This is a genomic window from Cellulosimicrobium sp. BMG9.23, assembly GCF_059159985.1.
This window is the reverse complement of sequence record NZ_JBZGBZ010000012.1, coordinates 1-110,440: the sequence shown is the minus strand read 5'-3', so window position 1 is coordinate 110,440 and position 110,440 is coordinate 1. Positions and strand designations below refer to the sequence as shown.

The 110,440-nt window shown below is 73.7% G+C and carries 112 protein-coding genes and 2 pseudogenes (1 of these 114 cut by a window edge); 52 read left to right on the top strand and 62 right to left on the bottom strand.

The window, feature by feature from the left end:
- On the top strand, nucleotide 1 holds a 1-nt sliver of the coding sequence (locus AC4H2G_RS20140) for an amidohydrolase (protein WP_494367518.1). The gene continues 1,289 nt to the left of window position 1, outside the view; a 1-nt sliver of its 1,290-nt coding sequence is all that appears in the window; the start codon falls outside the window, past its left edge; its stop codon straddles the left edge of the window (only 1 of its three bases is visible, at nucleotide 1).
- Nucleotides 2–68: 67 nt separating this feature from the next.
- Here AC4H2G_RS20140 and AC4H2G_RS20135 read toward each other — a convergent pair whose 3' ends face one another.
- Entirely contained in the window at nucleotides 69–422 is a 354-nt protein-coding gene (locus tag AC4H2G_RS20135) for a TraR/DksA family transcriptional regulator (RefSeq protein ID WP_494367517.1), read from the bottom strand.
- 108 nt (nucleotides 423–530) lie between these two features.
- On the opposite strand from AC4H2G_RS20135, the gene AC4H2G_RS20130 reads away from it, so the two are divergent.
- From AC4H2G_RS20130 to AC4H2G_RS20105, 6 genes are all read left to right on the top strand, one after another.
- On the top strand, nucleotides 531–968 hold the full coding sequence (locus tag AC4H2G_RS20130) for a fluoride efflux transporter FluC (RefSeq protein ID WP_494367516.1): 438 nt from the start codon (nucleotides 531–533) through the stop codon (nucleotides 966–968).
- On the top strand, nucleotides 965–1,348 hold the full coding sequence (locus tag AC4H2G_RS20125) for a fluoride efflux transporter FluC (protein ID WP_494367515.1): 384 nt from the start codon (nucleotides 965–967) through the stop codon (nucleotides 1,346–1,348). The genes AC4H2G_RS20130 and AC4H2G_RS20125 overlap by 4 nt, the downstream gene beginning before the upstream one ends.
- Before the next feature lie 125 nt (nucleotides 1,349–1,473).
- Nucleotides 1,474–2,424, top strand: coding sequence for a quinone oxidoreductase family protein (locus AC4H2G_RS20120; protein ID WP_494367514.1), 951 nt, complete (start codon nucleotides 1,474–1,476; stop codon nucleotides 2,422–2,424).
- A 136-nt stretch (nucleotides 2,425–2,560) separates the two neighbouring features.
- Nucleotides 2,561–3,025, top strand: a complete 465-nt coding sequence (locus AC4H2G_RS20115) for a hypothetical protein (RefSeq protein WP_494367513.1) — start codon at nucleotides 2,561–2,563, stop codon at nucleotides 3,023–3,025.
- A 154-nt stretch (nucleotides 3,026–3,179) separates the two neighbouring features.
- Complete coding sequence (locus AC4H2G_RS20110; protein ID WP_494367512.1) at nucleotides 3,180–3,362, top strand: antitoxin; 183 nt, start codon at nucleotides 3,180–3,182, stop codon at nucleotides 3,360–3,362.
- 54 nt (nucleotides 3,363–3,416) lie between these two features.
- The gene (locus AC4H2G_RS20105) at nucleotides 3,417–3,896 is read left to right on the top strand and encodes an SRPBCC family protein (protein ID WP_494367511.1); all 480 of its coding nucleotides are present in this window, start codon (nucleotides 3,417–3,419) and stop codon (nucleotides 3,894–3,896) included.
- Nucleotides 3,897–4,025: 129 nt separating this feature from the next.
- Here the strand turns inward: AC4H2G_RS20105 and AC4H2G_RS20100 are convergent, their stop codons facing one another.
- From AC4H2G_RS20100 to AC4H2G_RS20065, 8 genes are all read right to left on the bottom strand, one after another.
- Nucleotides 4,026–5,558, bottom strand: a complete 1,533-nt coding sequence (locus tag AC4H2G_RS20100) for a dicarboxylate/amino acid:cation symporter (protein ID WP_494367510.1) — start codon at nucleotides 5,556–5,558, stop codon at nucleotides 4,026–4,028.
- Nucleotides 5,559–5,810: 252 nt separating this feature from the next.
- Nucleotides 5,811–5,882 carry a putative leader peptide gene (locus tag AC4H2G_RS20095; protein WP_366246654.1) on the bottom strand — a complete coding sequence of 24 codons (72 nt, stop codon included), beginning with the start codon at nucleotides 5,880–5,882 and terminating at the stop codon, nucleotides 5,811–5,813.
- Nucleotides 5,883–6,066: 184 nt separating this feature from the next.
- Nucleotides 6,067–7,977, bottom strand: a complete 1,911-nt coding sequence (locus tag AC4H2G_RS20090; protein ID WP_494367509.1) for a penicillin-binding transpeptidase domain-containing protein — start codon at nucleotides 7,975–7,977, stop codon at nucleotides 6,067–6,069.
- Between the two features lie 243 nt (nucleotides 7,978–8,220).
- Nucleotides 8,221–8,865 (bottom strand): hypothetical protein, encoded by a 645-nt coding sequence (locus tag AC4H2G_RS20085; RefSeq protein ID WP_494367508.1) that lies wholly within the window; start codon nucleotides 8,863–8,865, stop codon nucleotides 8,221–8,223.
- On the bottom strand, nucleotides 8,862–10,370 hold the full coding sequence (locus AC4H2G_RS20080) for a WXG100 family type VII secretion target (protein WP_494367507.1): 1,509 nt from the start codon (nucleotides 10,368–10,370) through the stop codon (nucleotides 8,862–8,864). Before AC4H2G_RS20080 ends, AC4H2G_RS20085 begins: the two co-directional genes overlap by 4 nt.
- Nucleotides 10,371–10,539: 169 nt before the next feature.
- Nucleotides 10,540–11,784, bottom strand: a complete 1,245-nt coding sequence (locus AC4H2G_RS20075; RefSeq protein ID WP_494367506.1) for a MalY/PatB family protein — start codon at nucleotides 11,782–11,784, stop codon at nucleotides 10,540–10,542.
- Nucleotides 11,785–11,919: 135 nt separating this feature from the next.
- Nucleotides 11,920–12,744, bottom strand: coding sequence for a hypothetical protein (locus tag AC4H2G_RS20070; protein ID WP_494367505.1), 825 nt, complete (start codon nucleotides 12,742–12,744; stop codon nucleotides 11,920–11,922).
- Entirely contained in the window at nucleotides 12,741–14,426 is a 1,686-nt protein-coding gene (locus tag AC4H2G_RS20065) for a bifunctional lysylphosphatidylglycerol flippase/synthetase MprF (protein WP_494367504.1), read from the bottom strand. The genes AC4H2G_RS20070 and AC4H2G_RS20065 overlap by 4 nt, the downstream gene beginning before the upstream one ends.
- Nucleotides 14,427–14,530: 104 nt before the next feature.
- Here AC4H2G_RS20065 and AC4H2G_RS20060 point away from each other — a divergent pair, with 104 nt between their 5' ends.
- Nucleotides 14,531–15,022, top strand: a complete 492-nt coding sequence (locus AC4H2G_RS20060) for a GNAT family N-acetyltransferase (protein WP_494367503.1) — start codon at nucleotides 14,531–14,533, stop codon at nucleotides 15,020–15,022.
- 39 nt (nucleotides 15,023–15,061) lie between these two features.
- Here the strand turns inward: AC4H2G_RS20060 and AC4H2G_RS20055 are convergent, their stop codons facing one another.
- The gene (locus AC4H2G_RS20055) at nucleotides 15,062–15,808 is read right to left on the bottom strand and encodes a DedA family protein (protein WP_494367502.1); all 747 of its coding nucleotides are present in this window, start codon (nucleotides 15,806–15,808) and stop codon (nucleotides 15,062–15,064) included.
- 112 nt (nucleotides 15,809–15,920) lie between these two features.
- Between AC4H2G_RS20055 and AC4H2G_RS20050 the strand changes: the two genes are divergently transcribed.
- The gene (locus tag AC4H2G_RS20050) at nucleotides 15,921–16,352 is read left to right on the top strand and encodes a YdeI/OmpD-associated family protein (RefSeq protein ID WP_494367501.1); all 432 of its coding nucleotides are present in this window, start codon (nucleotides 15,921–15,923) and stop codon (nucleotides 16,350–16,352) included.
- A 53-nt stretch (nucleotides 16,353–16,405) separates the two neighbouring features.
- On the opposite strand, the gene AC4H2G_RS20045 is transcribed toward AC4H2G_RS20050, so the two are convergent.
- The gene (locus AC4H2G_RS20045; RefSeq protein WP_494367500.1) at nucleotides 16,406–17,599 is read right to left on the bottom strand and encodes a serine hydrolase domain-containing protein; all 1,194 of its coding nucleotides are present in this window, start codon (nucleotides 17,597–17,599) and stop codon (nucleotides 16,406–16,408) included.
- 191 nt (nucleotides 17,600–17,790) lie between these two features.
- On the opposite strand from AC4H2G_RS20045, the gene AC4H2G_RS20040 reads away from it, so the two are divergent.
- Both AC4H2G_RS20040 and AC4H2G_RS20035 read left to right on the top strand, forming a co-directional pair.
- Entirely contained in the window at nucleotides 17,791–18,213 is a 423-nt protein-coding gene (locus AC4H2G_RS20040; protein WP_494367499.1) for a VOC family protein, read from the top strand.
- A 25-nt stretch (nucleotides 18,214–18,238) separates the two neighbouring features.
- Entirely contained in the window at nucleotides 18,239–19,288 is a 1,050-nt protein-coding gene (locus AC4H2G_RS20035) for an LLM class flavin-dependent oxidoreductase (RefSeq protein WP_494367498.1), read from the top strand.
- Between the two features lie 109 nt (nucleotides 19,289–19,397).
- On the opposite strand, the gene AC4H2G_RS20030 is transcribed toward AC4H2G_RS20035, so the two are convergent.
- From AC4H2G_RS20030 to AC4H2G_RS19980, 11 genes are all read right to left on the bottom strand, one after another.
- Nucleotides 19,398–21,050, bottom strand: coding sequence for a polyamine aminopropyltransferase (locus tag AC4H2G_RS20030; protein ID WP_494367497.1), 1,653 nt, complete (start codon nucleotides 21,048–21,050; stop codon nucleotides 19,398–19,400).
- Between the two features lie 2 nt (nucleotides 21,051–21,052).
- Nucleotides 21,053–21,277 (bottom strand): DUF350 domain-containing protein, encoded by a 225-nt coding sequence (locus AC4H2G_RS20025; protein ID WP_494367496.1) that lies wholly within the window; start codon nucleotides 21,275–21,277, stop codon nucleotides 21,053–21,055.
- Between the two features lie 80 nt (nucleotides 21,278–21,357).
- Nucleotides 21,358–22,119, bottom strand: coding sequence for a DUF4178 domain-containing protein (locus AC4H2G_RS20020; protein WP_494367495.1), 762 nt, complete (start codon nucleotides 22,117–22,119; stop codon nucleotides 21,358–21,360).
- Nucleotides 22,116–22,457, bottom strand: coding sequence for an S-adenosylmethionine decarboxylase family protein (locus AC4H2G_RS20015; protein WP_494367494.1), 342 nt, complete (start codon nucleotides 22,455–22,457; stop codon nucleotides 22,116–22,118). Before AC4H2G_RS20015 ends, AC4H2G_RS20020 begins: the two co-directional genes overlap by 4 nt.
- Before the next feature lie 191 nt (nucleotides 22,458–22,648).
- Complete coding sequence (locus AC4H2G_RS20010) at nucleotides 22,649–25,240, bottom strand: glycoside hydrolase family 2 protein (protein ID WP_494367493.1); 2,592 nt, start codon at nucleotides 25,238–25,240, stop codon at nucleotides 22,649–22,651.
- The gene (locus AC4H2G_RS20005) at nucleotides 25,237–25,938 is read right to left on the bottom strand and encodes an SGNH/GDSL hydrolase family protein (protein ID WP_494367492.1); all 702 of its coding nucleotides are present in this window, start codon (nucleotides 25,936–25,938) and stop codon (nucleotides 25,237–25,239) included. Before AC4H2G_RS20005 ends, AC4H2G_RS20010 begins: the two co-directional genes overlap by 4 nt.
- The gene (locus tag AC4H2G_RS20000) at nucleotides 25,935–26,741 is read right to left on the bottom strand and encodes an ABC transporter ATP-binding protein (protein WP_494367491.1); all 807 of its coding nucleotides are present in this window, start codon (nucleotides 26,739–26,741) and stop codon (nucleotides 25,935–25,937) included. The genes AC4H2G_RS20005 and AC4H2G_RS20000 overlap by 4 nt, the downstream gene beginning before the upstream one ends.
- Nucleotides 26,738–27,679: an ABC transporter ATP-binding protein gene (locus tag AC4H2G_RS19995; RefSeq protein ID WP_494367490.1), complete on the bottom strand. Its 942-nt coding sequence runs from the start codon at nucleotides 27,677–27,679 to the stop codon at nucleotides 26,738–26,740. The genes AC4H2G_RS20000 and AC4H2G_RS19995 overlap by 4 nt, the downstream gene beginning before the upstream one ends.
- Nucleotides 27,676–28,644, bottom strand: a complete 969-nt coding sequence (locus AC4H2G_RS19990) for an ABC transporter permease (RefSeq protein WP_494367489.1) — start codon at nucleotides 28,642–28,644, stop codon at nucleotides 27,676–27,678. The genes AC4H2G_RS19995 and AC4H2G_RS19990 overlap by 4 nt, the downstream gene beginning before the upstream one ends.
- Nucleotides 28,645–28,653: 9 nt before the next feature.
- Nucleotides 28,654–29,646 (bottom strand): ABC transporter permease, encoded by a 993-nt coding sequence (locus tag AC4H2G_RS19985; RefSeq protein WP_494367488.1) that lies wholly within the window; start codon nucleotides 29,644–29,646, stop codon nucleotides 28,654–28,656.
- Between the two features lie 118 nt (nucleotides 29,647–29,764).
- The gene (locus AC4H2G_RS19980; RefSeq protein WP_494367487.1) at nucleotides 29,765–31,453 is read right to left on the bottom strand and encodes an ABC transporter substrate-binding protein; all 1,689 of its coding nucleotides are present in this window, start codon (nucleotides 31,451–31,453) and stop codon (nucleotides 29,765–29,767) included.
- 156 nt (nucleotides 31,454–31,609) lie between these two features.
- Here AC4H2G_RS19980 and AC4H2G_RS19975 point away from each other — a divergent pair, with 156 nt between their 5' ends.
- Both AC4H2G_RS19975 and AC4H2G_RS19970 read left to right on the top strand, forming a co-directional pair.
- Nucleotides 31,610–32,848 carry an ROK family transcriptional regulator gene (locus tag AC4H2G_RS19975; RefSeq protein ID WP_494367486.1) on the top strand — a complete coding sequence of 413 codons (1,239 nt, stop codon included), beginning with the start codon at nucleotides 31,610–31,612 and terminating at the stop codon, nucleotides 32,846–32,848.
- An 84-nt stretch (nucleotides 32,849–32,932) separates the two neighbouring features.
- Nucleotides 32,933–35,083 (top strand): alpha-galactosidase, encoded by a 2,151-nt coding sequence (locus AC4H2G_RS19970; protein ID WP_494367485.1) that lies wholly within the window; start codon nucleotides 32,933–32,935, stop codon nucleotides 35,081–35,083.
- Nucleotides 35,084–35,154: 71 nt separating this feature from the next.
- On the opposite strand, the gene AC4H2G_RS19965 is transcribed toward AC4H2G_RS19970, so the two are convergent.
- Nucleotides 35,155–35,646, bottom strand: a complete 492-nt coding sequence (locus AC4H2G_RS19965; protein WP_494367484.1) for a DUF3995 domain-containing protein — start codon at nucleotides 35,644–35,646, stop codon at nucleotides 35,155–35,157.
- A 60-nt stretch (nucleotides 35,647–35,706) separates the two neighbouring features.
- Here AC4H2G_RS19965 and AC4H2G_RS19960 point away from each other — a divergent pair, with 60 nt between their 5' ends.
- Both AC4H2G_RS19960 and AC4H2G_RS19955 read left to right on the top strand, forming a co-directional pair.
- Nucleotides 35,707–36,312, top strand: coding sequence for a TetR/AcrR family transcriptional regulator (locus AC4H2G_RS19960; RefSeq protein WP_494367483.1), 606 nt, complete (start codon nucleotides 35,707–35,709; stop codon nucleotides 36,310–36,312).
- 166 nt (nucleotides 36,313–36,478) lie between these two features.
- Nucleotides 36,479–37,324, top strand: coding sequence for an alpha/beta fold hydrolase (locus tag AC4H2G_RS19955; protein WP_494367482.1), 846 nt, complete (start codon nucleotides 36,479–36,481; stop codon nucleotides 37,322–37,324).
- A gap of 7 nt (nucleotides 37,325–37,331) precedes the next feature.
- On the opposite strand, the gene AC4H2G_RS19950 is transcribed toward AC4H2G_RS19955, so the two are convergent.
- Nucleotides 37,332–38,192: an SDR family NAD(P)-dependent oxidoreductase gene (locus AC4H2G_RS19950; protein ID WP_494367481.1), complete on the bottom strand. Its 861-nt coding sequence runs from the start codon at nucleotides 38,190–38,192 to the stop codon at nucleotides 37,332–37,334.
- Nucleotides 38,193–38,308: 116 nt separating this feature from the next.
- Between AC4H2G_RS19950 and AC4H2G_RS19945 the strand changes: the two genes are divergently transcribed.
- A complete protein-coding gene (locus AC4H2G_RS19945; protein ID WP_494367480.1) occupies nucleotides 38,309–38,911 on the top strand; it encodes a TetR/AcrR family transcriptional regulator in 603 nt (200 codons plus the stop codon).
- Here AC4H2G_RS19945 and AC4H2G_RS19940 read toward each other — a convergent pair.
- From AC4H2G_RS19940 to AC4H2G_RS19915, 6 genes are all read right to left on the bottom strand, one after another.
- Nucleotides 38,908–39,321: a nuclear transport factor 2 family protein gene (locus AC4H2G_RS19940; RefSeq protein WP_494367479.1), complete on the bottom strand. Its 414-nt coding sequence runs from the start codon at nucleotides 39,319–39,321 to the stop codon at nucleotides 38,908–38,910. The two genes, AC4H2G_RS19945 and AC4H2G_RS19940, sit on opposite strands and share 4 nt — an antisense overlap.
- Nucleotides 39,322–39,426: 105 nt before the next feature.
- The gene (locus AC4H2G_RS19935; RefSeq protein WP_494367478.1) at nucleotides 39,427–40,191 is read right to left on the bottom strand and encodes an ABC transporter permease; all 765 of its coding nucleotides are present in this window, start codon (nucleotides 40,189–40,191) and stop codon (nucleotides 39,427–39,429) included.
- Complete coding sequence (locus AC4H2G_RS19930) at nucleotides 40,188–41,012, bottom strand: ABC transporter ATP-binding protein (RefSeq protein ID WP_494367477.1); 825 nt, start codon at nucleotides 41,010–41,012, stop codon at nucleotides 40,188–40,190. The genes AC4H2G_RS19935 and AC4H2G_RS19930 overlap by 4 nt, the downstream gene beginning before the upstream one ends.
- Nucleotides 41,013–41,042: 30 nt before the next feature.
- The gene (locus AC4H2G_RS19925; protein ID WP_494367476.1) at nucleotides 41,043–41,882 is read right to left on the bottom strand and encodes a DUF4097 family beta strand repeat-containing protein; all 840 of its coding nucleotides are present in this window, start codon (nucleotides 41,880–41,882) and stop codon (nucleotides 41,043–41,045) included.
- 103 nt (nucleotides 41,883–41,985) lie between these two features.
- A complete protein-coding gene (locus tag AC4H2G_RS19920) occupies nucleotides 41,986–42,516 on the bottom strand; it encodes a histidine kinase (RefSeq protein WP_494367475.1) in 531 nt (176 codons plus the stop codon).
- 186 nt (nucleotides 42,517–42,702) lie between these two features.
- Nucleotides 42,703–43,329 carry an HAD family hydrolase gene (locus AC4H2G_RS19915; protein ID WP_494367474.1) on the bottom strand — a complete coding sequence of 209 codons (627 nt, stop codon included), beginning with the start codon at nucleotides 43,327–43,329 and terminating at the stop codon, nucleotides 42,703–42,705.
- 268 nt (nucleotides 43,330–43,597) lie between these two features.
- Between AC4H2G_RS19915 and AC4H2G_RS19910 the strand changes: the two genes are divergently transcribed.
- Complete coding sequence (locus AC4H2G_RS19910; RefSeq protein ID WP_494367473.1) at nucleotides 43,598–44,401, top strand: CPBP family intramembrane glutamic endopeptidase; 804 nt, start codon at nucleotides 43,598–43,600, stop codon at nucleotides 44,399–44,401.
- Nucleotides 44,402–44,773: 372 nt separating this feature from the next.
- Here the strand turns inward: AC4H2G_RS19910 and AC4H2G_RS19905 are convergent, their stop codons facing one another.
- From AC4H2G_RS19905 to AC4H2G_RS19895, 3 genes are all read right to left on the bottom strand, one after another.
- Complete coding sequence (locus AC4H2G_RS19905; protein ID WP_494367472.1) at nucleotides 44,774–45,553, bottom strand: CPBP family intramembrane glutamic endopeptidase; 780 nt, start codon at nucleotides 45,551–45,553, stop codon at nucleotides 44,774–44,776.
- Between the two features lie 155 nt (nucleotides 45,554–45,708).
- Nucleotides 45,709–46,374, bottom strand: coding sequence for a response regulator (locus tag AC4H2G_RS19900; RefSeq protein ID WP_494367471.1), 666 nt, complete (start codon nucleotides 46,372–46,374; stop codon nucleotides 45,709–45,711).
- Nucleotides 46,371–47,594 carry a sensor histidine kinase gene (locus AC4H2G_RS19895; protein ID WP_494367470.1) on the bottom strand — a complete coding sequence of 408 codons (1,224 nt, stop codon included), beginning with the start codon at nucleotides 47,592–47,594 and terminating at the stop codon, nucleotides 46,371–46,373. The genes AC4H2G_RS19900 and AC4H2G_RS19895 overlap by 4 nt, the downstream gene beginning before the upstream one ends.
- Nucleotides 47,595–48,165: 571 nt before the next feature.
- On the opposite strand from AC4H2G_RS19895, the gene AC4H2G_RS19890 reads away from it, so the two are divergent.
- The gene (locus AC4H2G_RS19890) at nucleotides 48,166–48,741 is read left to right on the top strand and encodes a dihydrofolate reductase family protein (protein ID WP_494367469.1); all 576 of its coding nucleotides are present in this window, start codon (nucleotides 48,166–48,168) and stop codon (nucleotides 48,739–48,741) included.
- A 518-nt stretch (nucleotides 48,742–49,259) separates the two neighbouring features.
- Here AC4H2G_RS19890 and AC4H2G_RS19885 read toward each other — a convergent pair.
- From AC4H2G_RS19885 to AC4H2G_RS19875, 3 genes are all read right to left on the bottom strand, one after another.
- On the bottom strand, nucleotides 49,260–49,769 hold the full coding sequence (locus tag AC4H2G_RS19885; protein WP_494367468.1) for a hypothetical protein: 510 nt from the start codon (nucleotides 49,767–49,769) through the stop codon (nucleotides 49,260–49,262).
- 190 nt (nucleotides 49,770–49,959) lie between these two features.
- A complete protein-coding gene (locus tag AC4H2G_RS19880; protein WP_494367467.1) occupies nucleotides 49,960–50,130 on the bottom strand; it encodes a hypothetical protein in 171 nt (56 codons plus the stop codon).
- A gap of 21 nt (nucleotides 50,131–50,151) precedes the next feature.
- Entirely contained in the window at nucleotides 50,152–50,403 is a 252-nt protein-coding gene (locus tag AC4H2G_RS19875; RefSeq protein WP_494367466.1) for a hypothetical protein, read from the bottom strand.
- A gap of 416 nt (nucleotides 50,404–50,819) precedes the next feature.
- Between AC4H2G_RS19875 and AC4H2G_RS19870 the strand changes: the two are divergent.
- Nucleotides 50,820–50,999: pseudogene (locus tag AC4H2G_RS19870) on the top strand (recombinase family protein); the annotation flags it as partial.
- 123 nt (nucleotides 51,000–51,122) lie between these two features.
- Here the strand turns inward: AC4H2G_RS19870 and AC4H2G_RS19865 are convergent.
- The gene (locus AC4H2G_RS19865) at nucleotides 51,123–51,986 is read right to left on the bottom strand and encodes a LacI family DNA-binding transcriptional regulator (RefSeq protein WP_494367465.1); all 864 of its coding nucleotides are present in this window, start codon (nucleotides 51,984–51,986) and stop codon (nucleotides 51,123–51,125) included.
- A gap of 98 nt (nucleotides 51,987–52,084) precedes the next feature.
- Between AC4H2G_RS19865 and AC4H2G_RS19860 the strand changes: the two genes are divergently transcribed.
- Entirely contained in the window at nucleotides 52,085–53,257 is a 1,173-nt protein-coding gene (locus AC4H2G_RS19860) for an ROK family transcriptional regulator (protein WP_494367464.1), read from the top strand.
- Between the two features lie 24 nt (nucleotides 53,258–53,281).
- Here AC4H2G_RS19860 and AC4H2G_RS19855 read toward each other — a convergent pair whose 3' ends face one another.
- Both AC4H2G_RS19855 and AC4H2G_RS19850 read right to left on the bottom strand, forming a co-directional pair.
- Nucleotides 53,282–53,692, bottom strand: coding sequence for a UBP-type zinc finger domain-containing protein (locus AC4H2G_RS19855; protein ID WP_494367463.1), 411 nt, complete (start codon nucleotides 53,690–53,692; stop codon nucleotides 53,282–53,284).
- Entirely contained in the window at nucleotides 53,689–54,381 is a 693-nt protein-coding gene (locus AC4H2G_RS19850) for a hypothetical protein (RefSeq protein WP_494367462.1), read from the bottom strand. Before AC4H2G_RS19850 ends, AC4H2G_RS19855 begins: the two co-directional genes overlap by 4 nt.
- A gap of 252 nt (nucleotides 54,382–54,633) precedes the next feature.
- Between AC4H2G_RS19850 and AC4H2G_RS19845 the strand changes: the two genes are divergently transcribed.
- From AC4H2G_RS19845 to AC4H2G_RS19820, 6 genes are all read left to right on the top strand, one after another.
- The gene (locus tag AC4H2G_RS19845; protein WP_494367461.1) at nucleotides 54,634–54,771 is read left to right on the top strand and encodes a hypothetical protein; all 138 of its coding nucleotides are present in this window, start codon (nucleotides 54,634–54,636) and stop codon (nucleotides 54,769–54,771) included.
- A 74-nt stretch (nucleotides 54,772–54,845) separates the two neighbouring features.
- Nucleotides 54,846–57,785, top strand: a complete 2,940-nt coding sequence (locus AC4H2G_RS19840) for a helix-turn-helix transcriptional regulator (protein WP_494367460.1) — start codon at nucleotides 54,846–54,848, stop codon at nucleotides 57,783–57,785.
- A 21-nt stretch (nucleotides 57,786–57,806) separates the two neighbouring features.
- Complete coding sequence (locus tag AC4H2G_RS19835; protein WP_494367459.1) at nucleotides 57,807–58,706, top strand: 2,3-bisphosphoglycerate-dependent phosphoglycerate mutase; 900 nt, start codon at nucleotides 57,807–57,809, stop codon at nucleotides 58,704–58,706.
- 153 nt (nucleotides 58,707–58,859) lie between these two features.
- Nucleotides 58,860–60,449 carry an alpha/beta hydrolase gene (locus AC4H2G_RS19830; protein ID WP_494367458.1) on the top strand — a complete coding sequence of 530 codons (1,590 nt, stop codon included), beginning with the start codon at nucleotides 58,860–58,862 and terminating at the stop codon, nucleotides 60,447–60,449.
- 174 nt (nucleotides 60,450–60,623) lie between these two features.
- Nucleotides 60,624–62,774 (top strand): SpoIIE family protein phosphatase, encoded by a 2,151-nt coding sequence (locus tag AC4H2G_RS19825; RefSeq protein WP_494367457.1) that lies wholly within the window; start codon nucleotides 60,624–60,626, stop codon nucleotides 62,772–62,774.
- A 95-nt stretch (nucleotides 62,775–62,869) separates the two neighbouring features.
- On the top strand, nucleotides 62,870–63,988 hold the full coding sequence (locus AC4H2G_RS19820; protein WP_494367456.1) for a sigma-70 family RNA polymerase sigma factor: 1,119 nt from the start codon (nucleotides 62,870–62,872) through the stop codon (nucleotides 63,986–63,988).
- Between the two features lie 32 nt (nucleotides 63,989–64,020).
- On the opposite strand, the gene AC4H2G_RS19815 is transcribed toward AC4H2G_RS19820, so the two are convergent.
- The 4 genes from AC4H2G_RS19815 to AC4H2G_RS19800 form a co-directional block, all read right to left on the bottom strand.
- Entirely contained in the window at nucleotides 64,021–64,503 is a 483-nt protein-coding gene (locus AC4H2G_RS19815) for a DUF1269 domain-containing protein (protein WP_494367455.1), read from the bottom strand.
- A 49-nt stretch (nucleotides 64,504–64,552) separates the two neighbouring features.
- Nucleotides 64,553–64,915, bottom strand: a complete 363-nt coding sequence (locus AC4H2G_RS19810; RefSeq protein WP_494367454.1) for an SHOCT domain-containing protein — start codon at nucleotides 64,913–64,915, stop codon at nucleotides 64,553–64,555.
- A 95-nt stretch (nucleotides 64,916–65,010) separates the two neighbouring features.
- Entirely contained in the window at nucleotides 65,011–65,442 is a 432-nt protein-coding gene (locus AC4H2G_RS19805; RefSeq protein WP_494367453.1) for a DUF6325 family protein, read from the bottom strand.
- A 102-nt stretch (nucleotides 65,443–65,544) separates the two neighbouring features.
- Nucleotides 65,545–65,952 (bottom strand): DUF7144 family membrane protein, encoded by a 408-nt coding sequence (locus tag AC4H2G_RS19800; protein WP_494367452.1) that lies wholly within the window; start codon nucleotides 65,950–65,952, stop codon nucleotides 65,545–65,547.
- Nucleotides 65,953–66,100: 148 nt separating this feature from the next.
- Here AC4H2G_RS19800 and AC4H2G_RS19795 point away from each other — a divergent pair, with 148 nt between their 5' ends.
- On the top strand, nucleotides 66,101–67,351 hold the full coding sequence (locus AC4H2G_RS19795) for an AI-2E family transporter (RefSeq protein ID WP_494367451.1): 1,251 nt from the start codon (nucleotides 66,101–66,103) through the stop codon (nucleotides 67,349–67,351).
- A gap of 34 nt (nucleotides 67,352–67,385) precedes the next feature.
- Here AC4H2G_RS19795 and AC4H2G_RS19790 read toward each other — a convergent pair whose 3' ends face one another.
- Complete coding sequence (locus AC4H2G_RS19790; protein ID WP_494367450.1) at nucleotides 67,386–68,057, bottom strand: GAP family protein; 672 nt, start codon at nucleotides 68,055–68,057, stop codon at nucleotides 67,386–67,388.
- 25 nt (nucleotides 68,058–68,082) lie between these two features.
- Complete coding sequence (locus tag AC4H2G_RS19785) at nucleotides 68,083–68,580, bottom strand: DUF1269 domain-containing protein (protein ID WP_494367449.1); 498 nt, start codon at nucleotides 68,578–68,580, stop codon at nucleotides 68,083–68,085.
- Between the two features lie 175 nt (nucleotides 68,581–68,755).
- Here AC4H2G_RS19785 and AC4H2G_RS19780 point away from each other — a divergent pair, with 175 nt between their 5' ends.
- Nucleotides 68,756–70,063: an ion channel protein gene (locus AC4H2G_RS19780; protein ID WP_494367448.1), complete on the top strand. Its 1,308-nt coding sequence runs from the start codon at nucleotides 68,756–68,758 to the stop codon at nucleotides 70,061–70,063.
- Nucleotides 70,064–70,087: 24 nt separating this feature from the next.
- Here the strand turns inward: AC4H2G_RS19780 and AC4H2G_RS19775 are convergent, their stop codons facing one another.
- Together AC4H2G_RS19775 and AC4H2G_RS19770 are read right to left on the bottom strand one after the other, a co-directional pair.
- Nucleotides 70,088–71,860 (bottom strand): SulP family inorganic anion transporter, encoded by a 1,773-nt coding sequence (locus AC4H2G_RS19775; protein ID WP_494367447.1) that lies wholly within the window; start codon nucleotides 71,858–71,860, stop codon nucleotides 70,088–70,090.
- A gap of 317 nt (nucleotides 71,861–72,177) precedes the next feature.
- Nucleotides 72,178–72,555 (bottom strand): VOC family protein, encoded by a 378-nt coding sequence (locus AC4H2G_RS19770; protein ID WP_494367446.1) that lies wholly within the window; start codon nucleotides 72,553–72,555, stop codon nucleotides 72,178–72,180.
- 112 nt (nucleotides 72,556–72,667) lie between these two features.
- Here AC4H2G_RS19770 and AC4H2G_RS19765 point away from each other — a divergent pair, with 112 nt between their 5' ends.
- On the top strand, nucleotides 72,668–73,702 hold the full coding sequence (locus AC4H2G_RS19765; protein ID WP_494367445.1) for a 5'-3' exonuclease: 1,035 nt from the start codon (nucleotides 72,668–72,670) through the stop codon (nucleotides 73,700–73,702).
- A gap of 181 nt (nucleotides 73,703–73,883) precedes the next feature.
- Complete coding sequence (locus AC4H2G_RS19760) at nucleotides 73,884–75,296, top strand: FAD-binding oxidoreductase (protein ID WP_494367444.1); 1,413 nt, start codon at nucleotides 73,884–73,886, stop codon at nucleotides 75,294–75,296.
- A 33-nt stretch (nucleotides 75,297–75,329) separates the two neighbouring features.
- Here the strand turns inward: AC4H2G_RS19760 and AC4H2G_RS19755 are convergent, their stop codons facing one another.
- A complete protein-coding gene (locus AC4H2G_RS19755) occupies nucleotides 75,330–75,806 on the bottom strand; it encodes an Lrp/AsnC family transcriptional regulator (RefSeq protein WP_494367443.1) in 477 nt (158 codons plus the stop codon).
- A gap of 189 nt (nucleotides 75,807–75,995) precedes the next feature.
- Here AC4H2G_RS19755 and AC4H2G_RS19750 point away from each other — a divergent pair, with 189 nt between their 5' ends.
- The 9 genes from AC4H2G_RS19750 to AC4H2G_RS19710 all read left to right on the top strand — a co-directional run bounded on the left by AC4H2G_RS19750 (nucleotide 75,996) and on the right by AC4H2G_RS19710 (nucleotide 83,087).
- Nucleotides 75,996–77,342: an NAD(P)/FAD-dependent oxidoreductase gene (locus tag AC4H2G_RS19750; protein ID WP_494367442.1), complete on the top strand. Its 1,347-nt coding sequence runs from the start codon at nucleotides 75,996–75,998 to the stop codon at nucleotides 77,340–77,342.
- Nucleotides 77,343–77,506: 164 nt separating this feature from the next.
- Entirely contained in the window at nucleotides 77,507–77,842 is a 336-nt protein-coding gene (locus AC4H2G_RS19745; protein WP_494367441.1) for a YnfA family protein, read from the top strand.
- Between the two features lie 90 nt (nucleotides 77,843–77,932).
- Complete coding sequence (locus AC4H2G_RS19740; RefSeq protein ID WP_494367440.1) at nucleotides 77,933–79,132, top strand: RDD family protein; 1,200 nt, start codon at nucleotides 77,933–77,935, stop codon at nucleotides 79,130–79,132.
- A gap of 183 nt (nucleotides 79,133–79,315) precedes the next feature.
- Nucleotides 79,316–79,567 carry a hypothetical protein gene (locus AC4H2G_RS19735; protein WP_494367439.1) on the top strand — a complete coding sequence of 84 codons (252 nt, stop codon included), beginning with the start codon at nucleotides 79,316–79,318 and terminating at the stop codon, nucleotides 79,565–79,567.
- Between the two features lie 38 nt (nucleotides 79,568–79,605).
- Nucleotides 79,606–80,388: a deoxyribonuclease IV gene (locus tag AC4H2G_RS19730; RefSeq protein ID WP_494367438.1), complete on the top strand. Its 783-nt coding sequence runs from the start codon at nucleotides 79,606–79,608 to the stop codon at nucleotides 80,386–80,388.
- A 15-nt stretch (nucleotides 80,389–80,403) separates the two neighbouring features.
- Nucleotides 80,404–80,817 (top strand): VOC family protein, encoded by a 414-nt coding sequence (locus AC4H2G_RS19725; protein ID WP_494367437.1) that lies wholly within the window; start codon nucleotides 80,404–80,406, stop codon nucleotides 80,815–80,817.
- Between the two features lie 105 nt (nucleotides 80,818–80,922).
- The gene (locus AC4H2G_RS19720) at nucleotides 80,923–81,597 is read left to right on the top strand and encodes a YceI family protein (RefSeq protein WP_494367436.1); all 675 of its coding nucleotides are present in this window, start codon (nucleotides 80,923–80,925) and stop codon (nucleotides 81,595–81,597) included.
- Nucleotides 81,598–81,603: 6 nt separating this feature from the next.
- On the top strand, nucleotides 81,604–82,149 hold the full coding sequence (locus AC4H2G_RS19715) for a sigma-70 family RNA polymerase sigma factor (protein ID WP_494367435.1): 546 nt from the start codon (nucleotides 81,604–81,606) through the stop codon (nucleotides 82,147–82,149).
- On the top strand, nucleotides 82,146–83,087 hold the full coding sequence (locus AC4H2G_RS19710) for a zf-HC2 domain-containing protein (RefSeq protein WP_494367434.1): 942 nt from the start codon (nucleotides 82,146–82,148) through the stop codon (nucleotides 83,085–83,087). Before AC4H2G_RS19715 ends, AC4H2G_RS19710 begins: the two co-directional genes overlap by 4 nt.
- A 123-nt stretch (nucleotides 83,088–83,210) precedes the next feature.
- Here the strand turns inward: AC4H2G_RS19710 and AC4H2G_RS19705 are convergent, their stop codons facing one another.
- Nucleotides 83,211–85,184 carry a cation:proton antiporter gene (locus tag AC4H2G_RS19705; protein ID WP_494367433.1) on the bottom strand — a complete coding sequence of 658 codons (1,974 nt, stop codon included), beginning with the start codon at nucleotides 85,182–85,184 and terminating at the stop codon, nucleotides 83,211–83,213.
- A gap of 311 nt (nucleotides 85,185–85,495) precedes the next feature.
- Between AC4H2G_RS19705 and AC4H2G_RS19700 the strand changes: the two genes are divergently transcribed.
- From AC4H2G_RS19700 to AC4H2G_RS19675, 6 genes are all read left to right on the top strand, one after another.
- Nucleotides 85,496–86,929: a sensor histidine kinase gene (locus AC4H2G_RS19700; protein WP_494367432.1), complete on the top strand. Its 1,434-nt coding sequence runs from the start codon at nucleotides 85,496–85,498 to the stop codon at nucleotides 86,927–86,929.
- A gap of 5 nt (nucleotides 86,930–86,934) precedes the next feature.
- Nucleotides 86,935–87,579: a response regulator transcription factor gene (locus AC4H2G_RS19695; RefSeq protein ID WP_494367566.1), complete on the top strand. Its 645-nt coding sequence runs from the start codon at nucleotides 86,935–86,937 to the stop codon at nucleotides 87,577–87,579.
- Nucleotides 87,580–87,717: 138 nt separating this feature from the next.
- Nucleotides 87,718–88,137, top strand: a complete 420-nt coding sequence (locus AC4H2G_RS19690; protein ID WP_494367431.1) for a hypothetical protein — start codon at nucleotides 87,718–87,720, stop codon at nucleotides 88,135–88,137.
- Nucleotide 88,138: 1 nt separating this feature from the next.
- Entirely contained in the window at nucleotides 88,139–88,378 is a 240-nt protein-coding gene (locus AC4H2G_RS19685) for a helix-turn-helix transcriptional regulator (protein ID WP_494367430.1), read from the top strand.
- A 28-nt stretch (nucleotides 88,379–88,406) separates the two neighbouring features.
- On the top strand, nucleotides 88,407–89,384 hold the full coding sequence (locus tag AC4H2G_RS19680; protein WP_494367429.1) for an NAD(P)-dependent alcohol dehydrogenase: 978 nt from the start codon (nucleotides 88,407–88,409) through the stop codon (nucleotides 89,382–89,384).
- Nucleotides 89,385–89,731: 347 nt separating this feature from the next.
- Nucleotides 89,732–90,247, top strand: coding sequence for a mycothiol transferase (locus AC4H2G_RS19675; RefSeq protein ID WP_494367428.1), 516 nt, complete (start codon nucleotides 89,732–89,734; stop codon nucleotides 90,245–90,247).
- A 4-nt stretch (nucleotides 90,248–90,251) separates the two neighbouring features.
- On the opposite strand, the gene AC4H2G_RS19670 is transcribed toward AC4H2G_RS19675, so the two are convergent.
- The 3 genes and pseudogenes from AC4H2G_RS19670 to AC4H2G_RS19660 all read right to left on the bottom strand — a co-directional run bounded on the left by AC4H2G_RS19670 (nucleotide 90,252) and on the right by AC4H2G_RS19660 (nucleotide 91,871).
- Entirely contained in the window at nucleotides 90,252–90,776 is a 525-nt protein-coding gene (locus AC4H2G_RS19670; protein ID WP_494367565.1) for a PDDEXK nuclease domain-containing protein, read from the bottom strand.
- 90 nt (nucleotides 90,777–90,866) lie between these two features.
- Nucleotides 90,867–91,310 (bottom strand): annotated as a pseudogene (locus AC4H2G_RS19665) (DUF1016 N-terminal domain-containing protein); the annotation flags it as partial.
- Between the two features lie 87 nt (nucleotides 91,311–91,397).
- The gene (locus AC4H2G_RS19660; protein ID WP_494367427.1) at nucleotides 91,398–91,871 is read right to left on the bottom strand and encodes a MarR family winged helix-turn-helix transcriptional regulator; all 474 of its coding nucleotides are present in this window, start codon (nucleotides 91,869–91,871) and stop codon (nucleotides 91,398–91,400) included.
- Between the two features lie 22 nt (nucleotides 91,872–91,893).
- Between AC4H2G_RS19660 and AC4H2G_RS19655 the strand changes: the two genes are divergently transcribed.
- On the top strand, nucleotides 91,894–92,322 hold the full coding sequence (locus AC4H2G_RS19655) for a hypothetical protein (protein WP_494367426.1): 429 nt from the start codon (nucleotides 91,894–91,896) through the stop codon (nucleotides 92,320–92,322).
- A gap of 56 nt (nucleotides 92,323–92,378) precedes the next feature.
- Here AC4H2G_RS19655 and AC4H2G_RS19650 read toward each other — a convergent pair whose 3' ends face one another.
- The 3 genes from AC4H2G_RS19650 to AC4H2G_RS19640 form a co-directional block, all read right to left on the bottom strand.
- Nucleotides 92,379–95,006: a glycoside hydrolase family 31 protein gene (locus AC4H2G_RS19650; RefSeq protein WP_494367425.1), complete on the bottom strand. Its 2,628-nt coding sequence runs from the start codon at nucleotides 95,004–95,006 to the stop codon at nucleotides 92,379–92,381.
- Between the two features lie 131 nt (nucleotides 95,007–95,137).
- Nucleotides 95,138–98,338 (bottom strand): hypothetical protein, encoded by a 3,201-nt coding sequence (locus tag AC4H2G_RS19645; protein WP_494367424.1) that lies wholly within the window; start codon nucleotides 98,336–98,338, stop codon nucleotides 95,138–95,140.
- Nucleotides 98,339–98,483: 145 nt separating this feature from the next.
- Nucleotides 98,484–99,854 carry an ABC transporter substrate-binding protein gene (locus tag AC4H2G_RS19640; RefSeq protein WP_494367423.1) on the bottom strand — a complete coding sequence of 457 codons (1,371 nt, stop codon included), beginning with the start codon at nucleotides 99,852–99,854 and terminating at the stop codon, nucleotides 98,484–98,486.
- Nucleotides 99,855–100,137: 283 nt separating this feature from the next.
- Here AC4H2G_RS19640 and AC4H2G_RS19635 point away from each other — a divergent pair, with 283 nt between their 5' ends.
- Both AC4H2G_RS19635 and AC4H2G_RS19630 read left to right on the top strand, forming a co-directional pair.
- Nucleotides 100,138–101,322 carry a LacI family DNA-binding transcriptional regulator gene (locus AC4H2G_RS19635; RefSeq protein ID WP_494367422.1) on the top strand — a complete coding sequence of 395 codons (1,185 nt, stop codon included), beginning with the start codon at nucleotides 100,138–100,140 and terminating at the stop codon, nucleotides 101,320–101,322.
- Between the two features lie 141 nt (nucleotides 101,323–101,463).
- Nucleotides 101,464–101,961, top strand: a complete 498-nt coding sequence (locus tag AC4H2G_RS19630) for a hypothetical protein (RefSeq protein ID WP_494367421.1) — start codon at nucleotides 101,464–101,466, stop codon at nucleotides 101,959–101,961.
- 22 nt (nucleotides 101,962–101,983) lie between these two features.
- Here AC4H2G_RS19630 and AC4H2G_RS19625 read toward each other — a convergent pair whose 3' ends face one another.
- Both AC4H2G_RS19625 and AC4H2G_RS19620 read right to left on the bottom strand, forming a co-directional pair.
- Complete coding sequence (locus AC4H2G_RS19625; protein WP_494367420.1) at nucleotides 101,984–102,958, bottom strand: LacI family DNA-binding transcriptional regulator; 975 nt, start codon at nucleotides 102,956–102,958, stop codon at nucleotides 101,984–101,986.
- Between the two features lie 122 nt (nucleotides 102,959–103,080).
- Complete coding sequence (locus tag AC4H2G_RS19620; protein ID WP_494367419.1) at nucleotides 103,081–103,932, bottom strand: DNA/RNA non-specific endonuclease; 852 nt, start codon at nucleotides 103,930–103,932, stop codon at nucleotides 103,081–103,083.
- Between the two features lie 209 nt (nucleotides 103,933–104,141).
- On the opposite strand from AC4H2G_RS19620, the gene AC4H2G_RS19615 reads away from it, so the two are divergent.
- Nucleotides 104,142–104,870, top strand: coding sequence for an MBL fold metallo-hydrolase (locus AC4H2G_RS19615; protein ID WP_494367418.1), 729 nt, complete (start codon nucleotides 104,142–104,144; stop codon nucleotides 104,868–104,870).
- Nucleotides 104,871–104,940: 70 nt separating this feature from the next.
- Here the strand turns inward: AC4H2G_RS19615 and AC4H2G_RS19610 are convergent, their stop codons facing one another.
- Nucleotides 104,941–105,600: a LysE/ArgO family amino acid transporter gene (locus AC4H2G_RS19610; protein WP_494367417.1), complete on the bottom strand. Its 660-nt coding sequence runs from the start codon at nucleotides 105,598–105,600 to the stop codon at nucleotides 104,941–104,943.
- 70 nt (nucleotides 105,601–105,670) lie between these two features.
- Here AC4H2G_RS19610 and AC4H2G_RS19605 point away from each other — a divergent pair, with 70 nt between their 5' ends.
- Complete coding sequence (locus AC4H2G_RS19605; RefSeq protein WP_494367416.1) at nucleotides 105,671–106,597, top strand: ArgP/LysG family DNA-binding transcriptional regulator; 927 nt, start codon at nucleotides 105,671–105,673, stop codon at nucleotides 106,595–106,597.
- 267 nt (nucleotides 106,598–106,864) lie between these two features.
- Nucleotides 106,865–107,494, top strand: a complete 630-nt coding sequence (locus tag AC4H2G_RS19600) for a putative glycolipid-binding domain-containing protein (protein WP_494367415.1) — start codon at nucleotides 106,865–106,867, stop codon at nucleotides 107,492–107,494.
- Between the two features lie 97 nt (nucleotides 107,495–107,591).
- Here the strand turns inward: AC4H2G_RS19600 and arfB are convergent, their stop codons facing one another.
- From arfB to AC4H2G_RS19580, 4 genes are all read right to left on the bottom strand, one after another.
- A complete protein-coding gene (gene arfB, locus AC4H2G_RS19595; RefSeq protein ID WP_494367414.1) occupies nucleotides 107,592–108,029 on the bottom strand; it encodes an alternative ribosome rescue aminoacyl-tRNA hydrolase ArfB in 438 nt (145 codons plus the stop codon).
- 70 nt (nucleotides 108,030–108,099) lie between these two features.
- Entirely contained in the window at nucleotides 108,100–108,861 is a 762-nt protein-coding gene (locus AC4H2G_RS19590) for a hypothetical protein (protein WP_494367413.1), read from the bottom strand.
- Nucleotides 108,858–109,544: a SigE family RNA polymerase sigma factor gene (locus AC4H2G_RS19585; RefSeq protein WP_494367412.1), complete on the bottom strand. Its 687-nt coding sequence runs from the start codon at nucleotides 109,542–109,544 to the stop codon at nucleotides 108,858–108,860. The genes AC4H2G_RS19590 and AC4H2G_RS19585 overlap by 4 nt, the downstream gene beginning before the upstream one ends.
- A gap of 73 nt (nucleotides 109,545–109,617) precedes the next feature.
- The gene (locus AC4H2G_RS19580; protein WP_494367411.1) at nucleotides 109,618–109,983 is read right to left on the bottom strand and encodes an iron chaperone; all 366 of its coding nucleotides are present in this window, start codon (nucleotides 109,981–109,983) and stop codon (nucleotides 109,618–109,620) included.
- A 155-nt stretch (nucleotides 109,984–110,138) separates the two neighbouring features.
- On the opposite strand from AC4H2G_RS19580, the gene AC4H2G_RS19575 reads away from it, so the two are divergent.
- Nucleotides 110,139–110,440, top strand: a 302-nt coding sequence (locus tag AC4H2G_RS19575; protein ID WP_494367410.1) for a superoxide dismutase, incomplete at its 3' end; no start/stop codon positions are given.

Genomic DNA, 110,440 nt, shown 5'->3' with positions numbered 1-110,440 from the left:
AGCCACGCGCCGTCGACCGCCGAGAAGTGAGCTCCCGCCCCTGTTTTCCGCAGATCAGGGGCGGAAGGTCACTTCTCGGCGCACGCCACGCAGGTGCGGGCGGTCGGGCGGGCCTCGAGGCGTGCGGTGGCGACGTCCAGCCCGCACGACGCGCACGTCCCGTAGGTCCCCGCGTCGATGCGGGCGAGCGCGGCGTCGACCTCCTCGACCCGCGCGGCGGCGGACCGCGCGAGGGCGTCGACCTGCGCGCGCTCGAACGCGATCGTCGCGCCGTCGGGGTCGTGCTCGTCGTCCGCGTTGGAGTCCCGCGAGGCCTCGACGATCTCCGCCACCTCGCCGCGCAGGGCACGCAGCCGGGCGAGCGCCTCGGCGCGCTCCCGGTGGAGCCGCTCGCGGGCACCGACGAGGTCCGGGCTGGTCATGTGTCGCACAACGTCGGGCACGCCGGGAACCGTCCCGGCACTCGGGACGGTCCGCCGGCGCCCGCTACCGTGGTACCGGCGACCGATCCCGGACGAGAGGCACGAGCTGTGGCGCGGAGACTGCGGCTCGCGGCCCTGGTCGCCCTCGGCGGCGCGGTGGGCACCGCCGCCCGGGTCGGCCTGGAGACGGCGTTCGCACCCGAGGCCGGGACCTGGCCGTGGACGACCTTCGCGATCAACGTCGCAGGCTCGTTCCTCCTCGGTGCGCTGCTCGGGCACCTGGCACGTTCGGGGCCCGACGACGGGTGGCGGCGGCGGGTGCGCGTCCTCGCCGGGACCGGTGTCCTCGGCGGCTTCACGACGTACTCGGCCTTCGCTCTCGAGGTGGTGCGTCTCGCCGAGGCCGGGCACGCCGCGCTCGGCGCTGCGTACGCGCTCGTGAGCGTCGCGCTGGGCGTCGCGGCGGCCGGGGCCGGGATCGCCGTGGCGACGCGAGCGACCGGCACGGGCAGTGCCGCGCGCGGAGACGGACGAGGTGGCGCATGACGTGGCTCCTGGTCCCGGTGCTCGTCGCCGTGTGCGGCGGTTTCGGCGCGGCCACGCGATTCCTGGTCGACGGCGCCGTCGAGCGTCGCCGCGGACGGTCGGCGGTCCCCGTCGGCACGGTGGTCGTCAACGTCAGCGCGTGCCTGCTGCTCGGCCTCGTCACCGGCTGGCTCGTGGCGCACGCGGGCCCAGACGCGCTGACCGCCGTCGTGGGCCTCGGGTTCCTCGGCGGCTACTCGACGTTCTCGACCGCGAGCGTCGAGGGCGCACGGCTGCTGCTCGCGGGTCGCCCGGCGGCGGCCGTCGTGCACGCGCTCGGGATGCTCGGGGCGTGCCTCGGCGCGACGGCGCTCGGGCTCGTCGTCGGCGGTCTGCTGTGACCGGCCCGCACGCCCCGGCGTGACGCCGACCAGCGGTTCCACGCGCCGGGATGCGCATGACAGCGGCCCGCCGTGATGGAAGAGTGGCACCGCCCGGCCGAGCCGGGGTCACCAGGGGAGGACCCATGAGCCCGACGACGACCGTCGTCCGCTTCGACGCCTTCGGCGGTCCCGAGGTGCTGCGCGTCGCCGACGAGGAGGTGGCGGCGCCCGGTCCCGACCAGGTCCGTGTCGCCAACCGCGTGATCGGGGTGAACCCGGCCGACGTCAAGCGGCTCGCCGGCGCGTTCGGGGGGAGGGTTCCGGGCGTCCTCGGCTTCGAGGCGGCGGGCGTCGTGGACGCCGTCGGGCCCGACGTCGAGGGCTTCGCGCCCGGGGACGAGGTCGTGTGGCACGGGACCGGGGCGCAGCGCGCGCACTCCGTCGTGCGGGCCGAGAACGTGCGGCAGCGACCGCCGTCGGTCCCCGTGGAGCAGGCCGCCGTCCTGCCGGTCGCGGCGGCGACGGCGTTCTCGGCGCTCGTGCAGGCCGACGTCGGCGAGGGGGACGTCCTGCTGCTCCACGGCGCGAGCGGCGGCGTCGGCTCCGCAGCGGTCCAGGTGGCGCTCGCGCTGGGCGCGCGTGTCGTCGGCACCGCCTCGCCCGCGAACCACGACTACCTGCGCGGGCTCGGCGCGACACCCGTCGCCTACGGCCCCGGCCTCGTGGCCGCGGTCCGCGCGCTCCCGGACGGGCTCGCCGAGCCGAGCGTCGTCGTCGACCTCGTCGGCAGCCCGGAGACCGTCGCCGCCACGGTCGAGCTGCTGGGCGAGGACCTCGCTCTGGCCGACCCCGACGAGCCGCCGCTCGCCGTCACGATCGTCGGGTCGGAGGCGTCGCGCGCGGCGGGCATCGTCGACAAGGTCGACGCCCGAGGAGCGCTCGACGAGGTGCTCGCGCTGGCCGAGGACGGACGGTTGCGCATGGAGATCTCCCACCGGTTCCCGCTGGCCGAGGCCGCCGAGGCGCTGCGTGTCGTCGCGGCCGGCCACGGGCGGGGCAAGGTCGTGCTCGAGGTGCTGACCGACGTCGACTGAGACCGAGACGAGCGTCCAGGTCCTGTGACGCTGCGCACAAGCGCGCGGAGTGACCCGCGGGATCCCGCCGATCTGCCCGTGCGGACCGCGTCAATCTTCTTGCACCGCAGCCTCCCGCCGGTGTCCAATCCTTAGCATGCGTAAGTACCTGGCCGCTACCGCGGCGCTCTCCTGTGCCCTCCTCCTGGCGTCCTGCGCGTCGACGACCGACCCGTCGAGCGACGACGCCACCGCCCCCACCGACGAGACCACGACGGCCGAGACCGAGGTCCCCGAGCCCACGGTCATCGAGATCGCCCAGTCCTGCGCCGGGTTCTACGACGGCGGCGAGAACTCGCTCGCCACGCGCGTCGACGCGACCCTCCCGCTGACGACCGAGGCCCTCACCGACGAGAGCGGGGTCGAGATCACGACCACGCGCGACAAGATCGCCTCCGTCCAGCGCTTCGCCGACGTGGAGCTCCAGGAGAACCTCAACGGCATCAAGGCCCCGTTCGAGGCGGCCCTCACCGGCGCCACGGTCGAGACCTCCGGCGTGCAGCCCGCGCTCGACGGTCTCCGCGAGCAGTGCACCGAGGCCGGGTACGCCTTCGCGTCCTGATCCCCTGCGCCGCGGTCGAGCGCCCCGTCCCCCTCAGGGGCGGGGCGCTCTCGCGTTGCCGCCCGTCACCGCCCGGTGAGATGCGACCATCGGCGCCGCTGCCCACCATGAAGGAGCACGGGCCCGTCGGGCCCTCCGACGAGGGTGGCACACCATGGGGATCGACGACCTGAAGAACAAGGCCTCCGGCGCGCTGGACAGCGACAAGGGCGAGAAGGCGTCCGACGCGGCGCTCGAGAAGGGCGGCGACGCCGCCTCGAAGGCCACCGGCGGGAAGCACGACGAGCACATCGACCAGGGCACCGACCGCGCCGACAAGGCCCTCGGTCAGGAGTGACGCCGTAGCGCCCGTCGCGCGCGCTCGACGGAGGACCCGTGCCACGATCGGTCCATGCCCGTCGTCGAGTCCTCGCTCGTGGTCCCCGTCGACCCTGCTACCGCGTTCGCCGTCTCGCAGACGACCGGAGACGTCCGGCTGCGCTGGGACCCGTTCATCCGCAACCAGCGCTTCCTCGACGGCGCGACCGCACCCGCCAAGGGCGTCCGGACCCTCACGCGCCACCGCACCGGCCTGACGATGGTCAGCGAGTACGTGTCCTACAACCCGCCGACGAACGTCGGCATGCGCATGGTCCGCGGGTCGTGGTTCTTCGAGAACCTCGCCGGGGGCTGGCGGTTCGCCCCCGACCCGTCAGGCGGGACGCGCGCGACATGGCGCTACAGTTTCCGCTGCCGCCCGCGCTGGCTCGCGCCGCTCGCGGAACGGGTCGGGTCGTGGGTGCTGGGCCGAGACATCGACCATCGCATCGCCGGGTTCGCGCGCGGCTGCGCCGACCCGGTCGTGCTCGCGGCGGTGCGCGAGACGGGCTGAACGGTAGGCGCCGCTGGGTGCGCGAGAACGAGAGTGGTGGAGGGGCGGCCGAGGAACGAGGCCGCGGATGGTAGACCCGGCACGGCCGCCCCGGAACCACGCTCGTTCGGGGTGACCGCGTCGTCGGCGTCAGCGCGCGCCGGCCGCCGCGGGCTCCTTGTCGGTCGTCGTGCCCGACGGCGTCGCCTCCACCGCGGTCGCCTCGCCCTCGACCGGGGCGTCGTCGTCCACCGCGTCGTCGTCCGCGAAGAGGTCCTCCGCTGACGCGGACTCGTACTGCTCGACGTCGAGGATGCCCTCACGCTTGGCGACGATCGTCGGCACGAGCGCCTGGCCCGCGACGTTGACGGCCGTGCGGCCCATGTCGAGGATCGGGTCGATCGCGAGCAGCAGACCCACGCCCGCGAGGGGCAGGCCGAGCGTCGAGAGCGTCAGCGTGAGCATGACGACGGCGCCGGTGAGCCCGGCGGTCGCGGCGGAGCCGACGACCGAGACGAACGCGATGAGCAGGTAGTCGGTGATCGACAGGTCCACGTTGAAGATCTCCGCGACGAAGATCGCCGAGATCGCGGGGTAGATCGAGGCGCAGCCGTCCATCTTCGTCGTCGCGGCGAGCGGCACGGCGAACGATGCGTACTCGCTCGGCACGCCGAGGTTGCGCTCGGTGACGCGCTGCGTCACGGGGAGCGTGCCGATGGAGGAGCGCGACACGAACGCGAGCTGGATCGCGGGCCACGCGCCCTTGAAGTAGCTCGTGATCTTCAGGCCGTTGGTGCGCAGCAGCACCGGGTACACGACGAACAGCACGACGGCGAGCCCGACGTAGATGGCCGCGGCGAACCACGCGAGCGAGCTGAGCGAGCTCCAGCCGTAGGTCGCGATCGCGTTGCCGATGAGGCCCAGCGTGCCGAGCGGCGCGAGGCGGATGATCCACCACAGCACCTTCTGGATGATCGCGAGCGCCGAGCGGTTGAACGCGAGGAACGGGTCCGCCTTGGAGCCGGACTTGAGCGCCGCGATGCCGATGACGAGCGCGACGACGAGGATCTGCAGCACGTTGAAGTTGACCGACGTCGTCGCGGTCACCGCGCCGTCGGCGGCGGTCTCGAGCTGCGTGCCCGCACCGAGGCCCAGGACGTTGCCCGGAATGAGGCCGGTGAGGAAGTCGATCCACGTGCCGGTCCTGCCCGGCTCGGCGGCGTCGTCGAGCGACACGGACGCGTGGTTGCCCGGCTGGAAGATCAGCCCGAGCCCGATGCCGACGGCCACGGAGATCGCGGCGGTGATGGCGAACCACAGGAGCGTCTGGCCCGCGAGGCGCGCGGCGTTGGTGACGGTCCGCAGGTTCGCGATCGACGCGACGATCGCGGTGAAGATGAGCGGCGGGACGATCGCCTTGAGCAGCGTGACGAACGAGCTGCCGATCGTCGCGAGCGTCGTGGTGAGGCCGTTGGGCACCTCGCCGTCGGCGTCCTGCGGGCCCATCGCGAGGGCGATGCCACCGAGCACGACGCCCAGCGCGAGGCCGATGAGGATCTGGGCGCTGAACGACGGGAAGCGGCGCTTGCGCTTCGCGGGGGCCGGGGGCGTGGAGGTGGCCGACGCGGCGTCGTCGCGGCCGGGGGAAGCCTGCGCGGCGGGCTTCGAGGGGGTCGATGGCACGGAGGGACCTTTCGGTGCTCGGGCGGCACGGGCGCACGACGCGACCGCACCCGGGAGAGGGGCGGGAGTCGTCGTCGCGGGGCGGACCAGTGTCAGGGCGAGGGATCACCCGGGTGACGTGTGACCCTGACACGCGAGCACGCGCGCGCACCTGTCAGGGGCACAGGCCAGCGGGGTGACCTGTGGTCCTGACGACCGGGGGCGCGGCGCAGCGGGGCGCGAGGGCCGGGGAGCGTCAGCGACGACGACGGGTCAGCGACACAGAGCGCTGGCGACTCGACGGAGGTCGACGTCGCGGCGCTCGGTGAGGTACCAGGTCGGCACGCTGACGGACACGGAGGTGTCTCCCGAGGTTCGGCGGTTCGCGGAGTTCCACTGCGGGCCAGATCGTCGCCCGCGGCACCCGATCCTACCCGTCGGACGCCAACGCCCCGCCACGCCGTCTCATTCCTAGGGATCGTGTGAACGTGACCCCCAGGTGCGAGAGACGACGCCGCGGCCCGGAGCCTCAGCCCTGGTTCGGCGCGTCGAGGAAGGCGCGCATGAGCGGCCCGGCGGTCGCGGAGCCGCCCTCCCCCGTCTCGACGAACACGGCGACGGCGAGGTCGCCCTGGGTCGCGATCATCCACGCGTGCGACTGGTTGCCGTCGCCGTACTGCGCCGTGCCGGTCTTCGCCCCGACCTCCTCCGGGAGGTCGGCGAGCATGTCCGCGGAGCCGTCCGTGACGACGGCGCGCATGAGGCTGCGCAGCGTCGCGGCCTCGTCCTCGGTGAGGTCGCCCGACGGCTGCTCGGCCGAGGCGGGCTGCACGTCGGGGCGCACGAGGACCGGCGCGACCCGGTGCCCGGCGGCGACGCTCGCCGCGACCGTCGCCATGCCGAGCGGCGACGCGAGGATGCGGCCCTGGCCGATCATCGAGGCCGCGTGGTCCGTGCCCTCCGCCTCGGCCGGGACGTCACCCCAGAACGCCGCCGCCCCGAGGTCCGCCTCGACGCCGAGACCGAGCGACGCCGCGGCGTCGTGCAGCGCCTGCTGCGTCACGGTGTCGCGCTGGCCGATCATCGCGGTGTTGCACGAGTTCGCGAACGCGGTGCGCAGCGGCACCTCGCCGAGCGCGTCGGTCGGGTAGCCGGGGACGTTCTGGAAGGTGCGGCCGTCGACGGTGATCTCGGGCGGGCACGACACGACCGAGTCGGGCGTGAGGCCGGCGCGGAGCATCGCGAGCGTCGTCGCCACCTTGAAGGTCGAACCGGGCGCGTACTGGCCCGTCGTGGCCGTGGACAGCCCCTCCCCCGCGGTACCGCTCGCGGCGGCGAGCACCTCGCCCGTGGACGGCTTGATCGCGACGATCGCGCTGGGCGCGGTCTGCCCCGCGAGCACCTGCTCGGCAGCCACCTGCATCTCGGGTCGGAGCGTGGTGCTCAGCGGCACGCCCGCGACGGGCTCGACCCCGAACGCCTCCGTCGTCACCTCGTCCGGCGTGCTCCCGTCGGGGACGACCGTGATCGAGATCCCGGGCGTCCCGCGCAGCTGCTCGTCGTACTGGCGCTGCAGGCCCGAGAGCCCGACCGTGTCCCCGGCGACGACCGCGCCGTCGGACTCCTCGACGATCTCGGCCGTCGCCTCGCCGACTCGCCCGAGGATCGGCCGGGCGAACTCGCGCGTCGGCGCGAGCGGCATCTCGTCGTCGATGACGGCGACCCCCTCGATGGCGCGTGCCGCGTCCACGTCGATGCCGGCCGTGTCCTCCGTGCGCACCGTGATCGCCTCGACGAACGCCTTCTCCCCCGCCCCCGCGACGCGCTGCGCGAACTCCTCGGGATCGATCCCGACGACTCCCGCGAGCGCCCGCGCCGTGCCGTCCCACGCGCCCGCGTCGACGCGGGTCTTGTCCACGCCGATCCGGTGCACCGGCCGGTCGGCGACGATCGGGACGTCGTCGAGCCCGAGGATCTGGGCACGTTCCGCGCGGACGCGGTCGACGGCGAGCCGGTCGCCCTGCGCGAGGTCCGGCACGAGCACGTCGGGCTCCCACGCCGCCTCCCAGCGGCCCGGCCCCTCCTCGCCCTCGGCGGGCTCGGCGAAGGTCAGGTCGACGTCGGTCCTGTACTCCCACGCGGCGTCGTCGGTGACGGTCCAGCGGTAGGCGAGGGTCGCCGTCGCGCGCTCGTCGGCGTCCGAACCCTCCTCGTCCACCACCACGCCGTCGACCTCGACCGTGTGCTCGAACGCGGCGACGGGTTCGAGGACGGCCTCGAGGTGCCCCTGGACGTTCTCCGCCCGGCCGTTCGAGAACGCCAGGCCGCTCACGTCGCCCGCGGCGATGCCCGCGGCGAGATCCGCCGCCGCGTCCTCGGCGGTCGGCCGGTCCTCGGTGCACGCCGCGAGCGGGAGCGCGAGGGCCGGGACGAGCAGCACGGCGGCCACCCTCCGGCGGACCGACCTGGGACGAACGTGTGCGACCGTGCTCACCGGGGCTCCCTGCTGCGACCTGACGGGACGCGAGGGACGCTACCGCACGGCACCCGCACCGCGGACATCCCGGTCAGACCGGCCCGGACCGTCCGCGTCCTCTCCACACCTCGTCCCCGGCGCGGCGGGGCGCCGTCGTCCGGTCCGGCCGTCGCACGCCCTGCCCGACGGCGCGACCCGGCTCCGGCGTCAGTCCTCGCCCTCCGCGGGCGTCACCGGGCTGATCGCGTACCAGAGCCGGATCGACTCGTCGCCGCCCGGGCCGGGATCGTGGCTGATCTGGACCGACGTCACCACGTCACCGTTGGAACCGTTGATGCCCGTGCGCTCCCGGATCCCGCCCGACCGCGACTCCGTGAGCGACGCCGGGAGCTCGTCGAGCCAGCGGTCGATCTGCTCGCGGGGGAAGCCCAGCACGTCCGCGTCCGCCAGGAGCTGGTCGTGCACCGCCTCACCACCGGACAGGGAGCGGAACACGTTGATCGAGCTCACGTACCCGCGCCGCGGCTGGATCGTCAGCTCCTCGGCCGTCGTCGACCACGTCCCGTCGGGGAGGGTCAGCTCGACCTCGGCGCCACCGCCGGGGACGTCGACGATCGCCATCTGCTCCCCGAGCCCCACGGACTCGGCGGTGATCGGGCTGCTCACGTCCCAGCGCATCGGTGCGCCCTCCTCGATGTCGTCGATCGTCGTCCCGCTCCCTGTGCCCCCGGTGACCGACGACGTCGGCCCGCCCTGGTCGTCCGGGTCGCCGAACGTCACGGTGCATCCACCTATCCCCAGGCCGAGCGCGAGGCACAGCGCGGCTGCGGCGATCGCGCGGGCGGCCGTCACTGGTCCACGTCCACGTCCCACTCGGTCAGTCTGTCAAGGATCCGCCCGATCCGTCCGGGATCGGTGAGCCGGTAGTCGTCGATGCGCTGCGACACGTCCGTCCCGACGATCCGCGCGGCCTGGTCGGGATCCTGCGTGATGAGCTCCTGGTAGGCAGGCAGGGTGTCGTTCGCGATGTAGTCCCAGCGCGTCGCCTGGTCCGCGATGTTGCCGCCGGGCAGCGGGGTCTCGACGGAGATCGACCCCTGCACGGGGTTGTCGAACGAGATCCCGGTGAACGGGATGCCGACGTTCTCCGGGCCGGGGGTCTCGACGGTCACCGTGAACGGGTCGTGCTGCGCGTACGTCCCCGCGCCCGGGATCGACGGCTCCCCGACGAGCGTCATGAGGTACGTGAACGCCTCGCCCGTGCCGGGGTGGTCGCGCATGGTCTGCCAGTCGTCCGCGATGATCTGGTTCTGCTCGCGCCAGAGCAGGGCGGTGTTGCCGTCCGCGAGCGCCTGCGCGTCCCCGGCCCGGCCGGCCTCGATGTCCGACCACGCCTGGTACGCGGCGTCGTCGATGACGCCGGCCTCGAGCAGGCGCTCCATCTCGGGCAGACCCCCGTTCAGGTAGGCCTCGTGCATGACGGCCTGGTCGACGAAGATCTCGCGCTGCATGGACAGGAACTGGTTCTCGTAGAACGCGAGCTCGGCGTCCGTCATCGCGGCGACGGTCTCCAGCGCGGCGGGGGTGACGCCGGGAGGCAGGTGCTGCGCGCCGTCCTGCACGCCCTGCGCGAGCTCGCGCATCATGTCCAGGTCGAAGAACCCGGCGGCGAACGACGGCCCGATCATCGCCGCCATGCCGGCCCACTGCATCCACGGCTGGTCGAGGTACAGCTCGGCGTAGTAGCTGTAGACGGCCTCGATGATCTCCCGGTTGGCGCCCGCACCGGCGGCCGGGTCCCAGTCCCCGAAGGCGAAACCGGCCTCCGCCGCGGCGGTCCGCGTCCAGTGCGCGACGGCGGGGTCGCCGAACCCCGCGGAGTCCGGGTCGACGCCCTGCGAGACGAGGCGCCCGTACAGCGCCGCGACCTGCGCGTCCGTCGCCGCATCGAGCCAGTCGGCGCGCTCGGCCGCGTCCATCGCGAGGTACTCGGACGGCGTCGGGGTCGGGACCGTCCCGGGGCCTCCGGGCGTACCCGGCCCTCCCGGCGACGTCGGGCCGCCCGGGCCGCCGGGTGCGCCACCGTCCGCGGCGCTCGCGGACTCCTGCTGGTCGGCGTCGCGACGCAGCGTCTCGGCGGTCTGGTCGAGGAGAGCGGCGGCGGCGAGCACGGCCGGGGCGAGCGCCGCGGACCAGTCCCCGCGGAAGGCCGAGGCGTCGGGGCCGTCCCACCGCGTCGAGGACTCGACGAGGGACGCCACCTGGGCGCGGGCGCCGCGCAGCGTGTCGGCCCCGGAGAGCATGACGTCCGCGAGCGCGCGCAGGGCCGCGACGTCGGCGCCCCAGGATCCGCTCACCACGTGCTCCTCGAGGTCGGGCGCGGCGCGGGTGCGACGACGAGGACGGCGACCCGGGACGTCCGCAGGCGCGGACGGTCGACGGCGAGGCTACGGCGCACCGGCCATGCTCGCGATGGGGAGATCTGCCCATGCGCTCAGCGTGCGAGCGCACGCCGGCTGCAGGGTGTCAGCGCGCGAGCGACGCGCCCATCCTCCCGACGGCCTCGGTGAGCACGTCCACGTTCGTCGCGAGGTTGAGGCGCACGTGCCCCTCCCCGCCCGGCCCGAACCGTCGCCCGTCCTCGAGCGCGACGCCCGCCCGGTCGAGGAACCAGGCGCGCGGGTCCGCGGCGGGCGACCGGCCGTCGTCGGGCCCGGCGCCCGCGCCCCCGGCCAGGTCCCGGCAGTCCAGCCACGCGAGGTAGGTCGCCTCTCCCGGCCGGTACCGCACGCCCGGCAGGTGCTCGGCGAGCAGGTCGGCGAGCAGCCACGCGTTGCGCTCGACGCCGGCGAGGACGGCGTCGAGCCACGCGTCGCCGTGGTCGAGCGCGGCGACGTGCGCGAGGACCGCGACGTGGTGGACGCCGTGGCTCGCCTCCTCGGGGATGCGTCGCAGGTCGGCCACGGCGCCCGGGCCGCCGACCGCCGCAGCAGCCTTGATGCCCGGCAGGTTGAACGCCTTGGACGCGGACACGACAGCCACCGCGTCGTCGGACCCGGGGACGGTGAGCAGCGGCGTGTGCGTGGTGGCGGGGTGCCCGGCGAGGCCCGGCCGGGTGATCGGCGCGTGGATCTCGTCCGCGACGACGCGCACCCCGTACCGCGCGGCGAGCACGAGGCCCGCCGCGAGCTCGTCCGGTGCGTGCGCCGTGCCGGTCGGGTTGTGCGGGTTGCACACGAGCCAGACGGCGCGGCGCCCGGACCCCGGCCCGCCGCCGTGGGCCGCGACGCCGGTCGCCTCCGCGAACGCACGCTCGAGCGCGTCGAGGTCGAGGCGCAGGTCGGCGCCGAGCGGCGCGGTGACGACGCGACGTCCCTCGTTGCCCACGAAGCCGAAGAACGGCGGGTAGACGGGCGGGTTCACGACGACGGCGTCGCCCGGCGCCGTGAGGACGCGCAGCACCTCGACGATCGCGACCATGACGTCGGGCAGCGTGCGGGTCGCCGTCGGATCGAAGGACCAGCCCCACCGCCGCTCCGCGAAGCGCGCGTATGCCTCGCCGTACACCGTGCCGTGGTCGTAGCCCGTGTCGCCCGCGCGCATCGCCGCCGTCACGGCGTCCACGACGGGCTCGCACGGCGCGACGTCCATCTCCGCGACGAACAGCGGCAGGACGTCCGGGTCGTACGCGCGCCACTTCACCGACGTCCGACGGCGCAGCTCGTCGAGGGTGGGGACGTCCAGCGGCGTGCGGTGCGAGGTACCGGTCATGGGTCCCAGGCTAGGAGCCCTCGCCAGATCGGCACCTTGCTCCGAGATCGGCACCTCGACCCCGAGATCGGTTGTTTGACGAACCGATCTCGCGCCAGCTCGCCGATCTCACGAAGCTGCCGATCTCGAGACGCGTCAGGCGTCGAGAGGCGCGGCCGTCGGCTCCTCGGCCGCGGCGTTCGCCGGGCTCGTCGCGAGCACGACGCACCCGGCGACGGCGAGCACCGTCGCGAGGACGGCCGGCACGGCCCAGCCGTCGCGCACGACGTCGTCGAGCACGAGCAGCCCCACGGCGCCGGGGAGGAGGACCTCCACGACGGAGACCGTCGCCGCGACGGACCCGACGCTGCCCTTCTCGAGCGCCCGGAGGTACCCCATGACGCCCGCCGCGCCTGCGGCGAGGATCGCGAGCGCGAGCGGCTGCAGGACGGTGTCGAGGAGGTCGCCCGAGGCGTGCGCGCCGCGGGCCGCGACCGCCGCGACGGAGTAGCCGAGACCGCCGAGCAGGGCGAGCAGGATCGGGTGGCCACGGCGGTAGGCGAGCGCGACAGCGGCGACCAGCGCCAGCGAGACCACGACGGTCCACGTGGTGAAGGCGGCCGGCGGTTCGGGCGCCGGCTGCTCCCCCGCCGCGAGCGCCAGCACGACGAGCGAGCCGACGACCACCCCGATCGAGACGAGGTCGGTACGCCGCAGCACCGCGTGCAGCACGACCGGGGCCAGGATCACGACGCCCACGAGCGACGACGCGACGATCGCCTGGACGACGAAGAGCGGCAGGTGGTCCAGGGCCAGGAGCGACAGGAGGAACGCGGCGCCGTCGAGCGCGAGACCGCCGAGGACGAGCGGGTGCCGCACGGCGGCCAGGCCGTGGGCGCGCCGCGTCGCGACGGCCTGCATGATCGTGCTCACCGCGTACGCGACGGCGGCCCCGAGCGCCGCGGCGACGGACCAGATCACGGCGCCGTCCCGACCCCGCGCAGGAACCGCCCGACGACCGGGATCTCCGTGACGCCCTCCGCGCCCGCGAGCACGAGCGCCTGCGCGGCCGTGTACTCCGCGGAGTCCAGCACCACGTACCGCGGGGTCCAGCCCGGGTCGAACTTCTCGTTGAACGCGCCGAGCGTCGCCATCTGGGTCCCCTTCGACAGACGGCGCAGGACCGGTCGCGCGAGCTGGTCGACGCGGCCTTCGCGCTCGCCCTCGAGCACCTCGCGCATGACCGCGAAGTTCAGCCCCAGCCCGCGCATCCCGCGCGCCGCGACCTCGGCGATCGTCGCGACGATCGTCGCGTCGATCAGGCCGTTCGGCACGTCCTCCGCGTCGGTGCGCCGGCGCATGACGTCGAGCGACCAGCCGTCGATCGCCGCGGCGGGGACCCACTGGCAGAACGCGTCGACGCGTCCGTCGGCGTTCCGGGTCACCGAGAGCACGAGACCCGTGTCGTCGGGGTCGAAGAGGCGGGAGAGCGTCATGGAGAAGCCGCGCTCGTCCTCGCCCTGGCGCGACTCGTCGCTCATGGCGAGGATCTGCTCGCGCAGCCCCGGGTCGAGGGTCGTCGGGTCGTGGAACGTCGTCGTGTACCCGCTGCGTGCGACGCGGTTGACCGCCTGCCGCAGCGACTTGTGGTCGTGGCCCGCGAGCGTGAACGTCGTGCAGTCGACCGTCGCCTCGTCGCCGAGGTAGACGTGCCGCAGGCCGCTGCGCTCGTAGACCGGCAGCCAGTCCTCCGCCGCCGCGACGACCGCGATCGACCAGCCCGACGCCGCCGCGTGGTCGAGGAGCTCGGCCCACGTCGCCTCCCGCTCGGCGACCGGCCCGATGGGGTCCGGGGACACCAGGCACACCCCGCCGCGCACCGAGTGCGCGACGACGCTGCGGCCGACGAAGAACCAGTCCTTGTCGTCGCGCAGCGCGAAGTAGTCGAGAGTCCCGCCCCCGTACCGCTCCACGACGGCGCGTGCCCGCTCGCGCTCCTCGCGGTGCTCCGCGGGGCCGAGGCGGCGCGCCTCGCGCGGCGATCCGAGCCACCACAGGACGAGCACGAGCACGACCAGGTCGACGACGGTCGACACCACGGCCACCGTCGTGACGAGGCTGCTGCTGAGCGCTTCCTCGGGGTCGTCCGCGCGCAGGACCACGACGACGAGCGCCGCGATCGCGAGGACCCACGCGCTCACGAGGAGCAGGATCAGCAGCCCGGCCCGGCGGACCGCCCGGCGTGTGGGGAGCACGGGGAACGAGCGCCAGCGCGTCGCGAGCCACACCGCGGCCGCGAGGACCACCACGGACGGAATCACGTCGACCCCGCGCGCCGTGTGCGTCCCCGCCGTGAGCGCGAGCACCACGACCGTGACGAGCCAGGCGAGGCGGTGCCCGCGGCGCAGACCGCGCGCCATGAGCAGCAGCACGACGGAGTCGACGAGGAGCGTCGTCGACGCGGTCCCCGGCAGCAGGCCCGGCACGACGTCGCGGTAGAGGGTCAGGTGCGTCCACAGGCCGCGGACCAGCACGGCGAGGATGCCGAGGATCCCCAGGGCGAGGACCACACGGGACGCGAGGACGCGCACGCGCACCCGGCGTCGTTGCTCGTCGAGCGGCGACGGGACGAGGGACGCTGCCGGGGCCGGGCCTGGTTCCACGCACCCGATCATCCGGGACGGGATCCCGGAGCGCACGGCGCGGTTCGATCCTCGGAGAAATGGCGTTCCGCCGTCGCCACCGACCGGGCTAGTCTCCGCCGGTGATGACGACGATCAGACCCTTCCGCGCGAGCGACGTGCAGGCACTGGTGGACCTGTCCTTGCGCGCATGGGAGCCGGTGTTCGACTCGTGGCGCGGCATCCTCGGTGCGCGGCTCTACGAGCTCGCCTACCCGGACTGGCGCCGGAGCCAGGCTCAGGCGGTGCGGTCCGTGTGCACGGAGCACCCCGCGACGACGCTCGTCGCGGAACGCGGCGGGCAGCCGGTCGGGTTCGCCACGGTCGTGCTCGGGGAGCCGAGCCCGGAGACCGGCCGCACCGGGGACCTGGAGATGATCGCCGTGGACCCGTCCGCCCACCGGGGTGGTGCGGGCCGCGCTCTCATGGACGCCTCCATGGCGCTCATGCGGGACGCGGGCTGCGCCTACGCGAGCGTGTGGACCGGTGGGGACGCGGGCCACGCCCCGGCACGGGCGATGTACGAGGCGAGCGGGTTCACGGCGCTCCCGGTGGTGCACTACTACCGCGAGCTCTGAGCCCGGACGCCCGGAGTCCGCCCGGGGTGACCGGGTCCGTCAGCTCGCGGCGTCGTCCTCGCTGCCCGACGCGGTGCCGCGCCGGCGTGCGTGAGCCGGGCGCTCGTCGTCGTGCGCCCAGCGCCACAGGCGCGTCGCGACGAACCACACGACGGCGAGCGCGACGACGGCGATGACGACCTTCTGGAAGACGCCGGCGTACTGCTCGACGACGTGCCAGTTCTCGCCGAGGGTGTAGCCCGCGACGACGAACAGCGTGTTCCAGATCGCGCTGCCGGCGGTCGAGAGCGCCGTGAACTTCCACAGGGGCATGCGCTCGACGCCCGCCGGGATGGAGATGAGGCTGCGGAAGATGGGGATGAAGCGGCCGAAGAACACCGTCGCACCCCCGTGCCGCAGGAAGAACTGCTCGGTGCGGTCGACGTCCTCGACCTTGACGAGGGGCAGGCGCTCCGCGATCCACCGGGTGCGCTCCCGCCCGACGAGCGCGCCGACGGCGTAGAGGGCGAGCGCCCCGACGACGGACCCTGCCGTCGTCCACAGGATGGCCTCGACCAGACCGAAGCTGCCCTGGCTCGCGGTGAACCCTGCGAGCGGCAGGATGATCTCGCTCGGCAGCGGCGGGAACAGGTTCTCGAGCGCGATGGCGATCGCGGCGCCGACCGGCCCGAGCGTCTCCATGAGGTTCACGGCCCAGCCGGCGACGCCGTCGAGAGCAGGCTCCTGCGCCGCCGTCGCGGCGCTCGGCAGGGCAGCCGGCAGGGCGGCGAGGAGTCCGGGGCGCATGGTCTCCCACCCTAGGCGAGCCTCCGCAGGGCACGGCACCGATGAGTTCGAGAGGGTGTGGAGGTCTTGTGGGCGGGTGGGCGAGCCTGACGACCGAGGAGAGGACTGGAGCATGCGCATCACGACGACGGTGGAAGCGGGCGGCGGCACGACGACGGGGCTGCCGATCCCGGAGGACGTCGCGCTGTCGTTCGGACGGGGCAGGAAGTTCCCCGTGCGCGTGACGCTCGGCGGGCACACCTACCGCAGCTCGCTGACCTTCTACCGCGGCCAGTTCGTCATCTCGCTCAGTGCCGCGAACCGTGAGGCAGCGGGCGTGGCTGCGGGGGACGAGGTGGAGATCGACGTCGAGGTCGACGACGCCCCGCGGACCGTCGCCGTCCCGGACGACCTCGCGGGCGCGCTCGACGCAGCCGGGGTGCGCGGTGCGTTCGACGCCCTGTCATACTCGAGGCAGCGAGCGCTCGCCGAGCCCGTCGACGCGGCGAAGACCGCGGAGACCCGGCAGCGTCGGATCGAGAAGGCGGTCGCGTCCCTCGCGTGACGTCCCCGGCCCGGGCTCGTGCGGCCGCACCGGGCGGCGGAGGAGCGGGGGGCTCAGCCCCGGACGAGCGCGTCGATGAACCGGACCGGCTCCCAGGCGTCGGACTCGGCGTTGGAGACGACGGCGACCGTCACCCCCGGCGCTCCGGCCGGCGGGAGGTCGCCCGGCGCCGTCTGCGCGACGGGGTCCGGGTAGTGGCGCAGCATCGCGCTCGACCCGGTGTTGATGCCCTCCTTGTACGCCGAGCGCACGCTCCCGTCGGCGAGGAGCTCGAACTCGAGGCCGAACCCGTAGTGGACCGCGGCCGTGCGATCCCCGGGCGGGAGGTCCGGCCCGGTCTTCTCGTCGGTCTCCTCGGTGTCGCCGTCGTCGTGCTTGACCTGCGGGGTGAAGAACGCGCGCGTCAGGTCGGGCGGGAGGAGCTCGCCTCCGCGGACGGCCGCGAGGAACCGGGTGAGGTCGCGCGCGGTGACGTGCGCGCCGCCGTCGGGCGAGCCGACGGGCGGGTAGGAGTAGATGTTCTGCCGCCACCCGGTGACGGGACCGCGCGTGCCGTCGTCGCCGCGGGTGCGGACAGGCTCCCAGCCCTCCGCGACGTCGGGCACAGCCTCGTCCATGCGGAAGAAACCCGCGCCGACCATGCCGGCGCGCGCGAACACGTGCTCGCGCACGTAGTCGCGGTACGTGGTCCCGGTGACGTTCTCCAGCGCGAGGCCCGCGAGGACGAAGCCGACGTTGCAGTAGCGGCACCCCTCGCCCGGCGCGAAGTTGGGCTCCTTGTGGACGAAGCCGGGCAGGAAGTCCGCCGTGCGCGTCACGGAGTAGCTCGGGCGGTCGACCCACAGCGCCACGTACGACTCGCCGGCCTCCTCGTCGGCGTCGTCCGCGATGCCGGACGAGTGGGTGAGCAGGTGCCGGATGGTCACCTCCCGCGGGATCTTCGTGCCTGCGAGGTCGACATGGTCGTGGACGCGGTCGTCGAGGCCGAGCCGGCCCTCGCCGACGAGCTGGAGCACCGCGACCGCCGTGAAGAGCTTCGTCACCGACGCGACGTCGAACCGGGTGGTCGTGCGGACCGGGACGCCCCAGCGCCGCGACGCGACCCCGTACGCGCGCTCGAAGACCTCCTCGCCGTCGCGCTCGATCCGCACCACGCCGGAGAACTCGTCCTTCTCCGCCGCGACGCGCAGGTGGTCGTCGAGCGCGGCAAGGCGTTCTGTGGAGAGGCTGGCGACGTCGGTGACCATCTCTCGACAGTAGGCCCGCCACTGTCCTCGACGCCCGGTGTTTTCGGCCGGCGGCCAGTCTGGACGTGACCGTTCGCCCACGGCTCACCGGCCCTCACGCACGCCGATGATTCTCGGACGCGGCAACGGTCGTCCCTCGTGGCACAACCCGCAGCGGGCCGTTCCGAACCGCACCCCGAGAGGACACCACGATGACCGTGCAGCTCAGCCCCTACCTGACCTTCGACGGGAACGCCCGCGAGGCCGTCGACTTCTACGCGTCCGTGTTCGGCGTGACGCCCGAGGTCAGCACCTTCGACTCGGTGGGACCCGTCGACGACCCCGAGCAGGCGAAGAAGGTCATGCACTCCCAGCTCGTCGTGGACGGCGTCGGCACGCTCATGGCGTCGGACACCGCGCCCGGGATGCCGCCCGCGGTCAGCTCGTCCGTCGCGCTGTTCGGCGAGACCGCGGACAGCCAGCGCCTCCACGCGTGGTTCACCGCGCTGTCCGACGGTGCGCGCGACGTCATGGCGATCGAGACCGCCCCGTGGGGCGACGAGTTCGGCATGCTCACCGACAGGTTCGGCACGGTGTGGATGGTGAACGTCGTGGGCGGGGGCGCTCCCGCCTGACCGGTTCGTCCCGTACGGTCACGGCATGCCCGCAGACCTCTCGACCGTCTCGTCGACGACCGCCGCCGCACCCCGCCGTCCCGCGCTCGGCGTGATGCTGCCCCGTACGCTGCCCGCCGACCGCATCGTGCCGTTCGCGCGGCGCGCGGAGGAGGTCGGGCTCGACGAGGTGTGGGTCGTCGAGGACCTCACCTTCCACGGCGGGATCGCACAGGCGGCGACGATCCTCGCGACGACGGAGCGGATCGGCGTCGGGATCGGCATCCTCCCCGCGGCGACGCGCACGCCGTCGACGGCCGCGATGGAGGCCGCGACGCTCGCCGCGCTGCACCCGGGGCGCCTCCAGCTCGGGCTCGGGCACGGCATGCCGTCGTGGATGCGGCAGATCGGGGCGTGGCCCGCGAGCCCGCTCGCGATGCTGGAGGAGACGACGGCGGCGGTGCGCGCGCTGCTGCACGGCGAGCGGGTCACGGCGTCCGGGCGGTACGTGCAGGTGGACGACGTCGCGCTGCACGCCCCGCCCGCCGTCGCACCCCCGGTGCTGCTCGGCGTGCGCGGTCCGCGCTCGCTCGAGGTGTCGGGCCGCGTCGCGGACGGGACCATCCTCGACATGCCGGTCACACCCGAGTACCTCGCGGGCGCGCGCGCGTCGATCGACGCCGGCCGGGCGTCCGCAGGGGACGCCGTGCCGCCGGAGCACCGGGTCGTCGCGTTCGCGCACGGTGTGGTGCACGACGACGCGGCGCTGGCCCGGTCGCTCGCGCGCCCGGGTCTCGCGGTGCTCGCGCTGCCGGACTGGGCCGTGCACGTGGACCCGCTGCCGTTCGCCGACGCGCTGCGGGCGCTGGCCCGCGGGAGCGCGTCGCCCGAGGCGTTCGCCGCGGCGGCGCCCGACGCGTGGGTCGACGCGCTGACCGTCACGGGGACGCCGTCGGACGTGCGGGACCGGCTCGCGCTGCTCGGCGAGCACGGCGTGTCGAGCGTCGTGATGGCGCCGGTGAGCCCCGACCCGACCCGTCCGGACGACCCGTTCGCGGCGCTCGACGCGCTCGAGGCGGTCACCGCACTGCGCTGACACCGCCGAGAGAGAGCCCTGGTCGCCGAGGTAGAACCGTGGTCGGCGACCAGGGCTCTACCTCGCGGACCAGGGCTCTACCTCGCGGACCAGGCTCTACCTCGGGGGCTCAGTAGCGCCAGCTCTGCATGTCCTGCTGGTACGTGCGCTGGACGACCGGCGAGAGCAACGTCGACGGCGGCAGGTCGCGCCGCGGGTTGTCCGCCGGGAGGCGCGTCGTCGCGGCGAGCGACGCGGCGTCGTGGAAGCGCAGCCCGTCGGGGAGGGGCGTGCGGGCGAAGAGTCCGTCCGCGCCGTCGGGCATCTGGTCGAGCTCCGGGCCGGGACCCGGGCCCGGCCCGGAGCCAGGAAGCGAGAGGACGAAGCCCCACTCGCCGAACGACGGGACGTTGACGCCGAGCGGCACGACGGTCCGCTCCGGACCGGCTGCCTCGGCCGACGCGACCACCTGCCAGAACGCGTGGGGCGTGAAGTAGGTCGACGTCGCCTGGGTCGCGAACGCGCCGCCCGGCCGCAGGTGCGCGGCCACCATCGCGTAGAACTCCTGCGAGTAGAGCTTGGCGACACGCTCGCCCGACGGGTCGACGAGGTCGACGAGCACGACGTCGAACGACGCGTCCGTCTCGTCGAGCCAGCGGAACGCGTCGGCGTTGACCACGGTGACGCGCTCGTCGTCGAGAGCGTGCTCGTTGAGGTCGGCGAGCAGGCGGTTCTCGCGCGCGAGGTCGGTCACGGCCGGGTCGAGGTCGACGAGCGTGACGTCCCGCACGGACCCGTAGCGCAGCACCTCGCGCGCGAGCAGGCCGTCGCCGCCGCCGAGGATCGCGACCGACGCGGGAGCCGTCACCGACGTCATCGCCGCGTGCGCGAGGGTCTCGTGGTACCGCGCCTCGTCGACGGAGGAGAACTGGAGCTGGTCGTTCAGGTAGAAGCGGACGTCGCCCTGGTAGTCGGTGACGACGAGGCGCTGGTACGCGCTCGACTCCTGCACGACGACCGGGTCGGTGTACATCCGGGCGCTGATCGACGTCTCGAGCCACGTCGAGGCGGCGAACCCGCCGAGCAGCGCGGCGAGCGTCACCCACGTCAGCGCCGTCCACCGCGGCGGGTGGCCCAGGCGCGCGAGCATGAACAGCGCGACGGCCACGTTGAGCACCGCGACGGCGAACGCCGTGCGCACGAGCCCGAGGTACGGAAGCAGGAGGAACGGGAACAGCAGCGACGCGGCGAGGGCACCGAAGTAGTCGAGCGCGAGCACCTTGGACAGGAGCGACACGGACTCGTCGCGCCCGTGCTCCTTGAGCAGCGCGACGAGCAGCGGGATCTCGACGCCGATCGCCGTCCCGATCGCGAGCGAGAGCAGGACGAACACCGGCCAGTACAGCTCCGTCTGCGCGTACGCCCAGAACAGCACGAGCACCGAGGTGCCGCCGAGCAGGCTCAGCACGAGCTCGTTGCGGACGAAGTTCAGCCCTGCCTCGCGCTGGAGCCGCGGCGCGAGCAGCGAACCGAGGCCCATGCCGAACAGCGTCAGGCCGGTCGCGACGGAGAACGCGACGACGGAGTCCCCGAACAGGTACGACGCCGCCGTGCCGAGGATCAGCTCGTAGACGATGCCGCCGACAGCGACGAGCAGCGCCGCGGCGAACACCGTCGGACGGTCCATGCGGCGCGCCCGTCCGGTGCGCGGGAGGACGGCGGAACCGCCGTCGTCGGCCGGGGTGGGATCGAGGACGGCCGCCGGTGCGTGCTGGTCGACCATGCTCAGGAGCTGATGGTCCCCGCGATGATCAGGCCGATCGCGATGGCCAGACCCGCGATCATCACGCCGAAGGCGACGTTGTGCTCGTCGACGAGCTCACGGTGCAGGTTGAGGCGGAAGAGCTTGTTCGCCACGACGAGCGTGAGCAGGAGCAGGACGATGCCGAGCACCGAGTAGAGGATCGTGGACAGGAAGGCCCACAGGAACGCGAGCGAGGCGACGGACACGGAATCTCCTGGGTGGTGGGTGGTCGGTCAGGACGGGCAGGTCGGGCTGGACGGCTCGGGCACGACGCCGGTGCGGCGCGTCACTTCCCGACGCCCCCTCCGCCGTAGAGCGTGCGGCGGTAGCACGACGTCGTGGAGTCGGTCGCGGCCGGTGTCGGGGTCCCGCTCGCGGGCGCGGTCGTCACGACGGTCCGCGGCGTGCAGGATGCGCCGTCGTCCCGGCTCGCCTGGCACGCGCTGAACGAGAGGAGCAGCACGAACGCCCCGGCGATGGCGGCAGCGACCGCACCCGTCCGCGAGCGCGGCGTGAGACGGCGGCCGAACAGGCGCGTCTGCTCTGCGACGTCGAGGCGCCGCCCCGCGTACACGCTCGTCACGGGACCGAGCGGGCCCGTGGTGCGCTCGACGGAGACGACGACGCCGTGTCCGGTGAGGTCGGCGTACTCCACCTGCTGGCCGGGCACGAACGGCTCCGCGAACGTCCCCTCGACGGACCGCACGGTGCCCGTCCCGCGCTCGCGCACCGTGAGCCGGTGCGGGCGGCCGTCGAGCCGCAGGTCGAGCTGCCTCCCGCGGTGCAGGCCGGACAGGTCGACGACGGGAGGGTCCGACTCCGTGGGGCGGTACAGCGTGAGCTCGCGCTCGTCGTGGTCGTACTCGAGCCACACGTCCGACCCGTCGTGACCGATGAGCTGCCACTCCTCCCACGTGAACGTCGTCCCGGCTTCGCGCATCTCGAGCACGGCCGAGGCACGCACCGTCGTGCGCACGGCATCCCGTCCCGCGCCCGTCGCCACGAGCTCCTCCCCCACCCGGAGCGTGAGGCGCCGTCCTCCGCTCACAGCAGGCTCCGCACCGCGACGTCGCCCGCCGCGAACGCGTCGGCCAGGAGGGTGCGCACGTCGTCGGCGAACGTCGGGGACGACGGCGCGCGGCACGTCGTCAGGGTCACGTACGCGGCGCCGTGCTCGGGCCACGTGTGCACCGCGAGGTGCGACTCCGCGAGGAGGACCGCGATGCTCGTGCCCTGCGGCTCGAACCGGTGCGCGACCTCGCCGAGCGGCGTCATGCCCGCGAGGCGCACGACCGCGTCGAGCGACGCGCGCACGGTCGCCTCGTCGTCGAGCAGGCGGGGATCGGCTCCCGTCACGTCGAAGACGTGGACGAGGTTGCGGTGCACGGCTCAGCTCCCGACGACGGCGCGACCGACCCCGGACGAACCGCCCGGACCGGGCCCGCGACGTCGGGCCGCGCACACCCTAGCGGACCACGTCGCACGGGTCGCACGCCCGTCCGGCAGTACGACATCGCGAGATAGAACCGCCGGTCGCGAGGTAGAACCCCGCGGCCTCTACCTCGCGACCGGGGGTTCTATCTCGCGACGGCGGCCTCCCGGGTAGCCCGGACGCCCGCGCGCTGCGGGACGGCACGGAGGTCGTTGGCGCTGCGCAGCACGGGCGCCGCGGCGAGCGCCGCCGGGTCGAGCTCTGCCGTCGTGGTGACCGTGATCGTCGCCGTGCTGCCGGCGGGCAGGCTCAGCAGGGCGTCGTCGGCGACGGCGTCCGGCGCGAGCCGGTCGGCGAGGACCGCGACGTCGCGCACGAGCGAGCGGGCCCGCACGTGCACGCGGTAGCCGTCCGCGCAGCGCTCGACCCGGACCTCCGCCGCGTGCGGGTCGAGACGCAGGTGCACGTCCTCGACGAACGTGTGCACGACCCGCTCCGGACCGAGGTCCACGACGAGCACCGCGTCCGTCGGGTCCGCGGGCCGCGCCAACGTGTCGGGGACCGCGACGAGCAGCACCGACCGCAGCGGCACCGACACCGCGACCGTCCCGCGTGCCGGGTCCATCCCGTCGAGCCGCTCGAGCCGCATCGACAGCGCGCCGCGCCACGACTCGTCGTGGTCGTTGACGACGGCGACGTGCGGCGACCCGTCGCGCTCCACCACCGCGAGCGCCCGCGGCGCGAACGCCCGCCGCATCGCGTACCAGAGCGGCTTGGGCCGTTCTTCCGAGTCGATCGCCGACCAGCTCGTCACCGGCCAGCAGTCGTTGAGCTGCCAGACGATCGCGCCCGCCGTCCGCGGCCACCACGACCGGTAGTGGTCGAGCGCGTGCGCGACGGCGCGGGCCTGGTTGAGCTGCGCGGCCCAGTGCCAGTCCGCGAACCGGGCGGACACGCCGAGGTGCGGCGCCATGCCGCGGTCGAGCTTGCCGTTGCCGTCGTCGGCCTTCTGGTGCACGAGCCACACGGGGTCCGCGGTGGGCTCGGGCGCGTCGGCGAGCGGACCGCCGTCGACGGCGTGCACCGCGTCCGTGAGCGTGCGCCACGTCGGCGGTCCCTGGAACCCGAACTCCGAGCAGAAGCGCGGCACCTCGTCGCGGTACGCGCGGTAGTCGACGCGGTTCCACACCTCCCACTGGTGGTGGGTGCCGTGGTCGGGGTCGTTGGGGTGCAGGTCGGGCCGGCCGGGGCTGTACGGGCTGTTGTCGGTGTACGGGCGCGTCGGGTCGACGTCCGCGACGACGCGCGGCAGCAGGTCACGCGCGTACCCCTCGCCCCAGGTCAGCCCGCCGAGCCGATCCTTCCAGCCCCAGTCCTCGTGGCCCCACACGTTCTCGTTGCCGCCGTTCCAGATCACGAGCGACGGGTGCGGCACGAGCCGCGCGACGTTCTCCCGCGCCTCGGCCTCGATCTCGGACCACAGCTCGTCGTCCTCGCTGTAGGCAGCGCACGCGAGGAGGAAGTCCTGCCACACGAGGAGCCCGCGCTCGTCCGCGAGGTCGTAGAAGTCCTCGGACTCGTACATCCCGCCTCCCCACACGCGCAGCAGGTTGAGGTTGCCCTCGACGGCCTGGTCGAGCCGCCGGGCCAACCGCTCGCGCGTGAGGCGCGTGACGAGGTGGTCGTCGGGGATCCAGTTCGCGCCGCGCACGAACACGGGCCGCTCGTTGACGTGCAGCACGAACGGCGTGCCGTGCTCGTCGGGCGTCGTGTCGATCCGCACCGTGCGGAACCCGACCCGCCGCCGCCACGCGTCGAGCGCGGCGCCGTCGGGCGTCGCGAGCGTCACGTCGACCCCGACGAGCGGCTGCGCACCGTGCCCGACGGGCCACCACACGGGCGCGTTCGGGACGTCGAGCGACACGACGGCCGACGTCGCACCGGCCGCCACCTCGACGCGCGCCCGTGGCGTCCGCCCGGCGGCGGGACCCCACCCGGGCAGGTCGAGCGCGACGTCGAGCGCGACGTCGAGCACGAGCGGTCCGGCAGGTACGAGCGACGAGCGCTGGACGTCCACGTGGACCTCCAGCCGGCCGGTCCCGGTCGCTCCGTCGGGCGCGAGGTCGGCGACGTGCACGAACGGCCGAACGCGGTCGAGCCGCGCGACGCTCCACCGCTCGACGCGCACGGGCTTCCAGATGCCCGCGGTCCGCAGGTCGGGGCCCCAGTCCCACCCGTACGAGCACGCCATCTTCCGGATCGCGTTGAACGTGTTCGGGTACGCCGACGGGCGCGGCCCCAGGCGCTCGCTCGCCGCGTCCGACCACGCGGTCGCCGAGCCGAGCGCGACGACCAGGTCTCGCTCGGCACCGTCCGCGAACCGCCGCACGTCCACGCGGTGCGAGCGGTGCATGTTCCGGCTCGTCAGGACCGTCTCGTCGCCCAGGCGCACGTCGGCGACGGTGTCGAGGCCGTCGAGCACGAGGTCGACGTGCTCGTCGTCGGCCGCGGGGTCCAGCCGCAGGGCGCGCTGGTACTCCCAGTCCGCCCCGTGCACCCACGCGAGCGCCGACTCGTTCGCGTCGAGGTACGGGTCCGGGATCAGCCCCGCCGCGAGGAGGGCGGTGTGCGCGTCCCCCGGGACCGGCGCGGGCACGACGGCGGCGCGCACCGGGGCGGGCACGTCACCCGACGTGGCGCGCAGGGTCCAGCCGGCGGTCAGGTCGACGGTCGTCATGCGGGTTCTCCCTCGGGGTGCAGGGTTCGGTTGCTCGGAGTGGTCGGGGTGGTCGGGGTGGTCGGGGTGGTGCCGATGGTCCCGGTCGACCACGCGCGCCACCATGCGTCGGCGATCGCCGCGTGGCCGGCAGGGGTCGGGTGGACGCCGTCGGCGGCGACGGCGCGCGGGCCGATCTCGCGGGCGAGGTCGGCCATGACGGTGGCGAGCGGGACGAACACCGCCCCGACGTCGCGCGCCACCCGTGCGACGGCGTCCTGCTTCGGACCGAGGTCGTCGGCCCACGCCTGCGCGTCGGTGAGCGGCAGCGCGAACGGCTCGACGAGCACGAGGCGGGTCCCCCGCGCGTGCCACGGCGCGACGAGCGCTCGCAGGGTCGCCTCGAACGCGTCGACCGGCGTGACCTCGCCCGCGTCGAGGGCGCGCCACGTGTCGTTGACCCCGACGTAGAGCGACAGCACGTCGGCGTCGAACGGGAGGACGTCGCGCTCCCAGCGCGCGAGGAGGTCGCTCGCCCGGTCGCCGCCGACCCCGGTGTTGTGGACGGTCGACCCGGCGAGCGGGCCGCGCGCGAGCAGGCCCACGTAGCCGGTGCCGACGTCGTCGGGGTCGGAGCGGTCGCGCCCCCACTCCGTGATCGAGTCGCCCGCGAACACGACGTGCCGGGGTGCGTCGGTGCCACCGGTGCCGCCGGTCACGACCGCAGCTCCGCGATCCGGCGCTCGGGGTCGGGCGCGGCGGCCGCGAGCGTGCGCGTGTACTCGTGCTGCGGTCGCAGGATGACGTCGTCGGCCGGGCCCGCCTCCACCACGACGCCGCGGTGCAGCACCATGACCTCGTCGGAGAAGTGCCGGGCGGTCGCGAGGTCGTGCGTGATGTAGAGGACGCCGAGGTTCTCCTCGCGCTGCAGCCGCGCGAGCAGGTTGAGCACCCCGAGGCGGATGGACACGTCGAGCATCGACACGGGCTCGTCGGCGACGAGGATGCCTGGCTCCGGCGCGAGCGCCCGCGCGATCGCGATGCGCTGGCGCTGCCCGCCGGAGAGCTCGTGCGGCTTGCGCTGCGCGTACTCCTCGGCCGGGTCGAGGCGCACGCGGTGCAGGAGCTGGAGCACGCGCTCGTGGACCTGCCGCCGGTCGAGGTCCGGGTGGTGCAGCGCGACCGCCCGCGCGAGGTGGTGCCCCGCCGAGTGGTACGGGTTGAGCGACGCGAACGGGTCCTGGAACACCATCTGCACCGCCTTGCGGTACGCGGACCGCGCGCGACGCCCCCGGCCCACGGGGGCGCCGTCGACCAGGATCTCGCCCGACGACGGGCGTTCGAGCTGCATGAGCAGCTTGGCGATCGTGGACTTGCCCGAGCCGGACTGCCCGACGAGCGCGACCGTGCTGCCGGGCTGGAGCGTAAAGCTCACGTGGTCGACGGCACGCAGCCGGGTCGAGCGCAGGCCGCTGCGCAGGCGGTAGTCCTTGACCAGGTCACGGGCCTCGAGCGTGGTCATGCGGTCTCCTCCTCGTCCGTGGCGTCCTGCGTCGTCTCGTCGAGCACCTCGTCCTCGAGGTCGGCGTCCCCCGCGCGGACGAAGTCGCCGCGCTCGCCGGTCAGCGACGGGAACGACGCGAGCAGCCGCCGCGTGTACGGGTGCTGCGGGTCGGTGTACAGCGTGACGGCGTCAGCCTGCTCGACGATCCGGCCCGCGCGCATGACGGCGATCCGGTCGCTGATCTCCAGCAGGAGCGGCAGGTCGTGCGTGATGAACACGACGGCGAACCCGAGCTCCGCCCGCAGTCGCGTGATCTCGCGCAGGATCTCGCGCTGGACCACGACGTCGAGCGCGGTCGTCGGCTCGTCCATGACGAGCACCTGCGGCTCGAGCGCGAGCGCCATGGCGATCATGACGCGCTGGCGCATGCCCCCCGAGAGCTCGTGCGGGTAGGAGCCGAGCCGGCCGGCGTCGACCCCGACGCGCTCGAGGAGCTCGCCGCACCGCGCGCGCCGCTCGCGGCGCGACAGCCCGGGTCGGTGCGTCGTGAAGACGTCCTCGAACTGCGACCGGATCGTGAGCACCGGGTTGAGCGAGTTCATCGCGCCCTGGAACACCATGGCGACCTTGTCCCAGCGGAACGCCCGCAGGTCCTCGCCGTGCAGCGACGAGAGGTCGACGGTGTACCCCTCGCGCGAGTGGAACACCGCGCGGCCCGACGTGATCGCGGCCGGCGGCTTGAGCAGGCGCGTCACGCCGTACGCGAGCGTGGATTTGCCGCACCCGCTCTCGCCAGCCAGCCCGAGGATCTCGCCGCGGCGCAGCACGAGGTCCACGTGCTGCACCGCCGCGACGGGCGGGTCGACGAGGTACGTCACGGAGAAGTCCTCGATCTCGAGGACGGGGTGCGAGCCGACGACGGCCGTCGGCTGGTCCTGGAGCGTGCCCTCAGTCATGCCGTCACCTCGTCGGCCTCGCGGAGCTGCTCGCGCGACATGCGCCACCGCTTGCGCTGGGAGCGGGTCTGGGCGCGCAGCTTCGGGTTGATGATCTCGTCGATGGAGAAGTTGATGAGCGACAGCGCGGCGCCGAACAGCGCGAGCATGAGGCCCGGCGGCACGAACCACCACCACGCGCCCAGGCGCAGGGCGAGGCCGTTCTGCGCGTAGTAGAGCATCGTTCCCCACGTGAAGGAGTTCGAGGCCCCGAGCCCCAGGAACGACAGGCCCGCCTCCCCGAGGATCGCGAAGATCACGGCGAACACGACCTGCGACGCGAGGATCGGCACGAGGTTCGGCAGGATCTCGACGGCGAGGATGCGCCAGCTCCGCTCGTCGGCCACGCGCGACGCGAGCACGTAGTCGCGCTCGCGCAGCGACAGCGTGTAGCCGCGCAGCACGCGCGCCGACCCCGCCCAGCTCGTGATCGCGAGGACGAGCGCGACGAGCCACACCGACTTCTGCGGCACGTAGCTCGAGATGACGATGACGAGCGGGAGGCCGGGGAGCACGAGCATGACGTTCGAGAACAGCGAGAACGCCTCGTCGACCCAGCCGCCGACGAACGTGCCGACGACGCCGAAGAACGCCGAGAGCACGAGCGTGAGGACACCGACGACGAGCCCGATGGTCAGCGACCCGCGCGTCGCGTGGGCGAGCTGCGCGACCACGTCCTGGCCGGTCTGCGTCGTCCCGAGCGGGTGCCCGGGTCCGGGCGGGGACAGCCCGATGTCGGAGACGGTCGACGGGTTGCCGACGAACAGCGGCCCGAGCAGGCCGAACAGGACGATCGCCCCGGCGACGGTCAGCCCGACGCCGAGCTTGAGCGTCATCGGCGGCAGGACGCGGCGCCGGCGGCGGCCGCTGGAGGCCTCGGCGGCCTCCTCGGCGGCGAGCGCCGGGTCTTGGGTGGTGATGGCCATGCGAGCCTCCTAGGACCGGGCCCGCGTGCGCGGGTCGATCACGCCGTACAGGAGGTCGACCAGGAGGTTGGCCCCGAGCACGGACAGGGTGATGACGAGGAACACGCCCTGCATGAGCGCGTAGTCGTTGCTGTTGACCGCCTGGAGCAGCGCGGACCCGATGCCGGGGTACGAGAACACCGCCTCGGTGACGATCGACCCGGCGACGACGAAGCCGAGCGAGATGGCGAACCCGGACAGCGACGGCAGGACGGCGTTGCGCGCGGCGTAGGCGAACCGGATGCGGCGCGGGCGCAGGCCCTTGGCCTCGGCGGTGACGAGGTAGTCCTCGGCGAGCGTCGAGACCATCATGTTGCGCATCCCGAGCATCCAGCCGCCGACCGACGAGATGACGATCGTCAGCGCGGGCAGCGTGCCGTGGTAGATCACGGACGACACGAACGCCCACGTCGGTTCCGGGCCGGCGAACGTGTAGACGTCGTAGCCGTGGCTCAGCGGGAAGACGGGCCAGACGCTGCCGAGCAGGAAGAGCAGGAGCAGCGCGAGCCAGAAGTAGGGGACGGACTGGAGCATGGTCGCGGCGGGGACGAGGTTGTCGACGAACGACCCTCTCTTCCAGCCCGCGAGCATGCCGAGCCCGACGCCGATCGCGAACGACACGACGGTCGACAGGCCGATGAGCCCGACGGTCCACGGCAGCGTCTGGCCGATGACCTGGCCCACGCCCGCCGGGAAGTACGCGACCGACGTCCCGAGGTCGCCCTGCGCGAGCGCCTGGAGGTACGTGACGTACTGGCTCCACAGCGACGCGTCGGTGTCGGTGCCGAGCATGGCCTCGATCGCGTCGCGCGTGGCCGGCGAGACCGGACCCTTCGTCGCGAGCTTGGAGAGCATGATGTCGACGGGGTTGCCCGGCATGAGCCGGGGGATGAGGAAGTTGAGCGTCAGCGCGGCCCACAGGGCCACGACGTAGAAGCCCGCCTTCCGGAGTACGAAGCGCACCGGTCGAACCTCCCTGTTCGTCCTGCTGCCCGGCTGGGTGGTCCCGGCGCCGCCGGTCGCCGCGAGGCGCCGTGGGGGCCGCGCGCCGCGGTGGCGCCGGGACCTGTCCAGGGACGGGTCAGTTCTCCACAGGGGTGATGGACTTGAGGACGATCCCGTTGTCCCAGGCCTTCCAGGACGCGGGCATCGCGTACTTGTCGTCGTCGGTCGGCCAGCCGGTCGCCCGTGACGTGTTGAACTCCGTGAGCATCGAGTTCACGTAGATCGGGATGTACGGCAGCTCGTCCGCGATGATCTCCTGGACCTTCGCGTACTCCTCGGTCTGCACGGCCTCGTCGTCGGTCGCGCGCGCGACCGCGAGCGCCGCGTCGACGTCCGGGTTCGAGAAGCGCGCGAAGTTCCCGGCCGACGCCGTCTCGCCCACCTTCACCGTGTTCGCCGAGTCGTACTTGCCGAAGTAGGTGAAGTACGGGTTCGACGACGCCCCGAGCCCGATCGAGTCCAGGCTGAGCTGGAACGTGCCCGCCGTCTGCGCTTGGTTCCACTCGTTCCACGCGACCTGGCTCGGCACGAGCTCGATCCCGACCTCGGCGGCCTGCTGCTTCATCGCGTCGTTGAGCGAGATGAAGTCGCTCCACCCCGTGACGGTCTGGATGGTCATGGACAACCGCTGGCCGTCCTTGGTGCGGACGCCGTCGTCGCCCATGGTCCAGCCGGCGTCGTCGAGGATCTGGTTCGCCGTGTCGACGTCGGCCGTCTCGGGCACCGTGAGCAGGTCCTTGTCCGTGATCCACTTCTCGTCGCGCTCGGGCAGGAGCAGCGTCGGCGACGCGGTCTCGGCGAACCCGCCCCCCGCGAGGTTGTTGAGCTGCGTGCGGTCGATCGCGTGGTAGAGCGCCTGGCGGACCGCCTTGTCGGTCTGCGGCCCCTCGCACCCGAGCTCGGCGTTCGAGCACGTGTAGATCGACGCCGTGAGCGCGGGGGTGTTCACGTACGACAGGTCGGGGTTCGTCTCGATGAGGTCCTCGAGGCCGGGCAGGAACGACGACATCCAGTCGACGTCGCCCGCGGTGAGGGCGGCGCTCGCGGCGTCCGCGGTGTCGAGGGCGATGTAGCGCACCTCGTCGACCTTGGGCAGGCCCTCCTCCCAGTACTCGGGATTCTTCTCGAGCACGTAGGACTGCGCGGAGAACGACTTGACCGTGTACGGGCCCGTGCCGACGGGGTCGCTGTTGATCTCGGTCACCGGGTCGGCGACGTCCTTCCACACGTGCTCGGGCACGATCGCCTGGTTCCCCAGGACGGCGGGCTCCTGCATGAACGACGTCTCGGGGAACGTGAGCGTCACCGTGGTGTCGTCGGTCGCCTCGGCCGTCGCGGCGAGCCCGCTCGTGTTGAGCGCGGGGGTGTCCTTGATGAGGTTGAACGTGAAGGCGACGTCGGCGGCGGTGAACGGCTCGCCGTCGCTCCACGACACGCCCTCGCGCGTCGTGATGGTGAGGACGGTGCCGTCCTCGTTCCACTCGAAGCCGGTGGCGAGCAGCGGCGTCGGCTCGGCGTCGCTCGCGAGGTTGTACCAGTAGAGCGGCTGGAAGATCACGCCGAGGGTCGGCTGGAGCGCCGTCGTGCTCAGCGGGTTGAAGTTCTCGGTGATCGTGCCCGTCGAGCCGTTGAACACGGTGATCGACGTGCCGTCGCCGGCGGACGTGGTGCCGTCGCCGGCACCGCCGCTGCAGCCGGCGAGCAGGGCGACCGACGCGACGGCGGCGGCCGCGACGGTGAGCGTTCGGGTGCGGTGCAGGAACATCAGTGGTCCTCCTCGGGTGGCGACCGGCCGACGGTGGCCGGTTCTGGGCGATGACCGCAGGAGGATTCTTGCCCTACTAAATTTACCGTGTCAATATATCGCCGCGGCTCGGCACCGGCGTCGGGCACCTCGCACCCAGCCAGGAGGTCGACGACGATGTCCCGCAGCGCCCCCGGCCGGAGCGCGACCCGCGTGGCCGTGCTCGACCTCGTGCGCTCGACCGGCACCCTCAGCCGCGTCGAGATCGCCGAGCGCACCGGCCTGACCCCGGCGACCATCACGCACGTCGTGCGCGAGCTCGTGGCCGACGGGCTCGTCCGCGAGGTCGGCCGCCAGAAGTCCGGCGGGACCCCGCGCCGCCTGCTCGCCGTCGACCCCGAGGCCTGGTACGCCGTCGGGGTCCAGCTCGACCGCTGCTCGGCGAGCGTCGTCCTGCTCGACTTCGCGGGCCGCACGGTCGCGCGGTCCGCGCTGCGCGGCACCGGGCGCGAGGCTCCGGGCGACTATCTCGGCGTCGTCGCCGCACAGGTCCGGGCCGTGCTCGACGACGCGGGCGTGGGCGCCGAGCGCGTGCTCGGCGTGGGCCTCGCGACGCACGGCCCGCAGGACGAGGAGCGGGGCGTGCTCCTCACCCCGCAGCCCACCCCCGCGTGGCGCGGGTACCCGCTCGTCACCGACCTCGCCGAGCGCCTCGGCCTGCCCGTGCGGCTCGAGAACGACGCGACCGCTGCCGCCGTCGGCGAGCAGTGGGCCGGCGAGCAGGTCACGGGCAGCTCCCCCGCGACGTTCGGGCTCGTCTACTGCAGCAGCGGCCTGGGCGGGGGCGTCGTCGTCGACGGTCTCGCGTACCGCGGGCTGTCGGGCAACGCCGTCGAGCTCGGCCACATCAGCCTCGACCGCGTGGGGCCACGCTGCCGCTGCGGCAACCGCGGCTGCGTCGAGGTGCTCGCCGGGCCCGAGGCCGTCGTCGCGCGCGCCCTCGCCGAGCCCGGGCTCGACCACCTCGGCCTCACGGGCCTGCCCGACGAGACGCTCGTCGAGCTCGAGCGCGTCGCGCGCGCGGCGCGGGACGGGAGCGTCGCGGCCGCGCGGCTGCTGGGCGACGCGGGGGACGCCCTCGGGCTCGCGGCGGTCACGCTCGCGAACCTCTTCGACCTGGACGTCGTGGTCTTCGCCGGGCCCGCGCTGGGCACGGTGGGCGACGTCGTCGTACCCCGCGTCCAGCGCTCGCTCGACCGGGCCGCGTACAACCGGGACCTGCGGCCGGTCCGTGCGACCCTGTCGACGCACGGCACGACGGCCGCGGCCGTCGGCGTCGCGGTCTCGGTGCTGCGCGGGCCTCCCGAGCCGCGCCCGGCGTCCGACGCCGCGGGCCCCGGCCCGCGCGCGGCCTGACACCGGCCGGCGACCCGCCGACGACTCGCCGACCACCCACCGCGACCACGCGACCCACACGACGAGCCAACCGAGAGGACGAGGATGGACCTCGACCGCACGATCCTGCGCCGCGACGACGTCGCCCTGGTCGTCGAGACCTGCGCCGCGGGCCTGCCCGCGGTGCTGCACTGGGGCGCCGACCTCGGCGAGCTCGACGACGCGCTCCTCGACGGGCTCGCGCTCGCCACGACGCGCCAGACGCCGCCCGGGACGCTCGACGCGGCGTGGCGCCTCAGCCTCCTCCCGCAGGACTCCGAGGGCTGGGCCGGGCGCCCCGGCGTCCTCCTCGAGTGGGCCGGACGCCCGGTGTTCCCGCGGTGGGCGACGCGGGCCCGGCGCGAGCGCGGTGCCGACGGCGAGAGCGAGGCCGCGCTCGTCGTCGAGGCCGCGGACGACGCCGCGGGGCTGCGCCTGGTGACGCGCCTCGCGATCGGCGCGGGCGGCGTCGTCACGGTGGACCACACGCTGACGAACGCCGGGGACGCGCCGCTCACGGTGCACCAGCTCGAGGCGACGCTCCCCGTGCCGACGCGCGCCGACCACCTCACGTCGTTCACCGGGCGGTGGACGCGCGAGAAGTCGCCGCGCACGACCGAGATGCCGCGCGGCTCGACGACGCGCCAGACCCGCCGCGGGCGCGTCGGGCACGACTCGCCGCACGTCGTGCTCGCGTCGGCGGGCACGCCGCGCGACCGGCGCGGCGACGTCTGGGCGGTCCACCTGGGGTGGAGCGCCGACGTCACGTACCGCGTCGACCGCACGCCCGAGCACCCGACGCTCCTGGGCGCGGGCGAGCTGCTGCGCCCGGGCGAGGTCGTGCTCGCACCGGGCGAGACGTACGCGGCGCCCACCACGTACTTCGCGTGGTCCGCCGACGGGCTCGACGGCGTCGCGGCGCGCTTCCACACGTTCCTGCGCGCCCGCCCGCAGCACCCGCGCTCGCCGCGACCCCTCGTGCTCAACACATGGGAGGCGGTCTACTTCGACCAGGACCCGGCACGGGTCGAGGCGCTCGCGCGACGCGCGGCCGAGGTCGGCGTGGAGCGCTTCGTGCTCGACGACGGGTGGTTCCACGACCGCCGCGACGACACCCGGGGCCTCGGCGACTGGTGGGTCGACCGGGCCGTGTGGCCCGACGGGCTCGGCCCGCTCGCGGACCTCGTGCACGGCCTCGGGATGGAGCTCGGACTGTGGTTCGAGCCGGAGATGGTCAACCTCGACTCCGACCTCGCGCGGACCCACCCCGACTGGCTGCTGCACAGCCCGACGCACCTCGACGCGCCCCCCGGGCTGTCCTGGCGCGGTCAGCACGTCCTCGACCTCGCGAACCCCGACGCGTACGCCCACGTGCGCGACGCGATGAGCGCCGTGATCGGCGAGCTGGGCGTCGACTTCGTCAAGTGGGACCACAACCGCGACCTCGTCGAGACGGTCCACGACGACCGCCCCGGCACGCACGCCCAGACCCGCGCGGCGTACGCGCTCATGGCCGAGCTCAAGGAGCGGCACCCCGGGCTCGAGATCGAGTCGTGCTCGTCGGGGGGCGCGCGGACCGACCTCGGCGTGATGGCCGTGGCCGACCGCGTCTGGGCATCGGACTCGAACGACCCCGTCGAGCGCCAGGACATCCAGCGCTGGACGCAGCTCCTCCTGCCGCCCGAGCTCGTCGGCGGGCACGTGGGCCCCGGCGAGGCGCACTCGTCCGGCCGCACGACCGACCTCTCGTACCGCCTCGCGACGAGCCTGATGGGCTCGGCCGGCTTCGAGTGGGACCTCCTCGGCTGCACGCCGGAGGAGGTCGCGACGATCACGGCCTGGGCCGCGCTGTACAAGGAGCTGCGGCACGTGCTCCACACCGGGGACGCGGTGCACGCCGACGTCGTCGATCCGGCGCTGCGCGTCGTCGGCGCGGTGCTCCCCGACCGCTCGGAGGGCGTCTGGACGATCGCGACCGTGGCGACGCTCGAGGACGCGCTGCCCGAGCGCGTCCACCTGCACGGCCTCGACCCCGACCGGCGCTACACCGTGCGCGTGCGCGACGAGATCGGTCTCGCGCGCCACGGCTGGGTCACGCCGCCGTGGCTGACCACGCCCGTCACCGTGAGCGGGCGTGTGCTCGCCGAGGTCGGGCTGCAGATCCCTGGGCTGTGGCCCGCGCAGGCGCTCGTCGTGCACGTCACCGCTGCGGACTGACACGCGGTGGGGCTCGGGCGGTCGTCGCCGCTCACCTGACCGTCGAAAGGCGGCGTGCTGACGGTCTCGACTCAGTCGCCCGTGCTCGCTACCGAGGCGGTGCGTCGCAGGCTCGCCGCGATGCACACGCCCAGGGTCGCCGACAGAGGCGCATACACGGTCAGGTCGAGCTTGTGGAAGATCCCGCGATCGCCGGTGACGTCCTGCGGCAGGAAGTAGAGCGCGCGGCCGATCAGGACCGCCGACCCGCCCCAGGCCGCGAGCCGCACCAGACGACGCAGCAGTCCAGGACGGAGCATGCTGGAGGTGGACGCTGCCACCACGCCGGAACCGCCGAAGAGGACCAGCGCCATCATCCAGGTCTCGGCGTCGGTCGGCCTCTCGGTCGAGCCGCCGATGCGCTCTGCCCAAGCCTCGTCGGTGCCGCCCGGCCATCTCCACCCGAGCGCCCATGCCGCGTGCAGCAGTCCCAGCCCGCCCAGGCCGACCGGCCCCACGAGCTCGACCGCGCCCTGCCTTCTTCGTGCAACCGCCGCGCGTCCATCCGCGCTCACCTCGAGCATCACTCGGCCTCCGATCCGAAACCATGAGTTCCGAAACTGACAGTACCGTATACTGGGGGGATGACCAGCGCACCGCAGATGGGCCGGCCCCGCGAACATCGCGTCGACCGCGCGATCCACGAGGCTGTGCGGGCGCTGCTCGCCGAGCGCGGCTACCCGTCGCTGACCGTCGACGCGGTGGCGGCACGCGCCGGAGTGGGCAAGGCGGCCATCTACCGGCGGTACGCGACGAAGCAGGAGATGACCTTCAGCGTGCTGCTGCACGACGCTCGCGAGCCCGCTCCCGAGGACACGGGCTCGCTCAAGGGCGACCTGCTGGCGTTGACGTCGCAGATCGCCGATCAGCTCGCCGGGTCCTCGGCCGGCGTGATGGCGGGTCTGCTCGCGGACGTGTACGCCGACCCCGCTCTCAACGACCGGTTCGAGCGGACATACCTCGCCGTCGAGCGCTCGATCGTCGCCACGCTCCTCGACCGCGCCGTCACCCGCGGCGAGCTGACGCATCGCCCGGACCCCGCGGTGCTCCACGTGCTGCTGCTCGGGCCGATGTTCGCGTGGCTGATCATGCTCGACGAAGACCCCGCCCGCGCCCCCGACCTGGCCGCCCTCGTCGCCGGGTTGATCCACGAATCACTCGCCTCGGGCGCACTGTCCACCGCTCCATAGGCCGAGCCCACCCACGACAACCCGGCGTGATCCGGCCCAGACCAAGGTGCTCCTCGGCTTCATCGGCACGCCGGTGACAGAGCCCTGACGACGTAGAGCGCTACCTGCACCACGCGGCGAGGCCGGTCGGGGTGCCGACCGCCTCGCGCTCTGGCAGCATCGCGCCATGAACGGCGACATCGTCTGGGAGGAGCGCGAGGTCGACGTCGGGGGCCGCCCCGTGTTCGTCCGCGTCGGACCCGAGGTGCCCGGGAGCGTGCCGATCGTGCACGTGCACGGGTTCGCCGTCTCCGGCACCTACCTGCTGCCGACGGCGTCTCGGCTCGCGCACCGCGCGACGACGTTCGTCCCCGACCTCCCCGGCTACGGGCGCACGCCGGACTGGGGTTCGGCGCTCGGCATCCCGGCCCTCGCGCTGGCGCTCCTCGAGCTGCTCGACGCCCTGGAGCTCGACCAGGTCGTGCTGATCGGGAACTCGATGGGCGGGCCCGTCAGCCTGGAGGTCGCGCACCAGGCACCCGACCGCGTCGCCGGCGTCGTCCTCGCATCCCCCGCGGGCGGCGTCCACAACCAGCCCTTCGTGCGCGCCCTCGGCCAGCTCGCGCGCGACGCGACGCGCGAGAGCCCCGCGATGGCGCGCGTCGCCGTGCCCGACTACCTGCGCTTCGGTCCGGTCTCGACCCTCCACCTCTTCAGCGAGCTCGCCCGCTTCCCGTCCCTCGAACGCATCCTGCGGACGCCGGTCCCGACGCTGGCCGTCGTCGGCTCGCGCGACCCGCTCATGCCGCCGCCCTGGCGCGTGCGCGAGGTCGGGCGACTCGCTCCCGAGCACCTCTCCGTGGTGCTCATCGAGGGTGCCGCGCACGCGATGAACTTCAGCCACCCGCGCGAGCTCGCGCACGTCGTGTCGTGCTGGCTCGACGGGCGCCAGATCACCGACGACCCCGACGCCCCCGGGATCGCACGGGTCCTGCAGATCCACCGCGGTCCCACGACCACCCCAGAGGCGTGAGGTCGGCTCAGCCGTCGACCGCGGCCGGAGCATCGACCGCGTGCTCCGCGGCCCGGCTCACCTGCTCCCACGCCGACCACGTCTCCAGGCGCCGGCGCGAGACGTCCTGAGCCAGGTCGTAGACCATGCTGCCGAGCAGGAGCCGCAGCGGGGGGTCGTCGCTGTCGACCAGGGTGAGCATCGCCTCGGCGGCGAGGCGAGGGTCGCTGTCGGCCGACCCGTCGGCCCACTGACTCTCCAGCTCGGCACGCAGCGGCGTGTAGGCGTCGAGCGGCGTCGTCGACACCATGCTCGAGTACAGGTCGGTCCAGTAGCCGCCGGGTTGGACGATCGTGACCTTGACGCCGAACGCCGCCGCCTCCGACGCCACGGCCTCGCTCAGGCCCTCGAGCGCGAACTTGCTCGCGCTGTACAGGCCGGTGCTCGCGAAGCCGCCGAGGGCGGCGATGCTCGAGACCTGCACGAGGTGGCCAGACCCCTGCCGGCGCAGGTGCAGCAGGACGGCCTGGGTGACCCAGAGCGCCCCGAAGACGTTGACCTCGAGCTGGGCCCTCGCCTCCTTCTCGGTGAACTCCTCGACCATGCCCATGGACAGGGTGCCGGCGTTGTTGACGACGACGTCGAGCCGCCCGACGTGCTCGACGGCGGTCGCCACGGCCGCGACGACGGCGTCCCGGTCGGTCACGTCCAGCGGGAGCACCAGGACACGGTCGCGGTGGGCCGGGTCGAACGCGTCGACGGTGGCAGTCCTGGAGGCGGCCACCACGCGGTCGCCGCGCTCGAGCGCCGCGACGGCGAGCGCGTGGCCAAGACCTCGGCTCGCGCCGGTGATGAACCAGGTACGGGGTGCGGGGGAAGACGGTCGCACGGGATCTCCTCGATGTTGTGAGACGAGACGGTCCGTCTCGTTGAACCAGGAAGTTACCCGCGACCATCGCGCGTGTCAAGACGAGACGTTCCGTCTCGTTCGCGTAGGGTGGCCACATGCCGAAGCCAGACCCCGCCCGCCGGAGCGAGACGTCACGTCGGGCGGTCCTCACCGCCGCGTTCGACCTCCTCCAGGAGGTGCCCTATCCCCAGCTCAGCATCGAGCGCATCGCCGGACGGGCCGGCGTCGGCAAGCAGACCATCTACCGGTGGTGGCCCTCCAAGGCCGCGGTCCTCCTCGACGCCTTCCTGCTGCTCAGCGAGAGCGGCGACGGCGCGCCGCCCACCCTGCCCGACACGGGCGACCTCGACGCCGACCTGCGCCTCGTTCTGCGCGCGACGGTCGCGGAGCTGAACGATCCCCGCCTCGACCAGCCGATGCGCGCCCTGGCGACCGAGGTCGCGCACGACGCCGCGCTCGCCGACGCCTATCACGAGCGGCTCGACGGCCCGCTGAAGGAGGCGAAGCGGCAGCGTCTGCGCAGCGCGCAGGAAGCCGGCCAGCTCGCAGACGACCTCGACCTCGACGTCGCGGTGGACCTGATCTGGGGTCCGTTGCTCAACCGGTGGCTCCAGCGCAGCGGACCCCTGACGGACGAGTACGTCGACAGGCTCGTCACCACCGCGCTCGGCGGCATGCGGCCGCGAGCCGGTCGCTAGCCGACCCGGGCGGCAGCCCCCGGCTCGACGTCGTACCGCTCCACGAGGTGTTCTCGGCCGGCCAACGGTTCCGACGGCTCCGGCCAGTAGTCCGTGACGTGCCGGATCCGGCCGTCGTCGGTCAGCTCGAGCCAGACGCAGGCCACCTGGGGCTCGTCTCCCACGCGGGCGTCGACCCACAGCGCGGCGAGAGGGCCGTCGGCGACCACGCGCCGCACCCGAAGGTGCCAGTCACCGGGGTACTCCTGGTTGAAGCGAAGGTACTTCTCGAGCCCGATGATGCGCTCGCGCGACTGCGGCATCTCGTAGACGACGTCGTCGTCGAGCAGGGCCGCGACAGCCGCCCAGTCTCGGTGCTCGAGCGCGTCGACGTACTCGTGGGCGACGCGGCGGGTTCTGTCGGAGTCCATGGTGCGCAAGGTACTCCCGGCCGGTGACGACGACGACGCCCGGTCCCCGGGGGCGGGGGCGGGCGTCGTCGTGCTGGCTGGTGGTGTGGAAGAGGGCTGTCGAGGTCAGCTGACCTTGCGGCGGTAGATGGCCACGGCACCGGCGTAGGCGACGGCGAGGATGCCGACGAGCCAGGCGAGGGCGATCCAGATGTCGTTCCCGACCGGCTCCTGCGCGAACAGGGCGCGAATGGTGTCTACGACGGACGTCACGGGCTGGTTCTCGGCGAACCAGGCGACCGGGGCCGGCATGGTGTCGGTGGGCACGAACGCCGAGCTGATGAACGGCAGGAAGATCAGCGGGTAGCTGAAAGCGCTCGCGCCGTCGACGGTCTTCGCCGAGAGCCCCGCGATCACTGCCAGCCAGGTCAGCGCGAGCGTGAACAGGACGAGGATGGCGATCACGGCGAGCCAGGCGCCGACGGAGGCCCCGGTGCGGAAACCCATGAGGAACGCGACCGCGACGACGATGGCGATCGACGCGAGGTTCGCCACCAGGGACGTGAGCACGTGCGCCCACAGGACGCTCGACCGGGCGATCGGCATCGACTGGAACCGCTCGAAGATGCCGCCCTGCATGTCGAGGAACAGCCGGTAGGCGGTGTACGCGACGCCGGACGCGATGGTGATGAGCAGGATGCCGGGGAGCATGTAGTCGATGTAGGACCCGCCGGAGCCCGTGTCGATCGCGCCGCCCAGGACGTAGACGAACAGCAGCATGAGCGCGATCGGGGTGACCGCCGTGGTGATGATCGTGTCGGGGCTGCGCGAGATGTGGCGCAGCGAGCGGCCGGTCAGGACGCCGGTGTCGGTCAGGACGTGGGTGGTCATCGTGCTTCCTTGTCTGTGCCGGCCGTGGTGGCGGAGGTGGGCTGGGTGGTGGTGGCGTTCTCGCCGACGAGGGAGAGGAAGACGTCCTCGAGGGAGGGCTGCTTGGCGACGTACTCGACCTCGGCCGCGGGCAGCAGCGCCTTGAGCTCGGCGAGCGTGCCGTTCTGGATGATCGTCCCCTGGTGCAGGATCGCGATCCGGTCGGCGAGCTGTTCGGCCTCGTCGAGGTACTGGGTGGTCAGCAGCACGGTCGTGCCGCCCTGCGCGAGGGCCTTGACGGTCTGCCACACCTCGATCCGCGCCTGGGGGTCCAGCCCGGTGGTGGGCTCGTCGAGGAAGATGACCGGCGGGTCGCCGATGAGGCTCATCGCGATGTCGAGGCGGCGTCGCATGCCGCCCGAGTACGTCCCCGCCCTGCGGCTCCCCGCGTCGGTGAGCGAGAACCGCGCGAGCAGCTCGTCCGCGATGGCGCCGGGGTTGTGCAGGTGGCGCAGCTTCGCGACCAGGACGAGGTTCTCCCGGCCGGTGAGGATCTCGTCGACCGCGGCGAACTGGCCCGTCAGGCTGATCGACTCGCGCACGTCGCCGGGCTGCGACGCGACGTCGACGCCGTGGACCGTGGCCGTGCCCGCGTCGGCCTTCAGCAAGGTCGACAGGATCCGGACGAGCGTGGTCTTCCCGGCGCCGTTCGACCCGAGCAGCGCGAAGATGCTCCCCGGCGTGACATCCAGGTCGACACCCCGCAGCACGTGCAGGTCCTTGAACGACTTCTCGATACCCCGCACCCGGATCGCGGGGGCAACACTCTGATCGGTGGTCATGTCAGGTTCTCCGTTCGTAGGTGAGACGACTCAGGGACGGCGGACGACGACGTCGCCATAGCCGGTGCTGGCGTGGATCTCTGCGGTGGCCTCGTCCTCGACCGGGCCCTCGGTCGGGGTGAGCAGGTTCCGGACGGTGCCGTTCTCCGACGCGACGTCGAGGTAGGCGGCGGTGCCCGCGGGCACGCCCACCTCGATCGAGCCGAAGGAGGACGTGAGCGTGGCGGCCCCGGACTCGAGGCGGGTGACCCGGATGCCGGCGTGGGCGGACTTGGCGGTGAGGGTGCCGCGCACGCGGCTCACGGCGATGTCGGCGTGGGCCCCCTGCACCTCGAGGGAGCCCGTGACGGCACCGACCGTGGTGGTCCCGTTGCTCGCCCGGATCGTCCCGCTGCCGGAGACCTCGTCGACGAGCACCGAGCCGGCGCTGACCCGCAGGTCCAGGGCACCCGTCACCCGACGGGCGGCGACCGATCCGGCGGACACCTTGAGTGTGAGCCGGTCGACGTCGTCCACGCGGACGTTGCCGGCGGAGAGCGTCATGTCCACGGCCGCGAGCGTCCCCTCGGCGTAGAGCGAGCCGGTCTTGCCCCGCAGCTCGGAGCCGGTGGGCACCTCGACGGTGATGTTCGCGGTGCCGGACGCGAAGGGCAGCACGAACTGCTTCCAGGCCCCGGGGTAGGTGATCGTCACGGCGTCGCCGTCGCGGTAGACCCGCACGTCCTCGGCGGCGCGCACGCTGCCGGACTTGTCGTTGGTGGGCAGGACGGTGACGACGACGTCGTCACGCTCCGCGGCGACGACGTGCAGGTTGGCGAAGGGCACGTCCACGACGACCGGGACGGGGCGAGAGGTGGGGAAAGTGGGCATGACGGGGCTCCAGGAGTGGTGTCAGGTGGTGTCAGGCGGTGTCAGAGGCGGAGACGCACGGACGACGGCGTGCGGGGTGCGACGGCGCGAGGCCGCCGGGAGGTCAGCGCACCCAGCCGGTGACGCGGCCGGTGCCGCGCTGCTGGGGACCGCTCGGGGTCGAGGGTCGGCCGGACGGCTGCTCGAGCGCGGCGGCGACCGCGCGGACGAGCCAGGTGTTGACCGAGACGCCGTCGCGCGCGGCGGCGGCCTCGGCCTGGGTCTTGAGGTGGTCGGGCAGGCGGAGCGTGGTGCGCGTGGTCGCAGCGCCCTCGACGTCAGCGGCCGTCGGGGGGGCCGCGGGAGCGACCTCGGCCGGCGCGGTGAAGGTGGCGGTCGGCGCGGCGGGGACGGCGGCTGCGCTGACGACGAACTCAGGGGTACCGCCGCGGAGGCGGACGTCCACCGACCCCGGAGCCAGCTCCGCGGAGATCTCCCCCGCGGCGTCGGAGAGCGCCTCCAGGAGGACGAGTCGGGCAGCGGCGTCCAGGGGGCCGGTCAGTCGGGCGGCGAGGTCACGCGCCTCGTCCCCGCCGGCTGCTGCGGCGGTGCCGAGCTGGTGCTGGAGCTCGTCGACGTATCGGGTCAGGTCCATGACTCCACTATGACACCACAAAGACACCACCGCAAGGGGTCATGGCGTCAGAATTTTCGCGCGTGGTGTCGGTGGTGACATCGCCGCTCGGATGGTTGCTCCATCTCGTGCCGCCGTCGCGTCCGGGGCGTCTCGGAAGGAGATCGAGCTGTCCAGGCGGCGGGGTAGGGCGTGTGCCGGTCCCTGCTATGAGAGGGCGAGGCTCAACTCGGTCAGGGAGTCGACACGGAGATCGGCCAGGCTCGCCTCGGGACGGCGCGCGTGGATGTACCCCCATGGCCCTCGCCGGATGAGCGCCGTGCGCATCCCAGCGGCCCGTGCAGGCAGGACGTCGTTGTCGACCCGGTCCCCGACGTACACGATGCTGCCTGCATCGAGCTGAGCTGCCCGGGCGATCCTGGAGAAGAACTCCGCCGACGGTTTGGCGACACCCCAGCCCGCCGAGGACGCGATGAAGTCGGCCACGAAGCCCACCTCTCGAAGTTGGCGTTCTGCCCCCGCCGGCTGGTTGCCGGCGATCCCCACGACCAGTCCGCGATCCTTGACCGCTCGAAGACACGCGAGCGCATCCGGGTAGAGATCCACGGGCGCGATCGAGGGCTCACCGACAGGCCGCTCGATCTCGAGGAGGTCCCACAGCCTGTGGTGATCCTCGCCCCGCTCGATCAGCGCGCCGAGGCACCCCATCAGCGTCAGTTGCGCGACGCCGCCTCGTTCAGCCTGCTCCGCCCACGCCCGGGTCTCGTCGACCAGTGTCTCCCCGACGTCGAAGACCACGCCACGAACGCCTGCCAATGACTCCACGGTGGCCATGTAGCGATCATGGCGGGAGGTACGACGAGGAACCGCCGCATGACGGGCGGCTCGGCACTTCCCACGAAGGGACCAGGCACAGGTCGAACACCGCAGAACCGACCGTTTGTCTGGCGTCGCGAAAGAGGTTCTGCGGCGTCGGTGTCTGCGTGCGCACGTATCGCTCGCCGGAGGGTGTGGCCATGGGTACGTTGATCTCACTCATAGCGACCCGACGCCTGTCGGCACCGCGGAGCCTGCGGGCGGTGCCCGCCAGAGCGGAGGTCTCGTGTCGTCACCTGCAGAGCTCACTTCCCCCCGTTGGCGCGTCACGCCCTCGGTGCCGGTCGCAGCGGTGGTGTTCGTCGTCTACGTCGTGGTCGTCGTCGGTCTCATGTGGGCGTCGGGGGTCAAGTACGCCGACTTCTTCGATACCGCGGACACGACACTGCGCTCCGGCGTCGTGCCGCTCGCCGCGGGGGCAGTCTGGCTGACCGCCTTCCTGCTGTGGGCACGGTGGGACCACGTCTTTCGTGACGCGCGAAGGCTCCCCATGGGGGCGTTCTTGTGGGCGCTCCCGGTCGTCGTGGTCGTGATCGCCCTGGTGTACCTCGTCGGTACGGACTGGGGTGCGTTCTCGGCGGATCATCTGCTCGCCCTGATCGGCGCAGCCCTGCTCGTCGGCTACGCGGAAGAGACGATGTTCCGGGGCGTCGTGCTGCGTTCGCTACGACAGGGCTCGCGCTCCGAGGGTATGGCGCTGCTGTGGACCACGCTGTGGTTCGGCGCGTTCCACCTCACCAACCTGATCCTCGGCGAGCCCGGTGCCCTCGTTCAGTGGATCCTCGCCGCGCTCACCGGCACCGCCCTGTACCTCGCACGTCGCGGCACGGGGACCATCCTCGCCGCCATGGGACTTCACGCTCTGTGGGACTTCGCGACGTTCGTCTCCGGCGAACACGCAAGCGACGGCGTCCTGATCCCGACCGCGCAATTCCTGACGTTCGCCCTCTACGCGTTCGCAGCCGTCACCCTCATCGTCCTCGTGAGGCGCGAACGCACCCGCCCAGCCCGCGAGGCGATCACCCCGTAGTCGACCACGGAGCCACCCGACCGGGACCGGGCCAGACCCTGCCGCAAGGCGGCAGCACATCGACGGTGTCACTCAGCGGGATCGGCCCGGTCGACGCGCCGGCTGCATGCACCCGGGCCGACTACCGAGGTACGCCGATACCATGCCATCGATGTGAGCCAGCGCCCAAGGTTGTCTGACGTCGCAGAACCGACCGCTGATAAGGCATCGCAGAACGAGATGCCGCGGTACCTGACAGACGCCGGTTCTCAAGCAGCTGCGGCGGGTTGGTGATCGCGGATTGACGTCGTTCTCGCACTGGCCGCGATACGCGCGGTTACGGGCGGCGACCGATAGGTCGCCGCCCGTGGGGCGTTGCTGGTCAGGCACGGGTCAGGACGAGAGCATGCCGATGCCGAAGAGCGTCCAGTCGTTGAGGACGTGGGCGGTCGCGGAGACCGACAGGTTGCGCGTGATCAGGTACGGCACGAGGAGGATCACCCGGGCGACGCCGATGATCAGGACGCACTGCACGACGTTCCAGCCGTAGGTCGTCAGGTGCATCGCGGCGAAGGCCAGCGACGCGACGGTGACTGCCAGCACCGTGCTCGTGCGACGCGACAGGTGCAGCACCGAGACGCCGAGGGCGAGCACGGCCAGGAACGGCACGATCGTGGCGACCTCCTCGCCGACGAGCTGCGGGATCGTGCCGAGGAAGGTGAGCGCACGGTCACCGAGGCTCGCGTCGGCGAGCGCCCCGCCCATCGGGTTCGCCGTGGTCCCGACGAGCTGGGCGACGACGGTGCCGATGACGAACGTGACGATCACGTTGGCGAGGGCGACCCCTGCCGCGAGGAGCCCGTCGCGGGGCCGCATACGCCGGAACAGGCGACGCACGGCGCCCGGGTCGAGCCGGGAGAGGACGACGAGCGGGATCCCGGCGAGGAGGACGCCCCTGACCGTGACCCCGAGCCAGTCGGGGCCGGGGATCGGGAGAAGGAGGTCGCACGCGACGGCGATCACCCAGGCTCCCAGCAGCACCGCCCAGCCGCGCCCCGAGAGCCGTACCGGGTCCGTGCTGTCGCGGACCACCGGAGTGCGGGGCGGGACCGGGCGGTCGCCGGAGACGTGGGTCGTGGTGGCGTTCCCCGTGATGCGGGTCGTGGTGCTCATCGTGCGCTCCTGGCGACGTGCGGGTTGGGTGAGGTCCCGTTCCTCCGCCGGGCTTTCTCCCCGACGTCTCCACGATCCCGCCCGGCACCCCTCGCCGTCGTCGTCCCGGGGCAGACACCTGCACGTACTCCCGAGGGAGTACGGCGGGCGCCCCGTCAGCGCGGGTCGACCAGCCCGGAGCGGTAGGCGAGCACGACGAGCTGCGCCCGGTCGCGCGCTCCCGTCTTCGTCAGCGCCCGGCTGACGTGCGTCTTGGCCGTGAGGGGCGACACGACGAGCTCCTCGGCGATCTCGTCGTTGGACAGGCCGCGTGCGACGAGCCCGACGACCTCCCGCTCCCGCTCGGTGAGCCGACCCACGAGCTCCGGGTCGACGTCCCGGGCGGTGTGCGGGCCGCTGCCCAGGTGGGCGACGACGGCGCGCGTCGCGGCGGGGGACAGGAGCGCCGCCCCCTCGGCGACGGTGCGCACGGCGGCGACGAGGTCGGCCGGGGCCACCCCCTTGCCGAGGAACCCGCTGGCGCCCGCCCGCAGCGCGCCGAGCACCTCGGCGTCGCCCTCGAAGGTGGTGAGCACGACGACGCGCACCGCGCCCAGCTCGGGGTCGTCGGCGATGCGCGCCGTGGCGGTGATCCCGTCCGTGCCGGGCATGCGGATGTCCATGAGCACGACGTCGGGACGCAGCTCGCGTGCCAGCCGCACCGCGTCGTCGCCGTCGGCCGCCTCGCCCACCACCTCGATGCCGTCCGCGTGCCGCAGGAGCGCGACGAACCCGCTGCGGATCAGCTCCTGGTCGTCGACGACGAGCACGCGCACGCTCATGAGGTCTCCTCCGGGAGAGTGGCGTCCGGCGGGGTCGGGACCGGCCGCTCGGGGCTGAGCGTCGGCAGGACGGCCCGGACGACGAAGACGTCGTCGCCGCGGTCGACGTCGAGCGTGCCGCCCACGGACTCGACGCGCTCGCGCATGCCGACGAGCCCGAGACCCGTCGTCGCGAAGGGCTCGTCGACCGGGCCGTCGGCGTTCCCGGTCGCCTCCCGGGGAACGGGGTTGGCGATCTCGAGGCGGAGCTCGGCCGCGCGACGGCTCACGACCAGCCGCGCGCTCCCCGTGCCGTGCTTGTGCGCGTTGGTGAGCGCCTCCTGGACGACCCGGTAGGCGGCGAGGTCCACGACGGGGGCGAGCGAGGAGGGGTCCCCCTCCATCGCGAGCTCGACGTCCAGCCCGGTCGCGCGGACCTCGTCCAGCAGGGCACCGAGGCGGGCGAGCGTGGGTGCTGGCGCCGCGCGCTCGTCTCTCGAGGCGGCCGGGTCACGGCGCAGGAGGTCGAGCAGCGTGGCGAGCTCCCGCAGTGCCGCCGCCGAGGCCTCGCGCACGTGACCGAGCGCGTCGCGCGCGACGGCGGGGTCGTCGGTGAGGAGCGCCTCGGCCACTCCCGCCTGCACGCCGACGACCGCGACCTGGTGGGCGAGGACGTCGTGCAGCTCGCGCGCGATCCGCAGACGTTCCTCGGCCACCGCGCGCCGGGCCTCGGCGTCTCGGGTCGCCTCGGCGCGGGCGGCACGGTCCCGGGCGGCGGACAGCTCGGCGCGCCGGGCCGCGACGACCAGCCCCACGACGGCAGCGAGCGCGAGCACGAGCGGGACCGCCACGACGACGCTGCTCGACAGGCTCTCGCCGCGGAGCAGGAGCACACCGACGACGGCGACCGCCGCCGCCGCCGCGCCCGTGAGGCCGAGCCGGCGCCGGCCGAGCGCGACGACCGTGTAGACGGAGACCGCGAGCGGCAGGAGCAGGGCCTCACCCGGATCGGCGGCCGCGGTGTCCGCGACCGCGAGCACCGCCGTGGCACCCAGGACGCCGACGGGATGCGTACGACGCCAGAGCAGCGCGACCGCACTCGTCACGGTGGCGGCGACGACCCAGGGTCGTGGCGGTCCGGCTTCGACGAACCAGAGCACGACAGGCAGCGCCAGCACGATGACGGAGACCGCCACGTCGAGCACGACACCGGCAGTCGAGCGAGGCGAGTGGTCCTGCACGCCCGCAACGTACCTCTCCAGGCGTTGTCATGCCGAGCATTCCAGCGCGAACCGCCCAGGACCACCGGGCAACGCGACCTCTACCCTCCTGCGACAAGCTCGACCCGCCCGTCCCGGGTGCACGGGCGCCCGTCGCCCAACAGATCCTCAACACCATCACCCAGACCTGGCGAAAGCGGATCCTCTCGGAAGGGTTCTGCTGCGATGCAGAACCGACCGTTTGTCGGGCGTCGCGATGACGGTTCTGCGACGTCGGAGTAACGCCGGTTCTCAGGCAGCCGTCTCTTCCACGGGCTGCGTCACTGGCCAGGACGATCCGGCCCACTGCATACCCGAGCACGAGACCGACGGTTGACCACATCGTGCGAGGAGGGGTCTTGCGGAGGGGTGCATGCAATTTGCGGTGACCCGAGCTGTCGGTGGCGCGTACGGTCCGGGTCTGACCGCCGTCTCGGTCGTCGGGCGCGGGCTCGGCGAGAGTCTTCTCGAAGAGATGTCGAACCGAGGGGTACGCCGTTCGACGTCGTCGTGAAGGCGCTGAGACTGCACCACCACGAACAGGAACGGAACCATGGCACGCGAACTCGTCTACACCGGATTCATCACTCTCGACGGCTCGGTCGACTCTCCCGGCGGAACTGCCGAGGGCCATCCCGGAGGCGGGTGGGTGTTCGACACCGACTTCGTCCCGGAGGCGTACGCCCTGAAGGGCGAAGAGCTCGAGGAGACGACGGCCCTGCTGTTCGGCCGACGCAGCTACGAGGCGTTCTCCAGCTTCTGGCCGACGTCCTCCGACCACGCGGCCTACCAGGAGCTCCCCAAGTACGTGGCGTCCACGACGCTGGAGGAGGACGCTCTCGTCGACGGCTGGGGACCGACGACCATCCTGCGCAGCACCCAGGACGTCGCCGACCTCAAGCAGACCGACGGGGGTGCGATCTTCATCCACGGCAGCGCAGAGCTCGCCCTGCGGCTGGGCGAAGCCGGCCTCATCGACCGCTACAACCTGCTGTCGTTCCCCTACCTCCTTCCCGGCGGCAAGACGATCTTCGGCGCACGCGGCGCCGACCGCCGCACCTTGTCGCTGCGCGACTCCGCAACGTACGCGAACGGCGTGGTGAAGCTCGTCTACGACGTGCAGCACTGAGAGCTCGAACCGCTCACCCGTGACAGGGGCGCCCCGGGTGAGCGGTTCGCAAGGCTCTCGCACGGCAGGCGGACGCAGGCTGTGCGCCTCGTTGAGGCAATCGCGTGGGCGAACTGCCATCGACCATCCAGGACAAGAAGGATGCCGCGCCCGCTGGGCCATCCGACGTGATCCTTCCCCGCGCCGTCGACCACCCGATGGCTTCATCTGGACCACATCTTGACAGCCCGACCGAGGTCGTCGGACACCGCTAAACCGACCGTTTGTCAGGCGTCGCGAAAGAAGGTTCTGCGAGGTCTGACTAACGCCGGTTCTCAGACAGTTGCCTCTTCCGAGGCCGTGTCGCTCCTGGTTGCCCAGTCCGCGAAGCGTGTCTCGAACGCAGCCCTCCGTGGGGCGGACACGTCCCGTCTCTACCGAGCATGCCGCACGCTCCCATGGGCACCTAGCGGACGGCGGCGCCTCGACCATGTGCGCCAGGCGAGGAGGGCGGCTCCTGCGGCCAGGACCGCCCCTCCTCATACGTTCGGGGGCTGACGCTTCACAGCAGAGCAGGGCGTGAAGGCTTCACTCTCCCCAGCGAACTTCACCGATGACATGGTGCCGACCTCGGTCCTGATGCTTCCGAGGGGGAGGCTGTCGGGGACCTCGCCTGATCCGACGAAGCAGCCGTTCGACACCGAGGCGTGCGTGCCGCCCGGCACAGGGACGGTGAGCGGCACAGTTTCGGTAAATCCGGGTGGAGTCTCGCCGAGTATCACCGTCCCATTCCAGGCCAGTGGGCCTTTCGCGGTCCGCTCGATGCTCCACAGCACGGTGCTCGACGGCGAGCCGGATTCGTCGGCAGCGTGAAGCTCGATCGTGACCGTCTGCGAGCTCCCGGCGGGACCGACATGCAGTCGTGCCCGTTCGTCCGACCCTTGTGACCACCCCAGCAGCGGAACGGCAGGGGCGCATGGAACGAAAGCGCAGATTCCACCCGTCATCGGACCGAGGGCGACGACGAAACCCAGGACGAGCAAGATCACGCTCAACCACGTGATACCGCGGAGCCGTCGCCGCTGGGGCTCAACCACGAGCAACGGCGCTCGAGGGAGGGGGAGAGGCGTTTCCATGGAGCGCAAGCCTGGCAGGACACGAGCCGACCTGTTGATGGTTTCGGCCTCAACACGATCACGAACCGGCAGCGAGTCGATAACGCTCGACCGAAGAACCTGGTCAGCGCTGGATCGCCCAGAAGAGGACACCAAGCGCGGCGAGATATCCAAGTTCCACGGGCCAGCTGAGGAGCCACCAGGACCGTCCGACCCGCCACTCCTCAAGTTGTCGGCCCGAGAGCGAGATCACGAGCGCGTGGGCGAAAAGGACGACGGGGGCGAAGATGAGCATGTTGACGACCCAACCAGGCAGTCACGGCAACCACAGCGTCTCAACGACACTGAGCACGACCGCGATCACCCAGAAGCCGGGCACGACGAAGAGGAGCATGCCCGTCGCTGCCCACGCTGGCAGTTCCATGGCATCCCCTGCTGAGATGGACTGGCCGCGCCAGAAGGTCGTCCACACCGTGAACCGGACGCGCGTGGGCGACCGACGCGCACGGCTGAGGCCGTTCTCGACTCGCGTTCCGACGAAGGCGGCCACCGTGAACGCGATCGGCATCAGATATCGGCGCGCCGGGCTCCTGCCGACAGGGCGCGCCAAGGCTTCACGTCGCGCTCGTCGGCTGGCCCGTCCACTCCCCACGGGCTGCATGGTGCCACGTTCGTCGACGCGACACGTTGGCGTACAACCTCGGACGCACATGGCAGGTTCTCGGACACCGCAAGACCGATTATTTTCGTACGGTCCTCCAGTCGTCGCGACACGCCGAGAGAACATGTCGCAGAACTAGAGTCCGGAAACCCCCGATGCCGCAGATCACGACCCGGGGTTTTCGCGACGGTCACCGCATGGGCGCACACCAACGACCGCGCAGAACCTCGCCGGCAGGATCGATGCCCTCACCGGACCGGGCGCCGTCGTAGAGCGCGTGACGTCGTCGTGGAGAAGGCGTCGGGCACCCGCGAGACCGCCCAGAGTTCGTCCGGCTCTTCGTCATGCTCAGGGAGGGGGACACGCTGGTCGTGACGAAGCTCGACCAGCTCGGCCGATCCGCCGTGCCGGTCGCGCGCCTCGTTCGCGACCTCGCCGATCGCGGCGTCACGCTCCGGTCGCTCACGGAGACGATCGACACCTCGAGTGCGACGGCCGGTTGATGGTCCACGTGCTTGCCGCATTTCCGGAGCGACGTGGGCTTCTTCACGGCTGTCGAGGCGGGACGCCCCGACCTGACTGCTCCGCGGTGCCTGCCCGTGCTACGTGCGCCGTGCGGGCCGTGATCAGGGCGTCGGCACCGGTCCGGTGCTCCCCCGCTCGACGACGCGCGCGGCCGGCGCCCGCAGCACGTCCGCGACGTCGCCCGTGGTCGTCCGCAGCAGCAGCGCGCCGAGCTCGGCGCCCAGCCCGCGCACGTCGCGACTCACCGCCGAGAGCGGCGGGTCGGCGAGCCGGCAGTGCGCCGAGTCGTCCCACGCGAGGAGGGACACGTCGTCGGGCACCGACAGCCCGAGCGCCCGCACGACCCGCAGCCCGCCCACCGCCATGAGGTCGTCGTCGTAGACGATCGCGGTCGGCGGCCCGTCCGCGGCCAGGAGCGCCCGCGTCGCGGTCGCGCCGGACGCCGTCCCGTAGGCCCCCACGACGGTCGTGCCACGCAACCCTCGCGCCGCGACGACCTCGTCGAACGCCGCGGAACGCGCCCGCGTGTGCAGGAAGTCCGACGGGCCGCTGACCCGCGCCACGTGCCGGTGGCCCAGGCCGGCGAGGTACCCGATGGCACCACGCATCGCGTCGGCGTCGTCGACCACGACCGCGGGGACGTCTGCGGGCGGGACCGGGCACAGGGCGTACGCGGGCAGCCCCGCACGCCGGCACGCGGTGACCCGTGCGTCGTCGTCGACGAGGTCCGTGAGCACGACGGCGTCGACGAGCGACTCGTGCGCCCACCGCCGGTACACCTCGAGCTCCGCGTCGGCCGACTCCTCGAACAGCACGAACACGCTCGCGCCATGGGCGTCGAGCGTCTCCTCGAGCCCCGCGAGCACGTGGTCGTAGAACGGGTCGAGGTCGTGCGAGTCGGAGGACCGGTGCTGGACGATCCCGGCGCGCAACGTCGAGCGACCGGGAGCTGCAGGCTGCTCCATGGCGCAAGTATGCCGCCCGTGAGCCCGCCGGGTACCGTCGTCCCGTGGAGGTCTCTGGGCGTGCGCCCCGAACGGGTGCGCGGACGAGCCGTTCCACGGTGCTCGACACGATCCGTCGGCTGGGCCCCATCAGTCGCGTCGAGGTCGCGGAGACCACGGGTTTCACGCAGGCGACCGTGACGCACGCCGTGCGGGCACTGCTCGACGAGGGCCTCGTCGTCGAGACCGGCGAGCGGGCGTGGACCGGCGGCAAGCCGCGCGTCATGCTCGCCGTGGCCCCGCGGTCGCGCTGCGCCGTCGGGGTCCAGGTCGGTGCCGACTGGGCGGTGGCCGTCGTGGTCGACGCCGCGGGTGCCCTCGTCGCGCGCCAGCGGGTGCGGGGGGCGCGCGCGGACGACCCGGACGCCGTCGTCGAGCGGCTGTCCGCGCAGGTCCTCGCGCTGCTGCGCGCGGGCGAGGTGGCGCCGTCGTCCGTCGTGGGCGTGGGGCTCGTGCTGCCCGGGACGCTCGACCTCGAGCAGGGGTCGCTGCTGCACTCGCGCAGCCTGCCCGGCTGGGTCGGCCACGGTGTGCGCGCCGCGTTCGAGCGCGCGACGGGGCTGCCCGTCGCTCTCGGCAACGACGCGACCGCGGCCGCCGTGGGCGAGCTGTGGCGCGGGACCGTGGGCGACGCGCGCGCGCACTGCACGGTCTACATGGGCGCGTCGATCGGTGCCGGGCTCGTGCTCGACGGCCAGGTCTACCGCGGCGCGAGCGGCAACGTCGGGCCGCTCGGGCGCCTGCACGTGCACCGCGCCGACGGGTCGCCCGGTCCCACGGTCGAGGAGCTCGCGGCACCCGCCGCCGTCGCCGCCGCGGCGCGCGCCGCCGTCGAGGCCGGCCGCGAGACCGTCGTCGAGCTGAGCGACGACGGCGACCCGTTCACCGACTTCGCCGCCGTCGCGTCCGCGGCCGTGCGCGGCGACGCGCTCGCGACGACGCTCGTCGAGGAGTCGGCTCACCACCTGGCGGACGCCGTGCTCACGCTCGTGGACCTGCTGGACCTCGACTCGATCGTCCTCGCCGGCCCGTCGTTCACCGTCGCGGGCAGCATCTACCTGTCGGTCCTGCGCGAGCGGCTCGACGCCGAGGCGCTCCCCCACGCCCGCCACGACGTCCGGGTCGCGCTCTCGATGCGCGTCGCCGACGCCGCGGCCGTGGGAGCCGCCTCGATGGTGCTGCGCGCGGAGCTGCCCGTCGCCGCGGACGACGCGTCGCGCCGTCGGACCTGACGCACCGGACGCACGGACCGCCGGTCAGGGGTGGACCAGCTCGCGCCAGTTCGGCGGGACGCGGTCCGCGGGACCGGGCGCCGTCTGCTCGGGCGGGTGCGACAGCGGTGCCGCGAGGTGCGGGCCCTCGAGGACCTGCTCCGTGCCGAAGTCCCAGTACCAGTCCTCACCCGGCTCGAACGAGCGCATCACGCGGTGACCGGTCTCGCGGTAGTGCGCGGTCGCGTGCTGGGCGGGCGACGAGTCGCAGCAGCCCACGTGACCGCACGTCGCGCACCGGCGCAGGTGCACCCACCACCCGCCGGCGGGGTCGCACTCCGCGCACCCGTCGCCGCTCGGCGGGACGTCCAGCTTCACGGCGGCCTTGAGCTCCGCCGCGAGCGCCGCGTCGTCGAGACCGTCCCCGTTGACGCTCGGGGCGCGGTCCGTGGTCATCTCGCCCCTGCGCCGGCTGCCCGGACGACCGGAGCCCACGACTCGGGATCGAGCGCGGCAGGAAGTTCGGCGGAGGCCCAGGTGCGGCAGTCGTCGATCGTCGCGGAGAGCAGGTCGCGCAGGCGCTCGTCGGGGTTCGGGATGCACGCCTCGGCGATGCCCTGGACCGCCGCGGAGATGATGCTCGGCGCGGCGTCACGGACGAACCGGCTCGGGCGCAGGCGTGCGCCCTCGCAGAACTTCTGCGCCCACCGGGCGGTACGCGGGCACGTCGCGAGCGCGTCGGCGGACTCGGCGCTCATCGTCCCGGCGGGGCGATGGTCGAGCACGTCGAGCATCTTCTCGGCGCCGATGATCGCGACGGCGAGCGTCTGCTGGCGCTCGGCGGGAGCGATCGGCAGCGCCGCCACCGCGGCACGCAGCGCGATGCGCACGTCCCAGTGCGGGTCGTCGCTGGTCAGCCCGATGACGGACGGGATGAGCGGTGCCAGCCTGGGCCGCTCGGGATCGACCGTGAGGTCGTTCACCGCGCGGGCCAGCATCGCGAGGAGCGGGTGCGTGCACCGTGGATGGTCGCTCCACCGCTCGCCCGCGAGATAGGACGCGAGCTCCATGAAGCACGCCCCCTTCTTCGGGTTGCGATGCTTGCCACGGCCCAGCATCGGCAGCATGTCGTAGGTGTCGGTCACGAGGTCACCCCCACACGGTGGGTCCGGTCACCGTCCAGTCTGCGACGAGGGCGGGTCGTTGGCAACGGGAAGCGTGAACGGCGCCACACCGGCCGCTCCTCTGAGGTACCTCAGACCCCTCAGCGGCACCCGGTCCGCGCGTCTGAGGCCCCGCGCGACGCGATCCTGCGCGGACGACCGATCCCGGGTCGGGCGGCTCAGGACGAGTGTTGACGTCAGGCAGGCAGGGAGCCTGCGAGAACGGGGACGATCATGAGCAGCACGCAGTTCGGCCCGGCCTTCGAGGCCGAGCTCACGTACCACCAGCAGAAGCTCCGTGAGGACTACCAGCGGGGCGAGCCCGTGCTTCTGCACTGGCTCCGGGAGCGCCGGCACCGGCGCACCCGGTGAGCGCCGCGACCGGTGCGCCGGTCGCTCTCGACGCGCCCCATTCCCCTGGCCCGTCGTGGGTGGCCGCTGGGAGGATGGGTCTCGTGCCCCGCCCTTCCTCCCGCGCGCCCTTCGTGGCCCGCGCCGACGAGCTCGAACGCCTCGCCGCCGCGGTCGACAGGGCGCGCCGCGGGGAGCCCGGCGTCGTGCTCGTCGGTGCGGACGCCGGCGTCGGCAAGACGCGCCTCCTGACCCGCGCCACGGAGCTCGCCGCCGAGCAGGGCGCGACGGTGGTCTGGAGCCACTGCGTGGACCTCGGGGAGGTCGGCCTCCCGTACCTGCCCTTCACCGAGGCGCTGACGACGCTCCGCTCGGTGCACGACGCGGTCGACGAGACCGTCGCCCAGCGGCCCGCGCTCGCGCGCCTGCTCGACGCCGCGCTGCCCGCCGACGGCGAGCAGAGCCAGGGCGAGCGCCTGCAGCTCTTCGAGAGCATCGCCGCGGCGCTCGCCGCCTCGGGCACCGCCGACGCGCCGCTCGTCCTCGTCGTCGAGGACCTGCACTGGGCGGACCCGTCGAGCCGCGACGTCCTGCGCTTCGTCGTCGCACGCCTGCGGACGGAGCACGTGGTGGTCGTCGCGAGCTACCGCTCCGACGACCTGCACCGGCGGCACCCGCTGCGCCCGGTGCTCGCCGAGCTGCACCGCCACCCGCGCGTCGAGCACGTGGACCTGCGGCCGTTCACGGCCGGAGAGCTGCGCGACTTCACGACGGCCGTCGCGGGCGACCCGCTGCGCGAGGACGCGTTCGAGTCGGTCCGCACCCGCTCGGAGGGCAACGCCTACTTCGCCGAGGAGCTCGTCGAGGCGGGGCCCGGCGAGGAGCTGCCGTGGTCGCTCGCCGACGTCCTGCGTGACCGGCTCGAGGCCCTGGACCCGCCGGTCCAGCACCTCGTGCGCACGGCCTCCGTCTCGGGGCGCCAGGTCTCTGAGCGGCTCCTGCGCGCCGTCCTGGACCAGGACGGCCCGTTCGCAGCGGACCCCGGCGCGTTCGACCGTTCGCTGCGCGAGGCGATCGCGCACCACGTCCTGGGCATCGAGGGTGACCCCAGCGGCGACGGCCGCGACATCGTGGTGTTCCGCCACGCGCTCCTCGCCGAGGCCGTCGCCACCGACCTGCTGCCCGGCGAGCGCGTCACCGTCCACCGCAGCTACCTCCGCGCGCTCGACGAGGACCCGACCCTCGGGTCGCCCGCGCTGCGTGCCCACCACGCGCTCGCCGCGCACGACCTCCCGGCGGCGCTCACCGCGTCGCGCGGCGCGGCTCGCAAGGCGGCGCGCGTCCTCGCGCCCGCCGAGGAGCTGCGCCACCTCGAGCAGGTCCTGTCCCTGTGGACGGCCGTGCCCGACGCCGCGGAGCGCCTCGGGGAGGACAAGGTCGCCGTGGCCCTCGCGGCCGCGGGGGCGGCGAGCCGCGCCGGGAGCCCCGAGCGTGCGGTGGCCCTCGCGCGCAAGGTCGTCGAGGAGACCGCCGACGACCCGCAGCGCCAGGCCGCGCTGCGCCACGTCCTGTCCCGCTACCTCCTCGGGACCGAGCAGGTGGACGAGGTCCTCACCCACACCGAGGCGGCGCTCGCGGTGCTGCCGACGGAGCCGCCGTCGCTCGACCGCGCGTGGACGCTCGCGATGCGCGCCCGCGCAGCGATGAACGCCGACCAGGACGAGCTCGCCACCGAGGTCGCCGCGGAGGCCCTCGCGGAGGCGCACCGCGTCGACGCGCCCGACGTGGAGGCCGACGTCCTCACGACGATGGCGATCCTCGAGGTCGAGGACGAGGACCGCGCCGCGGTGCTCCTCGAGCGGGCGCGCGAGCGCGCCGTCGAGGCGGGCGACATCCTCACCGAGCTCCGCTGCTGGTACAACATCTCGGCGAACCGCTACTACGCGGGCCGTCTCACCGAGGCGCTCGACGTCGTGCGCGACGGGCTGGACCGCGCGCGGGCGACCGGCCTCGTGTGGAGCGTGTACGGCGTCGAGCTGCGCCTGTTCGACGACCTCGTCCGGTACGCCATCGGCGACCTCACGCCGACGGACACGGCCGGCGAGACGGTGCCGGAGAGCTGGGTGCCGACGCTCACCGCCGTGCAGCTCTACGCCGCCGTCGCCCGGGGCGACGCGGACGTCGTCGAACGCGGCACGGCCCTGCGCCGCGACTGGTACCGCGACGGCATGATCGCGCTCATCTCCGGCGGGTGCTCGATCGACGCCCTCACCTGGGCGGGCCGGTACGAGGAGGCGGTCGAGCTCGCCGTCGACCTCGTGGAGCACCTCGGGCGCACGTGGAGCGACTACTTCCTCGGGCGGATCTGGCTCTCGGCGCTCGCGCTCGCGGCCCTCGCCGACGCCGCCGACGCCGCCCGCGTGACAGGCGACGCCTCCGTCGCGGGCCTCGTCGCGCGCGGGCGACCCCTGCTCGACGCGGCCGTCACGACGGCGGACCGTGGCCGACCCCGCGGCGGGACGCTCGGCCCCGAGGGGCGGGCCTGGCTCGCGCGCGCCGCGGCCGAGCACGCTCGGCTCACCGGTGAGACCGACGCCGCGCTGTGGGAGGAGACGACGCGCGCGTTCGGCTACGGCTACCGCTACGAGGCGGCGCGCTCGCGGTTCCGCTGGGCGGAGGCGCTGTGTGCGACGGGCGACCGGAACGCCGCGGAGATCGAGGCGGCGCAGGCGCTCGAGGAGGCGGAGTCGATGGGCGCCGCTCCCCTCGCCGAGGCGGTGCGCGCGCTCGCCCGCCGTGCTCGCCTGGACCTGCCGGGCCTGCGGCGGTCGACCACGACCGTCCTCACGGACCGGGAGGAGGAGGTGCTGATCCTCGTCGCCCAGGGGCTGACGAACCGGCAGATCGGCGAGCGCCTCTACATCTCCGCCAAGACGGTGAGCGTGCACATCTCCAACGTCCTCGCGAAGCTCGGCGCGTCGGGACGCGCGGAGGCCGTGTCACTCGCGCACCAGCGGGGACTGCTCGAGGTCTGACCGGCTCGTTACGCTGACCGCGTGCCTCCAGCGCCTGCCGGTCCCGCGTCGTCGGTCACCCCTCGCTCCTCCGCGGGCACCGGGCCTCGCCCCGCACCCGGCGTGCTGGTCCTGCTCCGCCACGGCCAGAGCACGTACAACGCGGGCGACCGGTTCACGGGTCTGCTCGACGTCCCGCTCTCGGACCGGGGCGTCGCGGAGGCACGCCGTGCCGGCGACCTGCTCGCGCACGCCGCGGCGCTGCACTCGGAGCTCGCACCCCGGCGGGTCGTGACGTCGCCGCTCGTCCGCGCGTCCGGGACGGCGGCGATCGTCGCCGCGGCGCTGCCAGGCCCGCCGCCCCTGGAGGTGGAGTGGCGGCTCGTCGAGCGGCACTACGGCGCGTTCACGGACACGCCGCGCGAGGTCGTCCGACGCGAGTTCGGCGAGGAGGCGTACTGGCGCTACCGCCGGTCGTACGCGCACCGACCGCCCGCGCTCGGGCCCGCCCACCCGGCCCGCGCAGCCGTCGACGACGTCCTGCTCCGCCTGCCCGACGCCGCCCGCACCGGCCTGCGCGCGGACACCGAGTCGCTCGCCGACGTCGTCGAGCGCCTGCGTCCGTTCTGGGCCGCGACCGCCACCGCGCTCGCGCGTGGCGAGTCCCTGCTGGTCGTCGGGCACGGGAACTCGCTGCGCGCGCTCTCGGTGCTCGTGGACGGTCTCGCGCCCGAGGAGGTGGTGAACCTCAACGTCCCGACCGGGCAGCCTCTCGTGCGCCGGTTCGTCCGCCGGGCCGCCGTCGGAGCGTCCGGCGATCAGGCGGTGGCCGGCAGCACCGACCCCGACGGGATCGTGCCGCTCGTGCGCGGCGGGACGTACCTCGACGCCGACGGCGCCGAGCACGCGCTCGCCGACCTCCAGGCCCGCGGCGGCACCTGAGGCCGGGCTCGACGCATCCCTGTCCCCCGTGCGAGCTACGCCATCTGCCCACTCCGGGGCGATGTGTGCCGCACCCCGTCGTCGCTAGTTTTTCGGCAGAAGCACGAGCCACCGCGGACGCGGTGCGCCGAGCCGATCCGAAGGACGAGGGCGATGAGCACAGCACGAAGCGTCGAGATGTCCGGCCGGCCACGAGGCCGCCGGTTCGCCATGGCACTGATGGCCGCGACGCTGGCGGTGACCGTCACGTCCGCCTGCAGCGATGCCGCGCACGAGGAAGACCTCCCGGCGCCCGCGGACCAGGTCGAGGCCGCCGCGATCGAGTGGGGACCCTGCCCGGCGGCGGCGTCGGGAGTGGTCCGGGATCCCCGACAGACCTGCGCGACGGTCGAGGTCCCCCTGAGCTACGACGAGCCGGACGGCACGTCGATCGGGGTGGCGATCTCCCGGCTTGCTGCCGCCGACCCCGAGAAGCGGCACGGCGTCCTGCTGCTGAACCCGGGCGGTCCCGCCCTGTCAGGTCTCGACATGCCCGGCACGATGGCTCCGACGCTGCCGCAGTCCGTCCTGGACGGCTACGACCTGATCGGCTTCGACCCGCGTGGCGTCGGGCACAGCACCCCGCAGAGCTGCGGTCTCGAGATCGCCGGGGTGCCGGGGCACTTCCCCTATCCCGCGGCGGACGGCTCGATCGACGCGAACGTCGAGCTGGCTCGCACGGAGGCCCAGAACTGCGCCGCCACGGCCGGAGAGGACCTGCGGTACTTCACCACCGCCAACACCGCTCGCGACCTGGACCGCGTCCGCGAGGCGCTCGGCGAGGAGAAGATCTCCTACTGGGGCCAGTCCTACGGCACCTACCTGGGTGCCGTCTACAGCTCGCTGTACCCGGAGCGGACCGACCGCATGGTCCTCGAGGGCAACATCGACCCCACCCAGGTCTGGTCCGGCGTGGTGGCGGGCTGGGGCAAGGGCATGGCCGAACGGTTCCCCGACGCGGCTGCCGTCGCCGCGGCACAGGACGACACCCTCGGGCTCGGCGGCACCGTCGACGAGGTCACCCGGACCTATCTCGCGCTCGCGGACCGGCTCGACCGTGAGCCGGCGCCGGTCCCGGGCACGCAGCAGTCGATGGACGGCGCGCTCCTGCGCACCGTCACATATGCCCTGCTCCTCGACGACGAGACCCTGCCGATCCTCGCGCAGGTCTGGAAGGCCGTCGCGAACCTCGCTGACGGCCGGCTCACCGCGGCCGACAGCGAGGTGCTCACGCAGGTGTTCGCCGAGACACCGCCCACCCCCGGTGTCCCCGCGGACAACCAGGCGACCATGTTCCTGGCACTCACGTGCGGCGACGCCGAGTGGTCCCACGACGTCGCCGACTACGCCGCCGACAGCGCCGCTCACCGCGAGGCCTGGCCGCTCACGGCGGGCATGCCGGCCAACATCTGGCCGTGCGCCTTCTGGGAGGCTCCGATCGAGGAGCCGGTCACCGTGACCGACGAGGGGCCCGGTGACATCCTGATCCTGCAGAACCGCCGGGACCACGCCACGTCCTGGGACTCAGGACAAGGTCTGCGCGAGGCCCTCGGCGACCGTGCCGCCCTCGTCGGTGTCGACAACGGCGGGCACTCCGTCTACGACGCGGGCTCGGCCTGCGCCGACGGGGCGACCACCGACTTCCTGACCACCGGCCACCTGCCGGACGAGGACGTCTTCTGCACCGACGTCGAGCGAGGCTGACACGACCGGCGCGGACGAGGTCAGTCCCAGCCGCTCGGGAGCGCCTTGGCCTGCAGCTCGTCGGCGCGTCGGCACGGGGCGGTTCGCTGCTCTTGCCCGAATTCACCCACCCGTCCCCGTCCGGTTCGCGCCGTTCGCCCTGCCGCGCGGGCCCGGTCCTGGCCATACTGAGTCATGACCGAGGCGCAGGCGATCCGCGAGCTGGTCGAGGCGGGGCTCGCCGGACCGACGGCGGACGAGTCGTTCGACCGGTTCGCGCGCCTCGTGCAGCGCCAGCTCGGTGTCCCCACTGCGCTCGTGTCCCTGGTGCTCGAGGACGAGCAGGTCTTTCCCGGCGCCCTCGGTCTCCCCGAGCCCTACCAGAGCCGACGGCGCACCCCGCTGACCCACTCGTTCTGCCAGTACGTCGTGGACGACACGCAGCCGCTCGTCGTCGCGGACGCCCGGGACGTGCCGCACCTCGCCGAAAACGGCGCGATCCACGACCTGGGCGTCGTCGCCTATGCGGGGTTCCCCATCTTCGACCCGCGGGGACGCGCCGTCGGCTCGCTCTGCGCGATCGACGGGCAGCCGCGGCCCTGGACCGACGCCGACCTCGCGACGCTCGCGGACCTGGCGGCCGCGTGCACGTCGGAGCTGCGGCTGCGGGTGGCGCGCGAGCGCGCGCGCCGGATGCAGCGGGTCGCCCTCACGGCGAACCGGCGGTCGCGTCTCCTGCTCGACCTCTCGGAGACGTTCGCCGCCGCGCAGTCGGTGGGCGACGTCGCGGAGCGCCTCGCCGCGGTCGGGGCCGGGATCGGCGCCCGGTACGCGGGCCTCGCGACGCTCGACCCGGCCGGCGTCCGGCTCACCTACACGACGCTCGACCACCTGGAGCCCGGCGTGCCACGCGCCTTCCGGCGGATGCGCCTCGACGAGGCGCGCGGTGCGAGCGTCGCGGCCCGCACGCGCGAGCCCCTCTTCTTCCGTGACCACGCCGCGTACTCCGAGACGTTCCCGGAGGCTGCCGCGATGATCGAGCCCGACGGCGTCGAGGCGCGCTGCTTCCTCCCGGTCTTCTCCGCGACGACGCTGCTCGGCGTGGTGGCTCTCGCGTGGGACCACCCGCAGGACTTCGACGACGACGCCGTGAAGACCCAGACCACCATCGCCACGTACGTCGGCCACGCGCTCGACCGGGTCCGCCTGCTCGAGGAGCGGCACCGCGTCGCGACGACGCTGCAGGCCGCGATGCTCACGGCGCTGCCCGAGATGCGCAGCGTCGAGCTCGCCGCGACGTACGCGTCGGCGACGCGCACGGACCAGGTCGGCGGGGACTGGTACGACACCGTGGTCATCGACGACGACGCATGCGTCCTGATGATCGGTGACGTCACGGGCCACGACATGCGCGCCGCAGCCCAGATGGGACAGCTCCGGTCGATGCTGCGCACCTTCGCGTGGTGCCAGGACGAGCCGCCCGCGACCCTGCTCCGCCTGCTCGACCGGGCGAACCGCGGCCTGTCGCTGCACGCGAGCGGCACGGCCGTCGTCGCGCGGCTCGACCGCACCCCCCACGGGTTCGACGTCGTGTGGTCCAACGCGGGCCACCCGGCCCCTCTCGTGCTGCGCGCGGACGGCGAGGTCGAGACGCTCGACGCCGCGCCCGACCTGATGCTCGGCGTCCTGCCGGGCGCGGCCCGCCACGACCACCGCGCACGCCTGCTCCCCGGCGACACGCTCCTGCTGTACACCGACGGGCTCGTCGAGCGGCGCGGCACGTCGTACGGGGACCGGCTCGCGAGCCTGCGCGAGGTTCTGGCCGACCAGGCCGGCGTCTCGACGTCGGCCCTCCCGGACGCCCTCGTGCGCCGGCTCGTCGCGGGCTCCCAGCGGGACGACGTCGCGGTGCTGGCGCTGCGCGTCCGGCACACGATGCCGCACCCGCCGCGCCCGGGCCGGCCGGGTACGGTGCGCCGCGACGTCCCGCACACGTCGGCCGCGATCGGCCAGTCCCGGCGCTGGGTCGACGACGTGCTGGAGAGCTGCGACGTCGCGCCGTCGGTCCGTCGGGTCGCGATGCTCCTCACGAGCGAGCTCCTCACGAACGCCGTGCAGCACGCCCGGCCCCCGGTCGCGGCGTCGGTCGAGGTGGGGCACCGGGTCGTGCGCGTGGGCGTGCGGGACGGGTCGAGCGAGAGGCCACGCCTGCGGTCGCCCGAGCCGCACGAGACGGGTGGTCGAGGGGTGCAGTTCCTCGAGCGGTGCGCCCTGCGCTGGGGGGTCGACGCCGACGCCGACGCCGAGGGCAAGACCGTCTGGTTCGAGCTCCCCACGACCGACTGACACCTCTGTGCGGTGTGGGAAGCGCCGGGTAGCGTGTGGTGTGGGCCACATCCGGCCCCGATGCTTCCACCCGCACTCGGAGAGGCAGCCCTGCCATGACCGACCTCGTCACCCCCGTCGACACGGTGGAGGGATCCCTCGCGCCACGTCCCGCGAACCCGCTGCCCGCCCACGAGGAGCTGGACGTCGTCCTCGACGGCTACCGCCGCGAGCTCACGGGCTACTGCTACCGGATGCTCGGCTCGGCCTTCGAGGCCGACGACGCGGTGCAGGAGACGCTGCTGCGCGCCTGGCGCTCCTACGGCCGCTTCGAGGGCCGGTCGAGCCTGCGCTCGTGGCTCTACCGGATCGCGACGAACGTCTGCTTCGACGCCCTCGGGGCCCGCAAGCGCCGCGAGCGCCCCATGGGCCTCGGCGGACCGCAGCCCGCCGAGGTGGAGAACCTGGGGCAGGTCCTGCCCGAGGAGACGTGGGTCGAGCCCGTGCCCGACGACCGCGTGCTCCCCCACGACGGGGACCCCGCGCAGGTCGCGGTCGGGCGCGAGAGCATCCGGCTCGCGTTCGTCGCGGCGCTGCAGTACCTGCCGCCGAAGCAGCGCGCGGTCCTGCTCCTGCGCGAGGTCCTGCGTTGGCAGGCCAGCGAGGTGGCCGAGCTGCTCGACACGTCGGTCGCGTCCGTGAACAGCGCGCTGCAGCGGGCCCGCGCCACGATGGCGGCCCGCGCGCACTGGAGCAGTGCGGAAGCCGACGACGACGACGCCGAGCAGGGCGGTGGGCACGGCCCGGCCGGTCCCGCCGAGCTCCCCGGGAACGTTCCCGGGGACGAGCAGAGCCTCGGGGACGAGGAGAAGCTGCTGCTCGAGCGCTACCTCGACGCGTTCGAGCGCTACGACATGGACGCGCTCGTGGCGATCCTGCACGCCGACGCCACGCTCTCCATGCCGCCGTACCCGCTGTGGATGCGCGGCACGGAGGACATCGTCCGCTGGATGGTGGGCCCGGGGTGGGAGTGCGAGGGCTCGCGCCTGCTCCCCGTCGCGGTGAACGGCACGTTCGGCTTCGGCCAGTACCGCCGCGCCGAGGGCGGCGGGTACGAGCCGTGGGCCCTGCAGGTGATCGAGACGAGGCGCGGCCGCGTCGTGGGGATCAGCGCGTTCCTCGACACGGCCGCCTGGTTCCCGCTCTTCGGGCTGCCTCCGCGCCTCGACTCCTGACGCGCCTCGACTCCTGACCAGGCTCGGCGTCGTCAGTCGAACGTCTCGAGGAGCGTCTGCCGCTCTCCCTCGGTGAGGTTCGTGGCGACCAGCTTCCCGTGCGCGCCGTGGAACCGCTCGCCGACGGCGTCGAGGTCCCCGTCCTCCGTGACGACGAACAGCGCGGAGGTGCCGGGGGTGACCCCCTCGCGGATCCGCTCGAGCTGGTCCTTGTCGATCCCGACGGCGGCCATGGCCTTCGACGTCGCCCCGATCGCCGCGCCGGCGGCCGCACCGAACAGGGGGACGAAGAAGATCGACCCGAGGAGAAGTCCCCAGAACGCCCCCCAGCCGGAGCCGCGCCACGTGTCCTGGTGGCCGTGCCGCGTCGTCGGCTTCGTCGCGCCCTCGGGCCACGTCACGACCGCGGTGTCGACGAGACGGACATGCCCCTCCGACGCGGCGGAGTGCAGGATGCCGGACGCCGTGTCGGCCCCCGCAGGTGTGTCGAAGCTCCAGACGGTGAAGGTCGCCATGGTCGTCCTCCGGTCCTCTCGTGCTCGGTGCGGCCTGGGTGGTGGGGGGTCAGCCGAGGAGCTTGGCCTTGGCGGCCGCGAACTCGGCGTCGCTGAGCACACCGGAAGCGTGCAGCTGGCCGAGCCGCTCGATCTGCGCCAGGAGGTCGCCCCCGCCGGACGCCGGGGCCGCGGGTGCGGCCGGAGCGGCGGCGGCTGGCTGCGCGTACTGGGCGGCGGCCTGCTGCGCGGCCGCCTCGATCCGGGCCTGCTCCTGCTGGGCCGCGGCCTGCTGCGCCTCCCAGGACTGCTGCTGGCGGTTCGCCTGACGGCGCGAGACGGCGCCCGCGGTGGCCTGGGCGGTGCCGGCGATGACGGCGGTGCGGGCGGCGGTCCCGATGAGGCCGGGACGGCCCATGCGACGGATGGGCATGGTGGTTCTCCTTCGGGTGTGACGTGCTGGCTGGGTGGTGGCCGGGTCGTGCTGGCTGGATGGGTGGTGACCGGGTCTCCCGTCCGGGCGGCTCGTCAGTCCCCGGCGAGCGCGAGGTCCGCGACCTCGTTGACGACCTCCGCGGGGATGCGCTCGCTGAACAGCACGACGCCGCCCGCGTCGCCGGCCGCGCCGACGACCCCGCGGGCCCACGTGTGCTCCACGACGAGGACGAGCGCCGAGGTGCCCGGGGCGAGCCCGGCCGCCACCTCGTCGAGGTCCTCCTCGCCGGCGAGCCCGGCGCTCGTGAGCTGGAGGTCGGTGATCTCGATCTCGTCGCCGAGGTCCGTGAGCTCGAGGAACTCGACGTCGCCGTTCTCGGACCGGCGCACGACCGCGAGATCGAGGAGCGTGACGGTGCCTTCCGCGAGGACGTCGGCGACGGCGGTCTGGACGCCGGACGGGATCCGGTCGGAGGGGAACGCGATCGCGACGATCTCGACGGGACCGAAGCTGGAGCTGGCCATGGGTTTTCTCCCGGGTGTCTGAGGGGCGTACGAATCTCGGAGGGGTTCGGGTGGGCCGCGCGGCACGGCACGCCGTGCGGGCGAGAGGGCGGTGGTGCCGCCTCAGCGAGCGGCGCGCTCGGCCTCGTCACCGTGGACGACGAGCGCCCACAGGACGAAGACGTCGAGCAGGATCGTCACGATCGACCACCAGGGCGTGACCTGGAGGGTCGTGAACTGCGCGACGGCGTTGAGGACGACGAGCACGATCGCGACGAACCGCGCCCAGCCCTTGCCCGCGAGGAGCGCGAAGCCGGTGAGGACGAGCAGGAGGCCGATCACGAGGTGGATCCATCCCCACGTGGAGACGTCCAGCACGACGACACCCTGGTCGGTGACCCCGACGAGACTCTTCGGGGAGAACACCGCGACGAGCCCGCTGATGGCGTTGAACAGACCCAGGGTGACGAGCACGATGCCCGCGAACCAGATCCAGCCGACCCATGCCGACACCTGCGACGACCGTGCCATTCCGTCACCTCTCGAGGGTTCTCGGACCTCTCGACGGCCCAGGCTCGCGGCCGTCGACGTGCGCGGGACGATCGTGGCACCGATGGGGCGGTTCGGCATCCGGTGCGTCCTGCGCGCCGGTCCGTGGGCCCGGCGCTACGTTCGTGCCATGACGACTCCCGCAGCGCCGTCGGCCGGCCCGTCGCCGGACGTCCCCTGGTCGGACGCGGCCGACGACGGCACCCGGCCCGTCCAGCACGACTCGCGCCGCCCCCCGCGCTGGGTCCCTCGCGCCCTGGTCATGGGCGTGGTAGCGGTGTTCGTGGCGGTCTTCGCCTGGTATGCGCTGGGGCAGCTCCAGGGCCTCGGGGTGAACATCCTCATCGCATTCTTCATCGCGCTCGCGCTGGAGCCCATCGTCGTGTGGCTCGTCCGGCACGGGTGGCGCCGCGGGGTCGCCGCGGGCGTGTCCCTCATCGGCTCGATCGTCGTCGTCCTCGTCGTGCTCGCCCTGTTCGGGAACCTGTTCGTCCAGCAGCTCATCCAGCTCGTGCAGACGCTCCCGGCGGTCTACGAGGACATCCGGGGGTTCGTCGAGGAGCGGTTCGACGTCGTCGTCCCCGAGTCGGACGAGCTGCTGCGCCAGGCGTTCGAGCAGTTCGGCCAGGACGTCGCCTCCGGCGCGCTGCTCGTGGGGACCACGATCATCGGCGGCATCTTCGCCGCGCTGACCATCCTGCTGGTCACGTACTACCTGCTCGCGGCGGGGCCGAGGTTCCGCGCGGGGGTCTGCCGGTGGCTCACGCCGAACCGTCAGGAGGAGGTGCTGCGCCTGTGGGAGATCACCCAGGTCAAGGTCTCCGACTTCATCAACTCGCGCATCGTCCTCGCGGCGCTGTCGAGCGTCTTCACGCTCGTGTTCCTCATGATCGTGGGGACGCCGTACGCGCTCCCCCTCGCGGTGTTCACGGGCGTCGTGTCGCAGTTCGTCCCGACGATCGGCACCTACATCGGCGGCGCTCTCCCCATCGCCGTCGCGCTCACGTCCCAGGGCGTGCCGCAGGCGGTCGCCGTGCTGGCGTTCATCGTCGGCTACCAGCAGCTCGAGAACCTCTACTTCTCCCCCAAGGTGTCCGCGCGCGCGCTCGAGATGAACCCCGCGGTGAGCTTCGTCGTCGTGCTCGCGTTCGGCGCCGTGTTCGGGGCCCTGGGGGCGTTCCTCTCGCTCCCGATCGCGGCCACCATCCAGGCCGTGGCGAACACGTACCTGCAGCGGCACGAGCTCATCGACTCCCACCTCCTGCACGACCCCGGCGAGGAGGGCGGCGACGAGAGAGCTCCCCGTCGCCGCAAGAACCGTCGCGCCGCCGAGGAGGCCGCGCGCACGGTCGACGAGCGGCGGGCGGACGGCGTCGAGTAGACCCGACGCCGTCCGCCCGCCGTCGCCGTCGCGATCAGAGCGTGGCGATGCCGTCGCCGATCATCTTCGCGCCGATGACGAGCAGGAGGACGGCCATGACCACGGCGTTGTTGTGGATCAGCCAGGCCTTGAGGCCGTCGAGGAGGTCGGCTGCCCGCGTCCCCATCGACACGTAGATCACGACGGGCGTCGCGACGCCGAGGCTCGCCACGACGGCGAACACGACCGCCGCGACGACGCTCACCGTCGTGTCCCCGCCCGCGGCCGACCCGATCGCCGCACCACCCGAGACGGCGAGCAGCAGGTTCTTCGGGTTGACCGCGCCGAGCAGCACGGCGAGCCCGAGCGCCTTGACGGGCGTGAACGAGTCGATCGCGGCCATCCACTTCGGCGCCGGCGGCTCGACGTCATCACGCGGACGCCCGCGCCACTGCCGCGCCGCGACGAGCAGCAGGAGCAGGCCGAGGACGATCTTGACCCACGCGACCCACTCGGCGGGCCCGCCGGAGTCCGGCGCGGCCGACCCCGCGAGCAGCGCGACGACGAGCGCCACGCCACCCACGGCGACGAACCATCCCAGGAGGAACGCGACGGCGTTCGCCTTCGCCTTCCCGCTGGTGAGCATCAGCACCACGGCCACGATCGGCAGCGGGCTGATCATCACACCGACGGCCACCGGCAAGGACTGGCCGATCGCGGCTCCCACGGTGAGCTCCCCGGTCCCGGTCCGCTCAGGCGTTCTCGTCGAAGGCGGCGCGGAGCTTCGCCTCCTCGTCGGCGGACAGGTTGGTCTGGATCAGCTCGCCGTGGATGCCCTGCTCCTGCAGCGCGTCGTGGACCCGGTCGAGCACCGCGCCGGACGTGAGGACGAACAGCGCCGACGTCCCGGGCGTCACCTTGCTGCGCACCGAGTCGATGAAGTCGTCGTCGATCCCGACGTCGGTCAGCGCCCCGGCGATCGCGCCGGACGCGGCACCGATCGCCGCGCCGATCAGCGGGATGAAGAAGATCAGCCCGAAGAGCAGGCCCCAGAACGTCCCGCCGAGCGCTCCGGCCGCCGTCGTGCTGTTGCCCTGCTTGGTCTTCGGCTTCTTCTTCCCCTCCTCCCAGGAGACGATCGCCGCGTCCTGCACCTGGACGAGCTCCTGCTTCTGCAGCGCGAGGAGAGCCTCCTCCAGGCGCTCCGCACCGTCGGGGGTGTCGAACTTCCACACGGTCAGAGTTGCCACGTCGTGCCTTCTTCCGTCGTTCGCTTCCGGTGTCGTCGTACGTCCGCCGCGGCCCGATCACGCCCGGCGCGCGGCGACTCGACGCTATGGCGGAGGTCGGTGGACCGCCACCGGAACGACGCGCCCGCCCGAGCCTCCGGATGCACCCCCACCGCTGGCGTGATTCCCTTCCCGTGTGCCGACGGATACGCCGACGGGCGGGCCGCGCCCCCTCTCCACCCGGCACCTCCTGCGCCTCGTCGTGCCGTCCCTCGTGGTCGGCGCCCTGAGCGCGGTCTCCCTCGTCGCGCTGTCGGCGCTCGCCACGTGGATCCAGCACCTCGTGTGGGACCGGCTGCCCGACGCGTGGGGCGTCACCACGACGGAGACGTGGTGGACCGTCCTGGTGCTCACCGTCACGGGACTCCTCGTGGGCGCGACCGTCCGCTGGGCACCCGGGCACGCGGGGGTCGACCCGGCGACGACCGAGCTCGTCGCAGCGCCGCTGCCGATGCGGACCGTGCCGGGGCTCGCCGTCGCGCTCGTCCTGGGCCTCGCGGGCGGGGTGAGCCTCGGCCCGGAGAACCCGATCATCGCGATCAACGTGGCTCTCGCCGTCTGGCTCCTGTGCCGTCCCCGCCTGGGCGTCCCCGTGCCCGGAGCCGTCGGTCTCGCGACGGCGGGCACGATCGGCGCGATGTTCGCGACGCCGCTCGCGGCCGCGCTCGTCCTCACCGAGACGTTCGCGGAGCGCGGGGAGCGTGAGGGCCCGCTCTTCGACCGGCTCTTCGCGCCGCTCACCGCCGCCGGCGCGGGGGCGATGACCATGGTCGTCTTCGAGACCCCGACGTTCGCGATCGACCTCCCCGAGTACCCGGGGGTGCAGCCGGGCGACGTGGTCGGCGCCGTCGTGGTGGCGGTCGTCGCCGCTCTGATCACGCTGCTCGCCGTCCTCGCCTTCCCGGTCGTCCACACGGCGTTCCACCGGCTGCGGAGCCCGGTCCTCGCGCTCGGCGCCGCCGGCCTCGTCCTCGGGCTGCTCGGGGTGCTCGGCGGCCCGCTCACGCTGTTCAAGGGCCTCGAGGAGATGAAGGAGCTCAGCGCCGACGCCGACGAGCTCGCCTGGACCACGATCCTCCTCATGGCGCTGGTCAAGCTCGTCGCGCTCGTCGTCGCCGCCGGAGCGGGCTTCCGCGGCGGGCGGATCTTCCCGACCGTCTTCATCGGCGTCGCGCTCGGCCTCGCGGCGTCGTCGCTCGTCCCGGCCGTGCCGGCAGCGGTCGCGGTGTCCGCGGCGGTCCTCGGGTCGGTGATCGTCGTGAGCCGGGACGGCTGGCTCGCGCTCTTCATGGCCGCCGTCGTCGTCGGGGACGCGCGCCTCCTGCCGGTGCTGACCCTCGCGGTCGTCCCGCTCTGGCTCGTCGTCCGTCAGATGCGCCCGATGCACGTCCTGCCGGCCGACGACGGCCGGCCCGAGTTCGCGGCGCTCGCTCCGCGCCCCTGAACGGGTCCACCCGGTCGTACCGGTCTACCCGGTCGAACCGGTCGTACCAGGGCTGCCGGCGGACTCGGCAGCGATCGCCGAGTCGATGTCGGGGTAGAGGGGAGGTCGTTCCTCACCCTCGAGCACGGCCCTGAGCTCGTCGCGGACCTGGCCGACGTCGCGGGCGAGCACGAGCGTCGCCTCGAGCCGTCGGAGGTCGGTGCGCAGCGTCACGAGCATCTCGGCGGCGGCGGAGTCGAGGAACGGCACGGTCTCGGCGTCGAGGACGACGGTGCGCGGGTGCTCGCTCTCGGCGAGCGCCCGGATCGCGGCCCGGACGGTGTCGGCGTTGGCGAAGAACAGCCCCGACTCGACCCGCACGACGAGCACGCCCGGCACCTGCTCGCCCGGCTGCCGCCCGAGCGCCACCCGCCGGCCGGCGTCGACCCACTCGCCCGCAGGGCTGCGCACCAACCGGGCGACATGAGGTCGAGACGCCCGTCCGAGCAGCAGGACCAACGAGAGCAGCACGCCGATCACGAGGCCGGGCAGGGTGTCGAAGACCAGGACACCGACCGTCGTCGCCAGCGCCGCCCAGAAGTCGTGGCGTGCCGCTCCCCCGTAGAGCCGTCTGGAGAGCGTTGTGGCGAACCCGTACAGGCGACGCATCGACCGCACGTCCACGAGCTCGATCACGGCGGCGATCACGACCGCGGCGAGCGTCGCCTCGGGCAGCGACTCGAAGACGGGCGTGAGGAAGAGGAGCGTGAGGACCACCAGGACGGCGGCGGTGAGCCCCGAGACCTGGCTCTTGGCGCCGGCACCGCCGTTGACCGCGGTCTTGGAGAGGCTGCCGTTGACGACCATCCCCGAGGCGAGGCCGGAGCCCAGGTTCGCCGCCCCCATGCCGAGGAGCTCGCGGTTCGGGTCGATGTCGTACCCCTCGCGGGCGGCGTACGTCTTCGCCGCGCCGAGCGCCTCCGCGAACCCGACGAGCATCACGCCGGCCGACGGGCCGATGAGCGCGGTGTAGTTGGCCCAGTCCATGTCCGGGAGCCCGAGGGCCGGGAGGCCCGCGTCGATGGGGCCGACGACCTCCACGCCGCGGTCGTCGAGCGAGAAGAGCAGGATCGCGCCGATGCCGACGGCGACCGCGACGAGCGAGCCCGGCACCGCCGGCGCCCAGCGCTTGAGCGCGAGGAGGACCGCGAGGCTGCCCACCCCGAGCACGACCGTCGTCGGGTTCACGGTGCCGAGCTCGGTGACGATCGCCCACGCCTTCTCGAAGAAGTCCCCCTCACCCTTCTCGATGCCGAGGAGGGACGGCAGCTGGCCGATGATGATGGTGAGCGCCACGCCGACGATGAACCCCTTGAGCACGGGCTCGGAGATGAACGACGCGACGAACCCGAGCCTCGCGATCCCGGCGAAGACGCACAGCAGGCCCGTGACGAGGGCGACGCCCGTCGTCAGCGCGGTGAAGAACTGGGCGTCGCCGGGCGCGAACACGGCGACCACCCCCGCCGACAGCGCGGCCGTCGCGGACATCGGCCCGACGACGAGGTGCCGCGAGCTGCCGAACACCGCGTACAGGATCAGGGACGGCACGGCCGCGTACAGGCCCACCACGGGCGAGACGCCCGCGATGGTCGCGTACGCGAGCGACTCGGGCACGAGCACCGCCCACACCGTGAGCCCGGCGACCAGGTCGCCCTGGAGCCACGCCTTCTGGTAGCCCCGCAACGAGCCGAACAGCAGCGGGGTGCGGTGACCCGTGGCCGGGTTCGATCCGTCGGAGCGGGGCTGTCGTCCGGCCATGCGTCTACCTCGCTGTGGTCGATGCTTCCCGTCGCGGTCGGCGCGGTCCAGACCAAGACAACTCTGCGGACGAGGAGCACCGCAACCGGAAGCGCCGAGCGGAAGGAGCCGGAGCCCCGCGCGTGCCTCTCCGGATCGCCCGGCAGGTCGGGACACCGGTCCCTGGGACCCGGGACGGCCCCCGCACCAGTCTTCCCGGGTCAGCACGGTGGCGCGAGCGGCACCGCGGAGGTCTGGTCGCCGCCCCGCCGAACCCCGGGTTGTGCGTCAGATCGGTCTCGCTGTGGCGCGTAACCCGGGGTTCGGCAGGCAGACCGTCACGCGTCGTCGTCCTGGATCACCGACAGCACGTTGCCCGCCGGGTCGCGGAACCACGCGATGAGCGGGCCGCCGCCGCGGAACACGAAGTCGTCGTCCGTCTGGACGGGCGTGCCCTCGTACCGCTCGAACGCGACACCGCGCTCGCGCAGGCCCGCGACGGTGCCGGGCACGTCGCGCACCGGGAAGTTGAGGACCGTGTACGACGCCGGCTCGTGCGCCTCGCCCTTCGGGTAGACGAGGACGCCGGTCGTGCCCGGCACGTCGAGCCAGAGCATGTCGTCGCCCCGCACGGGCAGGCCGAGCACGTCGCCGTAGAACCGCCGGGCCGCGTCGACGTCGTCGACCGAGAACCCGCTGAACGCCTTGTCGAGCATGGTGCCTCCTGGGACGGGCCGGGGTCGGGCGCCTCGGCCTTCCTCAGGGTCGACCGTCGGGACGCCGCGCGCTCATCGGCCCGCCGTCGGTGGGGTGCGGCAGGATGGCCGCATGACCGAGAGCACCGACGTTCCTGGCGCGGCCTCCCCCGGCGGGGACCTCCTCCTGCTGGACACCGCGAGCCTGTACTTCCGGGCGTTCTTCGGCGTGCCCGACTCGATCAAGGCGCCCGACGGCACACCGGTCAACGCGGTGCGCGGGCTCCTCGACATGATCGCGACGCTCGTCGCCGACCGGCGCCCCACGCGGCTCGTCGCGTGCTGGGACGACGACTGGCGGCCGGCGTTCCGCGTCGAGGCGATCCCGTCGTACAAGGCGCACCGGGTCGCACGGGAGGATCCCGGCGCGACGGGCCCGACGAGCATCGAGGAGGTCCCGGAGAAGCTCCTCGCCCAGGTCCCGGTGATCGTCGAGGTGCTCGCCGCGCTCGGGATCGTGCGCGTCGGCTCCCCCGGCTACGAGGCCGACGACGTCATCGGGACGCTCACCGCGCGCGAGGTCGCGCGCGCCGCCGCGGCGGACGAGAGCCCGACGGCGCCCGTCGGCCGCACGGACCGCGCCCGCGTCGAGGTGGTCACGGGCGACCGCGACCTGTTCCAGCTCGTCAACGACGCCGCGGGCGTGCGCATCCTCTACCCGACGAAGGGCGTGCGGAACCTCGACGTCGTCGACCAGGCCCGGCTCGCGGAGCGCTACGGGCTGCCGTCCGGGGCGGCGTACGCGGACATGGCCGTCCTGCGCGGCGACCCGAGCGACGGCCTCCCGGGCGTCCCGGGCATCGGCGAGAAGACGGCGGTCGCGCTGCTCGACCGCTACGGGGACCTCGCCGGGGTGCTCGCGGCGCGCGACGCGGGCGACGCCGGGCTCACCGCGACGCAGCGGCGACGCCTCACCGAGGCGGCCGACTACCTCGACGTCGCTCCGGTGGTCGTCCAGGTGGCGCGCGACGCGCCCGTGGGTGCCCTCGACGACGCGCTCCCCGCCGCGCCCGCCGACCCCGAGGCTCTCGAGGCGCTCACCGAGCGCTGGGGCCTGAGGTCGTCGGTGCAGCGCGTGCTCGACGCGCTCGGGCACGCCACCGGCTGACACGACGCGCTCGACGCCCTCGGGCCACCGCCTTCACCCGTGCGTCGCGGCACGACCAGGACGGGCCACCCTCCCTCTTCCTGGTGCGGCCGCGGTGTCACATCCTGCGCGTCCCGCACGTCAGAGGGGGGTGACGCCCGACCGGCGTCACGAGATCCGTCCAGGAACCGAGGGGAACACCATGCGCGAGAGCACGACCGCCCAGACCTCACCCACCACGAACGACCTGACGCCCGACGCCGTCGCCGGCCTCCGCGACCGTGTCGCCGGCAGCGTCCTCGTCCGGGGCGACGTGCCCGACGGCGGTCCGACGGCCGCCGAGGCGGTCGCCCCGCACAGCACGCTCGTCGCGCACGACCCGGCCGTCGTCGTCGTCGCCACGACGGAGGACGACGTCGCCGAGGCCGTGCGGTTCGCCTCCGCCCACGACCTGCCGGTCCGCCTGCACGCCACCGGCCACGGTGCCGCCTGGCCCGTCACCGACGGCGTCGTCGTCGCGACCGAAGGCCTGGCCGGGGTCGAGGTGGACCCGGTGACGCGGATCGCGCGCATCGGCGCCGGCACGCGCTGGCAGGCGGTGATCGACGCCGCGGGCGAGCACGGACTGGCTCCGGTGACGGGCTCGTCGACGCACGTCGGGGTCGTGGGCTACACGCTGGGAGGAGGCTTCGGTCCGCTCGTGCGCAGCCACGGCCTCACCACCGACTGGGTGCGCGGCTTCCGCGTCGTCCTCGCCGACGGGTCGGTCGTCGAGGCGGACGCCGACACCGAGCCCGACCTCCTCTGGGCGCTGCGCGGCGGCAAGGGCGGTCTTGGGGTCGTCACGCGCGTCGACGTCGAGCTCACGCCGCTCACCTCCCTGTACGCCGGCTCGATCACGGTCGACACCGAGCACGTCGAGGACGTCTTCCGCGGCTGGGCGACCTGGACGGCGACGGCTCCCGACGACGTCTCCACGTCCGCGGTCCTGCTCGCCCTCCCGGACCTCCCGTTCATCCCGGAGCCGCTGCGCGGCAAGAACGTCCTCACGCTCCGCTTCGCCTACCCGGGCGACGCCGCGGAGGGCGAGCGGCTCGCCGCGCCGCTGCGCGCGCTCGCTCCCGCGCTGACCGACACGATCACGACCATCCCGACGACGGCCGTCGCGACGATCCACGCCGACCCGGAGGACGCCGGACCGTCGTGGGTGTCCGGGGCGGCGCTGCGGACGATGGACGACGCGTTCGTCGAGCGCTTCCTCGCCGAGTACGGACCGGCGAGCTCGTCACCGTTCGTCGCCGCGGAGATCCGGCACCTGGGCGGCGCCGCGGCCCGCGACGTCGACGGCGGGTCGGCCGCCGGTGGCAGGACCGCGGGCTACCTGCTGAGCCTCGTCGGCGTGAACCCGCCGCGCGTCCCGGACATGGTCGCGAGCACCGCCGCGCTCGCGCAGTGGTCCGCGCCCTGGGCGGCGAGCGAGACGAACGTCAACTTCCTCCCCGCGCCATGGACGGACGAGACGCTCGCCCGCGCGTGGTCGCCCGAGACGGCCGCGCGCCTGCGCTCCGTGCGCGCGGCCTACGACCCGGCGGGGAGGTTCCCGTTCGGCTCCTGAGGTCGTGCGGGGACCCGCACCACGCGACACCACTCACGGACGGGCGTGCTCGAAGATCACGGTCGTGCTCGTCCCGGCGACCTCGGGGCGGAGGCTCAGCGTCCTCGACACGAGGTCGCGCAGCGCGTCGGAGTCGGCGACCGCGACGTGCAGGAGGAAGTCGCGGTCGCCCGTGACGAAGAAGACGCCCTCGACGTCGGGGAGCGTGAGGAGATAGTCGCGGAACGCCTCGAGGCCCTTGCGCGCGCCGGCCTGGAGGCGGATCGCGATGAGGGCCTGGAGACCGCGCCCGACCGCCGCGGGGTCGACGTCGGCGCGGAACCCGCGGACGACGCCCCGGTCCACGAGCGAGCGCACGCGTGCGTGGCACGTCGACGGCGCGATGCCGACCTGCGCGGCGATCGCAGCGTTCGTCGCGCGCGCGTCCGTCGTGAGGACGTCGAGGATGCGGCGGTCCGTCTCGTCCAGCTCGGCCGGCCCGCGAACGGGTCGAAGATCCTTCGGTTCCACCGTGCTCCTCCGTTCGCCGCTCCGAAGATCGACGTGCTCTGCTCCGACTGTAGCGAGGTTCCTTCGGCAGATCTTGCCCAGTGCCGAACGATCGACCAGGCTGGTCGATGCGCGACACCACCCCGTCGCGCACAAGCCACACGCCCGCCTCGCGACCCGCGAGGCGGGCGTCGGTCGAAGGAGCCCGACGTGAGCGTGCCGTCCCGCCGTGCCGTCAGCACCCCCCGCTCCGCCCCGCGGACCGCCGTCGTCGTGGGCGCCGGCATGGTCGGCCTCGCGACGGCCTGGCACCTCCAGGAGCGCGGCGTCGAGGTGACCGTCCTCGACCGCGAGGGCGTCGCCGCGGGGTCGTCGTGGGGCAACGCGGGCTGGCTCACGCCTGGCATGGCGATGCCGCTCGCCGACCCGTCGCTGTGGACGTACGGACCGCGGGCCCTGCTCGACCCCGCTGCGCCGCTCCACGTCCCCCTCCGGTTCGACCCGCACCTGTGGGCCTTCCTCGCCCGCTTCATGTCGCACGCGACGCAGCGTCGCTGGGACCGCGCGATGGCGGCTCTCACGCCGATCGACCGGGTCGCGCTGGACGCGTTCGACGAGCTCGCCGCGGGCGGCGTCGCAGGCGGTGCCACGGGCGGCGTCTCGGGCCATGCCGGCCACGCGGTCGGCGCCCGGACGACGCCGGGGCCGTTCACCATCGCGTTCGAGCACGAGCGCGAGGCGCGGCCGTTCCTGCGAGAGCTCGAGCACGTCGCCGCCGCGGGCCAGCGGGTACCGGTCCGCCGCGTCGAGGCGGGCGAGCGCGCGCCGCAGCTCACCGACCGGGTGACGACCGTGCTCGCCCTGGAGGGCCAGCGCTTCCTCGAGCCGGGACCGTTCGTCCACGCGCTCGCGGACTCGGTCCGGGCACGCGGCGGCCGCATCGTCTCCGGCGCCGAGGCGCGCGCCGTGCGCTCGGACCGGACCACCGGCCGTGGCGACCGGTCCGGGGTGGCGCTCGACGTCGTCGGGCACGAGGGCCCGACGACGCTCACCGCGGACGCCGTCGTCCTCGCCACGGGCGCGTGGCTGCCACGGCTCGCCGCTCCGCTCGGCGTGCGCACGCGCGTCCAGGCAGGGCGCGGGTACTCGTTCACCGTGAAGACGGACGCGCCGGTCGAGACGCCGCTGTACCTGCCCGCGCGTCGGGTGGCGTGCACGCCGTACCAGGGGCGGCTCCGCATCGCCGGGACCATGGAGTTCCGGGGGCCGGACGAGCCCTTCCAGCCGCGGCGCGTCGCAGCGATCCTCGCGTCGGTCCGCCACCTGTTCCAGGGCGTCGACCTCGACGAGCGCCACGACGAGTGGGTCGGTTCGCGACCCGTGACCCCCGACGGCCTGCCGCTCGTCGGCGCGACGCGCGCGCCCGGCGTCTTCGTCGCGGGCGGGCACGGCATGTGGGGGATCGTGCTCGGCCCAGCGACGGGCAGGGCGCTCGCCGAGCAGGTCGTCACGGGACGGGTGCCGGCCGAGATCCGCCCGTTCGACCCGCTGCGCTGAGCCCTGTGCCGAACACGACCTGAGGGTCGTCATGGACCCGTTCGCGACCCTCAGGTCGTGCTCGACCGCGCGCTGTGTCGCGCTCGGCGAGGCCGTGGCCGACGGCGCAGCGCAGGTCGGGCCGGCCCGTCGCCGTCGCGCAGCGCTCACCTACGCTGACGCCCATGGACCTCGCGCGCTCGTTCCCGCTGTTCGTCCTCGCCGCGCTGCTCGAGATCGGCGGCGCGTGGCTCGTGTGGCAGGGCGTGCGGGAGCACCGGGGCTGGTTGTGGATCGGGGCCGGCGTGGTGGCGCTCGGGCTCTACGGCGTCGTCGCGACGCTCCAGCCGGACGCGCACTTCGGTCGCATCCTCGCGGCGTACGGCGGGGTGTTCGTCGCGGGGTCGCTCGCGTGGGGCATGGTCGTCGACGGGTTCCGCCCCGACCGGTGGGACGTCGCGGGCGCGCTCGTGTGCCTCGTCGGCGTCGGGATGATCATGTACGCGCCGCGGCCTGCGTGACCGTCGTGACCCGCGGCGTGCCGCGAAGGCCCTGACACGGGCTACGACACGCGCCGTGACGCGGGACCCCCGGTCTGCCAGGATCGGCGCGTGACCATCGACGTTCCCACCGGCAGGAGGCCGGCGCACGACGCCGCGGCCGGGCCGATCGAGCCGACGCTGCCCGGCCTCGGACCGGACCCCGCGCAGCCGCCGTACGCGAGCTGGGGACGCCGGGTCTTCGCCTACCTGCTGGACACCGCGATCGTGTCGGCGGTGACGTTCCTGGCGGTCGGTCCGGTGGGCGCGCCGTCGCTCCTGCCGATCTTCACGTCAGCGACCGGGCATACGGCCACGGTGACCGACAGCGGCTGGCTCCTGGCGACCGCGCTCGCTCTCGCACTGCTCCAGGCGTACGCCGGCTGGACGCCCGGGAAGCGCACGGTCGGGATCGTCGTCGTCCGGGAGGAGACCGGCCGCCCGGCGGGGCTGATCGCCACGGTGCTGCGCTGGCTGGCCCACGTCCTCGACGCGATCCTGCTCATCGGCTTCCTCCGACCGCTGTGGAACGCGCAGCGCAAGACCTTCGCGGACTCGCTGCTGCACACGGTCGTCGTCATCTCGGCCGACGCGCCGGCACCCCACCCGTGGGTCGCGGCGCTCCGCGGCCGGCTGCGCTCCCGCGGCCGCGGGCCCGACGGCGCCCCGCGCCCCGGTGGTCGGCGCGCCTCGACCGTCGTCACCGCGAGCGCGACGCTCGTGTGCGTCACGGCGTCGGCGTTCGCGCTCACGCCCGCCACCGTCGTGGGGGGCGACGTCTGGCAGGACGACTGCACCCCTCTGGTGGAACCGGGCGCCTCGACGGCACCCCTGCGGTTCGAGCACGTCGGAGTGGTCTCGTGGTCCGTCCCGGTGACGGAGACCCGCTGGGGCGTGACGCGCACGGCGGCTCCTGCGGTCGCGCCGGCCTTCGCCCCGGCCGACGCCGACGGGCTCGAGGCGACGTACGTCGTCGAACCGGCACCCGGCGCCCCGACGGACGTCCCCGTCGACGCCGAGCTCGTGCTCGCCCTGTCGACCTGGGACGGCGAGCTCCTCCTCGAACGGTCGTCGTCGGTGCGGGTGACGCCCGAGGCCGACGGCACGGTCACCTCCGAGCTGCTCTCCGGATCGTCGGACGGCGGCGACCTCGAGACGGTACGCGTCGCGGCGTCGACCGTCGCCGCGCTCGAGCCCGCGTGGCGCTGGGACGCGTCGCTCCGGATCGCCGGGGCCACCGTCGCCTCGTGCGGCGGACGCGGGCCGTCCTGACCGTCTCGCATCGCGGAGGATGAGTCGCAACACGCACGAAACGCGGCGGACGACCGGGGGAAATGTCGCGGTCGCACGATGGAAGTGCGCCGGACCTCGAGTCCGGCGCACCAGCCACGGCCGGGCGGCGCGTCTGCGCCGCCCGGTGGCGGTTCCATCGTCCCGACGGCCCCGGGAGGCCCCGTGCCCGACCACAGCCCGCTCTTCTCCTCGCCCGGCGCGACCGACGCCCCGGTGACGACCCGCTCGGTGCACAGGACCCGCGCGTCGAGCATGCCGCTCCCCGACCTCGGGCTCAACGTCCAGGGCGAGCCGCGACGGCAGGCGAACCCCGGCGACGAGCTCACCGTCGACCCGGCCGACCGCCGTCGACGGGCCCGCGCCGCGCTGCTCGACCTGCGCCGCGACGTGATCCGCCGGGAAGCACGCCTCTGAGCCCTGCCCGCGTGGGCGACGCCGCGTAGGTTGTCCCCATGCGGATCGGAGCCCACCTCGACCAGTCGGACGTCATCGCGCAGGCCGCCGGGATCGGCGCGGACGTCGCGCAGATCTTCCTCGGCGACCCTCAGTCCTGGAAGGGACCGGAGTTCACGTACCCCGGCGGGGCGGAGGCCCTGAAGACCGACGCCGCGGCCGCGGACCTGCAGCTCGTGGTCCACGCGCCGTACGTCATCAACGTCGCGAGCCCGAACAACCGGATCCGCATCCCGAGCCGCAAGCTGCTGCAGCAGATCGTCACCGGCGCCGCGGCGGTCGGCGCGACGGGCGTCGTGGTGCACGGTGGCCACGTCACGGCCGCCGAGGACCCGGCGAAGGGGTTCGACAACTGGCGCAAGGCGATCGACGCCCTGCAGACGGACGTCACCGTGTACATCGAGAACACCGCGGGCGGAGATTTCTCGATGGCGCGTCGGCTCGAGCGCATCGAGGGTCTGTGGGCCGCGGTGCAGCAGGCCGACGGCGCGGAGAACGTCGGTTTCTGCCTCGACACGTGCCACGCGTGGGCTGGCGGCATCGACCTCACGACGGCGGTCGGACAGGTGCGCGCGATCACGGGGCGCCTCGACCTCGTCCACCTCAACAACAGCCGCGACACCGCCGGCTCGGGCGCGGATCGGCACGCGAGCCTGACCGCCGGGACGATCGACCCCGAGCTCCTGCTCGACGTCGCGCGGGCCGCGGGGACGCCCGTCGTGTGCGAGACGCACGCCGACGTCCCGGCGGACGTCGCGTGGCTGCGCGAGCAGCTGGGCTAAGTCACCATGAGCGACATGACGCCCACTCCTCCGGTGCCCATGCCCCTGCGCAACGTGACGGTCGACGCGCGCGACCCGCGTGCCCTCGCGGACTTCTACCGTCGGCTCACGGGCTGGGAGTACACGCCCGGCCAGGAGACGCCCGACCCGGACGGCGAGGACTGGCTGACCCTCGCGGTCCCCGGGACGGACGGGACGCGGCTGGCGTTCCAGCGCTCCGACGCCGAGGTCCGGCCGTGGCCGGGCGGCGCGCGCGTCCACGTCGACCTCGACGTCCCCGACCTCGACACCGCGCACGAGCACGCCCTCGCGTGCGGCGCGACGCCCCTCACGGGGACCCCTGCCGAGGAGGGCCACCCGGACGACCCGTTCCGGGTCTACGCCGACCCTGAGGGGCACCCGTTCTGCCTGTGCGGTCCGCTCGGCTGAGGATCTCCTCGCGCACGGATCGAACCGGGCGGCCTCCTGCTCCGTCTACCGGGTGACAGCGCGTCGCGCTCCGCCGCGACGCACCACGACGGAGGGGAGACGCACGTGCGCACGAGGACGACGGTCCTGCTGGGGGTCGGCGCGGCGGTGGTCGTGCTGGGAGGAGCCGCGGTCGTGTTCGGCCCCGGCCTGTACGCCGACTGGTCGGAGGACCGCGCCGCGGCCGCTCCGACGCTCGACGCCGGCACCGGGTCGACGCTCGACGCCGCCGGCCTCGACGGGACGTGGGACGTGGGCGCCGGCTCGTTCGCCGGGTACCGGCTCGACGAGATCCTGCGCGGCGAGGACGTCACGGTGACGGGCCGCACGGAGGACGTCACGGGCTCCGTGACGCTCGCGGACGGTTCCCTGACGGACGCTGAGGTCGTCGTCGACATGACGACGGTCGCGACCGACGTGGCGAACCGCGACGCGTACTTCCGCGACACGGCGATCCAGGTCGCGGAGCACCCGACCGCGACGTTCGTGCTCACGGAGCCCGTCGAGGTCCCCGACGCGGCCGGCGCCGTCGAGCTCACGGGCGACCTCACGGTCCGCGGGGTGACCCAGCCCGTCACGGTCGCCGCGCAGATCGGTGCGGAGGGCGACGACGTCCAGGTCGTCGGCGAGGTGCCGATCATGTTCGCGGACTTCGGCGTCGACGCCCCGAGCCTCGGGTTCGTCGAGGTCGAGGAGACCGGGAGCATCGAGTTCAGCCTCGCCCTGACCCAGGCGTCCTGAGCCGCGGTGGCCACCGACGACGCGACCGGCACAGCGACCGGGCCCACGGGCCCGGTCGCGGACGAGCTGCTGCGCGCCGTGCACGACACCCACGGCACCGCGCTGCACCGGTACGTCGCGCGCTTGACCGACGACGACACGCGCGCCCAGGACGTCGTGCAGGAGACGCTCCTGCGCGCGTGGAGCCATCCGGAGGTGCTCGAACGGCCGGAGGGCTCGGTCCGGGCGTGGCTGTTCACGGTGGCCCGCAACCTCGTCGTCGACGACCTGCGACGCGCGCACCACCGGCGCGAGCTGGCGAGCGCCCACCTGCCCGACCACGGCGAGGCCGACGCGACGCAGTCCGTGCTCGACGCGTGGCTGGTGGCGGACGCGCTCGTCGCGCTCTCGCCGGAGCACCGGGCCGTCGTCGTGGGCGCGTACTACCGCGGTCGGTCGGTCGCCGAGATGGCGGACGAGCAGGGGGTGCCACCCGGGACCGTGAAGTCCCGTATGCACTACGCGCTGCGCGCGCTGCGGCTCGCGCTGCAGGAGAAGGGAGTGACCTCATGACCGGTCTCCCCGGTGCGCCGAGCGCCGCCGGTGCGGACCCGTACCGTGAGTGGGACGCCGCCTACGTCCTCGGCGCGCTCGGGCCGCGCGACCGCCGCGAGTTCGAGCGACACCTCACGACGTGCGACGCGTGCCGCGGTGCGGTCACCGAGCTCGCCGGCATGCCGGGCCTCCTCGGCATGCTCACGCCCGAGCACGCGGCGGCGCTCGTCGACGGCACGGTCGACGATGGCTCGGTGAACGACGGCTCGGTGAACGACGGCTCGGTCGGTGGCGCCATCGCGGTGCCGGGGGTGGGCCACGCGCCGAGGGCGGGTCACCCAGCGTCGAGGGATGCGGCGCCGGGCCGCGGGCCGGACGTGGTGCCGATCAGGACGCTCGCCGCGGGGGCGCGGCGCCGCCGTGCCCGACGCCGCGGGCTGCTCGTCGCGGCCGGCGTCGCCCTGGTCGTCGCGGGCGGGGCGGCGGGCGTCGCGCTGACCGGCCCGGCGCGCGAGGCCCCGCCCGTCGCGGCACCGACGACGACACAGCCGTCGAGCGCGCCGTCGGACCCACGGCCGACGACCCCGGCGCCGGCCCCCCGACCATCGAACCCTCAGACGACCCCGGTGACGACGACCGTCGAGCTGCTCCCCGTGGACGGCGCCGACGTGCGCGCGGAGCTCGTGCTGACGCCGGCGGCGTGGGGCACGCGGCTCGACTGGTCGTGCTCCTACCCGACGGGCGCGGCCGAGCGCGGTGCGACGTACGAGCTCGTCCTCGTCGACGACGCCGGGACGCGGGAGGTCGTGGCGACGTGGTCGGCGACCGACGCGGGGCGCTCGGACGGCCTCGGGGCGTCGTCGGCCGTCCCGGTCGACGGCATCTCGCGCCTCGAGCTCGGCGTCGCGGGCCTCGACCGGCCGCTGGCGGCGGCGGACGTCACGACCGTCACGTGAGGGCGCGCCGTCCCGCGACGTAGATCCTCCGGTCGCGAAGTAGAGCCCGCGGAGCTCTATCTCGCGACCGGACGTTCTATCTCGCGCCAGCGGCTCCGGCTCGCGCGAACCCGCCGCGCCGGATCAGTCGTCGTCGACGACCGGGCCGCGGCGCAGCTCGAGGTCGATCTGCTCGGCGTCGAGCAGGTCGAGCGCGTGCCGCAGGGCCTGCGAGCTGTAGGCGCCCGACGACCGCGCGGCGAGGAGTGCGCTGCGCTGCGCCGCGATCGCCCGCAGGCGCAGCTCCTTGTACTGCGCGAACACGTCGGCCGAGGTCGCGGCGTCCACGTCACGGGTCTCGAGCTCGCGGACGACGTCGCGGCGGACGCGCGCCACGACCCCCGGGTCGAACGGGCGCCCGTCGGCACGGCGCAGGTCCGAGGCGTCGATCGCCGCGGCGGCCGCGGCGTCGAGCTCGGCCCGGACCGCGCCGCGGTCGTTGTCCGCCGGTGACGGTCCCCCGGTGAGGCCGAGCCTCTTCACGACCCACGGGAGGGTGCTGCCCTGGAGGAGAAGGCTCCCGACCGCGACCCCGAACGCGACGAGGACGAGGAACGACCGGTGCGGCGTGTCGAGAGGGAGCGTCTGCGCCGCCGCTACGGTCACGACGCCGCGCATCCCGGCCCAGACGAGAAGCACGCCCTCGCGCGCCCCGAGCGGCTGCGCGCGCAGGTAGTCGATGTCCGCCGCTCGACGTCGCAGCGTTTTGCGGACGCGGCCGACCCGCTCCGGGGTCCCGGCGGCGGGCCCGCCCGAACGGCCCCGGCGGGCGTCGTCGTCCGAGCGGCCCCCGCGCGTCGGGTCGCCCGGCTGGTGCGCGGCGTCCGACCCGTGCGACCTGTGAGGCCCGTGCGGGACGTGCGGCGGGTTGAGGTGCGGGCCCCGGATCGCCTCGAACTGCGCGGTCACGCCGGTCACCGACTCGGCGGCGCCCGGCGCGCCCGGGTGGAGCGGCGTCCCGTCGGGCGCGAACTTCGCGTCGAGCGTCTCCTGCATCCCCACGATGACGCCGCGCACCTTCTCCGCGCGTCTCGCCCGGCGCCCGGCGCCGTGCACGAGCGGCAGCACGTACACCGCGCGCACGAGGAGCACCGCGACGATCGTCAGCGCGGCGATCCCGACGGCCTGCCAGAGGTTGCCGTGCGTGTCGACGACGTCTTCGACGAGCCCGAACAGCTCGAGCCCCATGAGCAGGAAGACACCGCCCTCGAGCAGCAGCTCGATGGTGCGCCAGTTCGACTCCTCGGAGATCCGGTCCTGGGGCCGCAGGTACTTCGCGGCCCCGTTGCCGGTGACGAGACCGGCCGTCACGACGGCGACGAGGCCCGAGGCTCCCAGCAGCTCCGCCGGCAGGTACGCGACGAACGGCACGACGAACGACACCGCGACGCTCAGCGCGGGCCGCCCCAGCTTGGCCCGGACGAACAGCCCGACGTGCCCCACGACGAAGCCCACCGCGACGGCGATCACCACCGCGAGCACGAAGTCCCCCGCGACCGACCACAGCGACACGCTCGCGGCCGTCGCGGCGATCGCCGAACGCAGCAGCACCAGGGCGGACGCGTCGTTGAGCAGGCTCTCGCCCTCGAGGACCGTCACGACGCGCGGGGACGCGCCGAGGCGCTTGACGATCGACGTCGCGACGGCGTCCGTCGGGCTGACGACCGCGCCGAGCGCGATCCCCACGGACAGCGGGATGCCCGGGACGAGCGCGGTGAACAGGAAGCCGAGCGCGACCGAGCTCACGACGACGAGGGCGACCGAGAGCCCACCGATGGCCGTGAAGTCGCGCCGGAAGTCCATCGTCGGCAGGCTCACCGCCGACGAGTAGAGCAACGGCGGGAGCACGCCCGCGAGGATCCACTCCGGCTCGACCTCGATCGCCGGGACCGCGGGCACGAAGCTGATGCCGATCCCGACGAGCACCAGCACGAGCGGCGCCGCCACCCCGGCCTTCGGCGCGAGCACGTTCACCGCGACGATCGCGACCACGACGGACGCCCCGATCGCGATGAGCCCGAGGATCTGGTCCTCGGTGAGCTGGAACGGGAAGTCCATCCGTACCTCCGTGCAAGGTGTGCGGCGGTCAGGTCCGCTGGACACGCCGCGTCCAACCTACCGAGCACGCTCCCCGACGGCGCCCGGACGGCCCCGGTCAGACGTGACCGGTCCGACCCACCCGCCGGTCGCGCTCCCGGTCGCGCTCCGGGCGGTCAACGGCTCCCCCGCAGGGTGGTGGTCCCGGCGGCTGGGCACGCGGGAGGATCGGCCGCATGGACACGACGCACCGCCGCGACCTGCCGAACCCCGGGTTGTCCCCCGATCGAGCGCCTGATGGAGCGACAACCCGGGGTTCGGCAGGTCGTGCGGTGCCCGACGGCGCCGCTCACCCGGACCTGTGGACCCGCCTCCGGCCGTGGGCGCTGCCCGGCTTCCTCGCGTTGGTCGTCGGTCTCTTCCTCCTTCTCACGCCGACCTGGGGCTACTCGATGGGGCGAGGGCTCTGGCAAGGGACCGCATGGTCGGACGGTGACTTCCTGCTGGGTCCGGGGATCGTCCTGCACGTCCTCAACGCGAGCGCCGTCGTCGGCGTCGTCGTCGCCCGGCGCTCGCCCGTCTGGGGGACCGTGCTGACCGCCTGGCCCTTCCTCACGACGCTCGTCACCGGCGCGTTCGTGTGGGGCTGGTTGCTCGGCCTGCTGTGCGTCGCGGTGCTCGCGGCGACGGACGGGTGGCGCCGGGCCCTCCTCCCCGGACTGCTCGCCGTCGCGCTGGCGGCGACGTACGTCTGGACGGGCATGGTCGCGTTCCTCCCGGTCGGCCCGGTGTGGGCCGTCTCGACGGACATGCCCCTCGAGGACGGGTCGGTCGCCCGAACGCCCGAGATCGCCGAGCGCACGACGAAGACCCTGGCGTACGTGTTCTGGGTGCTCGCGGCCGTCGCGACCTCCGCCGCCCTCGCGTCGTTCGGACGGTCTCGCGCCGCGACCCGGCTCGCCCGTGCGGAGGCGCACCGGGCGACCCTCGACCAGGTGGCGACGGCCGAGAGGGCGCGTGTCGCGCACGACCTGCACGACGTCGTCGCGCACCACGTGTCCCTCGTCGCGGTGCGCGCGGAGTCCGCGCCGTACGTCCACCCGGACCTGGACGACACCGCCCGCGGCGTGCTCGCCGAGATCGCCGCCGACGCGCGCGCCGCGCTCGGCGAGCTGCGGCACGTACTCGCCGTGCTGCAGCGCAGCGAGGACGCCGCGCCTGACCTGGCGCCGCAGCCGGGGGCGAGCGACGTCGTCGGGCTCGTGGACGCTGCGCGGGCCGCAGGTCAGGACGTCACGCTCACCACCGAGCCGGACGTCCTCGCGCGCGTGCCGGCCACGGTCGGCTACGCGGTGTACCGCGCGGCGCAGGAGGCGCTGACGAACGCGCGCCGGCACGCACCGGCCACCCCGACACGCGTCGACGTCGAGGTCGACGGCGCGGATCCGGACGCGACCGAGGGGACGAGCGGCACAGGCGGCACGGGTGGCACGGTCAGCACGGGCGGCACGGTCGTGCTGCGCGTCGCGAACCCCCTCGCGGACAGGACGGGACCCGGCGAGCCGGGCCGGGGACTCACCGGGATGCGCGAACGTGACGAGGCGCTCGGCGGCACGCTGAGCACGGGGACGAGCGGCGACGGCGTCACGTTCGTCGTCGAGGCCCGGCTCCCCTTCTCCGTACCGCGCGCAGGAGCGCGGTCGAGGAGCGACGTCGGTGCCCTCGGGGGCGCTGTCCCCCACGACGTCGCGGACGGTGACGCGTGAGCCCGGTGACGCGCCTGGTCGTCGCGGACGACCAGCCCGTCGTGCGGCGCGGGTTCGCCGCGATCCTCGACGCCGCGGACGGGCTCGAGGTCGTGGGCTCGGCGGGTGACGGGCGCGAGCTGCTCGACGTCGTCGCGGAGCGCTCCCCCGACGTGGCGGTGGTCGACGTGCGGATGCCCGTGCTCGACGGCATCGCGGCGACGCGCCGGATCGTCGCGGACCACCCCGGCACGCGCGTGCTCGTGCTCACGACGTTCGACCTCGACGAGTACGTCTACGACGCCCTGCGGGCCGGCGCCAGCGGCTTCCTGCTCAAGGACGTCCCCGCCCCGCGGCTCGTGGAGGGCATGCGCCTGGTCGCCGACGGCTCGATGCTGCTCGGCCCGAACGTCACGCGGCGGCTCGTCGGCGACTTCGCGACGCGTGTCGCGGAGCCGCGCCCGCACCCGGGTCTCGACGCCCTCACGCCCCGCGAGCACGAGGTGCTGCTCTGCGTCGCCCGCGGTCTGTCGAACGCCGAGATCGGTGCCGAGCTGTTCATCACCGAGCAGACCGTGAAGTCGCACGTGTCCGAGGCGCTGCGCAAGACCGGGTGCCGGGACCGCGTGCAGCTCGTCGTCGCGGCCTACGAGTCGGGTCTCGTGCGCTGACCGGCCGCGTCGATCGCGGCCGCGGCGGCCTCCGCGGGCGCGCGTTGGCAAGTCAAGAACTCTTGACATCGTGTCTGCTGCACTTTACGTTGGCTCATGTCAGAGATTCTTGACATTACCGACAGCTAGGAGCGCGAGATGTCGTACGAGGAGAAAGGCACGTGGGTCTACCTCGTCGTGAGCGTCGTGGTCTACGCGGCGTACGTCGGCGTGATCCTGACCCGGGCCGACGGCGGCCCGGTCGCCGACGTCGCGTACGTCGCCCCGCTGCTGTGGTCCATCGGGGCTGCGATCGTCGCGGGGATCGTCGTACGGATCGCGGTCGAGATCGTGCGGCCGAGCGAGAGCTACCGCAGCGACGAGCGCGATCGCGAGCTCGCGCGCCGAGGCGTCGAGGTGGGGTGGTGGGGCGTGGTCGCCGGGTCGCTCGCAGCCCTCGCCCTGGCGCTCGTCGAGGCCGACCACTTCTGGATCGCGAACGCCGTCTACCTCGGCTTCGTGCTCTCGGCGGTCCTGTCGTCCGTGACCACGATCGTCGCGTACCGCCGGGGGGCGTGACGTGGGAGGCAAGCCGACGCGCGTCACGAACACCATCCGGGCGCTGCGGTTCGCGCGCGGCGAGATGACGCAGGCCGAGCTCGCGGAGCGCGTCGGCGTCACGCGCCAGACCGTCATCGCGATCGAGCAGGGTCGCTACTCGCCGTCGCTCGAGACGGCGTTCCTCATCGCCCGCGCGCTGCGGGCACCCCTGGACGAGGTCTTCGGCTTCCCCGAAGACACCCCCGACGACGACGCCTGACGCCGCCGTCCCCTGAGAGGACAGCACCATGCGCGCAGCAGTCTCCACCGCCTACGGCCCGCCCGAGGTCGTGCAGGTCGGCGAGCTCCCCGACCCCGAGCCAGGACCCGGCGAGATCCTCGTCCGCAACCGGGCCAGCACGGTCGCGGCGGCGCTCGTCGCCGCACGGTCCGGCACGCCGTGGTTCGCCCGGCTGGCGTTCGGCCTGCGCCGTCCGCGCTACCCCGTGCTCGGCGGCGAGGTCGCCGGGGACGTCGTGGGGGTCGGGCCCGGGGTGAGCCGGTTCGCGGTCGGGGACCGCGTCGTCGGGCTCACGCCGATGGGCGCGAGGGCGCACGCCGAGCTGGTCCTCCTGCGCGAGCGCGGCGCGGTAAGGCCGATCCCGGACGGCCTGACCGAGGTCGACGCCGCCGTCCTGGCCGCCGGGCCCCTGACCGCGCTGCCCTTCCTCACCGTGCACGCCCGGGTGCGGGCCGGGCAGTCGGTGCTCGTGATCGGGGCCTCGGGCTGCGTCGGGACGGCGGCGGTCCAGTGCGCGGTGCATGCCGGTGCCCGCGTCACGGCCGTGTGCGGACCGCGCGGTCTCGACCTGGTGCGCGAGCTGGGCGCCGCCGAGGTGGTGGACCGCACGGTCCAGGACCTCCCGTCGTCCGGCGAGCGCTACGACGTCGTCCTCGACGCCGCGGGCGCGAGCTCGTACCGGCGCTGCCGGCAACTGCTCACGTCCGACGGCGTATACCTCACCACCGTCCCGTCCCTCCCGATCCTGTGGAGAAACCTGTGGACAGGACGGCGGACGCGCGGGCGCCGCGGCGTCGTCGCGTTCACCGGCCTGCGGTCAGTCGAGCAGCAGCTCGAGACGTTGCGCACGGCGCTCGAGCTCGGCCGGGCCGGGGCCCTGCGGCCCGTCGTCGACGCGGCGTACCCGCTGGACAAGATCGCCGACGCGCACCGGCACGTCGAGGACGAGCACAAGGCGGGGACCGTCGTCGTCCTGATCGACTGACCGCAGGTGAACCTTCGCCGCGCCGCCCCCTCTCGTGCCACACCCGGCCGCCCCACCCCCGCCGCGCCGAACCCCGGATTGTGCGTCACCGCATCGTGCCGAACCCCGGGTTGTGCGTCACCGCATCGTGCCGAACCCCGGGTTGTGCGGCGATCGGAGCGAGTTCTGCCGCGTAACCCGGGGTTCGGCGAGCTGGCGGGCCCACGGCGCAGCCGACCGGGCGGCAGGAGCGGACCGGAGGGAGCGGAGGGAGCGGAGGGGAAGGAGCCGAACGGTTCGGGTCGCGCGAGCGCGCCGGGGCGGAGAGGCTGCGGGGACAGCCGAACCGACCGACGAGAGGCGGACCCGTGGACGCACGTGCACTCCTGGAAGACCTGTACGGACGCATCGGACCGACGGCGACCCGCGCCGTGGACGGGCTCGACGACGACGCCCTCACGGCGCGCCTCGACCCCGAGGCCAACACGATCGCGTGGCTCGCGTGGCACCTCGCGCGTGGGCAGGACTCCCAGGTCGCGGCCGCCGTCGGGCGCGACGAGGTGTGGACGCGCGACGGCTGGGCCCGGCGGTTCGACCTCCCGTTCGACGACGACGCCTCGGGCTACGGGCAGTCTGCCGAGGAGGTCGGGCAGGTCCGCGCGGACGGCGATCAGCTGCTCGGGTACGTGCACGCCGTCCAGGTCGAGTCGCACGACGTGCTCGCGTCCCTCGCCGACGGCGACCTCGACCGCGTCGTCGACGACGCGTGGGACCCCCCGGTGACGCTCGGCGTCCGGCTCGTGAGCGTCGCCGTCGACGCGCTCGAGCACGCCGGTCAGGCCGCCTACGTCCGGGGCGTGCTGGAGCGCACGGGCCGGGCCTGACGGCTCAGGGACGCTGCTCGAGCTCGTCCTCGATGACGGCCTCGAGCTCCGCGACGCTCGGCAGCGCCGCCCGAGTGTCGCCGGGCAGGCCCTGGAGGTCCGCGACAGCGACGGGTGCGTTGGTGCTGCCCAGCGAGTAGCGCACCACCGGACCGCTCCGCCCCGTGCACAGCAGGATCCCGACGGTCGGGGCGTGGATCGCAGGCTTGCGGTACAGGTCGTCGACGATCGCGACGTACGTGCCGAGCTGACCCATGTGCGCGGGCTCGAACTTCCCCATCTTGAGCTCGACGACCACGTAACGCAGCTGCTCGACGTGGAAGAACATGAGGTCGACGTAGAACTCGTCGACCGCGTCGCTCGCGTCGTCCGGGACGGTGAGGCGCACCTGGCGACCGACGAACGTCATGCCTCGGCCGAGCTCGAGCATCGTGTCCTGGAGCCGGTCCATGAGCGCCTGCTCGACGTCGCGCTCGGCGCGCGTCGTCACGAGGCCCAGATGCTCGAAGACGTACGGGTCCTTGACCAGCGCCTGGGCGAGCTCGGAGTCAGCCGGGTCGAGCGACTCGGCGAAGTTGCTCGGAGCCGCCCCCAGAGCCCTGCGGTAGCCGGCGCTGATCTGGAACTCGAGGACCTTGCGAGTCCATCCGTTCTCCGCGCACACCGCGGCGTACCAGTCGCGCTCCTCACGCGTCGTGAGCCGGTCGAGCAGCACATGGACATGGGTCCACGGCAATCGTCCAGCAACGTGCTGGACGAATTCGTCCACGGTCGGCTAGGTCTCCGCCGCCCTGCGCATGTACAGCAGATTCGACCGCGACCAACCGCGCTGATCGGGGAACGCGCGCTGCAGGTCGGCCGCGAGCCGCGTCACGACCTTGCTGCCCCATCCCGCTCTCCGCTGCCGGTCGAGGATGTCCCGACCGATCGACCAGTACAGCCGCAGCACCTCGGTGTTGGCCGCGCGCGCCGCACGGAACTGAGTGTTGCGCACCCGTGACTTGAGGTCGGCCAGCAGCTCGTGGTACCCGTTCGGCTCGGACTCGCCCTGCAGTGACGTCATCGCCCATCCCCCTCGATCCGCGACGCCCGCCACGGGCGTCGCGCCCGAACGTAGGGCGTCGCTGCTCTGGGCTGTCAAGGGGTCAGGTCAGTCCTGTGGATGCGGGAGCAGGCCGAGCGACGTCGCCACCGCTGCGAGCGCCTCCGCCAGTGCCCGACGGCGCGTGGCGGACAGCGCGGCGAGCATCTCCTCGTCGACGGCGGCGCCGCGCCGGGTCGCTTCGGCGTACACCTCGGCGCCGGCTGGCGTGAGGCGGATGCCGAAGCGTCGCCGGTCCGACGGGTCCGAGACACGATCGACGGCGCCGAGCCGCTCGAGGTCGTCGACGGCTGCGACGACGGCGCTCGGTGCGACGCCGAGCAGGTGGCTGAGCTGCTGCTGGGTGCGTCCGGGCGAGGCGGCGGACGCGGCGAGAAGCGCGTAGTGGCGGGGGCGGATGCCCAGGTCGGCGATCGCGTCCGCGAACCGCGCGGCGGTCGCCTGTCCCACCTTGGTCAGCAGGTACCCGGTGGGCGGCAGGTCCCGAACCGGCTCGCGAGGGGCAGCGCTGGACGACGACATCCTCGCATCTTACGCTTGCAGAATGATTCAGAACCAGAACGATCTTGAGACCGCCGAGCCGGCGCAAGGGCGCCACCGCCTGTTCGCCGTCACGTGGCTGCTCACGATCGTGAGCGCGGCAGTGAGCACCGGATTCTCCGTCGCGGCCCTCGTCGAGACCGCGGGCACCGGCCCCTCCGGCGCGCCGGACGAGCTCGCGATGTACGCCGCGAGCCGCAGCATCGCGCTGCTGCTCGCCGCCGTCGGGATCGGGTTCCTGCGCTCGCAACGCGCGCTCGTCGTCGTGACGCTCGCGATGACCGTGGTCCAGGCGCTCGACGCCGTGATCGGCGCGCTCGCCGGCGACCCGCTGACGACCTGGGGGCCCGCAGCGACCGCACTCGCGACCCTCGTCGCCGCGGTCCTGCTGGTCCGCGAGCGGCCCGTTCCTGCGCCCACGCTCACGCAGTAGCCTCCACCCGGGTGCCGCGCCGCCCCAGCACGAACGGCGCGGCACCCGTGCTCCCCTCAGACCGTTCGGACGGCTTCCGACACGTCTGCGGGGGCCTCCCCTCGCGAGAGGTCTGTCCCTGGCACGTGCGCCAGGAGGATCTCGGTGAGTGCCGACTCGAGCACCGACGGCAGCCCGAGCGCCTGGAGGTGCGACAGCCGCACCGTGAGCGGGCGGTCCGTCGTGAGCACCCGGTGGGCGCGCTCCTTGTCGTCGTAGGCGATGCGCGCGCGGTCGAGCGCGGCGAACACGCGACCCGGGACGTCGTTCGGCGCGAGGCGCGGATCGGGCCCGACCTCGACCGCGAGCCGCGACGTCGGCGCCACGCCCTCGACCGTGACGCTCAGCCCGCGCTCGTCGCGGACGACCGACGCCTCGACCGGCGCGTCGTCGACCGTGACGACCGGGACCTGGTCCCCGTCCACCGCAAGGAACGTCAGGGTCCAGCACCGCGCCGCGGGCACCACCCGCGCGTCCCCTGCCACGGGCCCGACGACGACGCGCCCCTCTCCCTGCTCCAGCAGGATCGGGGTCCGCGCCTCGGGCACGACGTCGCTCCCGCCGTCGGTCACGAGGCCGCTCCCGCCGTCGGGCGCACCGGGCACCTCGCCCGCGTACGCGCCCTGTGCCTCGCCTCCGCGAAGCGGTGACGGTACCGCGAGCGCCGACTCGTCGTCCTCGACGAGCTCGAACGACCCGTCCGCGCCGACGACGACGAGCACCTCGACGTGCTCGGGCAGCGCGACGCCGTTGCCGGGGACCGCGGCGCCGTCGAGCGGCACGAGCGACCCGGACCGCGCGAGGACGGGGATGGCCGACAGGTCGCGGTGCAGCCAGGTCTCCCGGCCACCGTCGTAGACGAGGCCGTCCAGGACGTCGACCCACGTCCCCTCGGGGAGCCAGGCGCGCACGCGGCCGACCCCGGCCTCGCGGTCGGCGGGCGACGTGATCGGCGCGACGACGAGCTGCGACCCGAAGAGGTACTGGTTGCGCGCGTCGTAGGCCTCGGGCTGCTCGGGCCACTCGTGGTAGAGCGGCTGCACGAGCGGGACGCCGTCGCGTGCGGCGCGGTGGTTCATCGTGTGCAGGTAGGGCAGCAGCCGGTGCCGCAGGCGTAGCGCGGCGACCTGGGCGTCGCGCGCCTCGGCGCCGAACGTCCACGGTTCCTTGCGCGTGAACGGGTTGCCCGCGGAGTGCAGGCGCAGGATCGGGGAGAAGACGCCGTGCTGGACCCAGCGCGTCGCGAGCTCGTCGTCCTTGACACCGTGCATGTGGCCGCCGACGTCGTGGCTCCACCAGCCGTACCCGATGTTGCTCGCCGTCGCGGTGAACCACGGCTGGAAGTCGAGCGACTTCCACGAGATGACCGAGTCGCCCGAGAAGCCGACGGGGTAGCGGTGGCTGCCCGGCCCGGCGTACCGGGAGAACGTCAGGGGCCGGGTGGCCCTGCCAGCGGCCGCGCGCGCGGCCGGTGACGCGTTGTCGAGGTAGTGCACGTGGTTGAGCACCCACAGCGGGTCGACGCCCGGGACGCGCGAGACGCCGCCCTGCTGCCAGTCGACCCACCAGAAGTCGACGCCGTCGCGCTCGAGCCCGCGGTGCAGGATCTCGGTGTACGCGCGCAGGAAGTCGCGGTCGGTCGCGTCGAACGCGACCGGGTCGCCCTGCTCGACGTCCCGGCCGAGCGCCGCCGCCATCGCGGGGTAGGCGTCCTCGAACGCGCGCACGCCGTCCGCGGGGTGCACGTTGAGCGTGACGCGCAGGCCGTCGTCGTGCAGGGACCGCAGGAACGCGGCCGGGTCGGGGAACAGGTCGCGGTTCCACGAGTACCCGGTCCAGCCGCTGCCGTGGCGCGGGTCGACGTCGGTGAGGTGCCAGTCCATGTCGAGCACCGCGACGGACAGCGGGACGCCCTCGCGCCGGAAGCGGTGCAGCAGCTCGGCGTAGGAGTCGGCGGAGTAGCGGTGGAAGCGGCTCCACCACGTGCCGAGCGCGTAGCGCGGCAGGAGCGGCTGCGGTCCGGACACGGCGTAGAACGCGCGCAGCGCGGCACGGTAGTCGTGCCCGTACGCGAACACGTACAGGTCCTGGCGCGAGCCGTCGCGCGGGGCGACCCAGCCGTCGTCGTCGAGGACGAGGCTCGCCGAGTCGTCGATCACCGCCCAGCCGTCGCGCGACACGACGCCCGGGTCGAGGGGCACCGCGCCGTCGGCCTCGTCGAGCGTGCGGGCCGTCCCGCCGAGGTTGCCCGGGCCGTTGCCCACCGTGTCCTGCGGGCCCTCGCCCACCCCGATGCCACGCCGCCCGTAGCGCCACACCCCGTGGTACGCCGAGTGCGCGCCGCGCACCTCGACGCTCAGGCCGCTCGCCGTGAACGGGCCGCCGTCGTAGTGCAGGCGGAGCCGGTCGGTGACGAGCTCGATGCCGTTCTCCGTCTCCGAGACCCGGAAGTCCGGGACGGGCTGGTCGCGGTGCAGCGCGAAGGCCGACGCGCGGTCCTCGAACACCCCGTCCTCGGCGCGCTCCAGCCGCACGAGGCCGTCGGCGAGCACCGTGATCCGGTAGCCGTCCCCCTGCACGACGGCGGCGGGCCGGGCCACGGGGCTCGTCGGGATGCGGGGCGGGAAGCCGGGGGCGGTCGTCATCGGTGTGGTTCCTGTTCGCATGGTTCCGGTCGGGTGGTTCTGGTGGTTCCGTCAGCTGCCGAACCCTGGGTTACGCGGCATTCAGGGGCGTGAGCACCACGCAACCCGGGGTTCGGCAGCGGCTGTGGGCGCTACGACACCGAGCAGGCCCTCCCGTGCACGGTCACGAGCTCGGGGGCCGCGACGCGGGACCAGGCCTCGTGGGTCGTGCCGAGCACCACGATCGTGGTGCTGCGCCCGGAGGGCAGCGTCTGCTCGGGACCCGGCGTCGACCACGGGGTCACGGCGACGCGCGTGCCGTCCTGGGCGACCGTCGCCCCGATCCCGCCCGACGCCGCGTCGCCGGGTCGCGCGTACCAGGCGAGGCCTTCCGCGCCGTCGGCAGCACCTGCACCGCCGAGGGCGAGCGGTGCGTCGCCCGTGTTCGTGAGCCGGACGGTCGTGAGCGTCGTGGTGCCGAGCGTCACGGTGCGGACCTGCGCGGCGCACACCTGCGGTGCGGCGGCGAGGACGCCGTGGTTGCCGCCCTCGTCGACCACGGTCCCCCAGAACTGGGTCGGACCGTCGGGCTGAGCGGCGACCCCCGAGGCCCGGACGTCGTGCAGGCGCACCTGGCCACCGACGCGCACCGCGATCGCGTACGACCCCGTGCGCTCGACCGTCACGTCGTCGAGCCGCAGGTCGTCGACCGGGTGCCCGCCGCTGACGAGCACGCCCTCGTAGGTCGGGTCGAGGACGTCGACGTCGCGCAGCACCACGGGCGTGGTGATGCGGCTCGTGTCGGCGAACACCCACACCCCGCCGAACGACGTGTTCCAGTTGGGCTCCCAGCCGCCCGTGCGGATCAGCGTCGAGTCCTCGACCGTCGTGGTCCCCGAGAACGGGACCGGGTTGAACCGCGTGCTCACGGCGACGCCCGCCGCGGCGGTGAGGGTGTCGCGGACCAGCAGGCCCGAGACGCGGTTGGAGTCGCCGCCGTAGACGGCCGCGCCGTTGCCCAGCAGCGGCACCTCGACCGTGCTGCGCACGAACGACGACCGCGTCACCGCGCCGCCCGCGGACCACATGGCCATCGCGTCGTCGCCGGTGTTGCGCACGAGCGCGTGCTCGACGCGCGTGTCGGACACCCGGCCGTGCAGGTGGATGCCGTCGGCGAACGTGTCGCGCACGCGCAGGCCGAGGGCGTACAGACCGTCCGTGCCGGCGTCGGCCCACAGCCCCACCTTGGTGTGGCTCGCCCACACGTTCTGCAGGAGCGAGCCCTGGCCGAAGCTGCCCTCGAGCGCGGCGTCGAACGCGGCGTCGTCGCGGTGGCGCACATCGCCGTCGACCATGAGGTCGGCGATCGTCACGCCCGAGCCCTGCGCGTAGAACCCACCCTTGCCGGCGCGGCCCGCGACCACCGAGTGCCAGGGCCCGGCACCGCGGATGCTCACGTCGTGCACGCGCACGCGGTCGGTCAGCGTGAAGCGGCCCGGCGGCACCCACACGCCCGTACCGGCCTCGCGCGCCGCGGCGACGGCCGAGGCGAAGGCCGCGGTGTCGTCGGTCCCGCCCGCCGAGCCGGCCGCGTCCGAGGTGTCGACGGTCGCGCCGTGGTCGCGCACGTCGACGTACCCGGCGGGCGCGGCATAGGGCTCCGGCGCGACCTCGGTCTCCACGAGGTCGACCGTGTACGGGAGGTCCGCGGAGGCCGCGTCGCGCACGAGGCGCAGCGTCGTGCCCGCGGGCAGCTCGCGCGGCAGGAGGACGCGCGCGTCGTCGAAGAACCGCTGCTTGCCGCCCTGGGCCGGGTCGTTGCCGTACGGGTAGCCGCCGTACACGTGGGAGTAGACGCTCGACAGCTCCACGTCCGCGACCTTCTCCCTCCCGGCGTACACGCCGAGCGAGCCCTGCTGGCCGGCGCCGTCCGCGGTGTCCGGGATCGACGCCCGGACGACGAGCGCGTTCGCCGGACGCTCGAGCGTCCACGCGACGTCCTCACCGCGCGCGTCGAGCGTCACGGCCTGGCGCCCCGACGCCTCCGCCGCGACCGTGCGGAACTCGCGGCTCGGGGCGAGCACTTCACCCGACGTGCGGGCGTGCTCGGCCTCGTACGCCGTGAGGGGCGACGTCGCGCCGCGAGCCGCCATCGCAGCGCCGCGCTGCAGCATCACGCGGTCGACCTCCAGGCCCGACGGCGCGCCGTCCGCCGCGTCGTCGGGCGTGGCTCCGCCGGTGGTTCCGGCTGCGGCGTCGGTCTGCCCGTCCTCCGGCACCGTGCGGCGCAGCTCGACGCTGCCGAGGCCTGCGCGCAGCGGGAGGGTCACGGCGACGTCGGTCCAGCGTGCGCCCGGGACGAGCGCGAGGCGGCCCTGCGGGAGCCCGTCGACCAGCACGACGACGTCCTGCGCCTCGCCGGTCGTGTTGCGGTAGCGCACGGTGACGGCCTGGTCGCCCGCGCGTGTCGCGGCCACCGCGACGGAGAGCCGCGCGCGCGGCGCGGCGAGATCCACGGCGCCGACGGCTCCCTCGACGGCTCCGGCACCGACCACGCCTGGCGCGTCGGCGCCGGACGCCTGCGTCGCGTCCCCGACGACGACCGCGCCGTTCGCCGTGAACGCGTCCTCGGCCTCGTACCGCTCGCCCGCGCGGGGCGTCGTCGGGCGCAGGACGGTCGCGACGTCGTCGTACCGGGTGTCCGGGCCGGCGCCGGGCTCCTCGCCCGGCGGGGTCGGTCCCCCGCCGGGTGTCGTGAGGTCGCCGACGGTGGTCAGGGCGATCGCGTCGAGGTTGACGTTGCCCGTGTCGTCGGCGTCGAACCGGTACGTGACCTCCTGCTCGCCCGCGGCGAGCGACACGACCTCCTGGTGCACGAACCACGTGCTCCACGACGCGCCGACCGCCGACGGCAGGGTGACCTGTCGGTCCTCGACCGCGGGGCCGTCGTCGGGCACGGTCCCGGCCGTGACCTGGGTGACCTGCGTGACCTGGGACAACGTCATGTCCGAGCCGAGGCCGTTCGCGTACCGCAGGTTGAGGCCGTACTCCCCCGCCTCGGGCACGTCGAGCGTGAACGTCACGCTCGCGGTGCCGGTGTGGTCGATGACGAAGCCGTCGACAAACCCGGTCCCCGAGTGCCCGAGGTGGTTGTCGTTGACACCGGCCCCGCCGGCGAGGACGGCGTCCTCGGCCTCGAGCTCGATCGGGAGCCCACCGGCGCCCGGTGCCGCCGACGCAGGAACGGCGACCAGGCTCCCGAGGAAGGAGCCGGCGACCAGCGCGGCGACCAGGACGGTGTTCTGGGCAGATGTGCGGGCGGGGTGTGGTGCAGAGCAAGCGGAACGGCGCACGACGATCTCCTTCGATCGCGGGACGGAAGAGGGTGCGGGAGCCCGCGAACACGGGATCTGCCACCGGATCAGGGCGCATCCGGTGGCAGATCCCGTGCTCGACGGTGCGGGATCCCGTGTTCGGCGGTGCGGGTGTCGCGCGAGGTCAGCCGTTCGCGTCGAGGAGCGCCTGGGCCTGGGTCTGGGCGTCGGCGAGCAGGGCGTCGATGTCGGCGTTCTCGTCCGTGAGGACGGCCTGCACGACGGGGTCGAGCAGCGCGTAGACCTCCTGCGTCGAGCGTGCGGGCTCCGGCACGACCGGCTGCTCGAAGATGTTGTCGGTGTACGAGCTCATCTGGTCGACCGGGATGTTGACGTACTCCTCGACCCAGGACCGCGACTCCTCGTACGTCGCCTGGTCGAACACCGGCAGCTCCGGCGCTCCGACGGGCTGGTCGTTCGCGACGGCCGTCTCGGCGTCGAGGCGCGCGACCTCCTCGTTCGTGAGCTTCTCCATGTAGAAGTAGTCGATCCACTCGACCGCGGCGGCCTGCTCCTCGGCGGTCGCCTTCGCGTTCACCGCGGCGAGGGTGCCGCCGCCGAGGACGCCGCCGTCGTCGACGAGCGGGACGACCGTGAGGCCGTAGTCGTCGGGGTTCATCGCGTTCTGCGTGAAGAGGTTGCCGTAGTTGCCGCCGCCCGAGACGTACATGCCGACCTGGCCGGAGGCGAAGTCCTGGTTGATCGTGCCCCAGTCGTAGAGGAAGTTCGCACCCATCGAGTTGTCCTCCCACCGCATCGCGTGGAGGAGGTCGAGCACCTCGGCGACCTCGGGGGTGTCGATCGTCGCGGTCGCGGTCTCGCCGTCGAACTCCTGGATCGAGCCGCCGAACGCGTTGGTGAGCGTCGTGAGGATCCAGCCGCCGGTGTTGCCCGACGTCATCGTCGCGTAGCCCGCGACGCCCGTGGCGTCGGCGATGGTCTTCGCGGCCTCGCGGACCTCGTCCCACGTGGTCGGCGGCTGGTCGGGGTCGAGCCCGGCCTGCTCGAAGAGCGTGCGGTTGTAGTGCAGCCCCTGGCTGTAGGCGGAGATGGGGATCGCCCACATGTTCCCGTCGGCGTCCTGGCCGGCCTGCGCGACGTTCGGGTTGAACTCCGCGGCGTACGGCAGCTCCTCGACGAGCGCGCTGATGTCCGCGATCTGCTCGCGCTCGATGAGGCCGCGACCGTCCGTGAACGGCAGCGTGAACACGTCGGGCAGCGTGCCGCCGGCGAGCTCCGTCGCGAACGTCGTGCCCTCCCACGTGTACTCGCGCGCCTCGACGGTGATGTCGGGGTGGTCGGCCTCGAACTGCTCGACGCGCTCGTCGAACTTGGCGCGCGCGGCGTCGTCGAGGCCGGCGTCGATCGAGACCTCGATCGCGACGCTGCCGTCGCTGGTCGCGTCGTCGCCCGACCCTCCGGAGCTGCACGCGGCCAGGGTGAGGACCAGGGCACCGGTGAGTGCGAACGCACTCGCCGTGGTTGCTGACTTCATCGTCTCTCCTCGCTGAGGACTACCCGCGGACCATGATGGCCCGCGGGGTGCTGTGCGGTGGACGCGCCGCCCCTCGACCTCTCCGGAGCAACGGTGCCCGACGGTCGTCCCCAGGGGGTTTAGCGCTATACGTTTAACGTTAAAGCCCCGTAGCATCGACGTCAAGCAGTCGATCATCACGAGTTGGTCACGGCATGCCACCGGTCACGCGCGGCGCCCGCTCGCTACGATCCGCGAGGTCGCCGACCACCAGCACGCCCGACGAAGGAGTCCCCCGAACCTCATGGCACGCGTCACGCTCAAGGACATCGCGCGCGAGGCCGGCGTCTCCGTCATGACGGTCTCGAACGTCGTCAACGGCAACCTCGGCCGCGTGTCGCCCGCCACGGCGCGCGAGGTCGAGCGGATCGTCGCCGAGCGCGGGTACGTGCCCAACGGCGCTGCCCAGAGCCTCGCCGCCCGGCGGACCCGCCTCGTCGGCCTGCTGCTGCCCGACCGGTCGGACGGCGGGTCGCTGCTCGGCAGCCCGCACGACGTCGCGGTCGCCGGCGCGGTGGAGGCCCGCCTGCGCGAGCGCGACCACCACCTCATGCTCCGCGGCGTCGCCGACCACCGCGACGTCCTCGACTCCGTGCGCCGGTGGGCGCTCGACGGGATCGTCGTCATGGGTTTCACCGACGACGAGCTCGCGACGCTCGACCTGCCGGCGGGCACGCCAGCGGTCGTCGTGGACACGTACGTCGACGCGCCGGGAGCCGCGACCGTTCGGGCCGACGACTTCGAGGGCGGCCGGCTCGCGGGCGAGCACCTGCGCGCGCTCGGGCACCGGCACGTCGTGCTGTGCGGCCCGGTCGCGTCGGCCAGCCAGGTCGTGCGCGAGCGCGTCGCGGGCTTCCGGGCGGCGCTCGGGGTGGGGTCGGACGACGACGGCGCGCGCCCCGCGGACCGCGTGACCCTTGACCTCGTGCCGGCCAACACCACGTACGACGACGGCCTCGCGGCCGGGAATCGGATCGCGGCCGAGCTCCCTGGGGCGACCGCGGTCTTCGCGACGGCCGACGTCCTCGCCGCAGGGATCGCGCGCGGCCTCGCCGGGGCGGGGGTCCGCGTGCCCGACGACGTGTCCGTCGTCGGCTTCGACGACGCCGAGATCGCGCGGTACGTCGACCCGGCGCTCACGACGATCGCGCAGGACACGGTCCGCAAGGGACGGACCGCGGCCGACCTCCTGCTCGCCGTGATCGACGGCGAGCGTCCCCGCGCCGGCGCGTCGAACGGTCGTGAGCGCCCGGGGGACGAACGTGTCGATGGCGCACGTCCCAGCAGGGAGCACGACGCCGGCGAACCCGCCGGGCGCGAACGAGGCACGGTCGAACGCATCGACGTCCGGCTCGTCGAGCGTGCCTCGACGTCGGCCAGACGCGCTGACGCGACCCCCGACCAGCGCCGCACCGCCCCGACCGCGTAAGGACCGCCACCGTCCGGCCCGTGCCGACCGGGCGTTCGCAGCCTTCGTCGACGAGGTCGACGCATGGTGGCCGGTCGCAGGCTCCACGACGGCCTGCTGGCGGCACCGCAAGGATCCGGCGCACCACGACATTCGACAGGTATGACTGCCGAGCAACATCCGGATGCCACGCTGCCGGCGATCGGCAGGCCGGGCGTCCGACCTGCAGCCCGCCTGCTCACCGCTGCGGCGCTCGTCCCGGCGCTCGCGGCGTGCCTCCCAGTGGTCAACGAGACGTGCGTCTCGTGGGTCGACCTCTCCGACGAGGCGGCCCGGCTCGAGGCGTCGGGCCTCGTCGTCGACGCGGACGTGCTCGGACGCGACGGGACGCGCGGGATGCTCGGCGTGGACGCGCACGTGTGGGAGGTCGAGGTCGTCGACGTCGTCCAGGACCCTGCGGGAACGGCGAGCCCCGGCGACCGGCTGACGGTCGCGTCCACACCGCAGACGTGCAGCGGCGACGACGCCTACCCCGACGGCAACCCGCTCGACGTCGACCGGCCGGTCCGCCTCTACCTCACGGACGACCACCAGCTCCCGGACGAGGGCGAGGGCTGGTCGCTGATCACCCCGTTCGACGGGGTGTCGCCCGCGCCGTGACCCGCGGCCGGTCGCCGTCTCGCTACGCCGTCGCGCGCACGACGACGACGGACGGGAAGGTCCGGCCATCGCGCCGCCGCCCGAGGAGGTCGGCCGTCGCGGCAGCGGCGATCTGCTCGACGGGATGCGTCGCGGTCGTGAGCGCGACGCCGAGCTCGCGGGCGAGCGGGTAGTCGTCGAACCCGGTGACGGCTACGTCGTCGGGCACCCGGACGCCGTCCTCCGCGAGCGCCCGCACGGCGCCGAACGCGAGCAGGTCGCTCATGGCGACGACGGCGTCCGTCGTGGGCCAGCGCAGACGTGCCCGGCGCACGGCTCCCGCGCCGGCGGACGCCGTGAGGTCGGCCGCGACGACCCGCCGGGGCAGCCCTGCGTCGTCCATCGTGGCCGCGTACGCGGCGACGGCGCGGCGGGTGCCGGGGAGCCAGCGCGGGCCGGAGAGCATGAGGACGTCGCGACGGCCGCTCGCGACGACGTGCTCGACGAGCGCGGCGATCCCGGCGGCCGCGTCGACGTCGTAGGACGGCACGCGGCCGTCCGCCGGGCCGATCGCGGCGACACGCGGCACGAGCTCCGCCGGGACGACCGCCAGCACGTCGGCCGAGTAGTCGACGAGCAGCACGCCGCCGACGCCCGGGTCGCGGGCGAGGCGCTCGAGCTCGGCCCGGGGGTCGCGGCCGAGCCAGCGCAGCGCGACGCCGACGCCCTCGGTGTCCGCGGTACGGCTCGCGGCCGCGACGACGCGCGCGACGTACGGGTCGGCGAGCAGCTCCGACGACGGCGACCCGACGGCGACGACGACACGCTCGCCCTGACCGCTCGCGAGCGAGCGCGCACCCGGGTGCGGGACGTACTTGAGCCGCTCGACGGCGTCGAGCACGGCCTGGCGGGCCCGGCCGGAGACGGGACCGTTGCCGCGCAGGACACGGGACGCCGTCGAGCGGGACACGCGCGCGGCGGCGGCGACGTCCTCGAGGGTCGTCTGCGACGTCGACATAGGGGACTCCTCGGCCCGGTCGGCAGTGACGGGCGGCACCCGCAGGACCACGCTAACGCTTACCGGGCAGTCGTGGAAGCGTTCCCACGCTGGGCGGGTTCCGGTGCGCGCGCGGCGGGGAGTCAGCTCACGACGACGTCGCCCGGGTCGTGCAGCTCCGTCCACCGCTCGCGGTCGAGGGCCGAGGGCCCGGCCGGCGCGAGGACGGGCGGGGCGAGCACGTCCGCGGCGGCGAGCGGGCCGAGGTCCAGGCCGGTGAGCACCTCGACGTCGGCGACCGGCACCTGGAAGGTCCGGAACGGGCCGAGGGGCGGGACGTCACCGGCCGCGAGCGCCCGCGCGTCGGCGGCGCGCAGGTCGATCTCGCCGAGCTGCGGCGTCTGGTCGAGCACGAAGGCCGCCGCTGCGAGGATCGGCGTGTCCGCCGGGCCGTCCGCCCACGCCGCGATCTTCCAGAACAACCGCGGGATCGCGATGCCGCGGTAGACCGGGTCCTCCGCGGCGAGGACGGGGCCGGTGAGCACGACGAGCCGCTGCCGCAGAGCCTCCGCGTGGTCGAGCACGTGGTCCTCGAGCCCGTTCCACAGCTCCTTCGACTGGTTGAACTGCGCGGCCTGCGGCGCCGCGTTGGGGTAGGCGAACGTCTCGGCGTTCGCGCGCCGCGCCACGTCCTCGTCGCCCCACACGGGGTCGCGGCGTCGCACGAGGTGGCCGCGGTCGAGGTCGTTGTCCGCGTAGAGCTCCGGCCCTGCCTGCTCGGACGCGGGCACGCGCGGGTCGAGGTGCCAGTCGTCGTCGCGCGGAAGGTCGAGCAGCCGGGCGCCGTCGACGTCGACCACCGTGGCCGCCGCGAGGCGGCGCGCGGGGTCGAGCTGCACGGTGAAGTGCGTGGAGGGCAGCTCGCGCAGCGGGCGGACGGCCCGGGGCAGGGGCACGCGGACGACGAGGAAGTCGGGGTCGTGGCCGAGGCTCACGGGGCGAGCCAACCACACGGGCGTCCGGGTGGCAGCCTGTGGGTGGACGGGGGTAGGAACGACCCATGCCGACGACGCCTGACCGGAGCCAGACTGCTCGCACCTCCGACGACACGGCCGGGGGCGGCTGGTGGATCTGCCGCACGTGTGCGGTCGAGCACGCAACCCGCCCCGATGTCTGCGCGATCTGCGCGGACGAGCGTCAGTGGATGCCCGCGACGGGGCAGGCATGGACCACCCTCGCGGAGCTCGCCGCCGAGGGCGAGCAGGTCGAGATCGCCGAGCTCGAGCCCGGCCTCCTGGGCCTGTCGAACCGGCCCCCGGTGGGGATCGGCCAGCAGTCCAAGCTCGTGCAGACCCCCGCGGGCAACCTCCTGTGGGACCCGCTCGGCTTCGTGGACGACGACACGGCGGCCGCGGTCCTCGCGCTCGGCCCGGTCGTCGCGATCGCCGCGAGCCACCCGCACATGTATGGCGTCCAGGTCGAGTGGAGCCGCCGGCTCGGCGGCGTCCCGGTGCTCGTCGCCGAGGCCGACGCCGGCTGGGTCGCCCGCCCGGACCCCGTGATCGAGACGTGGTCCGGCGAGCGCGAGGTGCTGCCGGGCGTCGTGCTGTCGCAGCCGGGCGGCCACTTCCCCGGGAGCGCCGTCGTGCACTGGGCCGACGGCGCCGACGGGCGCGGCGTCCTGCTGAGCGGGGACACGGTCATGGCGAACCCCGACCGCGTGTCGGTGAGCTTCATGCGGTCCTACCCCAACCGCATCCCGCTGTCGGGAGCCGTCGCCAAGCGGGTCGCCGAGCACGTCGCACGCCGACCCTTCGAGCGGCTCTACAACAACTTCGACGGGGTCGTCCCGGCGGACGCGCGCGAGGTCGTGCTGCGCTCGGCCGAGCGCCACGCGGCCTGGGTGCGCGGCGACTTCGACCACCTCACCTGACGGTCGGACTGCCGGGGGGTCGGTGCCGTCTCGCGTGGCCGCGTCACGACCCCGCGAGTCAGCAGCCGCGTCACGACCCCACGAGGAGCGTGATCCCGATCGTCGCCATGACGACGGCGATCCCGCCGTCGAGCACGCGCCACGCCATGGGCCGCGCGAAGACCGGGGCGAGCAGCCGCGCCCCGAACCCGAGCGCCGTGAACCAGACGAGGCTCGCGACGGCGGCGCCCGCGCCGAAGACCCAGCGGACGGCGTCGGGCCCCAGAGTCTCTCCACCCCCGGAGTGCGCGGCCGCGTAGCCCGCCGCGAGCGTGCCGAGCAGGAGCACGGTGTCGAGGTAGACGTGCGGGTTGAGCCACGTGAGGGCGAGCGACGTGCCGACCGCGGACCGCGCCGTCGTCGCCCCACCCTCCGACGCGGGGTCGAGCCCACCCGGCCGCAGCGCGCGTCGGGCCGCGAGCGCCGCGAGCGTGAGGAGGAAGAGGCCACCCGCCCAGCGCACGCCGGTGAGCAGCGCGGGCGCACCGGTGACGACCGCGCCGAGGCCGGCTGTCCCGGCAGCGATGAGCACGAGGTCGGAGATCGCGCACACCGCCACCACGGGCAGGACGTGCTCGCGGCGCAGGCCCTGGCGCAGCACGAACGCGTTCTGCGCGCCGATCGCGACGATGAGCGAGAGCCCGGTGCCGAGTCCGGCGACGAGCGGAGGGGCGATTGCGAGGACGGTCACGACACCGACGGTAGGTGCGTGAATCTCGTTCAGTACAGCGAAAGATTCTGTCACTCCGTAAGATCTGCTCATGGTCGACCTCCAGCCGGACCAGCTCCGCGCGCTCGAGGCGATCGCCGCGACGGGCACGTTCGACGCCGCCGCGCGCGAGCTCGGCGTCACGCCCTCCGCGGTGAGCCAGCGCATGCGGGCGCTCGAGTCGGCGGTCGGGCAGGTGCTCGTGCGTCGAGGTCGCCCGGCCGAGCTCACGCCACCGGGGCAGGTGCTCGTGCGGCACGCGCGGCACCTCGCGCTCCAACAGGCGGACGTCCTGGCCGAGCTGGGGATCGCCGGACCCGCAGGCACCTGGCCCGCCGCGCCCGACGGCGACATCCCGGACCCGCTCCCGGAGATCACCCTCGTCGTCTCGGGCGACGCGCTCACCACCTGGGCCCTCCCGGCGCTCGTCGAGGCGTCCGCGTGGGCCCGGCTCGAGGTGCTCCGCGAGGACGAGGAGCACTCGATCGGGCTCCTGCGCGACGGCACGGCCGTCGCCGCGGTGTCGTCGGTCGCCGAGGCCGTCCCGGGGTGCCGCTCGACGCTGCTCGGCCGCATGCGGTACCGCCCGATGGCGAGCCCACGGTTCGTCGCGCGCTGGTTCCCCGACGACGCCACGCGCGAGGCGCTCGCCGTCGCGCCCGTGCTCGCGTTCGACCGCAAGGACGACCTGCAGGAGCGCTACCTGCGGGCCCGGCTCGGCGACGGCGCGGCCGGCCCGCCGCGCCACTACGTCCCCGCGTCGCACGAGTTCCTGCGCGCGATCGAGCACGGCATGGGCTGGGGCATGCTCCCGGACGTGCAGAGCGCGGCGGGCGAGCACGCCGGGCGGCTCGTCGGGTTCGACGACGCGAGCGCCGTTCACGTGCCGCAGCACTGGCAGCAGTGGCGGCTGCACTCGTCCTCGCTCGACCGTCTCGCCGCAGCGATCGCCCGGGCTGCGCGCGCCGCCCTCACCTGACCGACGAGCCCCCTTTCTGGGGCCTGACCGCGCGCCGCGCCCGCGCCACCCGGCGCCGAACACGCCCTGAAGGTCGTCTACCCGCGCACAACGTCCGTCAGATCGTGCTCGACCGCGCGCCAGGTCGTGCTCGACCGCGCGCCAGGTCGCGTTCGACGCCGACGGTCGACCCGAGCGTGCTCCGTCGACCCACGACCGGCGACGGCCCGGCCCTCGGCGCAGACTGGCAGCGGAGCGGACAGCGGCAGAGGAGCGGACGGAGGCCTCATGACCACGACCACGCGGCACGTCGCCTGGACCGGCTGGGACGACGACCCGGACCGGCTCGAGGCGGCGACCCTCACGTTGCACGAGAACCGGCTCGACGCGCTCGGCACGTCGCGCGCCACGGGCCACGTCACGGCGTGGGCCCTGACCACCGGTCCCGGCTGGGTCACCCAGCGGCTGGAGATCTCGGTGCACGGGGTCGGGTGGTCGCGCCACCTGGCCCTGACCCGGTCGCCCGACGGTGCGTGGCAGGCAGACGTGCAGGCATCCGGTAGCGCCCCCGACGGCCTCGCCTCACCGGGGATCGCGGAACCGGGCGCGCTCGACGGCGCCGTCGACTGCGACATCGCGCTGTGCCCGGTGACGAACACGATGCCGATCCTGCGGCTCGGGCTCCTCGGGGACGACGCCCCGCCGCGCGAGACCCCCTTCGTCATGGCATGGGTCGACGTCCCGTCGCTCCAGGTGCTGCGCAGCGACCAGCTCTACGTCGCGCGCTCCCCGCTCGACCCGGCGTCCGGCCGCGGGGTCGTGACCTACACGAGCGCCACCCGTGACTTCACGGCCGACCTCACGGTCGACGCCGACGGGATCGTCGTCGACTACCCGCAGCTCGCGCGGAGACTCTGAGCCGCGGCCGGTCGACGGTCGAGGCGCAGTCCGCGATCACGGCACAGTCCGCGAACAAGGCTCAATCCGCGGTCAATGCTCAGTCCGCGATCGAGGCTCAGTCGGCCGGAGGCCGCCGCATCCGCTTCACGCCCGAACGGCGCTTCTTCGCGTCGATGCGTCGTTCGACCGATCCGCGGGTCGGTCGCGTCGCGCGACGGCGCGGCCCGGACGGCGCGAGCGCGTCGGCGACGAGCGCGGCGAGCCGGACGCGGGCAGCGTCCCGGTTCCGCAGCTGGGCGCGATGCTCCGACGCCGCCACGGTGAGCACTCCCCCGGCCATCCGGCGCCCGAGGCGCTCCTCGATCCGCGCGCGCTGCGCGGCGGAGAGCACCGCCGAGCCCGCGACGTCCCACGACAGCTCGACGCGCGAGTCCGCGGTGTTGACGCCCTGCCCGCCCGGACCCGACGAGCGGGAGAAGCGCCACGACAGCTCCGCCTCCGGGACGACCAGGGCGGACGTCACGCGCAGACCGGGGCGGGCGTCGTCGGGCACGGGACCATCATGCCGGGCCCGGGCTCCTGCGCCGCCGGAGCCCACCGTCCGACAGGGGGATCCCGATCTGTCAGGTGAAGCCCAGCGACCCGAGGAACCCCTGCGCGAGCGCCTCCCCACGCGGGGAGTCCGGCACCCAGAAGAGGAGGTTGTAACCGGGGCCGCCCTCCTCGCGCAGCGCGACCTGGACCTGGACGGCCTGCGCGCCGTCTGAGGAGAAGGGCTGGCGCTCGACGAGGACGTAGTCCGCGCCGGCGACGTCGACCGTCTCGACGGTCGCGTCCCAGGTCCTCGCCGCCTCGTCCACGTAGGCAACGTCGGGGACCTCCCACGTGGTGTACCCGGTGGCGAAGGACACCTCGAGCATCGCGGGCTCGACCACGCCGAGTGCGTCCTCCTCCCCGCCGACCCATCTCTGGTACCTCGGGCCGCTCCGCGCGGGATCCGGGTCCGGCGTCCACGACGGCGGCATCGCGTACGTCAGCCCGGCGAGCTCCTGCGGCTCCCAGCCGTCCGGGATGCCGGGCACGACACCCTCCACGCGCGGCAGACCGCCGGTGAGGACTTCCCCCGAGGGTGTCGGGGCGAGCGACGTCGCGGTCGGGGTGGCCGCCGGCCCGGGGAGCGGCGCACCGTCGAGCCGGTCGGTGACCGAGGGCACGAGCACGACGGCCGCGACGACGACGGCCGCGATCGCCCCACCGGCCGCCAGGCGGCGTGAACGCACGATCCGCACGGCACGGCGGGCCATCGCGTCCGGGTCGAGCTCCGGCACGTCGACCGTCTCGACGACGTCGTGCAGACGGTCGAGGAACGGGTCGGTGCGGGTCATGACGATCCCCTCTCGGTGGCGGGCACACCTGCGGTCGACGCGGTGGACGTGGGCGAGGCTGCGCGCGGATCGACGGCGCCCCGGTCGCCCTGACCGTCCCGGCCTCCCGAGCCGCCGTCCGGCTCCCCGAGCAGGACCCGCAGCCGGGCGAGCCCGCGCGACGCCTGGGACTTGACGGTCCCCACCGGAACTCCCAGGGTCTGCGCGGTCTCGGCCTCCCCGAGATCGAGGAGGAAGCGCAGCACCACGACGCGCCGCTGCTTCACCGGGAGCTCCGCGAGCGCCCGGACGACCCGGTCGCGCTCCCCGGCCTGCGCATCGGGAGCAGGCGCGACACGTGCGGAGGAGGGCGTGGGATGGCCGGCGTCGGTGAGGCTCACGAGGTCCTGCGGGTCGACCGCGCGCTCACGACGGGTCCGCCGCCACGTGTCGACGCGCAGGTTCACCAGGACGGTGCGCGAGTACGCGAGCGGCGAGCCGTCGCGCACCCTGCCCCACGAGCGGTAGGTCCGCTCGAACGTCTGCTGCACGAGGTCCTGCGCCCGGTGCGGGTCCCCGCAGAGCACGTAGGCGACGCGGTAGAGGGTGGCGGAGTGCTCGCGGACGAACGCCGTGAACTCGCCGCGGTACGTCGCGCGTCCGCCACCTGCGACGACGACCACCTCTGGCCCGTCGCCGCTCACCCGGGCGCCCCGGCTCTGGCTCTCATGACGACGTAGACGCAGCGGGGGGCCGTGAGGTTCCGTCCGCCACGGATCAGCTCGACGGCGGACCGAGCGCCTCGTCGATCTCGGCGACGCGCGCTGCGACGAGGTCGCGCACGACGTCGTCCGGGAGCGGATGGTCCGCGCTGAACCGGATCGTGCCCTTGGCGTGCGACCAGCCCTCGAGCCGCGGGACGACGGCGGCCACGGCGGCCGGGCTGAACGGGTACACCGCGAGGTGCTTCGCCGCGCGCACCGCGCTGAGCAGCGGCCTGCCGCGGTAGGTCAGGGCGGGCATGCCGTACCCGGTGCCCTCCTGGGCGTCGGGCGCGACCTCGCGGGCGACGGCGACGACGTGCGCGAGGGCTCCGCGCTCCGGGGCGGCGAGGTCGGCCAGGTAGTCGGTGACGGTCCCCATCCGTCCATGCTCGCGCGCCGTCCGCCGGTCCGCGCGTCGAGCGCGGAAGGCTCGCACGGCGCCCGACCTGCGAGATCACACCGTGTCCCGCTTGACCTCAACCGTGGTCGAGGTCCTAGCGTGGCAGGACACCGACGGAAGGAACCTGAGGAACCATGCCTGTCTACACGCTGCCCGAGCTGTCCTACGACTACGGTGCGCTGGAGCCGCACATCTCCGGGCGCATCATGGAGCTGCACCACTCCAAGCACCACCAGGCCTACGTCACCGGCGCCAACACCGCCCTCGAGAAGCTCGCCGAGGCCCGCGAGACCGGCGACTTCGCCGCGATCAACCTCCACGAGAAGAACCTCGCGTTCAACCTCGGCGGCCACGTCAACCACTCCGCCTTCTGGACCAACCTCTCCCCCGAGGGCGGCGGCGAGCCCACCGGCGAGATCGGCGCCGCGATCGACGA

Excerpts from the sequence above, each read along its gene's own strand:
- AC4H2G_RS20135 (WP_494367517.1), bottom strand. The coding sequence starts at position 422 with ATGACCAGCCCGGACCTCGTCGGTGCCCGCGAGCGGCTCCACCGGGAG.
- AC4H2G_RS20125 (WP_494367515.1), top strand. The coding sequence starts at position 965 with ATGACGTGGCTCCTGGTCCCGGTGCTCGTCGCCGTGTGCGGCGGTTTC.
- AC4H2G_RS20120 (WP_494367514.1), top strand. The coding sequence starts at position 1,474 with ATGAGCCCGACGACGACCGTCGTCCGCTTCGACGCCTTCGGCGGTCCC.
- AC4H2G_RS20115 (WP_494367513.1), top strand. The coding sequence starts at position 2,561 with ATGCGTAAGTACCTGGCCGCTACCGCGGCGCTCTCCTGTGCCCTCCTC.
- AC4H2G_RS20110 (WP_494367512.1), top strand. The coding sequence starts at position 3,180 with ATGGGGATCGACGACCTGAAGAACAAGGCCTCCGGCGCGCTGGACAGC.
- AC4H2G_RS20105 (WP_494367511.1), top strand. The coding sequence starts at position 3,417 with ATGCCCGTCGTCGAGTCCTCGCTCGTGGTCCCCGTCGACCCTGCTACC.
- AC4H2G_RS20075 (WP_494367506.1), bottom strand. The coding sequence starts at position 11,784 with ATGACCGGTACCTCGCACCGCACGCCGCTGGACGTCCCCACCCTCGAC.
- AC4H2G_RS20060 (WP_494367503.1), top strand. The coding sequence starts at position 14,531 with ATGACGACGATCAGACCCTTCCGCGCGAGCGACGTGCAGGCACTGGTG.
- AC4H2G_RS20055 (WP_494367502.1), bottom strand. The coding sequence starts at position 15,808 with ATGCGCCCCGGACTCCTCGCCGCCCTGCCGGCTGCCCTGCCGAGCGCC.
- AC4H2G_RS20050 (WP_494367501.1), top strand. The coding sequence starts at position 15,921 with ATGCGCATCACGACGACGGTGGAAGCGGGCGGCGGCACGACGACGGGG.
- AC4H2G_RS20045 (WP_494367500.1), bottom strand. The coding sequence starts at position 17,599 with ATGGTCACCGACGTCGCCAGCCTCTCCACAGAACGCCTTGCCGCGCTC.
- AC4H2G_RS20040 (WP_494367499.1), top strand. The coding sequence starts at position 17,791 with ATGACCGTGCAGCTCAGCCCCTACCTGACCTTCGACGGGAACGCCCGC.
- AC4H2G_RS20035 (WP_494367498.1), top strand. The coding sequence starts at position 18,239 with ATGCCCGCAGACCTCTCGACCGTCTCGTCGACGACCGCCGCCGCACCC.
- AC4H2G_RS20030 (WP_494367497.1), bottom strand. The coding sequence starts at position 21,050 with ATGGTCGACCAGCACGCACCGGCGGCCGTCCTCGATCCCACCCCGGCC.
- AC4H2G_RS20010 (WP_494367493.1), bottom strand. The coding sequence starts at position 25,240 with ATGACGACCGTCGACCTGACCGCCGGCTGGACCCTGCGCGCCACGTCG.
- AC4H2G_RS20000 (WP_494367491.1), bottom strand. The coding sequence starts at position 26,741 with ATGACCACGCTCGAGGCCCGTGACCTGGTCAAGGACTACCGCCTGCGC.
- AC4H2G_RS19995 (WP_494367490.1), bottom strand. The coding sequence starts at position 27,679 with ATGACTGAGGGCACGCTCCAGGACCAGCCGACGGCCGTCGTCGGCTCG.
- AC4H2G_RS19990 (WP_494367489.1), bottom strand. The coding sequence starts at position 28,644 with ATGGCCATCACCACCCAAGACCCGGCGCTCGCCGCCGAGGAGGCCGCC.
- AC4H2G_RS19980 (WP_494367487.1), bottom strand. The coding sequence starts at position 31,453 with ATGTTCCTGCACCGCACCCGAACGCTCACCGTCGCGGCCGCCGCCGTC.
- AC4H2G_RS19975 (WP_494367486.1), top strand. The coding sequence starts at position 31,610 with ATGTCCCGCAGCGCCCCCGGCCGGAGCGCGACCCGCGTGGCCGTGCTC.
- AC4H2G_RS19970 (WP_494367485.1), top strand. The coding sequence starts at position 32,933 with ATGGACCTCGACCGCACGATCCTGCGCCGCGACGACGTCGCCCTGGTC.
- AC4H2G_RS19965 (WP_494367484.1), bottom strand. The coding sequence starts at position 35,646 with ATGCTCGAGGTGAGCGCGGATGGACGCGCGGCGGTTGCACGAAGAAGG.
- AC4H2G_RS19960 (WP_494367483.1), top strand. The coding sequence starts at position 35,707 with ATGACCAGCGCACCGCAGATGGGCCGGCCCCGCGAACATCGCGTCGAC.
- AC4H2G_RS19955 (WP_494367482.1), top strand. The coding sequence starts at position 36,479 with ATGAACGGCGACATCGTCTGGGAGGAGCGCGAGGTCGACGTCGGGGGC.
- AC4H2G_RS19945 (WP_494367480.1), top strand. The coding sequence starts at position 38,309 with ATGCCGAAGCCAGACCCCGCCCGCCGGAGCGAGACGTCACGTCGGGCG.
- AC4H2G_RS19940 (WP_494367479.1), bottom strand. The coding sequence starts at position 39,321 with ATGGACTCCGACAGAACCCGCCGCGTCGCCCACGAGTACGTCGACGCG.
- AC4H2G_RS19935 (WP_494367478.1), bottom strand. The coding sequence starts at position 40,191 with ATGACCACCCACGTCCTGACCGACACCGGCGTCCTGACCGGCCGCTCG.
- AC4H2G_RS19930 (WP_494367477.1), bottom strand. The coding sequence starts at position 41,012 with ATGACCACCGATCAGAGTGTTGCCCCCGCGATCCGGGTGCGGGGTATC.
- AC4H2G_RS19925 (WP_494367476.1), bottom strand. The coding sequence starts at position 41,882 with ATGCCCACTTTCCCCACCTCTCGCCCCGTCCCGGTCGTCGTGGACGTG.
- AC4H2G_RS19920 (WP_494367475.1), bottom strand. The coding sequence starts at position 42,516 with ATGGACCTGACCCGATACGTCGACGAGCTCCAGCACCAGCTCGGCACC.
- AC4H2G_RS19915 (WP_494367474.1), bottom strand. The coding sequence starts at position 43,329 with ATGGCCACCGTGGAGTCATTGGCAGGCGTTCGTGGCGTGGTCTTCGAC.
- AC4H2G_RS19905 (WP_494367472.1), bottom strand. The coding sequence starts at position 45,553 with ATGAGCACCACGACCCGCATCACGGGGAACGCCACCACGACCCACGTC.
- AC4H2G_RS19900 (WP_494367471.1), bottom strand. The coding sequence starts at position 46,374 with ATGAGCGTGCGCGTGCTCGTCGTCGACGACCAGGAGCTGATCCGCAGC.
- AC4H2G_RS19890 (WP_494367469.1), top strand. The coding sequence starts at position 48,166 with ATGGCACGCGAACTCGTCTACACCGGATTCATCACTCTCGACGGCTCG.
- AC4H2G_RS19880 (WP_494367467.1), bottom strand. The coding sequence starts at position 50,130 with ATGCTCATCTTCGCCCCCGTCGTCCTTTTCGCCCACGCGCTCGTGATC.
- AC4H2G_RS19875 (WP_494367466.1), bottom strand. The coding sequence starts at position 50,403 with ATGCCGATCGCGTTCACGGTGGCCGCCTTCGTCGGAACGCGAGTCGAG.
- AC4H2G_RS19865 (WP_494367465.1), bottom strand. The coding sequence starts at position 51,986 with ATGGAGCAGCCTGCAGCTCCCGGTCGCTCGACGTTGCGCGCCGGGATC.
- AC4H2G_RS19855 (WP_494367463.1), bottom strand. The coding sequence starts at position 53,692 with ATGACCACGGACCGCGCCCCGAGCGTCAACGGGGACGGTCTCGACGAC.
- AC4H2G_RS19845 (WP_494367461.1), top strand. The coding sequence starts at position 54,634 with ATGAGCAGCACGCAGTTCGGCCCGGCCTTCGAGGCCGAGCTCACGTAC.
- AC4H2G_RS19840 (WP_494367460.1), top strand. The coding sequence starts at position 54,846 with ATGGGTCTCGTGCCCCGCCCTTCCTCCCGCGCGCCCTTCGTGGCCCGC.
- AC4H2G_RS19830 (WP_494367458.1), top strand. The coding sequence starts at position 58,860 with ATGAGCACAGCACGAAGCGTCGAGATGTCCGGCCGGCCACGAGGCCGC.
- AC4H2G_RS19825 (WP_494367457.1), top strand. The coding sequence starts at position 60,624 with ATGACCGAGGCGCAGGCGATCCGCGAGCTGGTCGAGGCGGGGCTCGCC.
- AC4H2G_RS19820 (WP_494367456.1), top strand. The coding sequence starts at position 62,870 with ATGACCGACCTCGTCACCCCCGTCGACACGGTGGAGGGATCCCTCGCG.
- AC4H2G_RS19815 (WP_494367455.1), bottom strand. The coding sequence starts at position 64,503 with ATGGCGACCTTCACCGTCTGGAGCTTCGACACACCTGCGGGGGCCGAC.
- AC4H2G_RS19810 (WP_494367454.1), bottom strand. The coding sequence starts at position 64,915 with ATGCCCATCCGTCGCATGGGCCGTCCCGGCCTCATCGGGACCGCCGCC.
- AC4H2G_RS19805 (WP_494367453.1), bottom strand. The coding sequence starts at position 65,442 with ATGGCCAGCTCCAGCTTCGGTCCCGTCGAGATCGTCGCGATCGCGTTC.
- AC4H2G_RS19800 (WP_494367452.1), bottom strand. The coding sequence starts at position 65,952 with ATGGCACGGTCGTCGCAGGTGTCGGCATGGGTCGGCTGGATCTGGTTC.
- AC4H2G_RS19795 (WP_494367451.1), top strand. The coding sequence starts at position 66,101 with ATGACGACTCCCGCAGCGCCGTCGGCCGGCCCGTCGCCGGACGTCCCC.
- AC4H2G_RS19775 (WP_494367447.1), bottom strand. The coding sequence starts at position 71,860 with ATGGCCGGACGACAGCCCCGCTCCGACGGATCGAACCCGGCCACGGGT.
- AC4H2G_RS19770 (WP_494367446.1), bottom strand. The coding sequence starts at position 72,555 with ATGCTCGACAAGGCGTTCAGCGGGTTCTCGGTCGACGACGTCGACGCG.
- AC4H2G_RS19765 (WP_494367445.1), top strand. The coding sequence starts at position 72,668 with ATGACCGAGAGCACCGACGTTCCTGGCGCGGCCTCCCCCGGCGGGGAC.
- AC4H2G_RS19760 (WP_494367444.1), top strand. The coding sequence starts at position 73,884 with ATGCGCGAGAGCACGACCGCCCAGACCTCACCCACCACGAACGACCTG.
- AC4H2G_RS19745 (WP_494367441.1), top strand. The coding sequence starts at position 77,507 with ATGGACCTCGCGCGCTCGTTCCCGCTGTTCGTCCTCGCCGCGCTGCTC.
- AC4H2G_RS19730 (WP_494367438.1), top strand. The coding sequence starts at position 79,606 with ATGCGGATCGGAGCCCACCTCGACCAGTCGGACGTCATCGCGCAGGCC.
- AC4H2G_RS19725 (WP_494367437.1), top strand. The coding sequence starts at position 80,404 with ATGACGCCCACTCCTCCGGTGCCCATGCCCCTGCGCAACGTGACGGTC.
- AC4H2G_RS19710 (WP_494367434.1), top strand. The coding sequence starts at position 82,146 with ATGACCGGTCTCCCCGGTGCGCCGAGCGCCGCCGGTGCGGACCCGTAC.
- AC4H2G_RS19705 (WP_494367433.1), bottom strand. The coding sequence starts at position 85,184 with ATGGACTTCCCGTTCCAGCTCACCGAGGACCAGATCCTCGGGCTCATC.
- AC4H2G_RS19690 (WP_494367431.1), top strand. The coding sequence starts at position 87,718 with ATGTCGTACGAGGAGAAAGGCACGTGGGTCTACCTCGTCGTGAGCGTC.
- AC4H2G_RS19680 (WP_494367429.1), top strand. The coding sequence starts at position 88,407 with ATGCGCGCAGCAGTCTCCACCGCCTACGGCCCGCCCGAGGTCGTGCAG.
- AC4H2G_RS19660 (WP_494367427.1), bottom strand. The coding sequence starts at position 91,871 with ATGTCGTCGTCCAGCGCTGCCCCTCGCGAGCCGGTTCGGGACCTGCCG.
- AC4H2G_RS19655 (WP_494367426.1), top strand. The coding sequence starts at position 91,894 with ATGATTCAGAACCAGAACGATCTTGAGACCGCCGAGCCGGCGCAAGGG.
- AC4H2G_RS19650 (WP_494367425.1), bottom strand. The coding sequence starts at position 95,006 with ATGACGACCGCCCCCGGCTTCCCGCCCCGCATCCCGACGAGCCCCGTG.
- AC4H2G_RS19640 (WP_494367423.1), bottom strand. The coding sequence starts at position 99,854 with ATGAAGTCAGCAACCACGGCGAGTGCGTTCGCACTCACCGGTGCCCTG.
- AC4H2G_RS19635 (WP_494367422.1), top strand. The coding sequence starts at position 100,138 with ATGGCACGCGTCACGCTCAAGGACATCGCGCGCGAGGCCGGCGTCTCC.
- AC4H2G_RS19630 (WP_494367421.1), top strand. The coding sequence starts at position 101,464 with ATGACTGCCGAGCAACATCCGGATGCCACGCTGCCGGCGATCGGCAGG.
- AC4H2G_RS19625 (WP_494367420.1), bottom strand. The coding sequence starts at position 102,958 with ATGTCGACGTCGCAGACGACCCTCGAGGACGTCGCCGCCGCCGCGCGC.
- AC4H2G_RS19615 (WP_494367418.1), top strand. The coding sequence starts at position 104,142 with ATGCCCGCGACGGGGCAGGCATGGACCACCCTCGCGGAGCTCGCCGCC.
- AC4H2G_RS19605 (WP_494367416.1), top strand. The coding sequence starts at position 105,671 with ATGGTCGACCTCCAGCCGGACCAGCTCCGCGCGCTCGAGGCGATCGCC.
- AC4H2G_RS19600 (WP_494367415.1), top strand. The coding sequence starts at position 106,865 with ATGACCACGACCACGCGGCACGTCGCCTGGACCGGCTGGGACGACGAC.
- AC4H2G_RS19590 (WP_494367413.1), bottom strand. The coding sequence starts at position 108,861 with ATGACCCGCACCGACCCGTTCCTCGACCGTCTGCACGACGTCGTCGAG.
- AC4H2G_RS19580 (WP_494367411.1), bottom strand. The coding sequence starts at position 109,983 with ATGGGGACCGTCACCGACTACCTGGCCGACCTCGCCGCCCCGGAGCGC.